Origin of the sequence: Rhizobium sp. AN73 (assembly GCF_030757975.1) — a bacterium.
GTDB classification, from domain to species: Bacteria; Pseudomonadota; Alphaproteobacteria; order Rhizobiales; family Rhizobiaceae; genus Agrobacterium; species Agrobacterium arsenijevicii.
The window spans coordinates 173,128-286,998 of sequence record NZ_JARWME010000002.1 but is presented as its reverse complement, the minus strand read 5'-3'; the positions used below and the strand labels follow the sequence as shown (position 1 = coordinate 286,998).

Here is a 113,871-nt window from a genome sequence, read left to right as displayed (position 1 = left end):
TTCGTCTTCGTCGCAATGTGGCCAGCCGGGATGAGGCTGGCGATAAGACAGATCATCGCAAACAGCATCAGGGTCACGGCGATATGGCTCATCCAGACCGGCGGATACCAGACCATGCCGGTTACCTGTCGCGCCTGACCGAACGCATAGATGACGAGACCGAGCGTTATGAGGCTTGCAAGGGAATAGACGCCCTTGAAGGGGCCTTCGCCCATCTTTGCGATCATCCGCGCACGAAATTGCGGCGCAAACACCTTCAGAAGATGCGTCAGGAAAAACAAGGCAAGACAGACGACGAGAAAAAGCATGGAACACGGTCCCCCGGTGCAACGAATGCGGCCCTATCACCGCGACGCAGAAAACGAATTAGGCCGAAAGACGTGAAAAAGCCAGTTTATTCAAAGCTTCGCCTTATTCCACCCGCAAAAGGCCACGGTGTTTCATATGACGGATGACTGATGTTTCGCCCATTTACCGCTTTTTCCCTGTCTCTCTGCCTCGCCCTTCCCGCTTTTGCCCAAGATGCGGAGAAGCCGAAGCAGCTCGTCATCGTCTCCTTCGACGGCGCGGGCGACAACACGCTGTGGGAAAGAAGCCGGGCGACGGCAAAGCAGGTCGGCGCGCATTTCACCTATTTTCTCGCCTGCACGCTGGTGATGGACCGCAAGACCAGCGCCAAGACCTACCAAGGCCCCGGCCAGAAGGCCGGCCGCTCCAATGTCGGCTTCGGCCAGTCGCCCGAAGAAGTAGAGGCTCGCCTCAGGAACATTTGGGCGGCCCATCAGGAAGGCCACGAGATCGGCAACCACACCTGCGGCCATTTCGATGGCGGAGAGTGGACAGCCGAGCAATGGGACGGTGAATTCACCACCTTCACCAGCACGCTGGAAAATGCCTGGCAGATGATCGGCAAGAAGGGTGAGGAACCCGAAGGCTGGCGCAGCATGGTGAAAAATATCAACGGTTTTCGCGCGCCCTATCTTTCGCAGGGACCGGCGCTGACCACCGCGCAGAAGAAGCACGGTTTCATTTATGACGCCACCAGCATCACCAAGGGGCCGGAATGGCCGGTGGAGCGCGACGGCATCGAACATTTCGGCCTGCCGCTCGTTCCGGAAGGTCCCGGCAATCGTCCGATCATCGCCATGGACTACAACCTCTTCATCCGCCACTCCATCGGCGTCGAGACGCCGGACCGCGCGCAGGAATTCGAAGACCGCGCCTATGCGGCCTTCCGCGCCGCTTTCGACAAGCAATATAACGGCGAGCGCATTCCCCTGCAGATGGGCTTTCATTTCGTGAAGATGAACGGTGGCGCCTATTGGAACGCCTATGAGCGCCTGCTGCGCGAAGTCTGCCGCAAGCAAGACGTCTCTTGCGTCAGCTATGCCGAGGCCATGCCGATCATCAAGGCGCGCAAGAAACAGAAGATCGAAGGGTAACTCGCTCCGTGTCATGCAAAAAGGGCGGCCAACCGGCCGCCCTTTTTTGTTTTCCGTCAAGCCTTGCTGGCGCCCAGCTCTCCGCTTTCCGCTTCGCGCTGAAGATAACGCTGATCGATATCCGGCAGGGGTTGGTCGTCGATTGCGGCTTCGAAGGCCACGAGACGTTTGTGGATGGACAGCAGCTCGATGATCGTCGTCCAGGAATTGACCAGATACTGGAACGAATTGCTGACCTGACCGAAGGCCGTGGCGATCTGCTGGTAGATACCATAGGTAATCTTGCCCGCGACAATGGTGGGAACAAGCATCAGAAGCAGGAACACCGCGTCGGCCTGAATGTAGAAATACCGGGCGACGTTGAAATAGAGATAGTGCCAGTACATGCGGAAATAGTTTTTCCGCACATTGGAATACAGCTCCTTGACTGTCGGCGGCTGGGCGCGGTCGGCGTGGTCCTCACCGTAAACCAGTTCCTTGCGATAGGCGGCTTCCACACGCTGATTGCGGAAATTCAGGCCGGGCAGCTTGATGCCGACGGTCGCCAGGAGCACCGTGCCGAACACGGACCAGACGATTGCCAGCCAGAACAGCGCATGCGGCACTTCGCCGAGGATCGGCAGTTCGGAGACATAGGACGACAACGCAAACAGGATCGGCAGGAACACGACGAGCGTCATCACCGAATTGATCAGGGTAATGCCCAATCCTTCCAGCGTGGAAGAGAACCGCATCGTATCTTCCTGAACGCGCTGCGAGGCACCTTCGATGTGCCGCAGCTTTTCCCACTTGGACATGTAGAAATCGTTCATCGCGGTACGCCAGCGGAAGATGTAGTGGCTGGTGAAGAAGTCCGTCAGGATCGAAACCGCCATGCTGAGAAAAGCGATCTTGGCGAAGACGATCTGAAGGCTGTAGAAATCCCAGACTTCGATACCCGGCTGTTTTGACAGGGCATTTTGCAGCAGATCGCCAAAAGGCCGCCGGAAATTATTGATGACCACGGAAATCTGCACGCCGAAATAGGTCACCGCGATGATCAGCAGCGATCCCCAGATGGACCAGAGCTTCCAGGGATGATCCTTGGCGAGAACGGTCCAGACAGCCCCGAACAGCACCAGGCAGGATGCAAGATAGGCGTAAAAGAACAGATTGGCGGGAACCAGAAAATAGCTCAGATCGTAAGGTTCGTGCTCGGGCATCACGTAGCCCCAAGACCTGCCTAGCCCTTCAACGATGAAGTACCATCCAAGAATGGCGACAAAAGCCCAGACGATGGCAGAGGTGAAGAACAATTTCGGTTTGGGAAAGAAAGAATGAAACACGTTTCGAACTCGCGCGCGTTTGAAGTCAGCCATTATTGGCGAAGCACTTGTTTGGCCCGAACCTAGGGCAGAAATTTGTGCACAGCAACGAAGAAGCGACGACCTTAACAAGATGTAAGGCATAAACGGCGGATCGATCCCCGCAAAAGTCCCCGGATATCGCCCCTTATAAGGCGCAAAAAGCAGCTGGCGGGTCTAGCGCCGCCGCTCCGTGGCAAGGACCGGCAACATCAGCAGAATGCTGGCGACAAGCACGGCGGAGGCAAGAACGCTCGGCGCGGTGAAGCTTCCCGTCACCTCGGCAATCCAGCCGGCGGCGAGTGGTCCAATGATCTGCCCCGTGCCGAAGGCCGCCGTCATCAGGGCAAAGGCGCGGCGTGGGCTTGGTCCGGCGAACTCCCGGCCGAGCTGCAGGCCATAGGCGGTGATGACCATGAAGGTCAGGCCCAGAAGCAGACCACCCGCCAGCACGCCCGGCACGGGCGGCAGCGTGACGGAAGCGAAGACGCCGATGGCTTCCACGGCAAGAACGATCACGAAAGCACGCTTCAGCCCTTGCGACTTCAAGACCGGCTTCCAGAGGAAAAGCGAGGCGGCGGCCGCACAACCCGTGACGAACCAGGCCAGAAATTCCACGAAGGCGCCGGCAGCGGCCATGCGGGCAATCGCCACGATGAAGGTGGCGGTGATGACGTAACCGAAACCGAACAACCCATAGGCAAGCGTCGTCAGGAAAAGCGGCTTCGTCCATTTAAGCGGCGGCTCCGCCACCGAAAAGGCGTTCCGGGGAGGCCCCGCCGGCAGCACCCGCCAGACGAGAAGGAATGTTGCGAAGGAAAACACGGCACCGGCGATCCACTCCTCCCGCCAGGAGGAGCCGCCGCCGTTAAACACCACACCGATGAGATAGACCACGAGTGACGAAATCGCGATGCCCGCGCCGACACCGCCATAATGCAGCGCCTGAATATGGTCCTTGCCGGCCTTCATGGCGTGGCCGATGACGATCTGCGAGGTGAAGATCATGGTCATCGCGCTGGCGACACCGGCGAGAAACCGGATGACGGTAAAGGCCGCAACGGAGTTGAAGGCGGCCATGGCAAGCAGCAATGCGCCGGTGGAAAACAGGCCGCAAAGGGCGGCAAGCCGTTCCCGTCCCGAACCCCAGGACAGGGCGGCCAGAACCGCACCGGCCAGATAACCGGCGAAATTCCCCGCCGCGACAATACCCGCATCCCCCGCCGACAGCGGAACATCCGCCATCATGCCGGGAAGAATGGGGGTGAAGGAAAAACGACCAAACCCCATGGCGGAGGCCATCATGAGTGCCCCGGAAAAACCGAGCGCAATCAGATTTTTGTCGGAGAGTGGCTTGTCGATGCTCATGTTTGGCTTATCGCAACCGTGCGGATGACGGACAAGCGAGTTATTTTGATCGGCCGTATAAGCGGTCTTTATCTGTCACTCGGCGAGCGTCAGCACCAACGGCCCGTTTTTCGTCGCCACCACGGTATGCTCATACTGCACGGTCGGCGCGCTAGGATCGCTGTAAAGCGTCCACGGATCGTCGTCACCGTCTTCGGCCCAGTAGGCGCCCGTCGACAGGAAGGGCTCGACGGTGAACACCATGCCCTCTTTCATGATGCGCCGCTCGTCCTTGTCCGGCCAGGTCGCCAGTTCCTTCGGTTCCTCGTGCAGGGAACGTCCGATGCCGTGGCTCGCCAGATTGGTGATCAGCGTGTAGCGGTTCTTTTTCGCGAATGAGCCGATGGCATTGCCAATGTCAGCAAAGGGCCGCCCGGTTTTCACCTGCTGCAGGCCTGTCCACATGGCGCGTTTGCCATCGCGGCACAGCCGCTCGATTTCCTTCTTCACCGGCGGCACCGCGAAAGACGAACCCGTATCGCCGAAGAAACCGTTCTTCACCGCCGAGACGTCGATATTGACGAGATCGCCAGCCTTGATGATGCGGGGGCCGGGAATGCCGTGCGCCACTTCCTCATTGACACTAATGCAGGTCGCGCCCGGAAATTTGTAGCAGAACTCCGGCGCCGATTGCGCGCCGCTATCCTCCAGCACCTTGCGGCCGATCGCATCCAGCTCCGCCGTGGTAATGCCGGGTTCCAGCGCATCCGCCATGGTCTGCATCGCCACGGCGCAAATGCGGCCGATATCCTTCAGCAAAACCAGTTCTTCGTCGGTGGAGATGACCATGTTTCTGTCCGTCGTTCCGAATGGCGGGTATCAAGATACCCGCCTTGGTAATAATCAGGCCGTGGCTTTCACCGGATCGGCACTCCCCGTCAATTCTTTTCTGACAATAGGGGCGACTTTCGTACCATAAAGCTCGATACCGCGCATGATCTGGTCATGCGGCATCAAGCCGATGGCCATCTGCAACAGGAAACGATCGTTCCTGAAAACGCCATGCGCCTTGATGATCTTTTCCGCCACCAGTTCCGGTTCTCCGAGGAAGAGATTGCCTTCCGGACCGCGTGCGGCATCGAAATGCGCACGGTTCGTCGGCCCCCAGCCGCGCTCACGGCCAATCCGGTTCATCACCTCCGCCTGCGGTCCGTAAAACTGGTCCGCCGCCTTGTCGGTGGTGTCGGCAATGAAGCCGTGCACGTTGATGCTGGTGCGCAGTTTCGTCTTTTCCTGACCGGCCCGGCGTGCGGCTTCATGGTAGAGATCGAACAGCGGCGCGAAGCGGCGATATTCGCCGCCGATGATGGCAAGCGCCACCGGCAGTCCCATGGCCCCTGCCCGCGCCACCGATTGCGGCGTGCCGCCAACGGCAATCCACACCGGCAGACGCTCCTGCAAGGGGCGCGGGTAGACGCCGCGTCCGTTGATGGCCGGATGTTTGGTGCCGGACCAGGTGACGATCTCGTTTTCACGCAGCGCCAAAAGCAGATCGAGCTTTTCGGCAAACAGCACGTCATAGTCTTCAAGGTCATAACCGAACAGCGGATAGGATTCGATGAAGGAACCGCGCCCGGCCATGATCTCGGCGCGGCCGTTCGACAGGAGATCGACGGTCGAAAACTGCTGGAAGACCCGCACCGGATCGTCCGAACTCAGAACCGAGACGGCGCTTGTCAGGCGGATATTCTTCGTCTTCACCGCCGCCGCCGCAAGCACGGTGGAGGGCGAGGACACGACATAGTCCGGACGGTGATGTTCGCCAAGGCCAAAGACATCGAGCCCAACCTGATCGGCAAGCTCGATCTCCTCGAGAAGCTCCCGCAACCGGCGCGCGCCTTCCGGCCCGCGGCCATCGGCGGGGTTGGGATTGACATCCGCAAAAGTGTAAAGACCGAGTTCCATAAGCGATACCTCTATTTGATTGTCTGAGAGATAGGCACGGACAACCTCGCAGACAAATGCAAAATCTGGAAGTTTAGCTTCGAAAAAATGGATGGGCGTGCCACATCCCCCACCCTTTCTGCCCTGCTCCGATTGCCATGCGGGCCTCCTCCGAAATGGCGCCCGAAATCGCGATTGCCAGCCCGCCCCCTTTGGGCATACCTTGCTTAAACATGTGCGAAGTAATGCAAAAAGGGGAAAGCATGCATCGGACTGTTATCGTGACAGGCTCCACAAGCGGCATCGGCCTTGCCATCGCCCAGAGGTTTGCGAGAGAAGGCGCGAATATCGTGCTGAACGGCTTCGGCGACGAAGACGAGATCGAAAAACTGCGCCTTTTGCTGGAAGCCGAAAGCGGCGGGCGCGTGCTTTACCACCCGGCGGATATGACCAAACCGGACGAAATCGCTGATCTCATCAATTCCTCAAATGAAAAACTCGGTTCAGTCGATGTGCTCGTCAACAATGCCGGCATTCAGCACATCGCCCCTATCGAGGAGTTTCCGCCCGAAAAATGGGACTGGATCATCGCCATCAATCTGACCAGTTCCTTTCATACCATGCGCGCTGCGATACCGCTGATGAAGAAGGCCGGCAAAGGCCGTATCATCAATATCGCCTCCGCCCACGGTCTCGTCGCCTCGCCGTTCAAATCGGCCTATGTGGCGGCCAAACACGGGATCATGGGCCTGACGAAGACCGCAGCGCTTGAGCTTGCGCAGACCGGCGTTACCGTCAACGCCATTTGTCCCGGTTATGTGCTGACGCCGCTCGTCGAAAAACAGATACCGGAAATGGCCAAGGTGCGCGGCATCAGCGAAGAGTCGGTGAAGAACGACGTGATGCTGGAATTGCAGGCGACCAAGCAATTCGTCACCGTCGATGACGTGGCGGCGGCAGCGGTTTTTCTGGCAAGCGACGCCGCAAGCAACATCACCGGCACGCATATTTCCGTGGATGGCGGCTGGACGGCGCAATAATTGCCAGATTTTCTTTCCGTAATGGAAACAATGAATTGCCAAAACGGAAATCGATATACGCCTGCGGGCGTGCATAGATGTGCAGGAACAATGACAAGAAACCGGCTCGGTAGCCGGTCAAAAAAGCAGGGCAGTGCATGAACGACGCGATCAGCTTCATCCTCAACAGCGAAACGATTTCGCTGAAGGAATTCGGACCGACAGACACGCTTCTCGATTATCTCCGCCTGAAAAGGCGGCTGACCGGGACGAAGGAAGGCTGCGCCGAAGGCGACTGCGGCGCCTGCACGGTGCTGGTCGGACGGCTTGTCGATGGTTCGCTGCGTTATGAAAGCGTCAATGCCTGCATCCGCTTTTTAGGCTCGCTGCACGCCACCCATATCGTGACGGTAGAACATCTGGCTGGCCGCGATGGCACGCTCCACCCCGTGCAGCAGGCGATGGTGGATTTCCACGGTTCGCAATGCGGTTTCTGTACGCCGGGCTTCATCATGTCGCTTTACGGCCTCTGGCTTACCAGCGAAAACCCCACGCGGGCAGACATCGAAAAAGCGCTGCAAGGCAATCTCTGTCGATGCACGGGTTACGAGCCGATCGTGCGGGCCGCCGAAAAGATCGCAACCGCCCGCCCGAGCGCGCTGTTCGACCCGCTGCAACGCGACCGCACCGATATCATGGCAAGGCTCTGGGCCATCCGCGCCAACGAGACGATCGTGGTGACGCGCGGCGATGACAGAACCATCATTCCGGCGACACTCGCTGATCTGACCGAAATCTACGCAGCCGAACCCAAGGCGACCATCGTCGCCGGCTCCACCGATGTCGGTCTTTGGGTGACGAAGCAGATGCGAGCGCTGAACCCGGTGATCTTCATCAACAATCTCGGGGATCTGCAGGGTATTATCGTGGACGAGGAAGGTGTCACGCTCGGCGCCGGCGTCACCTACAGTCAGGCCTTCAAGATCATCGCACAGCATTTTCCGCCGCTTGCCCGGCTGTTCGACCGCCTCGGCGGCGAGCAGGTGCGCAACATGGGAACCATCGGCGGTAACATCGCCAACGGTTCGCCCATCGGCGATACGCCCCCGGCGCTCATCGCGCTCGACGCGACGCTGACGCTCCGTTCCTCTTCCGGTAACCGCACCTTACCGCTGGAAAGCTATTTCATCGATTATGGCAAACAGGATCGGCTGAGCGGCGAATTCGTCGAAAAACTCTTCATCCCGTTCCAGAGACCTGAAAGCCATTACGCCGTCTACAAGATTTCCAAGCGGCGCGACGAGGATATTTCCGCCCTCTGCGCCGCCTTCAATCTGACGCTCGACGCCGACGGCACCGTCGAAGATATCCGCATCGCCTTTGGCGGCATGGCCGGCACACCGAAACGGGCAGCAAATCTTGAGGCAGCACTTCTCGGCAAACCCTGGTCGCAGGACACGATCGACGCGGCGCGTGACACGCTGGACGATGATTTCACCCCGCTGACGGACTGGCGCGCCACTGCCGAATACCGGCAACTGACGGCCAAGAACCTGCTGACGCGGTTCTTCCTCGAGACTTCGGGCGAAATGCAGGAACTTGCACGCTTCACTCTGGAGGAGGCTTGAACCATGGACACGACAAGCTTCGACAAGACCAAGACCGAAATCGACGGCCCGATGCATGCGTCGCTTCGGCACGATTCCGCCCATAAGCATGTAACCGGCAGCGCGGAATATATCGACGATATTCCCGAACCCGCCGGCCTCGTTCACGGTGCACTCGGCCTTTCCGACCGCGCGCATGCCGAAATAGTCTCGATCGACCTTTCCGAGGTGGAAGCCGCACCCGGCGTGCTCTGGGTGATGGTTGCCAAGGATGTGCCCGGCGAAAACGATGTTTCCTCCGGCGGGCGTCATGACGAACCGCTGCTTGCGGAAACCAAGGTGGAATTCCACGGCCAGCCGATCTTCGCGGTGTTTGCCGAAACCCGCGATATTGCCAGAAGGGCCGCACGCAAGGCGAAGATCACCTACAAGGACCTGCCGCATTTCACCGATATCGATACCGCGATTGAAAATGGCGGCGCGTTGGTTGTCGACCCGATGACGCTGAAGCGTGGCGACGCCAAGCTGGAAATGGATGTTGCGCCCCGCCGGCTCACCGGCACGATGCGCATCGGCGGGCAGGAGCATTTCTATCTCGAAAGCCACGTCGCCATGGCTGTGCCGGGTGAGGATGACGAGGTGACCGTGTGGAGTTCCACCCAGCATCCGAGCGAAATCCAGCACATCGTCAGCCATATTCTTCAGGTGCCGTCCAACGCCGTCACCGTGCAGGTGCGCCGCATGGGTGGTGGCTTCGGCGGCAAGGAAACGCAGGGCAACCAGTTCGCCGCCCTTTGCGCCATTGCCGCCAAGAAGCTGAACAGAGCCGTGAAAATCCGCCCCGACCGCGACGAGGACATGACGGCCACCGGCAAGCGCCATGATTTCCGCGTCGATTACGAGCTGGGCTTCGATGAGGAAGGCCGCATCCATGCCGTCGACGCCACCTATGCGGCGCGCTGCGGTTTTTCCTCCGATCTGTCCGGCCCGGTGACGGACCGCGCGCTGTTTCACGCCGATTCCAGCTATTTCTATCCGCATGTGCATCTGACGTCCCGGCCGCTGAAAACCCACACCGTCTCCAACACCGCCTTTCGCGGTTTCGGTGGCCCGCAGGGCATGCTCGGGGCTGAACGTTTCATCGAGGAGATCGCCTACGCCGTCGGCAAGGATCCGCTCGATATCCGCAAGCTCAATTTCTATGAAGAGACCGGCTCGGGCCGCACCACGACGCCTTATCATCAGGAGGTCGAGGACAACGTCATCGCCCGCGTCGTCGAGGAACTGGAAACCTCGAGCGAGTATCGCGCGCGCCGGCAGGCGATTATCGAGTTCAACAAAACCAACCCGATCATCCGCAAGGGCATAGCGCTGACGCCGGTTAAGTTCGGCATCTCCTTCACCCTCACTGCCTTCAACCAGGCGGGGGCGTTGGTGCATATCTACAATGACGGCTCGATCCACCTGAACCATGGTGGCACCGAAATGGGCCAGGGCCTTTACACCAAGGTGGCGCAGGTGGTGGCCGATGCCTTCCAGGTGGATATCGGCCGGGTAAAGATAACAGCCACGACCACAGGCAAGGTGCCCAACACCTCGGCCACCGCCGCCTCATCCGGCACTGACCTCAACGGCATGGCGGCCTATGACGCCGCCCGCCAGATCCGCGAACGGCTGGTCAAATTCGCCGCTGAAAACTGGAATGTGCCGGAAGAAGAAGTCGTCTTCCTGCCGAACCGGGTGCGCATCGGGCTTGAAGAAATCGCCTTCAATGATTTCATCAAAAAAGCCTATTTCGCCCGCGTCCAGCTCTCAGCCGCCGGTTTTTACAAGACGCCGAAAATCCACTGGGATCGCGCCGCCGGCCGCGGCACGCCGTTTTATTATTTCGCCTATGGCGCGGCCTGCTCGGAAGTATCGATCGATACACTGACCGGCGAATATATGATGGAACGCACCGATATTCTCCACGATGTCGGCAAGTCGCTGAACCCGGCCATCGATATCGGCCAGGTGGAAGGCGCCTTCGTGCAGGGCATGGGCTGGCTGACGACGGAGGAATTGTGGTGGGACGGCAAGGGGCGGCTGCGCACCCACGCGCCCTCCACCTACAAGATCCCGCTTGCCTCAGACCGGCCGAAAATCTTCAACGTGCAACTGGCGGAATGGTCGGAAAATGCCGAGCCCACCATCGGTCGCTCCAAGGCCGTGGGCGAACCGCCCTTCATGCTGGCGATTTCGGTTCTCGAAGCGCTCTCCATGGCCGTCGCCTCCGTCGCCGACTACAAGGTCTGCCCGCGGCTTGACGCGCCGGCAACGCCCGAGCGGGTGCTGATGGCGGTGGAACGGTTAAAGAAGGTGTGAGGGGAGACACATGACCTCCCTCTCCAGCTTCCTCGCGCAATACCCCGCTGCGATCCTCGTGGAAATCGAGTCCGTCAAAGGCTCATCGCCGCGCGAGGCCGGAACCTTCATGCTGGTCTCGCAAAACGGCCTGTGGGAAACCATCGGCGGCGGGCAGTTCGAATATATGGCGATAGACCACGCCCGCGCCATGTTGCGGACAGGTGCCACCGAAGACCACTTGGATATTCCGCTTGGACCGGAAATCGGCCAATGCTGCGGCGGGCGCACCTTGCTCCGGTTCCGGCTGATAACGGCGGAAATCGCGGCAGCGCTCGAGGCAAGGCTGAAGGGCGAAGCCGAACAACAGCCGGCCATCTTCATTTTCGGGGCGGGTCATGTCGGCAAGGCGCTGGCGCAGGCTCTGTCGCTCCTGCCCTTGACCCTGACAGTCGTGGAAACGCGTGAGAACGAGCTGCACGATCTTCCGCAGGAGGTCACATCCGTGCTGACCCCCATGCCGGAGGCGCTCGTTGCGAAAATCCCGGCAAACGGGGCTGCGATCATCGTCACCCACGATCACGCGCTTGATTTCCTCATCGCCAGGGAAGCGCTGGCCCGCGACGATCTCGCTTATGTCGGCATGATTGGCTCCAAGACCAAACGCGCCACCTTCGCCCATTGGCTGGAGCGGGAGGGCGAGCCCCCTTCCCGCCTTGAAAAACTCGTCCTGCCCATCGGTGGCAATGGCGTCAGGGACAAGCGGCCTGCAATCATAGCGGCCCTTGTGGCAGCCGAGTTACTGCAAGCATTTTCCGCTGCCGAAACCCGTCGCAACGAAAATCAACGCGGCCATCCTCAAGACCAAGATCACGCTTGAGCCCGTCGGGCAAGCTTTCATCCGCCAGATTGTCTGGTGCCAGGCTTTCAAGGGTAAACCGTTCCGCTGTCCGCAGACCCGCACGCATGCGGGACCACGCGCGCAAGATTGCTGTGCGCATGTTCGTCTCCATTTAAAAAATGTCAGAAGCTCAGTTGATGAATTGGGCTAAAAATGCTCTGTTTTCCGGATAAAAACCAATGAAACCTTTGGCAGTTGACATAAAGAGAACTTATCCATGAAAATGTCCCGCCAGTTCCCCCTGAACGCCCTGCGCGTGTTCGAAGCCGCCGCCCGACATCTCAGCTTCACCAAGGCCGGTGAGGAACTGGGCATGACGCAGACGGCGGTCAGCTATCAGGTGAAACTGCTGGAGGAGAATGTTGGCGAGCCGCTCTTCATCAGGAAGGCACGGCAGGTTGTGCTGACCGAGGCCGGGCAGAAACTGGCGCCGAAGGTTGCGGAAGCCTTCAACACTTTACGGGAGGCCGTCGATAATGTGCGCGACACCTCCGACACCACCCTGACCATTCACTCCACCGCCACTTTCGCATCGCGCTGGCTTTCGCGGCATCTGGGAGCTTTCCAGCTGGAACATCCCTCCATCGCCGTGCGGCTCGATACATCAAGCGCGCTGATCGATTTTACGCAGTCCGATTGCGATGTCGCCATCCGCTGGAGCAGCGACGATGGCAAAGGGCTGGTCTATCATCGACTGCTGCGGGGCGTTTATACGCCGATGCTGCATCCGAACCTTGCCGAAACCATCGGCGGATTAAAAAAGCCGGAGGATCTTCTGCGCCTGCGCATCATCGATCCCGGCGATATCTGGTGGAGCCAATGGTTCCGGGAAGTTGGCGTCGAAAATCCGGGCCTCGACCGTTATCCGCGCAGCCGCCTCAACGTGCAGGCCTTCGAAGCTGCAGCGGCCATCGCCAACCAGGGGGTGGCCATGCTCACCCCGGAACTCTATGCGGACGAGATTGCACTCGGCCGGCTTTATCAGCCCTTCGAGCACCTCAGCAGCGAAGGAAAACACTATTGGCTCGTTTATCCTGAAAACCGCAGGAACATTCGCAAGATAAGGCTGTTTCGCGACTGGATATTGAAGCGGATCGAAGAAAACTGGCCGCAAACGTCTTAATACCCCATGTCCGGCGCATAAAAACAGCGCGGCGTATCCTCGTCCGGAAACAGGCAGAGATGATATTCGCCATCCTCGGACCGTCTTGCCTCGCGCTGCGACCAGCTGAAGACATGGCGTCGCGTCACCAGTCGATGATCGCCGGGTGCAAGCGAGACCTCGTAACCGTCCTGCGTGACACGAACGCTTCGCGTGGGGATCATCTGGCAATCGCCGGTTTCGGCGTCGCCATTGCAGCAATAGCTTTCATACTTGAACCCCTTGTGGGATTCATGGGCAAGCGCCGTGGCGGTGAATGCCAGCAGCAGGAAAAGGACCGTCAGAACAAGGCGCATCGGCATGGTCTCCGTTGAAAACAACGGCGGCTGCCGGAAGGTCATTGCGTCCCTTTATTCAGAATACAAACATCAACGCGCACCCGGACGCAACGGTACCGGGAACTGCTACACCCGCCCCTGATCTGCCCCACCCCGGGGTTCGCAGCGCCCGCTTTCGGAATGAACCGCCAGCGAAAACATGTCATCGAAGCCTTAAGGCTCCGCAGCCTTATATTTTAGCACATCGGAAGACTGCACAAAGGATAATAGCTGAGTCGCGTTACCCAGCTAAGCACAAACTATGCGGCAAGAGGCGTTCGTTGCAACTTTGCCGGGTTTGCCGCCGCCGGGTCTGCACCTGCACCAAGGTTGTGGACACGAGCGCGCCAGATTGTGAACAATCATCATGCGGCCTTTGCTTTTCCCTTTCCTAACGATCAAATTTCTCGCAATGTGCGCTGCACAAGGATCAGGGGAACCGCATGTACGAATACGCCATTGCGTGGGAATGGATGGCTTTTGCCGTTCGCTGGCTCCACGTCATCACCGCCATCGCCTGGATCGGCTCATCCTTCTATTTCATCGCGCTCGATCTCGGGCTGGTCAAACGGCCGCATCTGCCGCCGGGGGCCTATGGCGAGGAATGGCAGGTGCATGGCGGCGGTTTCTATCACATCCAGAAATATCTGGTCGCCCCCGCCCAGATGCCCGAGCACCTGACTTGGTTCAAATGGGAAAGCTACGTCACCTGGCTTTCAGGCTTTGCCATGCTCTGCATCGTTTATTACGGTGGCGCGGATCTCTTCCTCATCGACCATTCCGTGCTGGCGCTCACCCAGTTTCAGGCCATCTGTCTGTCGCTCGCCTCGCTTGCTATCGGCTGGCTGTTTTACGATTTCCTGTGCAAATCTCCGCTCGGTAACAATACCTGGGGCCTGATGATCGTGCTCTACGTCGCGCTGGTGGCGATGGCCTGGGGTTATACGCAGGTCTTCACCGGCCGCGCCGCCTTCCTGCATCTCGGCGCGTTCACAGCCACCATCATGTCGGCGAACGTGTTCTTCATCATCATTCCCAACCAGAAGATCGTGGTCGCCGACCTGATCGCCGGGCGCACGCCGGACCCGAAATATGGTCGCATCGCCAAGCAGCGCTCGCTGCACAACAACTATCTGACGCTGCCCGTCATCTTCTTCATGCTGTCGAACCATTATCCGCTGGCCTTCGCCACGCAGTTCAACTGGATCATCGCAGCCCTCGTCTTCCTGATGGGCGTCACCATCCGCCACTGGTTCAACACCACCCATGCCCGCAAGGGTAAGCCGACATGGACCTGGCTGCTGACCGCCCTCATCTTCATCGTCATCATGTGGCTTTCCACCGTGCCGAAAGTGCTGACCGGCGAAGAGGAAGAAAAGGCGGCAACGCTTTCGCCGATGCAGCAGCAATTCGTCAGCGATGCCCATTTCGCCAAAGCCCGCGATGTGGTTCAGGGCCGCTGTTCCATGTGCCATGCCGCCGAGCCGGTGTGGGACGGCGTGCCCTTCACACCGAAATCGGTGAAGTTGGAAACCGACGCGCAGATCGCGGCGCACGCCCGCGAAATCTATTTGCAAGCCGGCCGCAGCCATGCCATGCCTCCCGGCAACATCACCGCCATCACCCCGCAAGAGCGCAAAATGCTGACCGCATGGTATGAAAGTGCCGTTGCCGGGGGCAAAGACGCCAAGGAAAAAACCGAATGAGCATGGTTCTGCTGCGTGGCCGCCTGTTGAGCTTCCGCCGCGCGCCGCTCTCCATCGATGATACGCAAAGCTATCTTTACATCGAGGATGGCGGCCTGCTTCTCGAAAACGGCAAGATTGCCGCGATCGGCGATTATGCCGATATTCGCAAACAGGCACCGGAAGACATCGAGGAAAAGGACCACCGACCGCATCTCATCGTGCCGGGCCTTATCGACATGCACCTGCATTTCCCGCAGATGCAGGTCATCGGTTCCTATGCCGCCAATCTTCTCGAATGGCTGAATACCTATACTTTCCCGGAAGAATGCCGTTTCGTTGAAACCGCACATGCGCAGCGCATCGCCACGCATTTTTACGACGAACTTCTGCGCCACGGCACCACCACGGCTGCCGCCTATTGCTCCGTGCACAAGACATCCGCCGACGCCTTTTTCGCGGAAGCCATGAAGCGCGACATGCTGATGATCGGCGGCAAGGTGATGATGGACCGCAACGCCCCGCAGGGCCTGCTGGACACGCCGGAAACCTCCTATGACGAGACCCGGGCCGTCATCGCCGACTGGCATGGCAAGGGCCGCAACCACGTCGCCATCACGCCCCGCTTCGCCATCACCTCCACACCGAAACAGATGGAAGCCGCCCAGGCGCTGGCGCAGGAGTTTCCCGATCTCTTCATCCAGACGCATCTTTCCGAAAATCTGGACGAGATCAAATATACCTGCGAACTCTACCCTGATGCGACCGATTACACCGACATCTATGTGCGCTACGGCCTGATGGGCAACAAGACCCTGCTCGGCCACGCCATTCACCTCTCCGAGCGCGAGGCGGACGTGTTGTCGGAAACCGGCGCCGTGGCGGTGCATTGCCCCACATCGAACCTGTTCATCGGCTCCGGCCTGTTCCCGATGAAAAAGCTGCAGCGTCGCGAAAAGCCGGTGCGGATCGCGGTTGCGACCGATATCGGCGGCGGATCGAGTTATTCGATGCTGCGCACCATGGATGAGGCCTACAAGGTCCAACAATTGCTGGGCGAGCGCCTGAACCCGCTGGAAAGCTGGTATCTGATGACGCGCGGCAATGCCGAAGCTCTCTCCATGGTCGACCGCATCGGCACGCTCGACGCCGGCACGGACGCCGACATAACCGTGCTGAACGCCTCCTCCACGCCCGCCATGGCGTTGAAGATGGAAGTGGTGAAAAGCCTGACCGAAGAACTGTTCCTGATGCTGACCATGGGCGACGACCGCACCGTCGTCGAGACCTATGTGGCCGGCAAGGCGATGAAAAGCACGCTTGCATAGTTCGGCTGAGGCCGAAACATTCGGCCTCAGCCTTCATTATACCGGCCAAAATGCGAATGACTTCTGGAGTGCGCCGTGCCGGATTTTGAGACAACCACCATGATCATGGTTTTCGCGACATTCATTGTCGCGGGCATCGTCAAGGGCGTGACCGGCATGGGCCTGCCGACCGTAGCCATGGGTGTGCTCGGTCTTTTCATGCCGCCGGTGGTCGCAGCGGGTCTGCTCATCCTGCCCTCCTTCATCACCAATATCTGGCAATTGCTGGCCGGGCCGGATTTTAAGGCCATCGTTTCGCGGCTCTGGCCGATGATGATCGCCATTGCCGCCGGCACCCTTCTCGGCATCCGGCTGATGACGGCTGGCACCGGGGTCTGGACCACCTCGGCGCTCGGATTGTGTCTTGCGGCTTACGCGGCCTATAGCCTTCTTGCAAAACCCTTTGCCATTCCCGCGCGGCTGGAACCGAAGCTCTCCCCGGCCGTGGGGCTGGCGACCGGCCTTCTGACCGGCGGAACCGGAATTTTCGTCGTGCCCGCCGTGCCCTATATCCAGTCGCTCGGTTTTACCCGCGACGATCTCGTGCAGGCGCTCGGCCTTTCCTTCACCGTCTCGACCATCGCGCTCGCGGCTGGCCTTGCCTCTCAGGATGCCTTCCGCGTCGAGCACCTGTCGCTTTCAGCGCTCGCCGTTCTGCCGGCGCTTCTCGGCATGTGGCTCGGCCAGAAAATCCGTCGCATCGTAAGCCCCGCGACATTCCGGCGCTGGTTCCTCATCTGCCTGCTTTTGCTGGGGGCCGAGCTGTTTTTGCGGGCTTTCTGGGGGTGAAATAACGACGATTTTTATGTCGCAACCACCGCAACCATGATACATGAAGCCAACATTCAAATGTGAAGGCTTTATCCATGGGCAAAATCCTGACCATCGCAGACCTGAAGAAACAGGCCGAGCGCCGTGTGCCGAAGATGTTTTTCGACTATGCCGATAGCGGTGCGTGGACGGAAAGCACCTACCGCGCCAACGAGGAAGACTTCGCCAGGATAAAGCTGCGCCAGCGCGTGATGGTGGATATGACCGACCGGTCGCTGGCCACCGAAATGGTCGGCCAGAAGGTGTCCATGCCCGTGGCACTTTCCCCCACCGGCATGACCGGTATGCAGCATGCCGATGGCGAAATGCTTGCCGCAAAGGCAGCGGAGGAATTCGGCGTGCCTTTCACGCTGTCCACCATGAGCATCTGCTCCATCGAGGATGTCGCCTCCGTCACCTCGAAACCCTTCTGGTTCCAGCTTTACGTGATGAAGGACCGGGATTTCGTCAATAATCTGATCGACCGCGCAAAGGCGGCCAAGTGCTCCGCGCTGGTGCTGACGCTCGACCTGCAGGTTCTCGGCCAGCGCCACAAGGATTTGCGCAACGGCCTTTCCGCACCGCCGAAATTCACCCCGAAACACATCTGGCAGATGGCGACGCGGCCGAAATGGTGCCTCGACATGCTGCGCACGCAACGCCGCAGCTTCGGCAACATCGTCGGCCACGCCAAGAATGTCTCCGACCTGTCATCGCTCTCTTCCTGGACAGCCGAGCAATTCGATCCGCGCCTATCGTGGAAGGATGTCGAATGGATCAAGCAGCGCTGGGGCGGCAAACTGATCCTCAAGGGCATCCTTGACGAGGAAGATGCGCGCGCATCCCTCGATACCGGCGCGGACGCCATCATCGTCTCCAACCACGGCGGCCGCCAGCTCGACGGCGCGCATTCATCCATCGCCATGCTGCCGAAGATCGTCGATGCCGTCGGCGACAGGGTCGAGGTGCATATGGATGGCGGCATCCGCTCCGGACAGGACGTGCTGAAAGCGGTCGCACTCGGCGCCAAGGGCACCTATATCGGCCGCCCGTTCCTGTATGGCCTCGGCGCCGATGGCAAACAGGGCGTGACGACAGCGCTTGAGATCATCCGCAAGGAAATGGATATCAGCATGGCGCTTTGCGGCAAACGGCTGATCACCGATGTGGACCGCAGTATTCTGGCGTGATGGTGACGACACAGTAGACGGGACAAAGCTCGACGCCGGTGCGCCGGCAAGACTCTTGCCGATACGCTTCCTCCCTCATCCCTGTGCTTGTCACAGGGATCCAGCCAGCCCAAGTCTTTGGGCTGAAAGGGCTTTCCCCGCCACGCAGACGCGCGCCGGCTGGATTCCTGTGACAAGCACAGGAATGAGGTTGAGCTCAATGCCCCACCGTCTTCGAAAACACATTGACGATCACCACGCCCGTGATGATGAATCCGAGGCCGATGACAGCCGCGAGATCCAGCGTCTGGCGGAACACGAAATATCCAATGCCGGAAATCAGCACTATGCCCAGCCCGCTCCAGATCGCATAAGCGACACCGACCGGCAGCGCGCGCAGCGTGAACGACAGAAGATAAAAGGCCGCGCCATAAAACAGCGCCATCAGCACCGTCGGCAACAGCTTAGTGAATTGTTGCGACTGTTGTAGGAACGACGTCGCGATGACCTCGCAAACAATGGCCGCGACAAGCGCCCCATAGGTAAAAACAGCCGCGTTCATCGTTCCATTTCCTTTTTCGTCTGGGCGATCATCCGGGCCTTGAGAACCGCCCTGTCGCCACCTGCCTTGCCGTCATCGGCCAGAAGATCGGCAAACCATATGCCGTCAGCCGCAAGCCGCACGAGTTCCAGTACCACCCCGTCATCCGTTTCTTTATGACGGATGAGACGCCCCTCGAACCAGCGTGTCCACATCCGCCGAAGCGACGGTTCACTGATCATCGACACCGACAGCGCAGCCCATTGCCTGCCCGATTCCCGGTCGCGATCAGCAAAAACGGCGTTCACATATGCGCGGGTGAAGCATCCATGGGCTTCACGATCCTGTGAGATGAGCACGTCGATTTCCGCATCCAGCGCCGCCAACAGGTCCGCCATGACAGCTTCAAGCAAGGCCTGCTTGGAGGCAAAATGGTGAAACAGGCCACCCTTCGTCACCCCCGCCGCATCCGCCACCGCCTGCACGGAAAGTGCCGCAACACCCTGATCGGCAGCAAGTTTCGCCGCGCAATCGAGAAGATTGCGACGGACGAGTTCGGGCTGCTTCTTGCGTTCGTGTGCATTTTTCATGTTTCGAAACATACCGGATGGTTGGTTTCTTTTCAAGGAAATTGTAGAGGCCGCGTGCGGGTTGAAATTCATACTTAATTAAGCATGAAAACGATCTCTAAAGTTTTAACGGTTTTGTTGCCGGAAAGTGTCAGTAAAACTTCGCCCATTGCGGCGATCGAACAAAAAGGGGTGGATCATGTCGGGAACGATCAGACGGGGAATGGCGGGTGCATGGGTATTCGCACTCGCCTTCTTTTGCGCGATCCTCTCGTTGCAGGCATCGCCCGCCAACGCCGGTTACGCCCATTTCATCATGGACGCCAATACCGGCAAGGTTCTCGCCGCGCAGAATGCCGATGTGCTGAACCACCCCGCCTCGCTGACCAAGATGATGACGCTCTACATGACGTTTGAGGCGCTGCATGCCGGAAGGCTCCGCTGGGACCAGAAGATAACCATGTCCAAGAACGGCGCAGCCACCATTCCCTCGAAGCTTTATGTGCGACAGGGCCAGACCTTCACCGTGCGCGAGGCCGTCTATGGCATGATCGTCAAATCCGCCAATGACATGGCGGAAGGCATGGGCGATCATCTCGGCGGCTCCGAGGCGAGGTTCGCCGAAATGATGACCCGCAAGGCCCGCCAGCTCGGCATGACGAAGACTGTCTTCCGCAACGCCTCCGGCCTGCCCAGCAAATCGCAGGTGACGACGGCGCGCGACATGGCGCGGCTCGGCCTTGCCCTGCAGCGGGATTTTCCCAAGGAATACGGCCTCTTCGCCATGGAATCCTTCAGCTTCAGGGGCAAACGCATCCGTGGCCACAACAATCTGATGTATCGCTACAACGGCATGGACGGCATCAAGACCGGTTACACCAATGCCTCCGGCTTCAACCTCGTCAGCGCCATCAATGATAACGGCCGCCGCGTCGTCGGCGTCGTGCTGGGAGGCAAGACCGCACGCAGCCGCGATGCACAGATGGCCGCCCTTCTGGACAAGGCCATGCCGCAAGCCTCGAGAGGCCGCGGCAACACACAGCTGGTGGCTAGCGCCAATGTCAGCCGCACATTCGATGCCGTTCCCCCTGCATCCATAACCCCCAAAGCTGTACCATTGCCGATGTTTGCCGAACGCCGCAGCGACCCGGTCGCCATGCAGATCGCCACGGCCAACAGCCAGATGGCAGACATGATCCAGGTCTCGGCAATCCCCAAACCCGCACCTGCTGCTCCATCTGCCGGTCAACGCAGCCGCTGGGAAGTGCAGATCGCCGCCACCGACAGCGAAGCCGCCGCCCGCTCGCTGCTCGCCAATGCCCGCTCCAACATCGCGGGAAGTTATGCCGGGATCGCACCTTACACCGAAGCGGTGCAGAGCGGATCGGCAACGCTCTACCGCGCCCGCTTCACCGGTTTCGAAGACCAGTCCTCCGCGGTTTCCGCCTGCAAGGAACTGAAGGCGCAGTCTTATACCTGCGTGGTAATGAACAGCGAGGGGTGAGGATCAGTAGTGGAAGCGGCATTGATGAATAATCAGGACCGTTTTTTCCCCTTCGCCGCGAAGCTCATAAACAAGCCGATGCTCCTGCGAAATCCGACGTGACCAGAGGCCCTTCAACTGAAAACGCAACGGCTCGGGTTTTCCGATGCCTTCGAATGGATGCCGCCGGCAATCCTTTATGAGTTCGTTGATGCGTTCCAGCATCTTGCGATCATATTGCTGCCAGTGAAGATAATCTTCCCAGCCCCGATGGCTCCAGCCGAGAGCAATCGCGCCCTTTTGCTGCATGAGAGTTTCTCCTGATAGAAGCTCGCACTCATGCGCGATTGGTTGTGAAAAATCAGTCGACCAGATCATGGCTTTCGAAAACGCCGGCGTCCACATCGGACATCGACTTTCGAAGTCTGGCAAAATTCTCCGGCGACGAGCAAAGATGCAGCGTTTCCATCAAACCTTCGTATTCATCCTTATCGATAAGGACGGCAGACGGCTTGTCGCGCCGGACAATTTCCACGGCGACACGATCCTGCGCCACTTCATCCAGAAGTGATGCAAGGGATTCGCGTGCTTTTGAAAACATCACCGTGCGCATGATTGTACCTCGACTGAGTTGTACGATAAATAGTACAACTCTTCGGGCAATTCAAGTATCCTTACGTAGCCAACCGCCTGTAAGCGCTTCGGCCAGATAGGGGATGCCGTTGACCTTCGCCATCTCGGCCATGGCCAGATTGTCGTAACGTATCTGGCGGAAATAGACCTGCCAGCCGCGTGCGGTCTCTTCCAGCACGGCGTAGCTGGCAAGCGGGTGCCCAACCTCGACATGATGGTCGAAGGGCGTGTTATCCTTCCAGCCGGGGCAACCAACGCTGCCGGGATTGACGATCAGCCGGCCATCGGAAAGCTGCACGGTGCGGGCGATATGTGTGTGGCCGCACAGCATAAGCGGCTGCGCGATACCTTCCGCCATGGCTTCGATTTCGGCCAGCGGCCGTAATTTCAGAACACCTTCCGGCGAAAGTGTCTCGAGCCAATATTCCAGATCGCCACGCGGCGAACCGTGGCAGCAATAGGCAACATCCTTGAAGACTATGCTGAACGGCAGGGTGTGCAGCCAGTCCAGATGTGCGGCCGTCAGCTGCGCGTGGGCCGGTTTTTCCCAGCTCCCCATCTCTTCCGGCGCACGCTCGATCAATTCGCGGTCGTGATTGCCACGAATGCTCGGTATCCAGTTGCCGAGCAGCACATCACCGGTGAAACCTGCTTCCAGCGGCCCGCTGAAACAATCGCCGAGATTGACGACATCCTCGATGCCGAGCCTCGCGATATCGCACAGCCTCCAGTGCGGCGCAGTTTCCATGAATATCGGCGATGGCGGCAAAGATCATGGCGGTCAGCTTCCTCGATAGGTGGAGTAACTATAAGGCGAAAGCAGAAGCGGCACGTGATAATGGCCGCTCTCATCGGCAATACCGAAACGTATTGGAATAATGTCGAGAAAGGCCGGCTCCGGGAGCGCAACACCCTTACCGCGCAGGTAATCGCCGGCATGGAAAACCAGTTCGTATTCCCCCGCCTTGAAACTGTCGCCGACAAGCAGCGGACCGCCATCGACGCGGCCATCGCTATTGGTCTCAACCGTCTTTATCTTCTCGCGACGATCACCGGAAAGCCGGAAAAGTTCGATCGTCAGCCCTTCAGCGGGCGTGCCATGGGCGGCGTCGAGGACATGGGTGGTCAAACCGGTCATGGGTTGGGCTCCGCGATCATGTAGGGCGCATCGAAGAAATGCTCTTCCAGATTGTTGCCCGGCCCCTCGCGATCGGCAACCAGAAAATCCGAAATCGCCTGCAACGGCATCAAGGGGTAATGCCAGACGTTACGGCGGTAGTTCACGCCCTGATCGCCGCGCGCCAGAAATACCTGCGGCCGACCGGGCTTGCCGCCGTCATCCTCGGCAACGACGACAAGGAAGGGTCTGCCGGACAGTGGCGAAAAACTCTGGCTGCCGAGCGGGTGCCGCTCCATCATCTCAATTTTGTGGGGAAAGATACGTGGCTGTCCGCGGAAAATATTGAGAATGATACGCGCACCATCGCCCGCTGCCTCCGGTGCTGCAAGCGCATGATGCCGCTCGGTCTGGCCGCCATTGATGTGCCGCATGGAAGAGGGCGTTATTTCGATCACATCACCGAAGGATGCGAACGCCTCTTTGGTCAGAGGCCTTATCTCGAGAAAATCAGTCAAATGTCATTCACCTTGAGCATGCCAGTTGCGCATCGCCTGCAGTTTGGCGAGCAGATCGGGGATTGTGGTTTGTGCCGTTTCCCAGATGATTTCCATATCCAGAGCAAAGTAGCCATGAGCAATGCGGTTTCGCAATCCACGAACCGCATGCCACGGAAAATCGGAATGTTCGACAACGAAATCAGGGGAGGTTTCTACCAGCCGAACCGCGGCCTCGCCGATGACGATCAGGCACATTCCGATTGCATGCTGGGTTCGCGCATCAGAAAAGAATTCATCTTTCTTCATCCCGGCAACGAACCCGACAGCGGCAGTTGCCGCCCGCTCCATATCGGCAAGGTGGTCCAGCCGACGGTCCTTGCTCATATGGGTTTTGCCTCGGAGAGGACTTTGCCCCTTATGCGGTCGGGAAAATCCCCCGGCGTCAATAAATGGATTTTTGTACCGAGCATCATCTGCTCCAACTCATCCTGCAAACCGCCAAGGCTGAGCAGTGTAGAGCCCGGCAGCGCATCCACGAGAATATCCAGATCGCTGTCCGGCCGGTCCTCGCCGCGGGCGACGGAGCCGAACACGCGCGGGTTTGCCGCGTTGAAGCGCTTCGTCGCTTCGCGGATCGCTTCCCTGTTCTTTTCCAGCACCTCGGAAGGTCTCATGGCCTCAATCTCCAGACAGCGCGATTATAACGGAACCGCCGCCGATCACCAGTTCAGCTCTCCGGCAACATCGAGGAAAGACGCAGCCATGCGATCTTTTCCACCTGCGCCGTGGCGGTCGCAAATTCTGTCGCCGCATCGTTACCGATACGCGCCTCGAAGGCGGAGAGAATATCGTGCCTGTTCAACCCCTTGACCGCAATGATGAACGGAAAGCCGAATTTTTGCGTATAAGCGGTATTCAGCTCGGTAAAACGTGCATGCTCCTCCGGTGAAAGCCGGTCCAACCCGGCGCCCGCCTGCTCGTTGCGGCTGTCGGCAGTCAACTCACCCGCAATGGCCAGCTTGCCGGCAAGATCGGGATGCGCTCGCAGGACGCCGAGCCTCTCCGCCTCGGATGCGGCGCGGAACTGGACACACAGCGCCGCGTGAACCGCTTTTGCCGTCAAGGCAGTGTCGATACCGCCAGCGTCATAGGCCCGTTCGGCGATGAAAGGCGAATGTTCGAACACATCGCCAAAACGGGCGACAAATTCCTGCTGCGTCACCATCACAGGGCCGCCGGCTTGTGATTTTCATGCCAGTGGCGGGCGATGTCGATCCGCTGCGGGATCCACACCTTGTCATGGCCCAGCACATATTCGATGAAACGGCGAAGGGCTGCGGCGCGGCCGGGGCGGCCGACGAGACGGCAATGCAGGCCGATGCTCATCATCTTCGGCGCGCCTTCAACTCCCTCCTGATAAAGAACGTCGAAGGCATCCTTCAGATAGGTGAGGAACTGGTCGCCAGAATTGAAGCCCTGAGGCGTCGCAAAACGCATGTCGTTGGTGTCAAGCGTGTAGGGAATGATCAGGAACGGCTCGTCCTTCTGCCCTTTGACCCAATAGGGCAGATCGTCGGCATAGGAATCCGATGAATAGAGAAAGCCGCCCTCTTCCATGACGAGCCGCAGCGTATTGTCGGAAGGCTTGCCCTGATACATGCCAAAGGGGCGTTCGCCCGTCAGTTCAGTATGCAGGCGCACGGCTTCGGCAATATGTTTGCGCTCTTCCTCTTCGGAAAAATCCTTGTATTCCAGCCAGCGATAACCGTGGCTGGCAATCTCCCAGCCAGCTTCCTTCATCGCCGCAACCGCCTCGGGATTGCGCGCCATCGCAGCGGTCACGCCATAAACTGTGGTGGTGACGCCAAGCCCGGTGAACATGCGCCATAGCCGCCAGAAACCGGCGCGTGAGCCATATTCGTAGATCGATTCCATGTTCAGGTTGCGCTGGCCGGGCCAGGGCTGTGCGCCGACGATTTCCGACAGCAGCGATTCCGACGCCTTGTCATTGTCGAGAATGCAGCTTTCGCCGCCCTCCTCGTAATTGATGACAAATTGTACGGCAATGCGCGCACCGCCCGGCCATTTCGGATCGGGCATATTGCGGCCGTAGCCCACCAGATTACGGGAGTAGTTTTCGGAAATCATTCAGCCACCTAAAACATCTCTCCCGAAACGAAAGCCGGTTCTGGGAGACATGAGCAAAACAAACATCCAGAACGTGCCAGCCCGCAACAGGTGAACACGACACGCTTCAGACATGCGATGCGCGAACGGTAGCATCCGCATCCGGAATGTCGAGAGCAATTTTGCCGACATTCCGATGCTTTTTTGTGTACGATTTCTGAGCGGCGTTTCTCAGGCGATCTTGCGGGCGGACACACGGCCCATGGGATGCAGCGAATGCACGCGGAAAGGCGCGCCGGGTTCATCCTCGATGAAAAGCGCAAGGCTGGAAAAAGACAGCGATCGGGTAAGCAACGGCTCGAAAACCTTGCGCACGGCGCGCTCGATCCTCTGGCTGCTGGAAGGCTCGACGCCGCCCGTCAGCGACATCTGAAAACGGAACTCGTCCATCACATGCGGGCTGCCCCAGCGATGCAGATTGGTCAGTTGCGACGCCGAAAGCCGGTCCGGATCCGCCCGCTCGATCTCCGCTTCGGAGAGCGGCGCGCGATAACGGTCGAATTCCTGCACCACGCGGGCCGCAAAGAAATGCAGCACTTCGCAGGGGCGTTCGGGAACGAGACTGAAGACATTGTCGTGTCTTGCCACCACCAGTTGTGGCAACGTGAACGGATCCTGCTTGCCGGAAAAATACATCAGATCGCGCAACAGCGCTGCCTCGGAATGGCCTTCAGCAAGACGGAACGGGGCCTTTATCGTACCGTGGAAACCGTAACGGCGCGGCAGGGCGGTGTGGTAGGAAATTTCCTGCATGCCAAGATCGATCGTGCCCGGCGGCTCCACCGCATGGCCCGAATAGGCATCGCGCCCCAACCACGCGGCGGCAGCCTGCGTCAGGGGATCATTGGGGGAAGGCGTGAAATGAATGGCGTATCGCATGCTGTCACCTCGCCGCAAATGCGGTCAAACCGGGCTCTTTGCAGGCCAGCAAGTAAGCGATTTGCGTAACAGATTAACGACGTGGACCGAACTAATCAGAACTTTCTAAAGTCCTAGACGCAATACTCACGTGTTCTTGAAGGCGAAAACCCGAAGGCACGTCAAACGTGTGACCGCACACGGCCTGCAACGCAGCATCGGCAAGGAAATGGGCAAGGCCGAAGCTGACCTTGAAGCCACCCGACAGCGCGACGAGTTTCGGATATTCGGAGAGCGCTCCCACCATCGGGTCCCTTCCCACCGCCTTTGGCCGCAGCCCGGCCCAGCGTTCGAGCACCGGTGCATGGGCAAGCGACGGCACCACTGCGCGCGCATCCGCAAGTAGTTTTTCCAGCTTCTCATCGGTACCGAATGGATCGGAAAAACAATCTTCGCTGGTACTGCCGATGGCGACGGTGCCATCCTCATGCGGCACGATATAAAGGCCGTTCAGGAATACGACCGGCATGGCCGGGTCGACCGCCGCATCGAGGAGTGCCGCCTGCCCCTTCACCGCCTGTCCAAGCGCAATGCCGGGTTCCAGGCCGATGGCATCGCGAATCAGGGCGAAAGAACCGTGCCCGTTCGCAACAACAACGTGGCCGAAGAGAACCTCGTCTCCCGACGACAGCACCGCACGCCCACCATCCGGATCAAGCGAGACAACACGGCACTGTTCCGCCAGCCGAACATGCCGGGCACTCCGCAGGAAGGCAGCTAGCAGCGCGACCATCGCGCGGGGCGCAACCCTTGCGGCCAGCGTATCCAGCACAAAGCCCGCCTGCCCCGCCGCGTCGTCCACCCATCCCGCGACAGGAGGGCCGTCACTGACATGCCAATGGAACCGGCGCTCGTCTGATACCCAGTTTTCCCCGGCATCCCGCTGATGCCGCTCGGCAATGTTGCGAAGATGCGGTTTCGGCAGGGGGATGATCCGGCCGCAGCGCCGGTAACCGGCGGAAAGTCCGGTTTCGGCTTCCAGCCCGGCGATCTCTTTCTCCAGCGCGACGAGGGCATCGAACTGGAATTGCTTCTTGTCCGACCAGCGGTCCGGCATATGCGGCATCAACGCGCCCAAAAGCCCGCCGCTTGCGCCATCGCCAAGACGGCCCGCCTCAACCAGCAGGGCATCAATGCCCAGCCGCTCCGCCTTGACGGCGGCCCAAAGACCCATAATGCCGCCGCCGATGATGAGGAGCGGCACGGAGCCCGGCAATCCTGGTGCCGGCAATCTTGGTGATTGACCCGGTTCAAAAGCGGGATTATCGGCTTTAGCCATGAAACATTCCAACGAAACTATCGCAGAGACCAGCCCGGATACCCGTTCGGCAACCGGAGAAACCCAGACGGCGCTCGACTGGCGTGAGGGGGATATGCCCTATTCGCTGGCCTTTGACGATCATTTTTATTGCCAGACGGATGGCAGGCTGGAATGCGGCCATGTCTTCCTGTCCGGAAACGGCCTGCCGCAGCGCTGGCTTGAACAGGAAGGCACCTTCCGCATCGGCGAACTCGGCTTCGGCACCGGCCTCAATCTCTGCGAGACCTGGCGTCAATGGAAAGAGACCCGGAAAGAGGCGTGCAACGGCCGCTCGACGCTGCATTTCATGTCCTTCGAACTCTACCCGATGAAGACGGATGAAATCGACCGGGCGCTTTCCCGCTGGCCGGAGGTGGACGCCGAACGCAAGGCGCTGGTCGCCCGTTGGCCCGACGAGCCGAAGGGCGAAGTCGAGATCGAACTGGACGACCAGACACGATTGACGGTGGTGTGCGGCGAAGCGCTCGCTGGCATTGCCAGCCGCACCGAAAGCTTCGACGCCTGGTTTCTGGATGGCTTTGCCCCCGCGCGCAATCCGGACATGTGGTCGCTGGAGATCATGCAGGCGCTGTTGGGCAAGACCGCACCGGAAGGCACATTCGCCACCTATGCCGCCGCCGGCTTCGTCCGCCGCAATCTCATTGCCGCCGGTTTTGGTCTGGAACGCCGCAAAGGTTTTGCCGGGAAACGGGAAATGCTCTGCGGCATCAAGCCGTCGAGCTGAGGCGACCCCGAACATAGCAACCGTCCCGCATTGTCAGGCGGTCGGCACGTCGCGACGCGGCATGCTGTCTCCAAGCCACTGCGCAATCTTGTCCTCGAGAATTTCGGGACTGATGGGCTTCGACAGATAGTCGTCCATGCCCGCAGCAAGGCAAAGCTCGCGGTCCGCCTCCTGCGTATGCGCGGTGACGCCGATGATTGGAACATGCCGGCCGTCGGCGGCGGCCTGTTCGGCGGCGCGGATGGCCAGCGTCGCCTGGTGCCCGTTCATGACAGGCATGGAGACATCCATGAGGATGACCGCGGGATTGTGCTCCTCCCACGCCTGAACGGCCTTCTTGCCATTGCCGACAATCAAGAACCGCAAACCGGCCTGCTGCAAAATCTGCGTGAAGACGATCTGGTTGACGTCGTTGTCTTCGGCCACCAGCACATCGACAAGGCAAGGCCGGCTCCGATTTGGAGCCGACGCTAGAGGCGGCGCAACCCGCCGCTTCTTTTCAACGGGGCTGTTTTCCGGCCGAACCGGCTTGTCATCGCCACCTGCCCCCAGCGCCTGCGGGTGTTGCCGGGCGCGCTTCTGCCGCACATCCCGCACCACATCGAACAGGGTGGAGCGCAATAGCCGCGCCCGCGCCGGCTTCATCAGATGCGCCTGTATACTGAGATCGGTGAACAGGGTTTCGTCACCGACGACATCCATGGATGTCAGGAAAACAATGGCGATATCGTCGAAACGCGCATCCGCCCTGATCCGCTCGACCACGTCCAGCCCGTTCATAACAGGCATGTGATAGTCGAGGATTACGGCGTCGATGGCAAAGCCGAGCGACACGGCCTCATCCAGGATGGCGATGCCCGAAGGCCCGTCCGCGACTGCGTGACCGTCGATACCCCAAGTATTGAGCTGCTCCGTCAATATGCGGCGATTGACATCATTGTCGTCGACGACGAGCACCCGGATATCCTGGATCGTGACTGCAAGAAGCGGAACGTCGCGCCGTTTTTCCGTGACGTGAAACGGAATATTGACCTCGAAGGTCGATCCCTTGCCGACTTCGCTCACCACATTGATCGTGCCGTCGAAAAGACCGACGAGACCGACCGTGATCGCCAGTCCCAGCCCCGTTCCCTCGTGCCGGCGCGTCGCGGAACCATCGACCTGACTGAACTTATCGAAGATGGTCTCGAGCTTGTCTGTGGGAATGCCGATGCCGCTGTCTTCGACGCGAAGCGACAAAATCGTCTCTGAAGCTTCCGCCGACTGCGCCGATAGCTCGATCAGCACATGCCCCATTTCCGTGAACTTGACGGCGTTGCCGACAAGATTGGTGACGATCTGGCGGAACCGTCCGGCGTCCCCCATGACCTTGCCGAAAACCGACGAATCGATCCGCACGACCAGCTCTATGTCCTTTTCCAGCGCCGCGGAGGACAGAAGCGAAACCACATCCTCCACGGCTTCCGCCGGATCGAAAGGCACGCTGCGCAGCTTCATCTGCCCGGCCTCGATCTTGGAAAAATCGAGAATGTCATTGATGATCGTCAGCAGCGCGTTGCCGGATTTGACGATGATATCGGTGAAGGTCTTCTGGCGCGTATCCAGATTGGACTTGGCCAAAAGCTCCGCCATGCCGAGCACGCCGTTCATCGGCGTGCGGATTTCGTGGCTCATATTGGCCAGGAATTCCGATTTGGCGCGATCCGCCGCTTCCGCCCGTGAAAGCAGCCGCTGCAACTCCTCCTCGCGCATCTTCATCTCGGTCACGTCGGTAACGATGATGAGCCAGTAATTACCGGAACTGTTGGTGGCCTCCAGATTGAGCCAGGTTTTGCCGGCGACATGGATGAGCCAGGAGAACGGCCTGTTGGCGGCGATATTCTCTTTCCACGCGCTCAGCGTCGCCGCCGCTTCGTCCGCAGTGCCGAAATCGCCGCGCCCGGCGCAATGGGCAAAGAAACCGGACCAGTTGCAGCCTTTTTCCAGCAGCTGCGGCGGCACGTCGAACATTCGCACCACGGCCTCGTTGGACATGATGACGGTGCCCTGCTCGACAAGCACCAGCCCCTGCGCCATGGCGCGGGTGGCGCCCTGCATATATTCGCCGACACGCTCAAGCTCGGCCTTCGCCTTGCTGATCTCGGCATCGCGCATGCGCACATCTGTCACATCGGCATAGGTACTGAGGATTTTTCCGCCATCGAGGCGGGTTTTCGAAATGACCGTGACCTTGCCGCTTTTGCTGCGCACCTCGCGGGGCGTGAAAGCCTCCTCATTAAGAAGCCGCTCGGCCCGCTGAATATAAAGCTCGTCGAAGGGCACGTCGCCGTAGTCGTAAAGGCCGCTTTCGAAATTCATTTCCATGAATTCGCGATAGCTTTTGCCGACCAGCGACTTCTCGTCGCCGATTTCGCCCCAGACTTCGTGGAAGAACGGATTGACATATTCGATGACAAGATCGGCGTTGAGCAGCAGCACGCCCACCGGCAGGGCGTGAAGGACAGCCTCCAGCTGGCGATGCATCGCCTCGGCCTGCGCCTGCGCCGCAATCAACGCATTTTCCCGGTCCTGCAGCAGGCTGACATCGGTGACCGAGCCAACCAGATAATATTCGTCGTCAGGTGTCACCACCCGCCCCGCACGGGTAATAACCGGAACGGAACCGCCATCCGGCAGCGGCAATATCTCTGTCCTCTCCGTCGCTTCGCCGGTCTTGAGAAGACGCTCGTTTTCGAGCTGGAATTCATCGCCGGAATCCGGAAACATCTCGCGTTCCGTCATCCCGATGAAGTTGGCGAGATCGTCTCCATAAAGCTCTTCATAGGCCGCATTGGCAAAGGTCAGCCGCCTGTCGTGATCGCGCAGGAACACCGCCACCGGCAATTGCTCAAGGGCTGCACGCAGCAGCCAGGTCTCGCGGATCTGTTTGCTAAGCAGGTTCTCATGCGCCTTGAACTCGGTCACATCGACGCGAAGCCCGACCAGCATGCCGTTTTCCAGCCGCTTGTTGACCATGCGCACCCAGCGGCCATCGGCAAACTGCTCCACCCTTTCGAGATAGGGCAGGGAAAAGTCCCGCAACTGCTCCTGCAGCCAGGCTTCGTATTCCGGATCGTTCTCTTTTCCTTGGCGGTAACCGCTCGAAAAATAGACCGCCTCCATCAGCGTCTCAAGCCGGGTGCCCGGCTTCAGCTCCACATTGAAAGAGCTGTAGAATTCCACGAAACGCGCATTGCAATAGACCAGCCGGTTTTCACTGTCATAAATCACGATGCCGGCATCGATGAGATCGATCACCCCGCTGCCGAACAGCAGGTCGGCGCTGCCGCCGTCCGAGACACCCGCCAAGATGGCAGCCGGTTTTTCCTCGAATACCTCGAACAGGAACAGATTGCCGTCATCGCCGGTGAAACGTTCGCAGCGCAGCGTGTAAGGCCCCGACGCCGCCGCACCATGGCAGGCGATCACCTCATCCGTGGCGAAGACCAGCGAGCGGCGCTCCCTGTCCTCGCGCTCGGCATCGCGAATATCTGCGGAAAGAGCAAGGCTGGTGTGACCCTTGAACGCCTCGGGCGAACGTCCCATGACCCGGCCATAGGCGGCGTTGACCATGAGGTAGCGCAGCTCGCTGTCCTTGATGCACGCGGGCAAATCCAGGGCGGCGATGGCCCCGTAAGCTTTTTCCAGCAACCCGCGACCCTCGGTCAATCGATACTCCACACCGTGCAGTTCATCCTTTTCGAATCAAATATTTCCGGACGTCATTGCCAAAACGTTATGTGAGAAAACAGCTATTTGCTACGTGCGGAATGGTCGCTTTACCCTTTTTTAACCATAATTATTCGTAACCGTCCGCGCCGCATCGGCAATCGCCAGCCCACCTTCTGCATGGCTGCCATGCGCCGCCGCGAGGCGGTGTTACAAAACTATTGCTTGACTTTAGCCCACAAAACGCCCACATGCCGGTCAAGCTTTCACCTTCGGCAGCCGCGTGAGCTGCAGCGTATGACCAAGATGACTTGGCCCGCATGAAGGAAAAGCGCAACGAATACAGAAGACGGCGCTTTGCCGCACTGATGCGCAGAAAGTTATTCCAACCCACAAGTTCCCAATTCACGCGGGGTTCTTGACGCCGAAACCGCCGGACAGCAGCAACTGCTCCGGACGATTGGTTTTTGGCGCCCCGAAAGGCAATACTATTGACCAGTTTTAGCGAACTCGGCCTCTCTGAAAAGATTGTGGCCAGCGTTACCCAGCTTGGCTACACCACCCCTACCCCCATTCAGGCAAAGGCCATTCCGCTGCTGCTTGAAGGCCGTGACCTCATCGGCCTCGCACAGACCGGTACGGGCAAGACGGCCGCTTTCGGCCTGCCGATCATCGAAATGCTGATGAAGCAGGCCGACCGCCCGGCAAACCGCACCACCCGCACCCTCATCCTCGCACCGACCCGCGAACTGGTGAACCAGATCGGCGAAAACCTGCGCTCCTTCGTGAAGAAGACGCCGCTGCGCATCAACCAGGTTGTCGGCGGCGCGTCGATCAACAAGCAGCAGCTTCAGCTCGAAAAAGGCACGGACGTCCTGGTGGCGACACCCGGCCGCCTGCTGGACCTCATCGCCCGCAACGCGATCTCGCTCTCCAAGGTCACCTATCTGGTGCTTGATGAAGCCGACCAGATGCTCGATCTCGGCTTCATTCACGACCTGCGCAAGATTTCCAAGATGGTTCCGGCCAAGCGCCAGACCCTGCTGTTTTCGGCGACGATGCCGAAGGCGATTTCCGAGCTTGCCAGCAACTTCCTGACGGACCCGATCAAGGTCGAAGTCACGCCTCCTGGCAAGGCTGCCGACAAGGTCGAGCAGTACGTGCATTTCGTTGCCGGCAAGAACGACAAGACCGATCTCCTGAAGAAGTCGCTGAACGACAACCCGGATGGTCGCTCCATCGTTTTCCTGCGCACCAAGCACGGCGCGGAAAAGCTTTACAAGCATCTCGAACATATCGGCTTCAAGGTCGCTTCCATCCACGGCAACAAGAGCCAGGGCCAGCGCGAGCGGGCACTGAAGGGCTTCAAGGACGGTGAAATCAAGGTCCTCGTCGCAACCGACGTCGCTGCCCGCGGCATCGACATCCCGGCCGTGACGCACGTCTTCAACTACGACCTGCCGGAAGTGCCTGACGCCTATGTCCACCGCATCGGCCGTACCGCCCGTGCCGGCCGCGACGGCATTGCCATCGCTTTCTGCGCTCCGGACGAAACCCGTCTGCTGCACGACATCGAAAAGCTGATGAAGATCGATATCCCGGTTGCATCCGGTGAACGTCCGGCCGGTCTTGCCAGCCCGACGCGCCCGAACAACAACAACCGTGGCCGCAACAACAATGGCGGCCAGCCGCGTGGACCCCGCGAAGGCGGACGTCACAATGGCGAACCGCGTCCTTCGCGTCACCACGCTCCGCGCGACGCGGACAACGATCTGGAAGTCACGTCCGACTTCAAGCGCGTCAAGACGGCCGAAGGCGACGCAGGTCGCCCAACCGGCCCCCGCAAGCAGCGTCGCCCGGCCCGCAAGCCCGGCGGCAGCGGTGGCAACCGCCACGCGCCTGCTGGTGGCAACGGCCAGGAAAAGCGCGCTTCCGGCAACGGAAATGGCAACGGTAATCGCGGCCGTAACCGCTAAGTAACTCTGCGCGAGCCGGGCTCCCCGGCATTGCGCAGCAGAAATTGCGACGCCTGAAGGCGTCTGTCGTCAAACCCCGCAAGCTCAGGCTTGCGGGGTTTTTTGTTCTCAACCGCCCTGCGCCAACGGACGACGCCGGGACGGCAGGGTCATGGCCAGCACGCCGGCAATGACGCAGACGAGACCCACCCACATGGCTGATGTCGGCACTTCCCCCAGAAACACCATGCCGATAGCAACACCGACCGGAACACGGAGATAGGCCTGCGACGTGGTGCCGACCGAGCCGAGCGTCTGCATCAGCCGGAAATAGATCATGAAGGCGAGCGCGGTTGAAAAGACGCTCAGGCACACAAGTGCGGTCAGCGACGCCGACGATGGCGCCAATGTCCAGGGCCGGTCGACGATCAGGCTCACCGGCAACAGAAGGACGGCACCGCAGATCAGCGAGCCAGCGGCCGGCATGACGGGATCCAGCCCCTTGAAGTTCTTGCTGAAAATGGCAGCGCAGGCGTAGGAAAAGGCCGCCGTCAGCACCGCAAGCTGGCTCCACAGCGCCTCACCCGCGCCACCTAACGCATCCAGACCGATGATGAGGCAGACGCCCGTCATGCCCGCAATGGTGCCGAACAGCTTGCGCCCGCTGACCTGTTCATGCCGGATGACCAGCGCGGTGAGAAGAAAGGTGAAGATCGGCGTCGTGGCATTGAGGATGACGGCGAGACCGGCATCGATGCTCTGCTCCGCCCAGGCGATCAGTGTGAAGGGCAAGACGCTGTTGATGCAGGCCTGTACGAAGAAAAGCCGCCATGTCGCAAAATCCCTCGGCAGCCGCAGCCCGCGCAGCCGGATGACCGCCAGCAGCAACAGACCGGCAATCAAGGTTCTTGCGGCAATGAAGGTCAGGGGCGGAATGGTCTCCACCCCGATCTTGATGAAAGTGTAGGATGCAGCCCAAAGCGTGGACAGCAAGGCGAGCAGCAGCAATTCGCGGGCGATAGGATTTTGAGTGGTCACGGATCAATTTTCCAACTGCGTTCAGGATGAACCGTTCCTACCCCGGAAACAAGCATCTATGCTTCGGTGGCGGCCGAAGTTTCCACCCCGTCAAAAAAGAAGCTCCGCACGGCCGTGACCATGCGGAGCTTCAATAGAGACAGTTATGAAGACGGGATCAGGCCCGGCGCTCATCCACCGAGAAAGCACCCGGACCAGCAACGAACAGATAGAGGAAGATGAAGCAGAACAGGATTGCGGCATCACCACCATTCAGGGCCGGAAAGAAGTTGCTCGGCGCATGCGCCATGAAATAGGCGACCGCCATCTGGCCGGACAGGATGAAGGCGACGGGACGCGTGAACAGGCCGATCAGCACGAGAATGCCGCCGACGAGTTCCAGAAGCGCGGCCACCAGGAGCATCGTCGGCAAAGAGCCGTCCATCTGCGATGCCGGAAAACCGAATAGCTTCTGCGTTCCATGCGCAATGAAAAGCAGCGCCGTCATGATGCGCAGCGCCCCGAGTGCCTGCGGGCGATAGCGCGAGAGAGTGTCGAAAGTTGCCATGTTCATGTGTCCCCGTTGAAGTGGTCCCGCGCTCGATACAGTGCATTTAAGCCTTTATGGATACACGTCTCGAACACCGAAAATCACGTTTCCGATATAGCAGAACTCCCTTAAATACATAAAGGGAGGCATTCTACACATGGTTGATTTTCCAGCATAAAATTGACCTTCCGCCAAAAAAATCAACTCAAGGGTACAGGCATTTTCTCGCGTGGAAAAGGCGGAAAAATCCGCCTCTCCTCACGCCTGCAGTACAATTACCTTCGAACCGACCGGCACGCGGCCGTAAAGATCGATGATATCGTGGTTGAGCATACGGATGCAGCCGCTCGACATGGCATGGCCGATGGATTGCGGCTGGTTGGTGCCGTGCAGGCGGAACATGGTGTCGTTGCCGCCGCGATAAAGATAAAGGGCGCGCGCACCGAGCGGATTGTTCGGACCACCAGGCATGCCGCCGGCGAACTTCAGATGGCGCGGGTCGCGGCGCATCATGTTCGCGGTCGGCGTCCACGAAGGCCATTCGGACTTGCGGCCGATATAGGCATCGCCCTTGAGAGCAAGCCCCTGCCGTCCGACGCCGACGCCGTAGCGCATCGCCCGTCCGTCGCCCATAACGTAATAGAGACGCCGCGCCGGCGTATCCACAACCACCGTTCCGGCCGGATGAGCGGTCGCATATGCCACTTCCTGACGGCGCAGCTCCGGCTTCACCTTATCGAGATGCATGGCGGGAAGCGGGAATTTCTCCTCCGGCTTCGCTGCATAATTGAGTGTTTGCTGTCCGATACCGGAACTCGCGCAGCCGGCCAGCAACAACGGCAATCCGAACAGAACACCACGACGTGAAATAGACATGTAACCCCCGCCAAATCTCTAGATTAACGAGAGGTATAATTTTATGGTTAACAAATCTCTAATATGAGGTTGTAGGAATTAACGTGCCGCAACCGAAGCTGCCGGCCGGCGGTTGGCAAGATAAACCCCCGTTACCGCCAGAACCGTGCCGGCAATCATGGCGGGCGTCAGCGTTTCCCCGAAAAGCAGGGCCGCTTCCACGGCGGCAAGTGGCGGCACGAGATAGATCAGCGAAGCGGCGCGCGAGACCTGCCCACGCCGGATGAGATAAAGCAGCAGCGCCACGGCGCCGATGGAGATCGCACCCTCCGACCAGACGAGCGTTGCGGCAAGTCCGAGGCTCCAGTCCACATGGCCGTCCTCCAGCAAAAGCGCGAAGGGAACGGTAACGATGAGGGCGCCGACATATTGCAGCGTGGCCACCGCCATGATGTTTCCGCCATGGACATATTTCTTCTGGTAAAGGGTGCCATAGGTCACGGACGTCATGCCCAGCACATTCACCGCCACGGCATAAAGCGGCACGGAGAGGCCAAGCGCACCAGTGGCCATGACCTTCGGCAACACGGCGATGGCAATGCCCACAAAGCCGAGCAGCAGGCCGGCACGCTGAATTGGCGAGACTTTTTCGCCGATCATGTAGCGGGCGGCCACCGCCGTCATCAACGGTTGCAAACCGGCGATGATGCCGCCGATCGCCGCCGGCACGCCCTGCCCGATCGCCCACCAGATCATGCCAAGGTAAAGACCGTGCAGGAACACGCCGGACAGGATAGCCCGGAAGACATCTGCGCGCCGCTCAGGCCACTGAATGGAAGAAAACCGGCAGATCGCCCACAACAACGCACCCGCCAATACGTAACGCAGACAGAGAAAGGTCAGCGGCCCGGTATAATAAACGGCATATTTGGCGGTGACCCAGCCGGTCGACCAGAGAAAGACGAAGATGGCCGGAGCCAGACGGTCGAGCGACATGGGAACATCCCCTCTGCCGCATGATACCCTGCAACCGGACGTCGTCCGGGACATGAGGCAGGCGGCGAATTGACATTTCTACGGCTTGACGCAAACCGGTCAATGACCGGGCCGGGTTTCAGTGAATACCCCGTGGCGAAACGCAGCCGTTCGAGCAAGGCGGTATCCCCATCCCCGCAAAAGGTCAAAGGTGTTTTCGTGATCGCATCTTTCAGATTTTCTGATGTGGCAACCGCAATCCATCAACCGAAAGCGAACGAACAAAATTTATGCATTCGCCCACACCGCACACAGCGCCACCACCCCGTTCCGCCCCGCCTTGCCCTGCAACCAATTTACCAATGCCGCATTTATAGGCTGAAACCGAAAAAACGCTTCTTTTTTAAAACTCTAGGACGGTAAAAAATCTTCACGGAGGCGTCCGCATAGTTCTTGCATTGCATTTGTCGTTGTATTCATATGGCAAAAAAGGGGACATCGAAGTTGGCATTTGACGAAATGATAAATGCGGACAACGCGCCGCGAAGCCCATATGAAAACTATAACGAGTGGTACAGCCGGCAGGACAGGGCACACCTGATCCAGAAGTCAAAAGACGCGGAAAACATCTTTCGAAAAACCGGTATTACTTTCGCAGTCTACGGCCATGCCGATAGTTCAGAAAAACTGATCCCCTTCGATATCATTCCGCGCATCATCTCCGGGCGCGAGTGGCGCAAACTGGCCCAAGGTATCGAACAGCGCGTTCTCGCTCTCAATGCTTTCCTTGATGACATCTACCACAAGCAGGAAATCATCCGCGCCGGACGTATCCCCCCGCGAGATCATTGAGAAAAACGTCGCATTCCTGCCGGAAATGATCGGTTTCACCCCGCCCGGCGGCGTTTACACCCATATTGTCGGCACGGATATCGTCCGCACCGGCGAAGACCAGTTCTACGTTCTGGAAGACAATGCCCGCACGCCCTCCGGTGTCAGCTACATGCTGGAAAACCGTGAGACGATGATGCAGATGTTCCCGGAACTTTTCCATGAGAACAAGGTGCGGCGGGTGGAGGACTATCCTTACCTTCTGCGCCAGTCGCTGGCCTCGCTCGCCCCGCCCGGCTGTTCCGGCAAGCCGCGCGTCGCGGTGCTGACCCCCGGCATCTATAATTCCGCCTATTACGAACATTCCTTCCTCGCCGACATGATGGGCGTGGAGCTGGTGGAAGGATCCGACCTGCGCGTCATGGACGGCAAGGTCAAGATGCGCACCACCCGAGGTTATGAGGCGATCGACGTTCTTTACCGCCGCGTCGATGACGAATTCCTCGATCCGCTGACCTTCCGGCCGGATTCGGCGCTTGGCATACCTGGTATCATGGACGTCTACCGCGCCGGCAACATCACCATCGCCAATGCCCCCGGCACCGGCATTTCCGACGACAAGGCGATCTATTCCTACATGCCTGAGATCGTCGAATTCTACACAGGCCGCAAGCCGCTGCTGGAAAACGTGCCGACATGGCGCTGTTCCGAGCCGGACAGCCTGAAATACGTGCTCGACAACCTTGCCGAACTTGTCGTCAAGGAAGTCCACGGTTCGGGTGGTTACGGCATGCTGGTCGGCCCCACCGCGTCGAAAAAGGAACGGGCGCTTTTTGCAGAAAAGCTCAAAGCCCGCCCCTCCAACTACATTGCGCAGCCGACGCTGTCGCTTTCCACCGTGCCGATCATGGTGAAGAACGGCATCGCGCCGCGCCATGTCGATCTGCGTCCTTACGTGCTGGTTTCAGACAAGGTGAAGATCATTCCCGGCGGACTGACCCGTGTTGCCCTCAAGCAGGGCTCGCTGGTGGTCAACTCCAGCCAGGGCGGCGGCACCAAGGATACATGGGTACTGGAGGACTAAGCCATGCTGGGCAGAACGGCAAACGGGCTCTACTGGATGTTCCGGTATATCGAGCGCGCTGAAAACATCGCCCGGCTGATCGATGCGGGCCTGCGCGTTTCACTGACGCGCAGCGGCAGCGGCGATGAGGACTGGGACGGCGTGTTGCAGAGCGCCGGCGTGCACGAGGCGTTCCTCGAAACGCACGACAAGGTGACGACCGCGGATGCGATCGATTATCTGCTGCGGGACAAAGCCAACCCTTCCAGCGTTCTCTCCTGCATCGAGGCGGGCCGCAACAATGCCCGCATGGTGCGCACGGCGCTGACGCGCGAGACATGGGAAGCCACCAATGAATTCTGGATCGAGCTCAAGACCAGCCTCGAGCGCAGGGTAAAGCCGGCGGACATGCCGCAGACCATCGATGTCATCAAACATCGCGCCGGTCTGGTGCGCGGCGCCTTCCACGGTTCAATGCTGCGCAACGATCTCTATAATTTCTCCCGTATCGGCACCTTCATCGAGCGCGCCGACAACACCGCCCGCATTCTGGACGTGAAATATTACGTGCTGCTGCCGGCGGTGGCGCATGTCGGTTCCTCGCTCGACAATGCGCAGTGGGAATCCATCCTGCGCTCGGTCTCGGCGCACCGCTCCTATGGCTGGGTCTACGATGCGGAATACAAACCGGCCAATATTGCCGACTTCCTCATTCTCAATGGCCGCATGCCACGTTCGCTCGCCTATTGTTACGAAAAGATCACCAGCAACCTCAACTATATAGCCGAGGACTACGGCGAAAAGCACAAGGCACACGAGACGGCGGAAAGCATTCGCGACAGCCTGCGCAAGACAACGATCGACCGCGTCATGGATGAAGGTCTGCACGAGTTTCTGGAGAGATTCGTCAACCGGAACGGGCAGCTGGGGCAGGAAATCATGGAAGGCTACCGCTTCTATCAATAAGCGCGTGGACGGGGACAGCTTATGCGTCTGAAAATCACCCATACGACGGAATATGTCTATGACGAGCCGATGCCCTATGCATTGCAGCGGCTGCGCCTGACGCCACAGACCGGCCCGTGCCAGACGGTGGAGGACTGGGATGTATCGGTCGACGGCGCCACCGTCGAAGTGACCTATGACGACCATTTCGGCAACCGGGTCGCACTGGTGGAAACGGAAGGCCCGCAACGCAAGGTCAAGGTCGTGGCAAGCGGCACCGTCATCACCGAGGACAAGGCAGGCATGGTCGGCCCCCACACCGGCAGTGCGCCACTTTGGCTCTTCCTGCGCGAAACGCCGCTTACCAAGCCGGGAAAGCTCGTGCGCGAACTGGCGAAGGCCAGCACCGGCGACAGCGAACTTGAGCGCCTGCACGACCTTATGGAGAAGATCAACAGCAAGGTGGAATATGTGCCGGGTTCAACCGACACCGAAACCACGGCCGAACTGGCGCTGGAAGCCGGCAAGGGCGTCTGTCAGGACCATGCCCATATCCTCATTTCCGCCGCCCGGCTGATGGGTCTGCCCGCCCGTTATGTTTCCGGTTATCTGATGATGGAAGAAGTGGCGGAACAGACCGCCACCCATGCCTGGGCCGAGGTGCATCTGCAGGGGCTTGGCTGGGTTGGCTTCGACGCCGCCAACAACATCTGCCCTGACGACCGTTATGTCCGCATCGCCCTCGGCCTCTGCTATCGCGATTGCGCGCCGATATCAGGCATGCGGATCGGCCCGGCGGGCGAGACGCTGAGCGTTTCGGTGACCGTGCAGCAATCGCAAAGCCAGAGCCAATCACAGAGTTGAGACAATGACTGCCAAGGACGCCGAAACCATCGGCTTTTATACGGATAATGCCGGAGCCTATACGTCGCGGGGACAGGCACCGGACCGCCTCCATCTGGAAAAATTCCTGGCTCGCCTGCCGGATGGCGCAACCATCCTCGAACTGGGGTGCGGCGGCGGGCAGGACAGCGAATTCATGCTGGCCGCCGGTTTCGACGTGCGCCCTACGGACGGAACACCCGAAATCGCCAAGGAGGCGGAACTTCGGCTTGGCATTCCCGTGGCCACCTTGCTGTTCGAAGATATCCGTGACGTGGCGGCTTATGACGGCGTCTGGGCCAACGCCTGCCTGCTGCATGTGCCGCGCCCCTCCCTGCCCGGCATTATCGGCCGCATCCACACGGCGCTGAAACAGGGCGGCGTTTTTTACGCCAGCTTCAAGGCCGGGGAAGCGGAAGGCCGCGACGCGTTCGGCCGTTATTACAACTATCCTTCCAAAGCCTGGCTGGAGGATCTGTATCGGCATTTCGGCTGGGCGAGCCTGGAGATCGAAGCCCGGCAGGGCAGCGGATATGACAAGCTGCCGACCGACTGGCTGCATGTGACCGCGACAAAATCCTGATCCGTTTTCATGGCCCAAGCGGTTGCGAAAACATGCCGCGCCCGTATAAATCGCGGCATTGATCGATCAGGGAGACGGCTTTTGTACAGAATTTCCGACTATCGCGACTGCCAGTCCCATGGCCCCACCATTGCGGAACGGGTCTGGACGGCGTGGTGGCAGGATAGCGGCCTCCAGATCGGCGACGTGGCGGAACATCTGAAGGATATGGTGAGCCCCCACACGCTGCCAACCGGCTTCGTCGCCCATGATGACAATGGTTATGTCGGCTCCGCCTTCCTCATCCATTGCGATCTGGAGGAACGGCCGCAATATCTGCCATGGGTCGCAGCCCTCTGGGTGGAGGAAAACAGCAGGCGCTCAGGTGTGGCCCGGGCGCTGATGCAGGCGGCAACACAAAGGGCCGCCGAACTCGGTCACGATACCAGCTACCTCTGCTGCCAGCGCGATCTCGAAACCTATTATACCAACTGCGGCTGGACCGTTCTGGAACGCGGCGTCGGCAAACACGATCTGACGGTGCTGACCTACAGCACGAAAACCCAAGCTGCCGGGTAGCGTCGCCCGCCTACGCCAGACTTGACCATCTGCAAACGGGACCACGCGATATTCACGGCTACTGTTTCATTTTATCGTTTGCCTTCGGCATCCACGCGACAGGCCATCATGATATCGTCGATTTCCCTGCCCTCGTGAAGAAATCCGCCCGGAACACGTCCAATCTGTGAGAAGCCCGCGCGCTGGTAAAAGCCGACAGCAACAGGATTTTCAGCACTCACCGCAAGCTCGATCTGGCGGATGCCACTGTCTCGTGCGAAGGACTTCACAGCCTCCAGAAGCTCGGAGGCGATACCCGATCCGCGCGCTTCTGCCCGCACGTAAACCATGATCAGCGTCGCCCTGTGCGCCATCTTGCTGGCTGCCTGGCGCATCAACCCCATAATTCCAACCGGCGCATTATTCCAAAACGCCGCAAACACATCATTCTGGGTCAGGCGTGCCCGCCACTCGTCCACGGTCAGTTTTTCCCAGTCCGCCGCACTGCTCGCATAGGCCGCGGGTTCGGTATGAAGCGCTTCAAGCCGCATCTGGCGAAAGATATCCACGTCCTCCTGCGTCAGGCGTCTTATGCTTTTCTCGACCATCCAAAACTCCCTCTTTCATTGCTAATTTGCTCTGAAAGACCCCCTTTGCTCAATAGCCGATCGCCACTCCGTAAAAACAAACAGCCAGCAATGTTTCAATGACCAACCTAATGGCATAATGGCCGTTCTCACCGGCCCGAGAAAAGTTTCCATCCTGAGAAGAGGACCACGATGAAACCACCAGCCGCCCTTATGGAAACCGCGATTTACAGCGATGATCTCGATGCCGCCGAGGCCTTTTATCGGGATGTCTTCGGGCTGGAAGTGGTGCGCAAGCTACCCGGCCAATTCGTGTTCTTCAAATGCGGCCGGCAGATGCTGCTGGTCTTCGATCCGCAGCAATCACGTAAGGCCACGCCTGACAACCCGATCCCGCGCCACGGCGCGGTCGGGCAAGGCCATTTTTGCTTTTACGCGAAAGACAAGTCGGAAGTGGACGACTGGAAGGCACGCTTCGAAGAACTTGGCCTTGCCATCGAACATTATCACCGTTGGCCGAACGACAGCTATTCCGTCTACATACGCGACCCGGCGGGCAATTCCGTTGAGGTGGGTGAAGGCAAGCTGTGGGGGTTCGAATAGCGTAGCAGAGCCGCCTCTGCCGCAGCTGTAGAGGAAGGGAACTTCAAGCCCTCCTCGACGTCATCCTCGGGCTTGTCCCGAGGATCTATCCACGTCGCGTAATATCAATCTGTTGCAGATCCTCGGGACAAGCCCGAGGATGACGTCGAGAGGGGGCAACGCAGGGTGCCACCCCCTCAACCGTTTGACGTGCAGTCCGCAGATCAGATCTGGCGGACGGTGATTTCTTCTTCGGCGTCAACCGCAAGCGGGTTCTTCAGCGGCAGGCCGAAACCGGCGGCCTCGATCTCGAACACGTCGCCGGCTTCCGGCTTGACACCCTCGGCAAAGGAGAGCGTCGCCGTGCCGAACATGTGGACGTGCACATCGCCCGGTGCACGGAACAGGCCATATTTGAAGTGATGATATTCAAGGTTCGCGAAGGTGTGGGACATGTTGTCCTCACCCGAAACGAACGGCTTTTCGAAAATCACCTTGTCGCCGCGGCGGATGCGCGATGTGCCGCGAATATCCGAGGGTGCAACGCCGACGCGGATTTCCGGGCCGAAGCTCGCCGGGCGCAGCTTGGAATGCGCGAGGTAGAGATAGTTGATCCGCTCGGTGACGTGATCGGAAAACTCGTTCGAGACGGCAAAGCCGATGCGCACGGGTTCGCCCTTGTCCGAGATCACGTAGATGCCGGCCATTTCCGGCTCTTCGCCGCCATCGAGCGCAAAGGACGGAGAGGTGAGAGCCGCACCCGGTGCCGCCGCCACATGGCCGTTGCCCTTGTAGAACCACTCCGGCTGAACGCCCTTTTCGCCAGCCTTGGGCTTGCCGTTTTCCAGACCCATCCGGAACATCTTCATGGAATCCGTGAGGCTTTCCTCGGCGGCTTCCGTGGTCTTCTTGTGCATGCTATCGCGGGTAGCAGCAGAGCCGAGATGCGTGAGGCCCGTGCCGGTCAGATGCAGATGCGCCGGATCGGGATGGGTGATCGGCGGCAGGAAGCGACCCTCGGCATAGGCCTTTTCGAGATCGACGGCATCGCCGAGACCATGCGCGGAAACGACATCGGCAAGGCTCTTGCCGCCATTGGCAGCTTCCATGGCCAGCGCGTAAACCGATTGGGCGCCCTTGACGGCGTGCGCCTGTCCGCCTTCTTCGCGAACGGCGACGGTGATTTTGCCACTGGCATCCTTGATCTGTGAAATTAGCACGGGATTTCCTTCCTCCGGCGCTGCGCGCCTTATCTTCTTCGGCGCGTTGCGCCTGCACCTTATAAAAGTGGCCGGAAACCGGCCACTTTTTTGACTTGCAATATGGGTGGGGCGATCAGCCCTTGTTCTTGTTGTAGACGTCGAAGAACACGGCGGCGAGCAGCACGAGGCCCTTGACCATCTGCTGGAAGTCGATGCCGAGGCCGACGATCGACATGCCGTTGTTCATGACGCCCATGATGAAGGCGCCGATGACCGCACCGGTGATCTTGCCAACGCCGCCGGAAGCCGAAGCACCGCCGATGAAGCAGGCCGCGATCACATCCAGCTCAAAGCCCACACCAGCCTTCGGCGTTGCCGAGTTGAGGCGGGTCGCGATGATCATGCCGGCAAGACCGGCCAGCACGCCCATGTTGACGAAGGTGAGAAAGCTCAGGCGTTCGGTATTGATACCGGAAAGCTTGGTCGCCTTCTCATTACCGCCCATGGCGTAGACACGGCGACCGATCGTCGTGCGGCGCGTCACGAAGCTGTAAAGCGCAATCAGAACCAGCATCACGATCAGCACGTTCGGCAGGCCGCGATAGGTCGACAGCTGGTAACCCAGGAACAGGATGGCGCCAGAGATCAGCAGATTCTGCACAATGAAGAAACCGAACGGCTCCACGTCGATGCCATGCTTCACGTTCACCACGCGACGGCGCCACGCCAGATAGAACAGCGCCACCGTGATCAGCATGGTCAGGATCATCGAAGTGGTGTTGAGACCTTCGATACCGCCGATATCAGGCAGGAAGCCGGTGCTGATGACCTGGAAATCGGTCGGGAAAGGACCGATGTTCTTGCCGCCGAGCACGAACAGCGTGAGACCGCGGAACACCAGCATGCCCGCCAGCGTCACGATGAACGACGGAATGCGGTGATAGGCGATCCAGTAACCCTGGGCAGCACCGATGATGCCGCCGATAACAAGACAAATCAGCGCCGCAAGAAACGGGTTCATGCCCCATTGCACGGTCAATATGGCCGCAATCGCGCCGACGAAGGCGACGATGGAACCGACCGAAAGGTCGATATGCCCGGCCACGATGACAAGCAGCATGCCAAGCGCCATGATGACGATGAACGAGTTCTGCAGGATGAGGTTGGTCAGGTTCACAGGGCGGAACAGGATGCCGCCGGTGTAGAACTGGAAGAAAACCATGATGGCGACGAGCGCGATCAGCATGCCGTATTCGCGGATGTTGGAGCGAATATACGACCCGACCGAGATGACGTTGCTTTCTTCGTTTGTGGTGTTTGCCGAACTCATGAGTTCTTCTCCCCTGAGCGCATGATAGCGCGCATGATGCTTTCCTGGCTCGCCTCTCCCTTCGGCAATTCAGCGACGATGCGGCCTTCGTTCATGACGTAGATGCGGTCGCAATTGCCGAGCAGTTCGGGCATTTCCGATGAGATCATCAGAACGCCTTTGCCGTCGGCAGCGAGCTGGTTGATGATGGTGTAGATTTCGTATTTCGCGCCAACGTCGATGCCGCGTGTTGGCTCGTCGAGGATCAGGACATCAGGGTTGGAGAACAGCCACTTGGAAAGTACAACCTTCTGCTGATTGCCGCCCGAAAGATTGACCGTTTCCTGAAAGATGCCCGAGGAGCGGATACGAAGGCGGGCGCGGAAATCGCTCGCCACCTTCATTTCCTTGATGTCGTCGATGACGCTGGCCTTCGACACACCGGCCAAATTGGCAAGCGTGGTGTTGTGCAGAATATTGTCGTTGAGCACGAGACCGAGATGTTTGCGGTCTTCCGTCACATAGGCAAGACCGGCATCGATCGCCTTGCGCACGGTGCTGACATCCACGGCCTTGCCGTTGAGCAGCACTTCGCCGGTGATCTTGTGGCCATAGGACTTGCCGAAAACGCTCATCGCGAATTCCGTGCGCCCTGCGCCCATCAACCCGGCAATGCCGACGACTTCGCCCTTGCGCACGGTGACGTTGATGTCGTGCAGAACCTGGCGGTCACGATGCTGCTGGTGATAGGCGTTCCAGTTCTTCACTTCGAGAATGGTCTCGCCGATCGGCACGTCGCGCGGCGGATAACGATCTTCAAGATCGCGTCCCACCATGTTGCGGATGATGACATCCTCGCTGATTTCTTCTTCATGACAGTCGAGCGTCTTCACCGTCATGCCGTCGCGCAGCACGGTGATCTGGTCGGCCACCTTGCGCACTTCATTCAGCTTGTGGGTGATGATGATCGACGTCATGCCCTGCTTGCGGAACTCGATCAGCAGATTGAGCAGCGCCTCGGAATCGCTTTCGTTGAGCGAAGCGGTCGGCTCGTCGAGGATCAGCAGCTTCACGCTCTTCGACAGTGCCTTGGCGATTTCGACCAGCTGCTGCTTGCCAACGCCGATATCGGTGATCAGCGTCTCCGGCGATTCCTTCAGACCCACCTTCTTCAGAAGTTCGCGGGTACGGTTAAAGGTCTGCTGCCAGCTGATGACGCCGTTCGAAGCGACCTCGTTACCAAGGAAAATATTTTCCGCAATCGACAGGAGCGGCACAAGTGCAAGCTCCTGGTGAATGATGATGATACCAATATCTTCGCTGTCGTTGATAGCGCGAAAATTTCGCACAGCGCCTTCATAATGGATTTCGCCCTCATAGGTGCCAGCGGGGTAAACACCGGAAAGGACCTTCATCAAGGTCGACTTTCCAGCGCCGTTCTCGCCAACGAGTGCGTGGATCTCACCTTCCTTTACTTTAAGGTTGACGTTTTCCAGCGCTTTCACGCCCGGAAACGTCTTGGTGATGTTCCGCATTTCGAGAATGGTATTGGCCATATCGCAATCCAGCGCCCGATTAATTCAGGCGTTTTTATTTTTATGGAAAAACGGGGACGGCGTGAAGCCATCCCCGCATGTGTTTCAAGCTTATTTCAGCTGGTCAGCGGTGTAATAACCACCGTCAACGAGAACCTGCTTGTAGTTGTCCTTGGTCACGGCAACCGGCTTGAGCAGGTAGGACGGAACAACCTTGACGCCATTTTCATAGGTCTTGGTGTCGTTTACTTCAGGCTCTTTGCCCTGCAGAACGGCGTTGACCATGCCAACAGTAACCTTCGCGAGTTCGCGAGTGTCCTTGAAGATGGTCGAATACTGTTCGCCAGCGATGATCGACTTGACGGACGGAACTTCAGCGTCCTGACCGGAAACGACCGGCAGCGGCTGGTCCTTCGTGCCATAACCAACGCCCTTCAGCGAGGAGATGATGCCGATGGACAGACCGTCATAAGGCGACAGAACGGCGTCAACCTTGGCGTCGGTGTAATAAGCCGACAGCAGGTTGTCCATACGAGCCTGGGCCGTTGCCGGATCCCAACGCAGCGTACCGACCTTGTCCATGCCCATCTGGCCGGACTTTACGACCAGCTTGCCGCTGTCGATGTAAGGCTTCAGAACGGACATCGCGCCATCATAGAAGAAGAAGGCGTTGTTATCGTCCGGAGAACCGCCGAACAGCTCGATGTTGAACGGACCCTTGCCGTCCTTCAGGCCAAGCTTGTCGGTGATCGAAGTCGCCTGCAATACGCCAACCTGGAAGTTGTCGAAGGTTGCATAGTAGCTGACGTCGCCGCTGTTGCGGATAAGGCGGTCATAAGCGATGACCTTGATGCCCTGCTGGCCAGCCTGCTTCAGAACGTCCGACAGCGTGGTGCCGTCGATCGAAGCAATCACGAGGACCTTAACGCCCTTGGTGACCATGTTTTCGATCTGGGAAAGCTGGTTCGGAATATCGTCGTCGGCGTACTGCAGGTCGGTCGTGTAACCGGCTTCCTGCAGCTGCTTGACGATGTTGTTGCCGTCATCGATCCAGCGCGCGGAAGACTTGGTCGGCATGGCGATGCCAACAGAACCCTTGTCCTGTGCGAAAGCCGGCGCTGCGAAGGAAGCAGCACCGATGGCACAAGCCGCCATCAGCGAAATAATGGACTTCATTAACTCTCTCCCTTGAACCCTTCTTTGGTACCCGCATGTTGCGACGCACCATAAAATTCATGCCATCAGAGGAAGAAGCCGCATTGCGCCCGTTCCGATCTCGCAACTGCGAAATGGAACAGATGCCGCTCCTCCCCGGCATTCCGCAAATTGTTCTGAATCCATATAACTGTCAAATAGAATAAATCAGTTTCCATATATCAATTATGATATATTAAATCGATACAATAACCGTTGAGGGGTATGAAGCGGCGAATGAGCAACCAAAAAGTGTATGAGCAGACGCAAACCGCAGATGCACTCTTTGTCTTCGAAGACAACCCTTTGCTGCGTGCCGGCCTGAAGATGAGCCACCTGCGCATGCTGGTCATGATCGAGGAGCACGGGCAGGTCAGCGCGGCCGCCGCCGCCATGAACATGACGCAGCCGGCAGCATCGCGCATGCTCTCGGAAATGGAAGCGATTGTCAAAAGCCCGCTCTGTCAAAGGGCATCGCGCGGCGTGGTGCTGACCAAGTTCGGAGAAGCGCTGGCGCGCCGCGCCCGTACCATCTTGCTGGAATTGCGCGAGGCGAGCCGCGAACTGAACCAGATGAAATCCGGCAGCGGCGGATCGGTCTATATCGGCGCCGTCACAGCGCCGGCCATCAGTCTCGTCGTTCCCGCCATCAGACGGGCGATGGACACCTATCCCGGCATCGAAATCAACGTGCAGGTGGAAAGCAGCAACGTGCTTGCCCGGGAGCTTTTGGCCGCACGTCACGATTTCATCATCGGCCGCATCCCGGATGATTTCGACCCCGGCCTGTTCTCCATCCATGAAATCGGCATAGAGCGCGCCTGTCTGGTGGTTCGCGAGGGTCACCCCCTGCTTCACGGCGAACCCGTGAGCCTGAAGGAGCTTTCCGGTTACGACTGGGTGTTCCAGCCGCCCGGCGCGCTTTTGAGGAGAACGACGGAGGACGTGTTCCTCACCCACGGCGTCGCCATGCCACGCAACGTCATCAACACGCCATCCGTGGTGCTCACGCTCGCCCTCATCTGCAACACGGATGCGATCGCGCCGATTGCGCAGGACATGGCCGAGTTCGTGGCCGGCCAGCAGGCCGATATCGGCCGCACCCGCATTCTGCCGACGGATTTCGAGCTTGTCGTCAAGCCCTACAGCATCATCACCACCAAAGGCCGCGTTTTGCCGCCCAGCGCCCGCCTGCTCTACGATCTGGTTCTGGATGAAAGCCGCAAGCTGACGGGGCTTTGAGGAAGGCAAGCCCGACACCACCTTCATTGTATATAGAGGCCGGATTTATTGGGATCGGCGCAGGGAACAGCCGCATGCTTTTCGGACAATCCGTCTTCCAGTCGGTCGTCGAAAGACTGAGACAGGAAAAAGAAGACGAAATCGCGGAGCAACAACCGCCCGCCGGTCACCGCATCGCCGGTTTCAGCACGGGCTTCGTCGTCGATACGCATTTTGATGCGCCGCAACCGGGAAACGGCAATCTTAACGCCTATCTCGCCTTTCTGCCGGACCCCGCTCCGCTTCCCGAGCCCCCGCCGGAACCCGAACCGGAAACCATGCCGGCTCACCTCGAAAAGACCTCACTCGCGGATGTGTCCGCGGAACTGGCGATCCAGGAGACCGACACCGCCGCAACGCTTGCGGAAAAGCGCCGCGCCTTCGCAAGGCTCAATCATCCCGATGGGGTACGGCCGGAATTCCGGCACAATGCGACCCTGCGCATGACGGCGGCAAATCTCCTGATCGACCAGGCGATCCGGATGCTTCGAACCCGTGAGCATTTCCAGTAAAATATGTAGCGGTTTTACGTCGGGAAAACGCGCCTCAACCGGCGTCGTTTTTATCAGCGGGCGCGCTTTCGGCTGGCTCGTCTGTATCGTCCTTGCCCGCATCGCCCTTGGCTACAGCATTCTCGCCGCTGGCGGGTTTGAACTTCAGCAACAACTCATAGGCCGAATAAACCGCCACGCCGCCGACGACCGTTCCCCAGAAGGCCTCGCGATTGACGAATTCGATGACGGACCATGCGGCGCAAAAGCCGACGATGAGCAATCTGACCCACAGGCGGCGATAAAGCGGATGGCTCGTATCGATAATCAGCATGGCGTTCCCGTTTCGGGCCTTTCCAGAACATTGGACTGCTACGGCATTGCGCGCGCCAAAGGCGTAGACACACTTAGGCGTCTTGGCCGTTTCGAAAGGAAATTGCAACGCAAATCGACCCGCTACCAATCAGGCTGACGTGAAAGGCAAAGCCAGCGATTGCCGCATCGGCTTGACCGATGCCTTAGTCCCGCAGGCGTCCGAGCAGAGCCAGCAGCTGGTCGCGGGCTTTTTTGCCGCCGATCCTGTCGATCAGCTTTTCCTCGCGGTCGCGCCAGGCGTCGGAAAGGCGGTCGAGAAGGCTGCCGCCCTCATCCGTCATGTCGAGGAAATGAACGCGCCTGTCCTCTTCCGACCTGCGGCGAACAAGCAGCCCCTTCTCTTCCATGCTGTCGACGATCGCGACGAAATTGGCGCGCTGGATGCCGAGCGCTTCGGCCACATCGCTCTGTTTGAGGCCCGGATTGCCGCCAACGATGACGAGAACGGAAAAATCGGCTGGCCGTAATCCCATCTCCGCCAGCACATCGGAAAAGCTGTTTGCCACGGCAAGTTGCGAGTGGCGCAAATGATAACCGATCGCGGTCGTCAACAATCCATAGTCGATCGTGGTCAGATGCGTCGCCTGCGCGCTGCCGCTTTCGGCCTTTTCCGCCCGCGGCCCGTTGCTATGTGCCAATTGCAAAGCCATCCGATCCCCCGCCTGATTCGTTCCTTACCCTGCCGGAATCATAACCGACAACATGACGAAACTGTATCCCAAATAAATGTAGATGATACTAATATTGTATAATAATTTGACAGTTAATACCCACCGAGCCAATTCCTACCTTCAGATCACCATCCGGCAAGCGATAAAAGTATGATTATTTACCCGCCGATTTTTAGGGTCAAAAACCGCTTCCCGCGCCTTGCTTGAAAGGCATTGCGACAATCTCCCCGTCTCTGCGCAACAGCGCCGAAACAGCCGCCGAATCCGGCCATAACATACTACTTATAAGGGAAGTGCACCCTCAAGAAAAAACACAATAAATCAAACAACGCACCGCCCCCTTTCATCACAACCACGAGTGCCGCCGCCTCACGACAAACCACGCCCTCCCCAAGGCCGGAAAACCGGCCCCGTTTCGCAAATCTTTGATTTTTAGACATTGATGCGGAAAGAAAGCTGGGGTATGAACCAACCGCTGCACGCGATTCAAGCGTGACTGCTGCACCCGTAGCTCAGCTGGATAGAGTGTTGGATTCCGATTCCAAAGGTCACAGGTTCGAATCCTGTCGGGTGCGCCATTTAGTCTACTTATCGGATACGTGGCATCGCGTATTGCCTCGCAGATCGTCGCCGTCAAAGGTCATGAGCCATTATTCCGGGCGGCTGCGGCGCCGATATCTCTGTTAGCTCGCCGCTGCCGGTCTCAAGTCCTCCGGATCCACACGGAAGGCGAACCCGACTTCGTAGGTATGGGGCGGAACTATCCAGGCGACGATGGAACTCCACTTAGTTTCCCCAAAACACTTCCCAAATGCATTTGCGCCGATGGCTCATGCATTCGAATATGTCTGTAACGCAGCACACAGAGGCCTGAAGGATCCGCGCCTAGATTGGCGGAGCGCTGAAGGTCGGTCGGAAATATGAGGCGGCATTGAATCAGAACAGCATCGTAGAGGGCGCAATCAGCAACCTCGCAAACTCCATGCGTATATTTGTGGAAGCTAACCTGCGGTTCGCAGACATCTTCAAAGTCGATCGAGAGGAAGCGATTGATAATGTGGATCGCGCATTCGAGATGAAGTTGGAAACATTTCACACGCTCTACGACGTGTCGAAGGATCTATTCCCCTACTTCGATCACCCTGACACTTCGCTTCTGATCGCCGTCAGGAATGCGGTCCACCACCGCAATCACCCGCTTTTTCGCACACTTAATCATCGGCTGCATATTCAGGGCGGACTGCAACGCTCTGGTGGCGCGTCATTCCTGCTTGCAGGCCACCCGACCACTCATGGCGGTCAGATCGCGATGTCGCACTGTGTCAGGTTAGACGACGTGGATTCACGTCTGGATCCTTCCTTTGCGTCACCCTATCTCGACACCTTCATGAATAGCGGCCGTGCGGAGAAGCGGTTCGAGCTGATAAGCGAGGGATTGGCCCTACCGAATATTCGAAAGCGGGCTATGCGAGAGCGTTACCCATCGGATCAGGTTTATCTTGATCTGATGCCTGTCTTCGTTTCCTCCGTATGCAAGGTCTTCAAGGCGATGAAGGCTGCAAAAATAGGATTCATCGGGTTCGATGCCGCGACCTACCTCGAGCCATTCACCTCTGAGATAGAGGTCGATTTGACCGGTCACCAGTTCAAAAGGCTTTGGCTCAGAGGATTCGGCGACCTCGATTTGATCCCGATACCAGTCTGATCGGTTCCCCATTCAGAACAGCTCAGGTTCGGCCACCGGAACGCTCCTCCCCGTCGGCACTCATACCTCAGGACTTGATCGCGGGCCCTGATTAGATCACGCTTTTCTGAAGGAATCTTCACGATTCGAGGGCGAAAATCCGAATCCGCACTTATGCCTTCAGGCGCAGTCCTAATCCGCGTTTATGGGTTCACAGTTCGGATTTATGTGTGCGGGAGACCTGAAAACGCTAATGATTTCAGAAATCATTAATCCGCGCTTATGTGGCGACGGAGATTTAGGCCCTTCACAATATGAGCCACTCTGCGGATTGACGCGTTCGGCGATCGATGGATCGGCGAAAGTTGACGGAAAAATCGGCAACCCGAATCCAGGCTGGCTTATGGGGCAGCCGAAGTTGCGGGCTGTGTCCCATTGACGCCGCATGCGTCGAACCCGGCCAGTTCCGGCTCCGGGCCCTGGTTCCCGCCGTCCATCCAGGCAATCTTTGCACGCGTATAGGCGATCATCGCGTCGAGCCCATCCCGCTTGGCCTCCAGTTTGCCGAGCTGACTGGCGATGATTGCGCGTCCGCGCTCGGGAGTTATATCGCCGCGATGATATTCCTCGGCAATGCCGCCGATTTCTTTCAACGAGAAGCCGAGGCTCTGCATCAAGCGAATGACGCGCGCGCCATTGACCTGCTCGGCGTCGAATATCTGATAGGGATTGGCGCCGCCCTTCATACCCGTCTGCGGGCGGAGCAGCCCCTGGCGCACATAAAAACGGACGGTGTCGACACTCATTCCCGCCGCGCGCGCAAATTCCGAAATCAGCATGATGCGATTATCTCTTGACCATGGACTATACTCCACCCTTATGGGGTATGGCTCTGTTGAATTGGAGTCAAAAAATCGTGATAAAAACTGCTCTTGTGACCGGCGCATCGTCGGGGATCGGCGAAGCGACTGCCCGTCAACTCGTCAAAGACGGATACAAGGTATTCGCCGCCGCCCGGCGGCTAGACCGAATGAAGCCGCTTGAAGCCTTGGGGGTCACACTTGTTCCGCTCGATCTCACCGACGACGCCTCGATCGTTGCGGCGATGGCGGAAGTCGAACGCGCTACCGGCGGGCGGCTCGACGTGCTCGTCAACAATGCCGGCTATGGTAGCTATGGCGCGCTTGAGGATGTGCCGATGGACGAGGGCCGCCGCCAGGTCGAAGTGAACTTGATGGGTCTGGCGCGGCTCAGCCAGCTCGCCATTCCGCTCATGCGGGCGCAAAAGTCTGGAACGATCGTCAACGTCACTTCGGTTGGCGGCAAACTCGGCGAGCCGTTCGGTAGTTGGTATCACGCCACCAAGTTCGCGGTGGAAGGGCTCTCCGATTGCATGCGGCTCGAACTCAAACCATTTGGCATTCGCGTGATCGTGATCGAACCCGGCGCAATCCGTAGCGAATGGAACGAAATCGCGCGCGACAGCTTGCTTGCGCGATCAGGAGCCACTGCCTACGGCCAGTATGCACGACGCCATGCCGCGATGCTGGGAAGCGCCGAGGCTTCGCCCATGGCCTCTCCGCCCGAAGTCGTCGCGCGGACGATCGGCAAGGTCGTGGCGGCGCGCAATCCGCGCCCACGCTACGCAACCGGCGGCGGCGCCAAGTTGATCATGTTCCTGACCTGGTTGCTTCCCGATCGACTGACCGACCGCCTGTTGTGGCGGATGTCACAGAGCATGGACGGCTAACCAGCTATCCGCCTGAGTTCCGGAGATGGAAGCCGGCCGCTGCTATTTTAACAGCCTGCGGCTGGCTTCCGTGCTCCCTTTTTTAGGCCTGCGACAGCGCCACACCGAAGAACAGGATGGGCAGGATCCCATCATCGACTACCTCATCGGGCCGTTTCACACGAAAAGCACGCAAGACCGACACGGCGGAACAGCCGACGTTTGAACCTAAGTCAGAATAGTTCGTCGAGCATCAGGTGGAATTCCAGCTTGTTTCGATCCAGACCGGACATGCCATATCGCGCAAGAAACCTGTCCTTCAGGGACGCTTCGAACTCACCGAGACAGTTCCAGAGTATGGCAAGGTCCTGATAACGGTCGGCGATGCCGACCCGCCCGACATCGATGCAGCCGATTACCTCATCATCGACCACCAGCAGATTGTCGAGTGAGAAATCCCCATGGGTGACGACCGGATCGGGCGTAAATGGCAGCAACTGGTGCATCGCTTGCCAGACCTGTCCGGCGGTCCAGCCCTGCCGTTCGTCATCGAAATCGTCTTCCTCGACAAGACCCGCGTCGATGCGCCGTCGTGCGAGGCTGAGCCGATAGGCATGATCGCTGTTAAACGGACATTCGTTGACGGGAATGGCGTGGATCTGCCGCATGGCGTCCGCCAGCGCATCGATAATGACTGCCCTGTCTTCGGGGCGTGCTTCCAGAGCCTGATAGGCCGTTTCCCCCGGCAAAGCCGTCATCAACAGCCACGCCTCATCAGGAGTACTGACGAAACCCGTGACGGCGGGTACCGGTACATGCCTGGTCATCCAGCGCAGCCTGCTCGTCTCGTCCAGCAAATCGTCAGAGCTCGCACCCCGGCCGTGCTTCAGAAACAGATCGGATGCGCCGGGCTTGCCATAAAGCCGGTAAACGGCGCTGCCGGATTCGCCAACGGTGTTCCGCGCCCACTCGTAACCTGTCAGATCTGCGGACATTTCCGCGGGCACGGGCACTGCCGCACAGCGTTCTTCGCGATCTGTATCCATGAATGGTGGGCCTCCTGAACCGACACCCACTGCAGGCATGGGTACTGCAACCGAACAAAAATCAACGCGAGAACCTTAAAAGTCAACGACCTGCCGGCAATGGGAACGAATGTGGTTGGCAATATGCGGCGGAAACATCGGACGGCTGTTTCCCGCTCATAACTCTGCCGCAAGGATCGGTTGAAGATGTTTGCAAAGAGCCACTTTTTTCAATCCGCCATCATGGATGGCTGGAAGATCGTTCGTTACCAGCTTGAGTGACGGAGAACACCGTAGTCGTGTTCGTCAACGTCGAAAGTTGCGCCACTCGCTTCGCATACCATCTCGGCACTATATTGCTGGGCAACGCCTTTTATGGCGTCACATTGCGACTGGTAGTCTTCGGACGCACGCAATTCTTTGAGCGTTCGGCCGCTCCAGGCAATGACTTTCTTGACCGCCTGCTCATCGACCTTCCACTGCTTGCAAGGATTGCTGCGGTGATAATCGGCCTCCGCCATCGCTGATGCGGCCCACAGGGCCCGCGAATCCATGTCCTGCGCGAATGCCGGTTCCAGATTCCCAGCCAGCAAAATCGTCCCCAAGATCATGGGCATGATGCGCTGCCTGAAGGATGAGATGTAACGAAAATTGCCAGACATGTTCGTCGATCCCCACGACCGGTTTGATCCCGACCTGGACAGTCGGATAGATTTCGGCAAGATCGCCGCCTGCGCCCCAGCGCGAAAATGCGCTTTGCAAAACAACGCCGCGAAAGGCCTCCCTTTCCTGGGAATTTCGCGGCATATCAAGTGAAATGTTTCGAACAAAGTAAATCGAGAATCAACATGTACAGGCCGGGCAGCGAAAATTTCAGGTTTCAACAAGTCGATGTTTTCTCGCATGAACCGATGCTGGGGAACCCCCTGGCGGTGGTTATCGATGCAGATGATTTACCTGTAGAGAAGATGTTGAGTTTTGCTCGATGGACGAATCTTAGCGAAACAACCTTTCTTCTCCGACCCACGGTTCCCGATGCCGATTATCGGGTCAGGATTTTCACACCCCTCGGAGAGCTTCCCTTTGCCGGGCACCCTACTTTGGGAACTTGCCATGTCTGGCTTGCCAATGGTGGAAACTCAAAAGGCAACGATATCATCCAGCAATGCGAAGCTGGTCTCATTCGTATTCGCAGAATTGACGGGAGGTTGGCTTTTGCAGCGCCGGAGCTTGTTCGGCGAGGGTCGATTGAGCCCGAACTGTTCAGACGGGTGTGCGCTGGTCTGCGCCTTGAGGAGGGAGCTGTCGTCGACGCACAATGGGTGGACAACGGCCCCGGATGGTTAGCCCTTCGTCTGAAGACGCGAGCCGACGTTTTGGCGGTAAGGCCGGATTTTGCAGCAATTTCGGGGATAAGGGTCGGCATCGTGGCCGCGTGCGAAGGCGAAGACGGAAGCGATAACGTGGATTTCGAAGTTCGTGCCTTCACCGCAGCTGGTTTCGAAGACCCCGTTACGGGCAGCCCGAATGCCGGTATTGCCCAATGGCTCATCGGCAGCGGCATTGCTCCATCGTCCTATGTGGCGGCTCAAGGGACAGTAGTCGGACGAAAAGGGCGACTTCACGTCTCTTCGGACGGGCAGGATATCTGGATTGGCGGAGATGTAGCCACCTGCATAGACGGCACGGCCGCTCTGTAATCGGCTTTAACAAAACGATTTTCGCTTGCGAGGCATGTTCGTTGAAGACCGGCGGGGATATCTCCCCGCCGAAGCTCATGTTGGCGACCGATCTTCGATCAAAACTCCTGCCAATCGTCCTTTGACGTATCGACAGCGGCGTTACCCGAGAATGCCGAAGCAATCTTGCGGCCAAGCGCACGCACGGGGGACGCCACGTATTTGTCGTCGCGGCCGGCATTGCGGACCGGAGCGGGCTGGCTCTTCTGCTGATAGGCGGCATCGGCCAGCTTGAACTGTGCGAGCAGCTGGTTGAGCGAAGCCACTTCCTTGGCAAGGTTGTGGCTTGCGGCGTTAGTCTCTTCCACCATGGCCGCATTTTTCTGCGTGTCCTGGTCCATCTGGTTGACTGCCGTATTGATCTGCTGGAGGCCAGAGGATTGCTCCTGTGCGGATTCCACGATGGAGACGACGTGCCGGTTGATTTCCTGCACTTCCGTGACGATGGTCGCCAGCGCCTTTCCGGTGTCGCCCACCAGCTGAACGCCCTGCTGCACCTGATCGTTCGAGGTGGTGATCAGCGCCTTGATCTCTTTCGCCGCATTGGCAGAGCGTTGCGCGAGCTCGCGCACTTCCTGTGCAACGACGGCAAAGCCCTTGCCCGCTTCACCCGCACGCGCGGCTTCGACACCGGCGTTCAGTGCAAGCAGGTTGGTCTGGAAGGCGATTTCGTCGATCACGCCGATGATATTGCTGATCTCGTTGGCGGATTTGGAAATCTGCTCCATGGCGACCACGGCGCGTCGCACCACTTCACCGGATTGTTCGGCACCCGCCTTGGCACGGCTGACGATCAGGCCGGCTTCCTGGGCGCGCTTGGTGGAATCCTTCACCGTCGTGGTGATTTCTTCGAGAGCAGCGGCGGTTTCCTCCACGGCAGCGGCCTGCTGTTCGGTGCGCTTGGCCAGATCGTCGGCGGCCGACTTGATCTCGTTTGCGCCCGCGCCGATGCCACCGGCGTTCTGCGCAACCCGGGTCAATGCCGATTGCAGCTTTTCGGCGGACATGTTGAAGTCATTGCGAACGCCATCAAGCGTCGCTGTGAACGGCTGGCCGATGCGATAGGAAACATCGCCGTCCGAAAGCCTAGAAAGACCGGCTGCGAGATTGTCGACGGCGAATTTGACGTCGGCCGCTTCGCTTGCCTTCTGCTTTTCGCGCTCGATACGGTCTTTCTCCGACAGGCTGCGATTGGCTTCGGTCTCCTGCTCGAGACGAATGCGCTCGATCGCATTTTCGCGGAAAACCTGAACCGCAACCGCCATCTGGCCAACTTCGTCTTTGCGGTCCATGCCGTCGATTTCCGCCGCCGTCTCACCACCGGCAAGCGACACCATGCGCGCGCGCAGGCGGGCAATCGGCGTCGTGATGCCGCGCGACGCCACGAAAAGTGCGAGAATGATGCCGGCGAGGAAAACGATCCCGACAACCACCAGCGAGATCAGGATGGTCGAATTGGTCTTGTCCGTCAGCTCATCACTTCCCTTGACGATGCCTTTGGCCAGCTTGTCTACCAGCGCCGTTATGGCATTCGAAGTCGCCTGAATGGATGTATCCGCCTTGAGCAGTTGCGCGGCGGATTCCGCATTGCGGTCAGCCATTCCAAGTTCGACAGCCTTGTCCGTCATCTCGGTTATGGCCTGCGACTGCGCGATGAAGGCATCGATGGAAGCAGCCTCCTCAGCGAAAACAGCCTTCACATTGTTGAGGCGCTTCAGAAGCAACATCTTGCTTTCATTGTAAGTCTGTTTGGCGACCTTTATCTCCGGCCCATTCACATCATAAGCCATGATCTGATAGGCGCCGTAGGCCACCGCCGAAAGATTGCGGTTTGCACGGGCAAGCTCCACCAGAGCGGCGTTATCGTTGGCGATGAAATCCGAATAGGCCGTGTCCGATTCCTTGTAGCGGCTGGACATGAAGACGGTGGCGCCAAGGCCGACGATACAGAGCGGTAGAATGAGCGACAGAATTTTGGTGCGGATGCTGGCATTTTGAAGAAAGGACACGGGGAACCCCTGAAGAAAGTGGGAGACCGCTCCTTCCCCGTGCCGGAGGTGTTCGGCAAAACTGACATTGCACGTCGATCACCTCGATCATCAAGGCTTCGGTAGCCGTAACATCGGCTTTGACCGCAGCTGCATCATGCATGCGCCGAAGAAAGCCGGCCTGCCCTCTCAAATACGGACAGGTCACTATTCAACGGGTGGCACAGCGGGGCCGCCAGCAAGCGGAAACGCCAAGCCGTATTTCGAGGAAAATGACCGGAAAACGGCTGATTGTCTCACAGCCGCGCTTCGTTGGTTTTCTAGTAAATGATTATATTCAAATACTTTACAATTTGTTCATGCCGGCTACAGGAAATATCAACCGGCAAAGCATGGACGAGGGCTGATGCCCCCGTCCCCATCGATCAGTGACAACGTCAAAGAGAGCGTGTCATCCACCCCGGGCAAAAGACCGTGGCTTTCGCAGCGCCGCCCATCGCTGAATGATGGAAGCCATGACGGCAAGACCGGCCATGACGGCGAACGCCGTGGAAATATCGCGATAGGTCACGGCAAAACCGAACCGGGCAATCCACGGCTGGCTTGCCAGCGGCGATATGAAATGCCCAAGAAACATCGAGGCCGTGACGATGCCGGCGATGCGCCCGCGCAATCGCAGCGGTGCCAGCATGATCGTTGTGGACATGATAGCCGGCATCACGGCACCGAGGCCAAGCCCCACCACAGCGAGTGCCGAAAGCATGGATACCAACCCATCGGCCACGGCAAGCAGGACAAAACCCGTGGCCATCAACACCAGCCCGCCCGCCAGAATGACGGTTACGCCAATCCGCGCCCGCAACCGACCGAAGTTGAGCGCCATCAGCGCGCCCGCCAGATTGAAGATGCCGATGGCGTATCCGGCAACGCTGCCGGAAAACAGCCCAAGCTCCCGCAGGAAAAACGGCAATTGCGAAGGGATGGTGTAAAACAGGGCGTTGACGAGAAACACCGCCAGCGCCAGCACGGCCACCAGAAACCAGTTGACCGCAAAAGCCTGTTCGCCGCCGTTTTTAACGCCGCTATTGTTTCTTGCCGGCTCCCGCAGAAACAACAGGGCCGCCGGCAGAATGAGCAGCGCCACGGCATAGACCGCGAAGGGCGCGCGCCAGTGAACATCCGCCAGTAAGCCGCCAGCCACCACGAAAACGACACCGCCAAGCTGGGTGAAGGCCTGTTGCAGGCCGAGATAACGCTCCCGCGCCGGGCCTTCGAAATAATCGCCCACCAGCGCCGTGCCGATCGTCATGATGCCGCCGATCGCAAGCCCCAGAAAGGCCCGGCCAACGAGCAGGCCCGCAAGACTATCGGCAAAAAGTCCGGACATGCCGGAGAGGCTGTAAAGCAGGATCGCTCCGAGCAGCAGCCGCTTGCGGCCGAACCGATCCGCCAGCACGCCGGCGACCGGCGCGCAAAGAGCCACGAAAACCGATGGCAATGTCAGCACCATGCGGCTCATGATCTCGACATTCGGCGTCGACAGGAAGCTCTGTTCGATGGCGGGCAGCGAGGGCGCAACCGTGGTCCCGGCCATGATGGTGAGCGTGGCGACGAACAGGAGCGTGAGTTTCAGCGCCGGGGAATTGTCAGTCATTCTCAAGCCCCTTTGTAGGGTGTTGCGGAACGCGCCTTATTCAACGCATGCGCCCACCAGCCCAGCTTGCCCATCATCGTTTCCAGCGCGCTTGCCGCCGGCGCTCCGGGGTCGAACTGCCCGGCGGCATCGACACGGTCCCAGGGGTTTGCAAAGCTGACGACATCGCGGATCGTCGTGGCATGCAGTTCCGCAAACACCGGGCGAAGCTGCTCGACAGCGCGCAGGCCGCCGGAAATCCCGCCATAGGAAACGAAGGCCACCGGCTTGGCGCCCCATTCGTCATAGGCGGAATCGATCAGGACCTTCAGCGCGCCGGGGTAGCTGCGATTATATTCCGGTGTGACGACGATGAAGGCATCGGCGGCATCAAGGCTTTCGCGAAGTTGCCGCACGGAGGCGCGGTCGGGCGTGTGGCCCTGCGGCAGATCAAGCTCACGCGGGTCGAGCACCGCAAACTCGATCCCCGGCAATGCGCCGAGCCGGTCCTGCAGCCATTTGCCGATGACATCGCAGAACCGCGGATTGCGGGCGCTGCCAAAAATGATCCGGATGGAGAGTGTATTATCGCTCATGGAACGTCCTTCAGTAATGTTCCACTCCCTGATAATTCCTCAACTATAGTTGAGGTCAATGGCCATGACGAAAAAAAAACGGCAGGCGTTGAGCCTGCCGCTTTCAACTCAATGTCGCTGGGAGCCTGTCTAAGACTTCAGGCGGCTGCGCGCCGCAACGCAGTCGCGACCGTGTGGATGTGGGCCGCACCAATACCGCAGCAGCCGCCGATCATGGTCGCGCCGGCATCCGCCCAGGAGCAGGCGAAACGCGAATAGACGTCGTCGGTCAGGTCCGCGCGGGTTCCATGCAGACCTTCATTGGCAGCGGAATCGCCCTGTTCACCTTCGAAGGCATTGGCATAAACGCCAATTTCCAGCGATACGCCCTTGTCCGCGAAGACCGACGACGCCGTTTCGACGGCGGCTTTCATGATTTCCGGCTTGCTGCAATTGAACAACAGCGCGGCAGCGCCCGATTGTGCCGCCCATTCGGCGGCGGCCTTTACCGTTTCGCCGGAACGCAGCGCAGGCTCAGCGCCGCTTGTCGCAGCCGCGTCGTCATTGAGCGTAAAGGAAATCCAGAACGGCTTGCCGGTTGCGGCAACGGCCTGACGCACAGCTTCACCCTCGGCGATCAGGCTCAACGTTTCGCCAAGCCAGACATCGACGGAAGGTGCGAGATTGTCGACCAGCACCTTGAGATAGTTCTGCACCCGCGTGGCATCGAAGTTCTGCGGTTCATAGGAGCCGAAGATCGGCGGCAGCGAACCGGCCACCAGCACGTCACGGCGGCTCGCATCCGCCGCCTCGCGCGCCAATGTGCCGGAAAGGGCGATCAACGATGCGCCATCCTTTTGAAAACGCTCTTCGCCGATATGGAACGGCACCAGCGCATAGGAATTGGTGGTGACGACATCGGCACCGGCTTCGATGAATTCCTGATGCACCTGCCGCACAATCTCAGGCGAATTGATGAGCGCCAGCGCCGACCATTCCGGCTGTTTCAGCTCGGCGCCGAGCCGCTGCAATTCGCGGCTCATGCCGCCGTCGAGGATACGGATAGTGCCCATGTTCATACTCCTTGAACGATTTACCGACGGACCGGCACCTGCTGCTCGATGAGACCGAAACAGCGGGCGATGATGGCGGTGAGAATGAGATAAAAGACGGTGACGACGATCAGCGGCTCATAAACCAGCAGCGTGTCCTGCCGCACCTTGTAGGCCACGGCGTAGAGGTCCATCACCGTCACGGTGAAGGCAAGCGGCGTGGCTTTGAGCTGCATCACCACCTCGCCCGCAATTGTCGGCAGCGCGATGCGGATGGCGCGCGGCAGCCAGATGCGGCGAATAAGGGTGAAACGGCCCATGCCGAAAGCCCGGCCGGCCTCCAGCTCGCCCTTCGGCACGGCCAGCAGCGCGCCGCGCAGAACCTCGGCCTCATAGGCCGCGTAATTCAGTGTGAAGCTGACGGCGGCGAAGAAAAACCCCTCGCGCAGCACCGGCCACATGAAACTCTGACGTAAGCCGGGTATCATCGGCAAAAACGAGCCGACGCCGTAATAAAGCAGCCATAGCTGGATCAGCAGCGGCGTGCCGCGAAAGAAGGTGCAATAGGCGCGTGCCAGAATTTTCGTCACCCGCCCGCCGCTGACCTGCGCAAAGGCAAGCCCGATGGCAAGCACGAAACCGATGCTGACGGAGATGACGAGCAGCGCCAGCGTCTGCCAAGCACCGGACAGAAGCAGCGGCCAATATTTGGCGACCCATGAAAAATCCATGCCGTTCCCCCCTCAGGCCAAGGCCGGCTGACCGCGCCGCACGCGGCGTTCCACCAGTGAAAAGACAAGGTTGGAGACGAGCGTGATGGCGAGATAAAGCAAAGCGGCGGCAAGGAAGAACAGGAAATACTGCTTGGTGCTGGCGCCCGCCAGACGTGTCGCCAGCGCCAGTTCCTGATAACCGACGACCGCCACCAGCGCGCTGTCCTTGGTGACCGCAAGCCAGAGATTGGCAAGACCCGGCAGGGCGTTCGGCAGCAGTGCCGGCAAGACCACACGGCGGAAACGCAAGGCCGGCGACATGCCGAAGGCGCGCGCCGCCTCGATCTGCCCGTTCGGAATGGCAAGGATCGCGCCGCGTAGCACCTCGGTCATATAGGCGCCCTGCACGAAGCCGAGAACCGCGACGGCGGCAACGAAACCGTTGACCTCCAAAGGCGGCAGGCCGGCAAGCTGCAACAGCCGGTTCAGCCCGTCCGTTCCGGCATAATAAAGCCCGACGATGAGGATCAGTTCGGGAACGGCGCGGATTGCCGTCGTGTAGAGATTGAGCAAGAGGCCAAGCGGCCTGTTGCCGGAAAGCTTGCCGAGCGCGCCGGCAAGCCCGATGACGATACCGATCAGATAGGCACCGGCCGAAATGGCAAGCGTCGACGCCGCACCCTTCAAAAGGGTGCCGCCCCATCCCGGAGGATAGGGTGACAGCAGTTGCAGCGTGGTTTCAAGGCTTGCCATTTGCGGGACCGGTCAGGAGGAATTACTTACCGTAGATATCGAAGGTGAAGTATTTCTTGGTGATCTCGTCATACTTCCCGCTGGCACGCACGGCGGCAAGAGCAGCATTCAGCTTGTTCTTCAGTTCCGTGTCGTCCTTGCGCAGGCCGCCGGAAACGCCAAGGCCGAGGATTTCCTTATCGTCAGCCACATTGCCCATGTCGGCGCAGCAATCCTTGCCGGCATCGCTCTTCACGAAGGCATCGAGAACAAGAGAGTCGCCGAAGACATAGTCGATACGGCCGGCGGCGAGATCCTGAAACGCCTCGTCCAGCGTCTGGTAGGTCTTTTCGTCGGCAACAGCCGCGAAATATTTCTTGTAATATTCGGACTGGATGGTCGCGACCTGAATGCCGATGGTCTTGCCCTTGACGTCTTCCGGCGCAGCACCCGGCTTGCCGTCCTTGGCGCCGATCAGCTTGCTCGGCGTGTTGTAATATTTGTTGGTGAAATCGATGACCTTCTCGCGCTCTTCCGTGTTGGACATGGACGACCAGATGACATCGAACTTCTTCGTCTGCAGCGCCGGGATCAGGCCATCCCAGGAAAGCTCGACGATCGAGCATTTTTCCTTCATTTCCGCGCAGACGGCGTCCATGAGATCGATTTCCCAGCCCTGCCACTTGCCACTGGCATCCTTGGCGAAGAAGGGCGGGTAGGACTCGTTCATGATGCCGAAGCGAACATCGGCGCTGGCCGTGAAGGCGGAAACCGCAAATGCCGTTCCGGCAAGCAGCGTGGCGAAGAATTTCATTCAAGTCTCTCCTGTTAAAACAAACGGCGAAGCGAAACGGTCATTACGCCAGCGCGCCGGTAAACTCCCTACAACGGGCGCTTAAGGGATTGCCGAACACCTGCGCCGGCGGCCCCGCCTCTTCCACACGACCCTGATGCAGAAACAGGACATTGGTGGAAACATCACGCGCGAAGCGCATTTCGTGGGTAACGAGCAACATGGTGCGGCCTTCTTCGGCCAGATCGCGGATGACCTTCAGCACCTCGCCCACCAGCTCCGGGTCGAGCGCCGAGGTGGGTTCGTCGAACAGCATCACCGCAGGTTCGACACAAAGGGCACGCGCAATCGCGGCGCGCTGCTGCTGCCCGCCGGAAAGGAATGCCGGATAGGCATTTTTCTTGTCGTAAAGGCCGACCTTATTCAGTAGGGCTTCGGCCTTTTCCACCGCTTCGTGCCGCTTCACGCCCAGCACATGGACCGGCGCCTCGATGACGTTTTCCAGAACGGTGCGATGGGCCCAGAGATTGAAATTCTGGAACACCATGCCAAGCCCGGTCCGCAGCTTTTCCACCTGCCGCCAGCTTTTCGGCACGGCCTTGCCGTCCCTGCCGGTCTTCGTGGCGATCTCCTCGCCATTGACGATGACCCGGCCACGATCCGGTGTTTCGAGAAAGTTGATGCAGCGCAGGAAGGTGCTCTTGCCGGAACCGGACGAGCCGATGATCGATATGACATCGCCCTTGTGGGCTTTCAGCGAAACGCCCTTCAAAACTTCATGCGTGCCGAAGCTCTTGTGGATGTCATCCGCTTCGAGCGCACAGGCGCCTGTATCTGCCATCTAGTGACCTTGCCGATCCGGTTCATTGCGTGTCGAGCAAAATGCGGAGCGGTTTTGCGACAGGACATGCATAACAACAAAGACTTAAGCCACGCATGTTTAGCGAAATCAGCCGCAAACGCGCGCAACAATCGGCTCTTTTACACATCTGCAACGAAAAATCATTTCAAAACATCATTTGAGAGGAACGATCTGCGCGATTTGCCCCGGATGCGTTTCATCACGCTGGCCGCATCCCTGCCCGTCAGGGCAGGTTCCGGCTCAGGCTCAGGCTCCGCCTCGTCCACGACAAGGCTGGCATTGGCCTGCAGACGCAGGCCCATCACGGCGACGACGAGGAAAAACCAGACGAAGCCCGTGCTGAGAAAGAACATCGTTTCCAGAAAGCCGTAGAGCAGCACATAAAGCCAGACGCCGACATAAAGCTTCGTCAGCGGGCTGTTGCGCGTGGCCTCGTCCATCTTGCCGAGATCGCGAAGCGGCATCAGATAAATCCACATCAGCACCAGAATGAGGCCCGGCACTCCAGCGCCAAGCACAAGGTCGAAATAGCCATTGTGGGAATCCGGCGCCGTCGTTGCCCAGGTATTATTCTCGGTGAAGCTCGTCATCAGGGCATCGCTGCGCCAGAAGGCCTGATAGCCGTATCCGAGGATCGGGCTTTGGCGGATATACTCGATGGCCACGGTCCAGATATCGGTTCTGCCGGTGAAGCTGGCGTCGATCCCCCTCTTCGTCAGCATCTGCGAAAAGACCGGATCGATTGTCGTGCCGACGATCACGATCGCGAAGGTTCCGACAAGCAGGGTCACGACCAGGTAGCGCCATCTGGGCCAACCCACGATGAACCAACCCGTCGCGATGATGATCGGCATCAGGCCGAGCGCCGTCTTGCCGCCCGACTTGACCAGAAAGATCAACGACAGCAACAGCACCGCGAGGCCGCCTACGAAGGACCAGCGCTTGCACAGATAGATCCCGACGATCATCAGCACCGCCATGATCGAGGCGGCCTCGTTCTTGTGGCGGAAGACCCCGCGCCAGTTGCCCGCCAGAAGCGGCTCCAGCGCGTCGCTTGCCTGATGGATCGACCGTGAGGGCAGGACGACGACGCCGAAATAACACAGGAACAGGACAATCAGCACACATGTGGCAAGCAGCGTGGTGAAATGCCGCTCCGTGCGCGGCAATTGCAGGAAGCAACTGGCAAGCACGCAGATAATGGCGCACATGACAAGTCGCCGCAGCGAAAACATCGGCGCCTCCCCCACCAGCGAGGTGAAGATATACCAGCCGAAGATCGCCACCATCAGCAGACGCGGCGTGAAGACGATGGAAGACGACCGCTCCTTTGCCATGAACGCCACGAAACTAATGAGCAGGATGATCGCGGTGAGCTGGTTGAGCAGGTTGGACCCGGCCGCCATGGCGGATCCCAGATAGGTCGAGGACAGCGAGATATAGGGCGAGAAGCCGACGGTGAAATAAAAGAACGTCGCGTAAAACAGAGCATTGCGCCAAGCGACACTCGCCTGCTCTTCATGCGCTGCATCCATAAGGTGTTTTTCTCTGCCTTTTTCCATACGTTCCCACATCGTATCCGATGCTGCATCTCGGTCACGTGAATATCCCGCCAAAACCCTATTTTTTAGTTATTCATAATACACGGATGAATAGTAATTCCGCTATAAAGGAAATAAACCAAAAAAAGAGAAACGGAGCCGGATTTTCGAAGTCAACATATGGGCGCCAATAGAATTTCGACCATGTCAAACTTCATACTTCAAATTTAAGTTGCTGATTTCCCTATTATTCGCTAAACATACGCCACCGTCAAGGTTGCTTATGTCTACCTGACGGAAGCGCTATTTCGCTGCGTTACGGATATATTGGGGCGATGATCCGAAACTCTGTTTAACGTATATTAACAACTCTGGATATATCTTTGGCTTGTTGATTTCATAAACGCGTAAAAAGCTGGAAACCGACGGTGAACGTTCCGATACACACCAATATGGACGAGAGCGACAACGAAGGGCCGCCACAACGCCCGGTTCAGCCAAGTGCGCCCGGTGTTCGCCCCATGCGCAGGGACGATGTCCCGGCCGTCGAGGTTGTGCTCAACAGCGCGTTCAAGAAGACCGGGCTTGATAGAAACTTCGACTTCAGCGCTTACGTCGAAACATTGTTTTTCAGCAGCCCCGCCTTTGATCCGGAATATGGCAGCGTCGTCTACGATGCGGGAGAGAACGGGGTAACAAGCGTTATCCTCGCCGTCCCCATGCGGTTTGTCGCGAATGGAAAAACCATTACCGCACGGTTGTTATGTGCTTTCGCGTCGAAAGGAAAACTCGGCGCGCTCGGAGCCGCGCGCCTGTCCCGCGGCATGCGGGCGACGAAACACGATATGCTGTTTTCGGACACGGCCTCACCCGTCAGCGCCGATCATTGGCTCGCGATCGGCGGCAGCATGTTGCCGATGGAAAGCCTGCAATGGCATAAGGCGCTCAAGCCCTTCAGCGCGATTGCCCTGCGCATGCCACGCCGTTCGCCACTGGTCAAATCCAGGCCCGGCCTTATGGCGCTCGGATTTGTGGACCGTCTCCTGCGCTCTTGGAAAAAAGGCATAAGGCCCAATGAGATCGCCGGCACCACGGTAAGACCGGTGGATTTCGAAACTTTCCGCCGCAACGCGCTGACGATGATCGAGCGTTTTTCCGTCCGCCCGGAATGGTCCCACGAGGAATTCCACTGGCTGATCGAAATGAGCAGGACCAACGACACGCTCGGCGAATTGCGTAGTCTGACGATTGAGAATGCCGAAGGCCGCGCCATCGGCGCCGCCCTGTTTTTCGGACAGGCCGGACGAACCGCCTATGTGCTGAACCTCGTCTGCGATGCCGGCCGCGAAAACGACGTGCTCGGCGCGCTGTTCCGCCATTTCGATGACGAGAACTATGCCCACGTCACCGGCATGTCGCAGCCCTTTCTCATGAACGCGCTGTACCGCCAGAACCACGTGACCTTCCATCATCGCGGTTATTTCTGCATGGCCACCCGGGATGAAGCCCTCAAGGATCGGGCGCTTGCCGGCGATATCTATATTGGCGGCCTAAGCTCGGAGAGCTGGAGCAAGCTCATCACCGATTTTTGAGGCCTTTACCGGCCTCTATGCCTTGGTGAAACGCTGGACATTCGCTGAAATCAGGTGGCGCAGCGCTTTCGCGTAACGTTTGGAGCGCGTCTTGGCCGCAAGCGCGCTCGCCCAGTCCACCATCGATCCGTTGATATCGAAATCACCGAGCTGGCCTTCGGGAACATCACCTTTTTCGATGCGCTCGACGATGGACCCCAGCGCCGCGTAAAATTCGGGCGAACGATAGGGCGGATGCAGCGAATACATGCCCTTGGCCGTGCCGAGAAAATCCAGCCGGTAGACGCCCGCGCGCATCATGTTGTTGCTCAGCACCTCTTCGGCCGGCATCGAGACCGGCTGCTGGTTATAGGCATAGGAGCGGATGCGCCGTTTGACGTCTGGTCTCAGCAATTCCAGCGAGCCGATACGCTTGGCGAAACGGTCCATGTCGATCATGAAAAGACGGGTGGAAACCGTGGCGAAACGCCATGTGGGAATGCGCGACGGCAGCTTGCGCGGCTCGGGGATGTTCTTCACCCCCGGCATGCCGACATGCCGGGAAATATCGAGATCGCCACGCACGGTGGGCGGCCCGGAAAACGGCGTGATGCACAGGGCATCCGGGTTGGCCTTCTGCAGCGCAATGGCTTCGCCGAACCAGCTCTGGCTGCCGCCGCCGAACATCATGTCGCTGTCCATATGCAGCACATAACGGGCGTTGGCGCGTTTCAACCCGTGGAAATAGACATGGAACGGACCGCCGTCGAAGGCCTTGGCGGGATAGGGAACCGGCGAGCGCGAAAAGAAGGTCTCCGCCACCGCGCTGCGCGCCGCGTCACCATAATCAACGGTATCCACATGCAGATGCGGATAATTGGCCTGCATTTCATCCAGCATGTCGAAGAGGCGTTTGCTGGCGGCCTCGAAACCGTTGCCCTTGTAGCGGCCTGCCCCGACCTGACCGGTATCCACCGTCAGGAGAATACGGTCCACCTGCCCGCCCCAGACCCGCAGCTGATGCGGCACGGTAAGAGCCGCATGCGGTGCGTCGAAGGGGTGCAGATTGATTTGCAGCGCCTTTTGTACGGGAGGAAGCGGCATTTCAGCACTCATAATTATGCACCACGGTTCCGGAATTCATTGATGACGGCCATCATCGGTTTTTCTTTGAAGCTCCAGTCGAGCGGCAGCGGCCGGTTCGCGGTGCCATCCCGGCGGGGATAGGCCCAGCGGATCCAGGTATATTGGTCCGAAATGCCCCATGTGGTGATGGAGGAAAGCGGGCCACCTTCGCAGGCGGCTTCGAGAAAATCGCGGACCTGACCGTTTATCAGCATGTCGCGCTCGGCTTCCGGGGCGGGCAGCGTCTGGTCCATCGCATCCAGCTCCGTCACCAGCACGGCAAGACCGTAACTGCGCATTTCCTTGGTAAAGGCGGCAAGCTCGTCCTTGGCGATGGGCCAGCCGCCGCGCAGATGACCCTGCAGGCCGACAGCATTGATCGGCGCGCCCTTCTCGAGCAGCTCGAGAATGAGATTGCGGAAGGCCGCGCGCTTGGCCGGCGATTTCTCGACCGCAAATTCCACATCATATTCGTTGAGGACGAGCTGGGCCTTCGGATCGACGGCATGGGCGATATCGAAGGCCTTCTTGATGGCGTCAGGGCCTGCGCCGTAATACCAGGCGTCGCGGCGTGAGCGCACATTGCCGGGCACATCGGGGATCGGCTCATTAACCACATCCCAGCTGTGGATCACGTCCTTGTACCGTTCCATCACCTTGACGATGTGGGTTTCCATCAGCTTCTCGACCTTCGCGCCGCTGCCGATGCTGGCAAGCCAGGGCGCGTTGGAAGCGTACCAGATAAGCGGATGACCATGCATGGTGAGTTTGTTCTGGCGCGCGAAGTTCGCAAGCGCATCGGCGGCGGCAAAATCGAAGACGTCTGCCGAAGGCCGCATGACCTCCCATTTCATTTCGGTAACGGGGGTGATGCGCGAGCAATATTTGACTACCGCCTCGCCGATACGGCTGTCGGCGGTAAGGTCCGGCAGATAGATGGCCGCACCGTAAGGGGCGATTTTTGCCGGCGGTTTCTTAGCCGCGGCAACGCTCTCCCCGGCCATGGCATGCAGCAGGCCCGCGCTTGCAGCACCGCCCAGAAAATTCCGCCGCCCGATCCGCATTCGCCCGCCTCCCCAACCCCGGCACATCGGCCTGAAAATCGGAATCGATTTTCGACGGAAACGATGCGCAAATCAAAAGTGTCAGAGCCTCCCTGATCCATCCGAATGGACGCACGACGCTCTAATTCTCAAAACATAACATCTTGATCATGCCAAAAGGATATTAAAGATTTGCAAGGTTAACTGACGCTATACCACGTCACAATTGGCGCAAGCCGGCTTAATCCGGTAGTAACTTCACTGTGAGAATTGTTGACCCGCCCCTGATGGAGTAAAAATATTGGTTTCCGTTTCGATTGTCATTCCCGTTCGCAACGGCGAGCGTTACATCGTGGAAGCGATCGAAAGCGTTTTGTTTCAGGGCAAAGCCGTTTGCGAAGTGCTTGTCGTCGATGACGGCTCCACCGACACGACGGCGCAAAAGGTGGAAAGTTTCTCCGATCCGCGCGTAAAACTGCTTGCCCGGCCACAGGGGCGCCAGGGCGTTTCCGCCGTGCGCAATTTCGGCCTGTCGCAGGCGCGCGGCGAATGGACGATGTTCCTCGATGCCGACGACCGCGTGAAACCGGGCGCCATTGCCGCCCTTTGCGCCGGCGTCTCCGGGCCGGATGTCGTTGCCGTCTACGGCGATTATGAGCGCATTGACGAGAATGGCGTCAAGATCGGGCGGCGCAACCTCATTCGCCGGCGGGAAAAACCTGATGGTTTCATCCTCCAGCCGCTTCTGGGCGGAAACTTCATCGTCAATGGCGGTATCATGCTGGTCAGGACCCGCGTCTTTCAGGATTTCGGCGGTTTCGACGAAACCTTGCGTTATGCGGAAGACTGGTATGGCTGGTGCCGGCTGGCCGCCGCCGGCCGTTTTGTCTATCTGCCTGGCCGCCATGTGCTGGATTACCGGGTGCACCGGACGAGCGTTATGATGAATCGCCTTCTGACCTTCCGGGATTGCGAACCGGCCATCGAGGCGGTGTTTTCCGATCCCGCCATCGTCGCCGCCATCCCACCGCAGGAATTGCAGCGTCTTCGCCGCAAATCCGAAAACCACATGAATGCCTATACCGTGGCGCAGGCCTTTCGCGCCCGGCGTTATCGCGAGGCCTTCTCGGCACTTGCCGATACGTTTCTCAATCGCCCGCGCCAAAGCCTGCGCGCCGTCGTTTTTTCCGCCGCAGCGCTTGCCGGAATTTAGGAGTGTCCATGTCCGAGATCATGCCGGAAGCGGTGGTGTGCATTCCAAGTTTCCGCAGGCCGGAAGGTTTGCAAAAGACGCTGAATTCGCTGGCGGCCCAGAAGGTCGATTTTCCCTTTGCCATCGTCGTGGTCGACAATGATGGCGTGGGCCAGGCGGGGCTGGCCATCGCGCGCGCGTTTTTTGCCGAGAACGGAATGACGGGCCAAACGCTGGTCGAGCCGACGCAGGGCAATTGTTACGCCATCAACACGGCGTTCCGCACCGCCCGGCAGAGCTACCCTTCCGCTCAGTGGTTCCTGATGATCGATGACGACGAGGCGGCTTCGCCCGTCTGGCTGGCTGAAATGGTCTCTGCCGCAAAATCCTTCGGCGTCGATATCGTCGGCGGGCCGGTCAACCGTGAATTCGATGCGCCCGCGCCGAAGGCTGTTCTGGAACATCCGCTGTTCGGTTCCATCGAGGCGCCGACAGGCCCGGTCGATCAAATCCACGGATCGGGCAATTGCCTGATCTCAAAGCGGGTTTTCGAAACACTGGCGAAACCGGAATTCGACGTGCGGTTCAATTTCCTCGGCGGCGGCGACATGGATTTCTTCACCCGCTGCCGCAAGGCGGGCTTCAAATTCGCCTGGAACGCTCAAGCCCTCATCATCGAATATGTACCGGAAAACCGCATGGCGCCGCGCTGGATCATGGAGCGCTCGCTCCGAACCGGCATCATCAATTACAGCATCGACCGCGCCCGTCGCCCGGGCCTGAAAGGCGGGCTGCTGCTGGCCGCCAAAAACGCCGTCAGCCTGTGCCTGTCGCTGGTCCGCGCCGTTTCCGCATTCCTGAAAACCGGGGCGCTGCTGCCCGCCACCCATCCGCCGCTGGTGTCCATCGGCCGCGTCATGGCAAGCCTCGGCATTACACTCACGCCCTACAAGGCGCCGGCAAAAAAGGCCTGAACACGGGATCGTCCGGCCGCATGTCCCGGCTTCTCAGCTCAGGGTTTTTTCCCTGCGCAAAGAGATCGCATTCATAGGCCGCTTCTGGGAAACCAATGACGAAAAAACGGCTGCGAGAATGAGAAGCGGCACAAGAACCGGCCAGAAGAAACAAAGGATGATACCGGTCACCCGGTAAAAGTCCCAATCCTTGTCGCGGCGGGCGCCTTCTATATAGGTCATGGCAAGAGAAGTAACGGTGCCAATGCCATATACGAAAAGAGAAATGGACGTAATCACCATCGCTGTCCTCAATATATTTCTGATTCGAATAAATTTGTAATATCGGCCTAGTGTACCGCCGTTGCGCCCACTTGCAACGATTTTCGGCGGCGGGCCGCATCCGCTCAATACGTTAGAACAGCCTCATGTAACGTGGCGCGATCCGACGGTTACGGGCATTGGCATATCCCGCTTGCATGATTTCAGCCCCGAACCGCAATGACGGCCAGAGGCAATTCTGCAAAATTCAGCGGGAAATGCTCGCCAATCTCAGGCCTTGCCGGTCCTGAATCCGTAGCGGTGTTTCAGCAGCGAATATATGGCGATGGGATTGGTCAGCAGGTAGCGCTTGCCGAGACGCTTCGGCTCAAGCATGGCGCGATAGAGCCATTCCAGCCCCATATCCTGCATCCATTGCGGCGCCCTGCTGTTCTTGCCGGCGAGAAAATCGAACAGGCCGCCGCAGGTCTTGATCACCGCAACGCCGGAAAGCCTGTCGAGATTGCGCGAAACGAAACGTTGCTCCAGCGGTATGCCGAAACCGACCCAGAGAACATCGGTCTTCGATGCGGCGATATCGGCGAGGATCGTCTCCTCATCGCCCGGTTTGAAATAACCATTACGCCGTCCCGCAAAAACGAGGCGCGGATAGAGCTTTTGCATTTCCTCGACCGCCGCGCGGTTCACCTCTTCGGAGCCGCCGAGGAAATAGAACCGCGTGCCGGTCTCTTCGGCCCGGCTGGCCACCGCATGCACGAGATCCGTCGTCGCCACACGTTCCCGAAGCGGCCTCAGGCAGAACTTGCGGGAAAAAATCACCAGCGACATGCCGTCGGCATGAATCTGGTCCGCCTGCCGCAGCAGGGCTTCGAATTCCTTGTCGTGGTGGCAGAGCGCGATGACCTGACCGTTCGCCGATGTCGAATAGAACGGCTTTGCACCGGCCACATGTCCACGTTCCGCCCGCTGGATAAAATCCTGCGCCGTCTCTTCAATGGTCGCGTCGGTGATGGGCAGAGCCGCAAGCGGAACAACCGGCCAGTGGTTGCCAGGCCTTTCCGCATCCGGGACATCTCTCCCTGTCATATTCTGTCCGGTGTCCAAGATAGGCATCGTTTCACTGTTATATTCACGCTTATGCTTAAGGTATAAGGCTTCAAACACTACGAAGAACTATCATTAATATTTTTATAAATCGCAGCTTGAAGCAAGCAATTATACGCCTGAAGGTTGAGTAAAGCCTACACTTCTCCTCCGCCCTATTCCGGTTTTCCAACCGATGGGTTAAGGGACGGCGAAACCACACCATAGAAAAGGTCCCGGCCATGGAAACCATATCGATCGACAACCGCGGTGATTTCGGCCTTTGGGCAATCGAACGGGCAAAAGAAATCGTCGCCAACGAGGCGTCGGATCTGGCCGTCTCGGTCCGCGACGGCGACGAGACCGGCATTCGCGATGCCGGCAATGCGCTGGGGGCTGCCATCGCCGCCGCCCTGCTCGAGGTCTATGACGGCCTGATGTCCGAGGAATAAGGCTCGCGCGGTCGTCGCCCTCAGGCGTAACGCGCGGCGGTTTCCGGGTGGTCGTTCCTGCGCAGATAACGCAGAAGCCCAAGTGCTATTGCAATGCCAATGCCAAGGAAAAGGCCGCCCATGCCGCCGGCGATCAGGAAGACCAGCTTGCCGGGCGGCCAGCTTCTGGAATTGGGCGCCACCGGCTGCGAAATCACCCGGACATTGGTGGAATCGATTGTCTGCTGCTCGGCAATCTGGCGCGAGCGGTTGAGATAGGTCTCGTAGATCGCCGCGGCCGAGTTGGCGTCACGCTCCAGATCGCGCAACCGCACCTGCGCCTCATTGTCGGTGAATACGTTGGCGCGTTCCGCCACGGCCTTCAGCCTGAGGGCATCGAGCGAGGAGCGGGCCTCGGCGACATTGGTCTTGGCCGCCAGCAAAATCCGCTGCGCCTCATCAGCAATGCCACGTTCCAGCATGTCGCGTTCCGCCCCTGCCGTCGCCAGACGCGGATGGCGGGCGCCATAGGTCAGTGTCATCGCCCCGATCTGCTGCTGCAGGGTGCTGTATTGAGCGCGAATGGTGTTCATGGTCTGGCTGTCGAAAATGGCGTCGCTCTGGGTGCGGTTCTGGGCAATCGCCGCCTGCATCTGCTTGAGGCGCGACTCCTCCTGGATGACGCGCTGCTGCGCGGCAAGAACCTGCGCATTCAGCTCGCCGGACGCCAGATTGCTGACCAGCTGGCCGTTATTCTCCTGCAGGCCGTTTTCGCGGCGGAAGTCGGCGACGCGCTTTTCGGCAACCGTCACGTTCTCGCGCATTTCCTCCAGCCGCTTCTTGAGATCGTCGACGATGCGCAGGCTGCTGTCGGAGGTCGTCTGGAACAGCTCGCTTTCGAAAGCCTTCACCATCGCCTTCGAGACCATCACGGATTTGTCCGGATCGTTGGTCCAGACAGCAAGCGTCACCACGAAGGAGCGCGGATCACGTTCCGCCGCCACCCGCTCCCCCAGCGAGCGGAGCGCGCCGACCTTGTTGTCGCCATCTTCCGGCTTGGATGAAAAAAGCGCCTTCAGCCGCGCAAGCGGCGGCGGGGATATGAATTCCGGGTCCTGATCGAGTTTCAGTTCGTCCACCACCCGCGCCAGCACGTTACGCGAAGTGACCGTGCGCAGCTTGCTCTCCACCTCGAGAATCTGGGTGTCGCGCTGCTGGTTAGGCGAAAACACCCCGTCACTGACGACATTGAGGTTGGAGGGATTAACGACGATATCCGTATAGGCGGTGTATCGCGGCGGCGTCATATAGGCATAGGAGAGTGCGGCGGCGACGCAGAGAATGATCGCAAGCACGATCCAGACGATGCCGGAGCGCAGCCAGCCGAGCACCTCGTCCACGCCGATCCTGTCGATATATTTCAAGCCCGGTAGCGCCGCCACGAGACTGTTGCTTGGCGAGACCAGCTTTGCGGGCTTCTCAGCCGGGGCAGGTTCGGCAACGGCAGCCGCCGGCCTCGGCTCAAGATGCTCTTTCAGCACCGTGCGCTCGAAAACCTCGTCCTCGTCCACCAGATCGTCCAGCAGAGAGCCGTGGGGTCTGGCGGCGGGCGCCGCTTTTTCATCCAGCGGACGTGTCTGCTTATGTCCCGCCTTTTGAAGCCTGTACATCAGCCAATCCAACTTGAACGAACCACAAAAAAGGCCTGCAACAGATGGTCTTCATCGTCGCCAGAACCACTATTAACCGGCAAGTTTAAATATAACGGGTGAATTTTAGGTTACCCGCGTCATTCCCACCATCATCGCCTATTCGCCGCCGCCATGAAAGAGACGATTGACTTGAATGGATCGATACGGTTCTTTCTGGCGTTATATTTTTGTATTATCCATTTGAACCTCAAAGATTTTATCGAAACGGAGTTTGGCATGAGCCTGAAATTTGGAACGAGCGGCCTTCGCGGCCTCTCTGTCGATCTGAAAGGAAAGGCCTCGGCCGTCTATGCTACCGCATTTGCAAGGCATCTTCTCACATCGGGTCAGGCAAAGGCGGGCGACCCCATCCTCGTGGCCCGCGATTTCCGCGATTCGAGCCCGGATGTTTCGGCAACCTGCATCGCTGCGCTGAAAAAGGCCGGTCTCACGCCGCTCGATTGCGGCACGGTGCCGACACCGGCGTTGGCGCTTTACGGACTTTCCCTGAAAGCCGGTGCGCTAATGATCACCGGTTCGCATATTCCGGCCGACCGTAACGGCATCAAGTTCTACCGCCCGGACGGCGAAATCGACAAGCAGGACGAGACGGCGATTGCTACACTGGCAGCCGAAGTCGAGGCGGAAGGCATCAGCGACGAGGCCGCAACGACGGACGACCATTCCGCAATCGCAGCCGAACTTTTTTACGAACGCAACATCGCGCTGCTGCCGGAAAAGGCGCTGTCGGGCCTGAAGATCGGCGTTTACCAGCACAGCACGGTGGCGCGCGATCTCTTCGTTGACGTTCTTGCCCATTATGGCGCTGACGTCGTGCCGCTCGGTCGTTCCGAGACCTTCATCCCGGTCGATACCGAAGCCGTTTCGCCGGAAACGCTGGAGCTTCTTAAGGAGTGGGCACCGGAACACGGCCTCGACGCCATCGTTTCCGCCGATGGCGACGGCGACCGTCCGCTACTCGCCGATGAAAACGGTACGCCGCTGCGCGGCGACCTGATCGGGCTTATCACTGCTAAGTTCCTCGATGCCGGTGTGGTCGTCACCCCCGTCACCTCCAATTCCGGGATTGAAGCGAGCGGGTCGTTCGAGGTCATCCGCACCAGAGTCGGTTCGCCTTTCGTGATTGCCGGCATGGCGCAGGCGCTTGCCGAAGGAAACAACGGCGTCATGGGCTTCGAGGCCAATGGCGGCCTGCTGACCGCCTCCGCCTTCACCCTCAACGGCAAGCCGCTTTCGCCGCTGCCGACGCGTGACAGCTTCCTGCCGATCCTCGCCGTGCTGCTTCTGTCCGCCGAGCAGAAAAAACCGCTGTCGCAGATTGCCGCCGCCTACAAGCTGCCGGTCGCGGCTGCGGATCGTCTGGAAAACTTTGCACAGGAAAAGAGCGCTGCCCTGATGGCGCATCTGCGCGCATCAAGGGACAATCTCGAAACCTTCCTCGCCCCTGTCGGCACGGTCAAGGCACTGAGCGACATTGACGGCCTGCGCGTGGCGCTCACCGACGGCAGCACCATCCATTTCCGCCCTTCCGGCAACGCCCCGGAAATGCGCTGCTACGTCGAAGCCGCCAATCAGGACGAAGCCGAAACGCTTCTGACCAAAGGGCTCGATCTCATCCGCAATTTTGGATGATAGTGGATGGCGCATGCGGGATGATGTAAGTTGAACGCATGACGAGAACGGACGCGATCAGAAAGCTCAAACAGCACGCCCATGCGGTGAAAAGCATGGGCGCGACTTCGCTTTATCTTTTTGGATCGACCGCCCGTAATGAAGCTGTGGCCTCAAGTGACCTGGACGTCTTCATCGACTATGATCCGGGCCGCCGTTTCTCACTACTCGATCTCGTCGGTATCAAGCAGTTTCTGGAAGAAGAACTGGCGGTGGAAGTGGACGTGACGACACGCAACAGCCTTCACCCGCTGCTTCGGACTGACATTGAGCAATCCGCAGTGCGGATATTCTGATGATCAAGCGCAAGATTGGGCCGGTGCTGGACGAAATTCTGGAGGCAATTGACGACCGTTGAGACTATTCAACGGTCCGTCGGAAACGAGACCTGAAGACTTTTCCAGCGCACTGTCGCAAATGTCGCATCCCGCCTTTGCCTGTTGCTCTTCCCGCTCCGGAAAGCGATAAGGGCCGCAGGGTTCAAGGAGGCGGGATGTGAGCGGCGAGACCATTACCCTTTATGAAGCGATCGGCGGCGATGCGACGGTCAGGGCCTTGGCCCGGCGCTTCTATGAATTGATGGACACCCTTCCCGAGGCGGCGCGTTGCCGCGCCATCCATCCGGCCGATCTTTCCGGCAGCGAAAGCAAGTTTTACGATTATCTGACGGGATATCTTGGCGGACCGCCCGTCTATGTCGAGAAACACGGCCACCCGATGTTGCGGCGGCGTCATTTCGCAGCCCCGATCGGCCCCGCCGAGCGGGACGAATGGTTGCTCTGCTTCCGCCGTGCGATGGACGAGACCATCGAGAACCCGAAGCTCAGGGACATCATCTGGGGGCCGGTGGAGCGGCTGGCCTTTCATATGCAAAATCAGGAAGCGGACACCCCATGACACACGAAAGACTGCGCGCCTTCATTTTGCTGCTGGGCAGCCTGCTCGGGGCTGCCGGCGTTATGCTTGCCGCCGCCGCCACCCATACCGGTGAAACCTACATGCTGGGCAATGCCTCGGCTATGGCGCTCGCCCATGCGCCGGTGCTGGTGGCACTGCATATCGGCGCGGACCGCATCAGAACCGCCATTCCGGCAGGCCTGATCCTCGGCCTCGGAACGGCTATTTTCGTCGGCGATCTCGTTGTCAGGCATTTCTCCGGCCACAGCCTGTTTCCCTACGCAGCGCCCTTGGGGGGCCTCGGCATGATTGCCGGATGGCTGGTGCTCTGCGCCGGCGCGTTCCTGAAACCGAAGGGCTGATTGTGCTTTAGAGCATCTGCGTTGTGACGCATGGTGCGAGCGGAGCTTCCCTCACACTCGGCGTCATCCTCGCCCTCGAGGCGAGGAACCATGGACCACAGAAATTGTGGGTCCTCGGGTCAAACCCGAGGGTGACGGAGGAGAGGCTTCAACCCTAACCCCGCGTCCAGCGAAACGGCAAGATGTTGCGGCCCCTCTCGGCCACATCGCCGATATCGAAAGATGGCGTTTCTCCGGGCTGGCGGGTGCGCAGATGCGGGAAGTTCACCACATTGCCACCGTCAGCTGCGGCACGGTTGCGCCGCTCGCGTTCGCCGACGATTTCATACATGTCCGTCAAAGCCGGGTCTGTTGCCTGTTCGGCCATCTTGTGCAGTTCCACGCGGCGGGCTTCCGCCGCCGCGGGGTCTTCATCATGGAAATTATTGCGCTCGTCGCTCATCGCCGGAGGTCCGTTCATTCATCGTCTGCAGCGCCCGCTCCAGACTGGATTTGCTGCCATTGCGCAGCGGAATGAATGTCTTGCCGAATTTCTTGCAACCGGACTTCACCCGCAGACACGCATCGTGGCTGATACAGTCGATCGGGCAGAAAACGCAGTCGACGGAGGGAAGTACGGTATCGATGCGCGAGACCGCCTCACGCAATCCGCCATCGTGGTGGATAAGCTCGGCGCCGAAATTGCTGGCGATCTGGCGAAGATGCGCAACCTGACAGTCACGGCCGCCGACATAAAGAAAGCTCTTCGGACCGGAAAGCTGCTGTTCGGCCACGTCCTTCTCAGGCTGTGGCGCGCCCTTGCCCTGCTTTTCGCCGCGTCCCGGCTTCTTCTTTTCCTTGCGTGCCATGCCCTCACCTGCCGGTTGTCTTTTCAATGCCCCGATGTTCGGGCCCCATGAGCGGCCCCTTTGATCAGGATGCCGGCACCATAGTAAAGATGAGTTTTGGAGTAAAGTATAAAGGTGATAATTTTCCTCATGTTTTGACATAAAGAATCGATCACATATTCGCGAGAACCGTTTCGTTCAGCCGCTTATGCGCAATCCGCCCATGAAAAGCTGCTCCAGATGCCGGGCCGCATCTTCGAAACGGCCATCGCCGCCATTCTTGTCGCCCAGCACCGCCCGCACCTGCACGTCGAAATCCGCATAATGCTGGGTGGTCGACCAGATCGAGAAAATCAGGTGATAGGGATCACATTTGGCCATCCGGCCGGCCTTGATCCAAAGACGGATCACCTCGGCTTTTTCATCCACCAGTTGCTTCAGCGGCCCCTTCAGCTCGTCCTCGATATGCGGCGCGCCCTGCAGGATTTCATTGGCGAACAGGCGGCTTTCACGCGGAAAATCGCGCGACATTTCCAGCTTGCGGCGAATATAGGAGCGGATTTCGCTTTCGGGATTGCCCTCGGCGTCAAAGGCCCTGAGCGGATCGAGCCAGGTATCCAGCACCCGCTCGATCAGCGCGCGATGCATCGCCTCCTTGGTGCGGAAATAATAAAGCACGTTCGGTTTCGACATGCCGGCCGCCTCGGCAATCTGGTCGATGGTGGAACCGCGAAAGCCGTTGGTGGAAAATACACTGAGCGCTGCCTCGAGAATCGCTTCCTGCTTTTCTTCCTGAATACGGGTCCGCTTCTGTGTTTTCGCTGCTCGCGGTATGGCCATTCTCAGCTCTCTGTTTCTTTTCGATGCAATTGCCGTTACAGTATGCTTAAAAAATAATCGTCGCGTACAGTTTAGGCAAAATTTGTGCGATTCGTCACGAAAATCCCTTGCTGACATCATGGCGAATTTGCAATGTTTACCAGCCGGTCAATTTATCCCCCATCGCCATCACAAGGCAATGGCTGTTATCTTAACCGGCAAAAAAGGGAACGGCACAAGCTTTGCTTCGATAAAAACAAAACAGGGTGAGGACGACACTTCATGGCGGCGGGTAAAAACTTGACGGTCAATGGCGACCGTCTGTGGGACAGTCTGATGGACATGGCGAAAATCGGCCCCGGTATTGCCGGCGGCAATAATCGCCGCACACTGACGGATGAGGACGCAGAAGGCCGCAGCCTGTTCAAGACATGGTGCGAGGCCGCGGGTCTGTCGCTCGGCGTAGACCGCATGGGCACGATGTTCGCCACCCGCGCAGGCGAGGACCCGGACGCGCTACCGGTCTATATCGGCAGCCACCTCGACACCCAGCCGACCGGCGGCAAGTTCGACGGCGTGCTCGGCGTGCTGGCCGGGCTGGAAGTGGTGCGTAGCCTGAACGACCTCAATATCAAAACCAAACACCCGATCGTCGTCACCAACTGGTCCAACGAGGAAGGCGCGCGCTTCGCCCCCGCCATGCTGGCTTCCGGCATCTTCGCTGGCATTCACGATCTCGATTACGCCTATAGCCGCACCGATACCGACGGCAAGACCTATGGCGAGGAGCTGAAACGCATCGGCTGGCTGGGTGAGGAAGAGGTGGGCGCCCGCAAGATGCACGCCTATTTCGAATATCACATCGAACAGGGGCCGATCCTCGAGGCGGAAGGCAAGCAGATCGGCGTCGTTACCCATGGTCAGGGCCTGTGGTGGCTGGAAGTGACGCTGACAGGCAAGGAGGCCCATACCGGCTCGACGCCGATGGCCATGCGCGTCAATGCCGGCCTAGCTGCCGCCCGCATTCTCGAAAAGGTGCAGGAGGTGGCGATGGCCCATCAGCCGGGCGCAGTCGCCGGCGTCGGCCAGATGATCTTCACGCCCAATTCCCGCAACGTGCTGCCCGGCAAGGTGGTTTTCACCATCGACCTCAGAACCCCCTCGCAGGCGAAACTCGACAACATGCGCGCCATCTTCGAACGCGAGGTGCCTGTTATCGCCGAAGAACTCGGCGTCGGCTGCTCAATCGAGGCCATCGGTCATTTCGATCCCGTCGCCTTCGATCCCGTTCTGGTCGGCCGCGTACGCGCCGCTGCCGAAAGACTGGGCTACAGCCACATGGACATCATCTCCGGCGCCGGCCACGATGCCTGCTGGACGGCAAGGGTGGCCCCCTCCACCATGATCTTTTGCCCCTGCGTGGACGGGCTTTCCCACAACGAAGCGGAGGAGATTTCGCCGGAATGGGCGGCGGCCGGCTGCGATGTACTGCTGCATGCGGTGCTGGAGACTGCGGAGATTGTGGAGATTGTGGAGATTGTGGAGATTGTGGAGATTGTGGAGATTGTGGAGATTGTGGAGATTGTGGAATGATAATTAAGGCAATCGACGCGCAAGTATACTACCGTTTATTAAAAAACATCTTAAGAGATATTCGCGATGCACATTTTTCGATGTTTCAGCCAGAAGAAAAATATAGAAATCTATATCAAAATATCAGAGTCATACATCTCGATTACATAGGACTGTTTGGCGATTTTTTAGAGAACATAAAAAGAGAGAAAGATCAAAATAAAATCGCTAAATCAAAAATAAAATTCAAAATGGCGAGACGAAGACAAGGCAATTTTCGACTACTATCAAAAGTTGAAGCGCATTCTTATCTTTCGAATATCACGGATATATGGACGCTTCGCTTTTTAACGACTGTTATTTGGTACCTATCTTACTCTGCAACGCCAAATGTACCGAGATTGCATACATTAGAAGCCTTAGACTTAGAGATTGTTCTGGCTCTACAAGATGATTTAATCGGCGACAGGGCATGGGATTCATCTTCAGATGCCTTTTGGGCAGAAATAGAAGATTTAGAAGACGCCGAAAGTCTAACTGAAATAACGAAATATATGCTTGATTCAATAACAGAAAGATACGCTTTGCTGGAAATGACATTTGGGGAAATGTCCAGCGGAAATGCGCTACAAAAAAAGCGAATTACACTCACCAAACACACTAGCCATATGCAGCGAGAGATAGACCGCCGGAAAACTCGATATTATTCGGAAATAGCTTAGGGGGCCGATTATGACTACCATCATCAAGAACGGCACCATCGTCACCGCCGACCTGACCTACCGCGCCGATGTTAAAATCGAAGGCGGCAAGATCATCGAGATCGGCGCTGATCTGACGGGCGGCACCCTGCTCGATGCGACGGGATGTTACGTCATGCCGGGTGGCATCGATCCGCATGTGCATCTGGAAATGCCGTTCATGGGCACCTATTCCGCCGATGATTTTGAGAGCGGCACGCGGGCGGCGCTTGCCGGCGGCACGACCATGGTGGTGGATTTCTGCCTGCCGGAGCCGGGCCAGTCGCTTCTTGATGCCCTGCAAAGATGGGACAACAAAGCGACGCGCGCCAATTGCGATTATTCCTTCCATATGGCCGTCACCTGGTGGGGCGAGCAGGTCTTCAACGAGATGAAGACGGTGGTTCAGGAAAAAGGCATCAACTCGTTCAAGCACTTCATGGCCTATAAGGGCGCGCTGATGGTGAATGACGACGAGATGTTCGCCTCGTTCTCGCGCTGCGCCGAGCTTGGCGCCATTCCCTTCGTCCATGCGGAAAACGGCGATATCGTCGCGCAGATGCAGGAAAAGCTGATGGCCGAGGGCAATGTCGGGCCGGAAGCGCACGCCTATTCCCGGCCGCCTTCCGTGGAGGGCGAAGCCACCAACCGCGCCATCATCATCGCCGATATGGCGGGTGCGCCGCTTTATGTCGTCCACACATCTTGCGAGCAGGCGCATGAAGCGATCCGCCGCGCCCGCCAGAACGGCATGCGGGTCTATGGTGAACCGCTGATCCAGCACCTGATCCTCGACGAGAGCGAATATGCCAATGCCGATTGGGACCATGCTGCCCGCCGCGTCATGTCGCCGCCCTTCCGCAACCGGCAGCATCAGGACAGCCTCTGGGCGGGTCTGGCTTCCGGCTCGCTGCAATGCGTGGCGACCGACCATTGCGCCTTCACCACCGATCAGAAACGCTTCGGCCTTGGCGATTTCCGCAGGATACCGAACGGCACCGGCGGGCTGGAAGATCGCATGCCGCTGCTCTGGACGCACGGCGTCGCAACCGGCCGCCTGACGATGAACGAATTCGTCGCCGTCACCTCCACCAATATTGCGAAGATCCTGAACACCTATCCGAAAAAGGGCGCGATCCTTGTCGGCAGCGATGCCGATATCGTCGTGTGGGACCCGGCGCGGGAAAAGACCATCAGCGCGGCAAACCAGCAATCGGCCATCGATTACAACGTGTTCGAAGGACAGAAGGTCAAGGGCCTGCCCCGCTTCACCCTGTCGCGCGGCGTCGTCAGCATCGAGGAAAGCACCGTCAAGACGCGGGAGGGCCACGGCCAGTTCATCGCCCGTGATCCCTATCCCGCCGTCAGCAAGGCACTTTCCACATGGAAAGAACTCGTCGCGCCGCGCAAGGTGGAACGCAGCGGCATTCCGGCATCGGGTGTATGACCGTGAGCACCGATCCGAAACGCGAAATCGTCATCGCTGCCGCCGTTCTCTTGAATGCGCGGCGGCAAATGCTTGTCGTGCGCAAGCGCGGCACCACGCAATTCATGCAGCCGGGCGGCAAGATCGATCCGGGTGAAACACCCGAGCAGGCGCTTCACCGCGAGCTTGCCGAAGAAATCGGCCTGACGCTTCCTGAAAATGCCGCCCGATATGAGGGCGTCTTTCGCGAGGAAGCCGCCAATGAGACGGGGGCGGAGGTCGTCGCCCACGCCTTCGTCGCGCGGCTTTATGACGATGTTGCCCCGCAGGCGGAGATAGAGGAGGTGCGCTGGCTCGATGTCGATGCGACCTCCAATCTGCCGATCGCCAAACTCACGGAAACACGTATGCTGCCGCTGGCGCGCGCAGCCCTGACGGAAAGTGGAAACAAGCCACGATGAATGAAGCCTCTTCCTATTCCGTCGTTTCCGCCAGAAATCTCGACCTCACCTTCGAGACCGGCGATGGCCCGGTGCACGCGCTTTCCAATGTCGATCTGGAGGTCGGCAAGGGCGAATTCGTCTCCTTCATCGGCCCTTCCGGCTGTGGCAAGACGACGTTCCTCCGGGTCATCGCCGATCTTGAAAAACACACCTCGGGAGAGATCACCGTCAACGGCACCACGCCGGAAAACGCCCGCAAGGACCGCTCCTACGGTTACGTCTTTCAGGCCGCAGCACTTTACCCATGGCGCAGCATCGAAAAGAACATCGCACTGCCGCTCGAAATCATGGGTTATACGAAAGCCGAACAGCGCGAGCGCATCGAGCGCACGCTCGACCTCGTCAACCTCAACGGTTTCAGCAAGAAATACCCGTGGCAGCTTTCCGGCGGCATGCAACAGCGCGCCTCCATCGCCCGCGCACTCGCCTTCGATGCCGACCTGCTGTTGATGGACGAGCCTTTCGGCGCTCTGGACGAGATCGTCCGCGACCATCTGAACGAGCAGCTTCTGAAACTCTGGGATACGACCGGCAAGACCATCTGCTTCGTCACCCACTCCATTCCGGAAGCGGTTTATCTCTCGACCAAGATCGTCGTCATGTCGCCACGGCCCGGCAGGGTGACGGATGTGATCACGTCCACGCTGCCGAGGGAAAGGCCGCTTGAGATCTGCGAGACGCCGGAGTTTCTGGCGATTGCGCATCGCGTGCGCGAGGGGCTGAAGGCGGGGCATAGCTATGAGGGGTGATTTTCGACGCAAACTCATTGCGGGAGGCTCTACCCCCTCTGCCCTGCCGGGCATCTCCCCCTCAAGGGGGAGATCGGCAGGAAGCCCTACCACCGATCCATTCGCAAACGTTGAGATGGGCGAAACCCAACCGCGAGTCGATCTCCCCCTTGAGGGGGAGATGTCCGGCAGGACAGAGGGGGTAAGCCCCACCCACGGATTGGCGATACCTCCCACCCACCGAGGGCGCCGCAATGACCCTCATCCGCCACCGCATCCTCCCCATCCTCACCGTCCTCCTCGCCATCCTCATCATCTGGCACCTCGCCGTCGTCTATCTCAACATGCCCTTCGCCCGCGATCAGGCAAACCGTGCCGGCCAGACGCCGAGCTTCATGGAGCTTCTGCCGCAAACCTTCGCGCAGGAGCGCCCGGTTCTCCCCGCCCCACACCAGATCGTCGCGGAACTGTGGGACACCACGGTCAACAAGGCGATCACCTCCAAGCGCAGCCTCGTTTATCACGCCGGCATCACGCTCTCAGCCACCCTGCTCGGTTTCGCCATCGGCGCTGTCCTCGGCATCCTCTTGGCTGTCGCCATCATCCATAACCGCGCCATGGATCGTTCGGTCATGCCGTGGATCATCGCCAGCCAGACGATCCCGATCCTTGCCGTCGCGCCGATGATCATCGTCGTGTTGAACTCCATCGGCATTTCCGGGCTGTTGCCGAAGGCGCTGATTTCCACCTATCTCTCCTTCTTCCCCATCGTCGTCGGCATGGTGAAAGGCCTCAGAAGCCCCGAAACCATCCAGCTGGACCTGATGCACACCTATAATGCCTCGCCTGGCCAGATCTTCTGGAAGCTGCGCTGGCCCTCGGCGCTGCCCTATCTCTTCACCTCGCTGAAGATCGCCATCGCGATTGCGCTGGTCGGCGCCATCGTCGGCGAATTGCCGACAGGCGCCGTCGCCGGTCTCGGGGCACGCCTGCTCTCCGGCTCCTATTACGGCCAGACGGTGCAGATATGGGCGGCGCTGTTCATGGCCGCCGGTGTCGCCGCCATTCTGGTGTCGATCATCGGCATTGCCCACGCCGCCGTCCTTAAAAGAATGGGAGCCCGGCCATGACCCATCCCGGCTGGTTTATCGGCGCGATCCTGTTCTGGCTTACCGCTTGGGCCTTCAACGAATGGCTGGTGCGCCGCCGGTTCTCCTCGCCAGCAGCAAAGCGTATGAGCCGCATGGCCGTACCGCTTCTGTTCGGGTTGGCCATTCTCGCACTTTGGGAAGGTGTGGTGCGCGGTTTTTCCGTGCCGCCCATCCTGCTGCCCGCGCCGAGCGCCATCCTAGCCCGCCTTCTCACATCCTTGCCGATCCTTTGGGCGGATTTCCGCCAGACTTTCCTCAAATCGGTGCTGACGGGTTATGTGCTCGGCTGCGGCCTCGGCTTCATCGTCGCCATCCTCATCGACCGTTCGCCCTTCCTCCAGCGTGGGCTGCTGCCCATCGGCAATTTCGTCTCCGCCTTGCCTGTTGTCGGCATCGCGCCGATCATGGTCATGTGGTTCGGCTTCGACTGGCAGTCCAAGGTGGCCGTTGTCGTCATCATGACGTTTTTCCCGATGTTGGTGAACACGGTTCAGGGGGCTTGCCGCCTCCAGCCACATGGAGCGCGACCTGATGCGCACCTATGCCGCCGGCTGGTGGCCGACATTGGTGAAACTACGCCTGCCCGCCGCCTGGCCTTTCATCTTCAATGCGCTGAAGATCAACTCCACGCTGGCGCTGATCGGCGCCATCGTCGCCGAGTTCTTCGGTACGCCCATCGTCGGCATGGGTTTCCGCATCTCGGCGGAAATGGGCCGCAGCAATGTCGATATGGTCTGGGCCGAAATCGCCGTCGCGGCGCTTGCGGGTTCAGGCTTTTATGGTCTGGTGGCGCTCGCTGAGCGGGCCGTCACCTTCTGGCATCCGTCCGTCCGTGGGGGACGAACGTAAATAACGAAAAAGGGAACAGCGATGAAAATGAAACTTGCATCCATGCTTCTTGCCGGTGCGTCACTTCTGACGGCGGTGAGCGCCGAAGCCGCCGACAAGATCACCCTGCAACTGAAATGGGTGACCCAGGCGCAATTCGCCGGTTATTACGTCGCCAAGGACAAGGGTTTCTATGAAGCAGAGGGCCTTGACGTCGACATCAAGCCCGGCGGCCCGGACATTGCCCCGGCACAGGTTCTGGCCGGCGGCGGCGCGGATGTGATCGTCGACTGGATGCCGTCTGCACTCGCCACCCGCGAAAAGGGCGTTCCGCTCGTCAACATCGCCCAGCCTTTCAAATCGTCAGGCATGATGCTGACCTGCCTCAAGGAAACCGGCATCACCAAACCGGAAGATTTCAAGGGCAAGACGCTCGGCGTCTGGTTCTTCGGCAATGAATATCCGTTCCTGTCGTGGATGGCGCACCTGAAAATCCCGACCACCGGCGGCGCGGATGGCGTTACCGTTCTCAAGCAGGGTTTCAACGTCGATCCGCTGCTGCAAAAGCAGGCCGCCTGCATTTCCACCATGACCTATAATGAATATTGGCAGGTCATCGATGCAGGCATCAAGCCGGAGGAACTCGTCACCTTCAAATACGAGGCGGAAGGCGTGGCGACGCTGGAGGACGGTCTTTACGTTCTCGAAGACAAGCTGAAGGACGCCAAATTCAAGGAAGACATGGTCAAATTCGTCCGTGCTTCCATGAAGGGCTGGAAATGGGCGGAAGAACACCCCGATGACGCCGCCGGTATCGTTCTCGAAAACGATGCCTCGGGCGCCCAGACCGAAAAGCACCAGAAGCGCATGATGGGCGAAGTCGCCAAGCTGACGGCCGGCTCGAAAGGCGCGCTGGACAAGGCGGATTACGAGCGCACCGTCAAGACGCTGCTCGGCGGCGGTTCCGATCCTGTCATCACCAAGGAACCGACTGGCGCCTACACCACCGAAATCACCGATGCGGCGCTGAAATAGTCAAATCGAACCCGAAAGCATGGAACGCGCGGCACTGTCCGCGCGTTTTTTTACGCGTTGGTGACCCCATTGATGAATTACAACGTCTCGACATATACAAAAATGTATATCAACCATGATGGCTATGCGGATTGATTTGTATAACAACTAACATTAGAGTCCCCGCCAACAAGACTGCCAAATTTGATCTTGTAAAAAAGCACGCGGCAAAGGTGCTTGAGATTCGCGTTGAGGGGCGTTTGAATCGGGAGGATCGAAAAGGAAGTATTGTGACCCCTTGTTTCACATTCGTTCTCGCATGACCTTTTAAAACACGCCTTGAGGCTGAAGGACATGCGATCGAATATTGCGCGAGCCAAGACACATGCAGCATAGAGTCACGTTTAACCGCTTTGTTTTCCTTCTTCTTTCCGCAACGGCCCTGCCACTCTCGGCCGTGGCCGAAGGAGAAGCGCAGGAACCGGTCAAACAGCAGAACCTTCCCTCCATCATTGTCGCGAAAGCCACGACACGGGATCTCGTGGACCGCATCATCGCCACCGGCACGATCCGGCCCGTGGACGAGATCTATGTCCAGCCGCTGGTCGACGGCCTGTCGATCGATGAGCTGAATGTCGATATCGGCGACCGGGTCGAGGCCAATGCGGTTCTGGCCGTGCTCTCTTCCGACAGTCTGCTTCTGCAAAAGAGCCAGCTTGAGGCCAACAAGGCCAAGGCCGAGGCCTCCGTAACCCAGTCGAAGGCGCAGGTGCTGGAAGCGCAGGCCAATCTGGCCGATGCCGTTCGCCAGCGTGACCGCGCCGCAAGGCTCGGCCAGAGCGGCTCCGGTTCGGTCTCCGAGACGGAAAAGACCGAAGCCGCAGCCCAGGTTGCTCAGGCCCGCCTCGATGCCGCCAAACAGGCCGTTTCCGCAGGAGAGGCCGACAGCAAGGTTGTCGACGCGCAGATCGACGATATCAATCTGAAGCTGACGCGCACGGGTGTGAAAACCCCGGTCTCCGGCATCGTATCCGCCAAGAACGCCAAGGTGGGTGCCATTGCCAGCGGCGCCGGCACCCCGCTTTTCACCGTTATCAAGGACGGCGCGATCGAACTCGTCGCCGATCTTTCCGAGACCGATATCATGAAGGTCAAGGCCGGCCAGAAAGCCTATTTGACGGTTGCGGGCGGAGCTGAGAAAATAGAGGGCAAGGTGCGGCTCGTGTCGCCCACCGTCGATCCGTCGACGCGCCTCGGTTCCGTGCATGTGGTGCTGCCGACCGATAGCCCGGCGCGGTCAGGCATGTATGCCAGCGCAGAGATCATCGTAAAAGAAACGAACGCGCTTGCCCTGCCGCTTTCGGCCGTCACCTCCGGGCGTGAAGGCTCGACCACCCGCAAGGTGGAAGGCGACATCGTCAAGCAGGTGAAGATCGAGACCGGCATCGAAGACAGCGGTTTCATTGAGATTGTCAGCGGGCTTGCCGCTGGCGACAAGGTTGTCGAGAAAGCTGGAGCATTCGTGCGTGATGGTGACCGGATAAGACCGGTGGAAGCCCAGACGGCTGCGTCCAACTGACTGAGGGAATGAAATGAACTTCTCCGCATGGTCAATCCGTAACCCGATTGCGCCGCTGCTCGGCTTCGCGCTTTTGATTTTCCTCGGCATACAGGCGTTCAACGCCCTGCCGATCACCCGTTTTCCGAACATCGACGTTCCCGTCGTTGCCGTCACCGTGACCCAGAGCGGCGCTTCGCCGTCGGAACTGGAGATGCAGGTGACGAAGGAGATCGAAGACGCCGTCGCCGCCATCAGCGGCGTCGACGAAATCCAGTCGACCGTCACCGACGGACAGTCCCTGACCACCGTTGTCTTCCGCATCGAAAAGCCGACGGAAGAGGCGGTTCAGGACGTCAAGGACGCCATCGACAAGATCCGCAGCGATCTGCCGGCCGATATCGAAGTGCCTGTCGTCAGCAAGATCGACGTGGAAGGCCAGGCGATCCAGACCTTTGCCGTGTCCTCGCCGAACATGACGCTGGAAGAACTGTCGTGGTTCGTGGATGACACCATCAAGCGCTCGTTGCAGGGCAAGTCCGGCATCGGCAAGGTCGACCGTTACGGCGGCGCCGACCGCGAAGTGCGCGTTTCGCTGAGCCCCGAAAAGCTCGACGCCTACGGCATCACCGCAAGCGAAGTGAACAGCCAGCTGCGCGGCACCAACATCGATCTCGGCTCTGGCCGCGGTCAGGTTGGCGGCAACGAGCAGACGATCCGCACGCTCGGTGACACCCGTGACGTGACGCAGCTTGCCAACACCACCATTGCGCTCTCCAACGGCCGCTTCGTGAAGCTTTCCGAACTCGGCACGGTCAAGGATACCTATCAGGAGCAGAAGTCCTTCTCGCGGTTCAACGGCAACCCCGCCGTCACCTTCGCCGTGTTCCGCTCCAAGGGCGCCAGCGAGGTTTCGGTCGCCGAAACCGTGGCGGAAAGCCTCGATCAGGTCCGCAAGGATCATCCGAACGTATCGATCCAGATGGTCGATGACGCCGTCTATTTCACCTATGGCAACTACAAGGCGGCGCTCGATACGCTGATCGAAGGCGCGATCCTCGCCGTTATCGTGGTTCTGCTGTTCCTCAGGAACTGGCGCGCAACCCTGATTGCCGCCGTCGCCCTGCCGCTCTCCGCGATCCCGACATTCTGGATCATGGACCTGATGGGCTTTTCGCTGAACCTCGTCAGCTTCCTGGCGTTGACGCTCGCCACGGGTATTCTCGTGGACGACGCCATCGTGGAAATCGAGAACATTGCCCGCCACATCAAGATGGGCAAGACGCCATATCGAGCCTCTCTTGAAGCTGCCGACGAAATCGGCCTCGCAGTCATCGCCACCAGCTTCACCATCATCGCCGTCTTCGTGCCGGTGTCGTTCATGCCCGGCATTCCCGGACAGTACTTCATCCAGTTCGGTCTGACGGTCGCCTTCTCGGTGTTCTTCTCGCTTGCGGTTGCCCGCCTCATCACACCTTTGATGGCGGCCTATCTGATGCGCGCCGAAGACGCGATGGACGACCATGCCGACAATGACGGCTGGTTGATGAAGGCCTATACGCGCATGGTTTCCGCCACCACCCGCAAATGGTGGGCGCGTTACCTGACGCTGGTCGGCGCCATCGGCTTCCTCATCGCTTCCGTCATGCTTCTGAGCCAGGTGCCGGGCAGCTTCCTGCCGCCGGACGACGCCTCACGCGTGACGCTTTCGGTGGAACTGCCGCCCAATGCGACGCTTGATGAAACCGACCGGACGACGACCGAAATCTACCACGCCATCCGCGATATCAACGGTGTGGAGAGCGTCTTCATCCTCGGCGGCGCTTCGCCCAAGGGCGATCTGGAGCTTCGCCGCGCCACCGTCAACGTCATTCTCCAGCATATCGACCATTCGCTGCTCAAGCTGGTGGTCAACAAGGGGCTGGGTTCCATTCCGCTCATCGGCCAATATCTTCCGAAGGTGGAAGAAAAGGGCCGCGTCCGTCCGCAATGGGATGTGGAGCGGGATATCTTCGCCAAGGTCCGCACCATCCCGGATGTGCGCATCATCAAGCTGAACGACCGTGCCGAGCGTGAACTGAGCTTCAACTTCCTCTCTTCGAACGAGAAGGATCTGAACGACGCCGTCGGCATTCTCGAAAGCCGCCTGCGCGCCTCGCCCATCCTTGCCAATGTCAGCTCGGAAGGCGCCCTGCCAAGACCCGAACTGCAGATCCGCCCGCGCAAGGACGAGATTGCCCGCCTCGGCATCACGCCGCAGCAGATCTCGCAGACGGTGCGTGTCGCCACCATCGGTGACATCGACGCACAGCTGACGAAAATCTCGCTTGATGACCGGCAGATCCCGATCCGCGTGCAGGCATCCATCGATACCCGCCGCGATCTCGCCACCATCCGCGCGCTGAAGATCAAGACCGCATCCGGTTCGCTGGTGCCGCTCTATAGCGTTGCCGATATCGACTATTCGGAAGGTCCAAGCTCGATCAAGCGCAACGACCGCAACCGCGTCGTCTCCATCGGCTCCGACGTGCCGTTCGGCACGGCGCTTGATACTTCAACGGCCGAGTTCAAGCGCATCGTGGCGGAAACCCATCTGCCGGCAAGCGTTCGCCTTGCCGAAAGTGGTGACGCCAAGGTGCAGGGCGAAATGCAGCAGGGCTTCGTCAACGCCATGTTGCTCGGCCTGTTGCTGGTGCTGGTGGTGCTCATCCTGCTGTTCAAGGATGTCATCCAGCCCTTCACCATCCTGTTCTCGCTACCGCTTGCCATCGGCGGCGTGGCAGTCGCGCTCATCATCACGCAGAACGCGCTTTCCATGCCCGTTCTCATCGGCATCCTGATGCTGATGGGTATCGTGACGAAAAACGCCATCCTCTTGGTGGATTTCGCCATCGAAATGCGCCGACACGGCATGGAACGGGTGCATGCCATGGTCGAAGCCGGCCGCAAGCGCGCCCGCCCGATCATCATGACCTCGATTGCCATGTCGGCGGGCATGTTGCCCTCCGCGCTCGGCGTCGGCGAAGGCGGTTCCTTCCGCGCGCCGATGGCGATTGCGGTGATCGGCGGCATCATAGTCTCGACGGTACTGTCCCTGATCGTGGTTCCGGCCTTCTTCCTGATCATGGACGACCTGTCGCGCCTGCTCGCCCACCTGTTCGGCCGCTTCGTCGGCAAGAAGGAAGAGGAGGAAGAGTCCCTCTCCAACGAGAAACTCTCCGACATCGCCCGCGAAAACAGCCAGGCGCTCTCCTCGCTGGAGGCACGGGTCGCCAGCATGGAAAAGGGCTCAGGCGAAAAATCCGGCGACAAGGGCAGTAATATATTAAGGCTGCCGCCGCTCGCCGCCGAGTGAACGTAAAAACGCCGGGCCCAGTGCCCGGCGTTTCTTTTTGTGGCAAAACTCTCCCCTCGACGTAACAACGCCAACGCCCATTTGATCGAAATCAATTCCCTTTTCGGCCCAGCTGCTAATCTCCCTCGCATCGGGAATTGCCGGTCGAAGGATAATGCGATGAGCTCTTTTCAGATAGGCGTGAGGGAAAAGGAACATCCCCGGTTTCGTATCGCCTCTGACAACCCGGCAAAAGGTTTGAGCGGGAGCCGGATGGACGTGAACAAGACCGTGAAGCTGAGCAACAGGGACAGGAACATTCTGCTGCGCGCACCCCTGATAGGGATTGCGGACGAAGCGGCGTCGTTGAAGCTGATGGAGGCGGCAACCGTCACCAATCTCAATGCTCGCCATGTGCTCTTCAAGGAGGGCGAGGCAGCGCAATATTTCTACTGCGTCCTGTCGGGTTATGTGCGCCTTTACCGGCTGGACAGGCACGGGCGCGAGGCGGATGTGCGGGTCAGCGGTCCGGGTGATACCTTCAACGAATGCCTGATCTTCGGCAGCGACAGCTATCGTTACAGCGCGCAGGCGGCCGAGAACTGCACCGTGGCGCGGTTCGATCTCACAAGAATCCGCAACCTCATCGATCAGGAACCGGCAATCGCCAAGGCCGTGATGCGCTGCCTGTCCAACAGCCTGCTCGGCACCATGGATTGCATCGCCAACGACCGGCTGCAAACCGCGCCGCAACGCGTCGCCCACTACCTCATCAATCAGGGGCCGCGTGACGCCACATCCTTTTCGTTGCGGCTGCCCTTCCAGAAAAGTCTGCTCGCCGGCAAGCTCGGCCTTGCGCCGGAAGCCCTGTCGCGTGCCTTTTCCGCACTGAAAAAGGCCGGCGTCACCGTGCGCGGCCGCATCGTGCAGGTCAACGACGTCGCGGCGCTGAAGCAGATCTAGAGCGTGGCCCGGCCGCATGATAGGGGCCACGCCGTCGCGGCCCTTTTTCGTGTCGCCGCGGCGCATGCCCGGCTCGCCACAAGGCTATCTTAAGCATTGAACAGGTTGCCCATTTCGGTTTATTCGGCCGCCCGCTATAACAGCGATGCAAAATATGCAGCTGCAACGTTAAAGAGGGACGTCCATGACACGCTACCGACATTTAACAAGCCTGTTTGCCGTAGCCTCGCTGGGTGCGTTCCTGGCACATGGCGCCATCGCCCAATCGAATGTGAAGGCAATGCCAACGAAGAGCCCGCGTACCTATGTCGCCGTGTCAAACGGCACCTCGGCAACGCTGGGCGAAACCATGAAACTCAGCCGCACCTCCGCACATTTCTCGCTGCTAAAAGGGGAAATGAAGCTTCAATATTCCGACACCTGGAAAAACAGCAGCGATACGGAATTCGGCGGAGACGTCTATCAGGTGCTGAACGCCGACGCGTTTTTCGCACAGAACAAAGGCAAGAACGGCTTTTGTGACAAGCCGGTCAAGTGGGTTACCGTCAAGGATTCCAGCGATACACTGGGTGAAGGCGCTATCCGCGTCGGCATGCTGAGCATCGACGACTGGCACAAATATAATTCCAACTCGCTCGGCGCCTGCAGTGCGGATTCATTCGCGCTGAAATAGCCGCCTGTCGCGGAACCCGTAATCAGGCGGGTTGCGGCACGAAACGGAAGGTCTCGCCCTGCCGCTCGACACGGAAAAATCCGCCGAGATGGCCGCCGGAAACCAGCCAGCCATGGTCAGCGACATCGGCGAGCGCCTTGATGCGTGTCGCGTAAGCAAGCTCGGAATCGATATCGTAAACGAAACCGATGCCGGGATCGTTTGCCTGCAGCTCGCTAATGTGCAGCACGTCACCCCACAATAGCAGCTGATTGTCGATGAGATAACCGACATGTCCCGGCGTATGGCCTGGCATGGCGATTGCCTCTATACCCTCGGCAATCCTGCCGACAGGGATCGGCCGCAGCATGGCCCCGCAAATATCGAGCAGCCGGGCGGCAATGTCGAAAGCACCCTGCCGGGCGGGCGGCAAGGTCTTTCGTGCCTCCTCACTGGTGAAAAAGGCAAGATCGGCCTCGGGAACCCATATTTCCGCATTGGGAAAATAAGGCCGGTCGCCATCGATAAGACCGAGCGCATGGTCGCCGTGAATATGGGTAAGGATGACCCGGTTGACATCGCCCGGCTGAATTCCAGCGGCAATCATCGCGGCACGCGCATGGCCGTAGCTCGGACCCCAGGCCGTGCCGCAGCCGGTGTCTATCAGCGAAATGCCATCAGGCCCGGACAGCGCAAAACAGTTGACATCCATATCCACCGTTTCGCCCTCGTGCCCGGCAAGGGCAGTAGTCAGGGCGGCTTCGCCCTGCCGATGGAGGAGATGGCCGACCGGCGCCTTGTAGACACCATCGACAAAACGGGAAACATCATAGGGACCGAAACGGCGGGACGTCGTCATGTTTCAGAGACCGCCCTGCTCTTTCAGGAAACCGACGATGCGATCGACACCCTCGCCGCGTTTCATGTCGGTGAAGACAAAAGGCATGGCGTTGCGCATGCGGGTCGCGTCATTGTCCATGACAGTCAAATCGGCACCGACATAGGGCGCCAGATCCTTCTTGTTGATGACCAGCAGGTCCGAGCGGGTGATGCCCGGCCCGCCCTTGCGCGGAATTTCCTCGCCCTGGCAGACGGAGATCACATAGATGGTGATATCGGCGAGATCGGGCGAGAAGGTCGCCGCCAGATTGTCGCCGCCGGATTCGATAAAGACCACGTCGAGATCGGGAAACCGGGCATTGAGACCGGCAATCGCCTGAAGATTGATCGTCGCATCCTCCCGGATGGCCGTGTGCGGGCAGCCGCCCGTTTCGACGCCGACGATACGCTCGGAAGGCAGCGCCTGCATGCGCACCAGCGCTTCCGCATCTTCCTTGGTGTAGATATCGTTGGTGACGACGGCGACGGAATAATCGGCGCTCATCGCCTTGCAGAGCTTCTCCGTCAACGCGGTCTTGCCGGAACCGACCGGTCCACCAATACCGACGCGCAGCGGGCCATTGCCCGATTTCATGCCCCCCGATTTCATGCCCGATGTCACAACCATGTTCCCTTCGATATGCTTTGATATTTCCCCCACCATAACGCTTCACACCGCCGCTTCAAGGGCGACAATGCTGCATTGCGGTGTGATGCTCAGGAGCGGAAAAGCCGTGTCGCCTGCGTCTCGTGGCGCATGGCCGCCGTGTCGGCGATAACAGTGGCGCTGCCGAGATCGTCGAGCGTGGATTGCACGGCGCGAGCCGCCATTTCGCCGATCGTCACCTCGCTTGCGGCGAGAATGGCGACACCATCCTTCTGTCCTGCGACGCCGAGCCGGATGCCCGCCGAAACGATCTGCGAAACACCGGCATGCAGGAACGCGGCAAGTGTTTCCCGAAGCGGCACGCCATGCCCGGCTGCCACCGCCCCTATGGCAACGGGATAGGGAGCCTCCTTAGGCAACAACTCCAAAACTGCATGCGGCCATGCCCCGGCAGCGGAAACGAAGGCATCTCCCAGAAGCACGGTCTCGCGGTAGCGCTCCGCCGAACCGGCCAGCGCGCGGCCCAGATCGGCCGTTTCGCTCAGTGCGATGGCATCCTGCGAGCTTCGCCAGGCATCAGCCAGAAATACCGCATCGTTCCACAGACTGCCCGAACGCAGAAGCACCTCCACCCAGCCGTAAAGACCGGCGGCATCACTGACGCGCCGGTCCTCCACCGCCTTTTCAAGACCGCCGGAATAGGAAAAACCGCCAATGGGAAAGGCGGGCGACATCCAGGCCATCAGCCGTAGCAGCGCGGCAACGCCGCGATCTTCGCTCACGCCTCAGCCGTGGTCGTGATGGTGGCCATGATCATGGCCGTGCCCGTGGGAATGACCACCATGGGCGTGATAGGCGCCGCGTGCCGGCTGGAAAGGTTCTTCCACATCGCGCACGGTTGCACCGAGACCTTCCAGCATGGCGCGGATGACGTGATCGCGCAGGATGAGAATACGCTCTTCCTCGATCTGCGCCGAAAGGTGCCGGTTGCCCAGATGCCAGGCAAGTTCGATCAGGTGAAGACGGTCTTTCGCCTTGATTTCGAACAGCTTTTCATCCGCCGCGCGAACCTCCACCAGATCGCCGTTCTCCACCACCAGCAGATCGCCATGGGCAAACAGCACGGCCTCCTTCAGATCCAGCATCACCATCTCGTCGTTCTGCAAATGCAGCAGCTTGCGGCGCAGATGCCGCTGGTCATGTGCCAGAGTGACATAACCGGAAGGTTCGTCGGCTGGAGTTCCGGCGGGGTGATAGGAGGTGACGCGCAGCATGGGATGATCCGTTTCAGAAACAGTCTTGGGGTTCCGATTGTTGACGGATAGGCGGGATGATTTCAAGGCGCGATTTCAGGTCGAACGCATCTCGGAAAACGAAAAAGCCCGACATCGCTGCCGGGCCTTGTCAAAAAAAATCAAACCACAATCAGGCCGCAGCGCGGCTCTTGAGGTTTTCCAGAATGTTCTGCGGCGAGGAAACGCCATAGGGGTCGCTATCGCAATTGTCCGAATAGCCCTCTTCCTCGAACCACTGCTCCACCAGACCGTCGTTGATGACGGCGGCGTAACGCCAGGAGCGCATGCCGAAACCGAGATTGTCCTTGGCAACCAGCATGCCCATCTTGCGGGTGAACTCGCCCGAACCATCAGGAATGACCTTGACGTTTTCGAGGCTCTGGCCCTTTGCCCATGCATTCATCACGAAGGCGTCGTTGACCGACAGGCAATAGATTTCATCGACGCCGAGCGCGCGGAATTCGCCCGCTAGCTTTTCGAAATCGGGAAGCTGGAAGGTCGAGCAGGTCGGCGTGAAAGCGCCGGGCAGTGAGAAGAGAACGACTCGTCTGCCCTTGAAGTAATCGTCGGAGGTCATGTCCTGCCAACGGAAAGGGTTCGGGCCGCCAACGGCCTCATCACGAACACGGGTGCGGAATGTAACCGCGGGCACTTTCTTGCCGAGCATGTCTTTCTCCTGATCTGTCTTCAATTTTCTGGCGTTTTGCGCGGATCGCTTGGGATCGCTCCGCACGAAATTCTTTTGCGGCTTCCATAGCGCAAGAAGCATTGCGGTGCAGCATAAAAATCGGATTACCAGACGTCAAATGAACGAAACGTCGCACCGCCGGAAGATCAATTGTGCAGCGCCACCGACCAGCGCAGCAAAGGCGGCAATGGCGTCCACCAGCCCGTGCGAATACCGGCTTGCCGCAACATGGCGGCCGACCATGTGTTGCAGCCGGCGAGCGCGTTGAACCAGCCATTCGCCTCGAAAAATCCATCCGTCAGGCTGTAGGAAGCACCGGGTATAAGCTGAACTTCGCCGTTCTCCCGCAGGAAACTCGCACGAATTCCCGCCACAAGGCGCTGATACCCCGCTTCGGAAATGCGAAGGCGTTTTACCCCGGCAAGGTCGGCCGGAAAATCCCCCCGTCACGTCCACATACATCACCGATTGGTCGAGCGTCAGCGAGCGCAACACAGGCATGGGTTTCAGATCGGCCCAGGTGGGCGTCTGTATATAGAATGACCGGCCGCCCCAGCCGAACACCAGATAGGCTGCGGCGGGATGGTTGACCGCGATACCGCCCTCCTGCAATTCGGCAAAGACCTGCCGCAGACCGTCATCGACCGGCAGGGCGATATCGGTGTGGATAGGGTTGGATAAAAGCAGGATTTCGCGATCCCTCACGACGCTTGCTTCATCAGCGAAAAATGGACGCGGCACAACGGTGCCGAGCACAAGAAGCAGGGCGACCAGCAGCACCGCGCCACCGATCCACCTTATGATACGTCTCAACATGAGGTGCCGTTAAAACAGGAAATAACGCTGCGCCATCGGCAGCACGGTCGCCGGTTCGCAGGTCAGAAGCTCGCCATCGGCACGCACCTCGTAGGTTTCCGGGTCGACCTCGATATGCGGCGTGAGCGAATTGTGGATCATCGACGCCTTGGAAATACCGCCGCGCACGTTCTTCACCGCCAAGAGCTTCTTGGCGACGCCGAGACGCCCTGCAAGACCGGCATCCAGCGACGCCTGACTGACAAACGTGACCGAGGAATTGGTGCGCAGCTTGCCATAGGCGGCAAACATTGGCCGGTAATGCATCGGCTGCGGTGTCGGAATGGAGGCGTTCGGATCACCCATCGGGGCTGCGGCGATGGAACCGCCGAGCAACACCATTTCTGGCTTCACGCCGAAGAATGCCGGGTTCCACAACACCAGATCGGCGCGCTTGCCGACTTCGATGGAGCCGATCTCGTGGCTGACGCCCTGGGCGATGGCCGGGTTGATGGTATATTTGGCGATGTAACGGCGAACGCGGAAATTGTCGTTTTCGCCGGTCTCTTCCTTGAGACGACCGCGCTGGCGCTTCATCTTGTCGGCCGTTTGCCAGGTGCGGATCGCCACTTCGCCAACGCGACCCATGGCCTGGCTATCGGACGAAATGATCGAAAACGCGCCGATATCGTGGAGAATATCCTCGGCAGCGATGGTTTCCTTGCGGATGCGGCTTTCGGCAAACGCGATATCCTCAGGGATGGACGAGGACAAATGGTGGCACACCATCAGCATGTCCAGATGCTCGGCCAGCGTATTGATGGTGTAGGGCCGCGTCGGGTTGGTGGATGACGGAATGACGTTCGGGTTGCCGCAGACCTTGATGATATCAGGCGCATGGCCGCCACCGGCACCTTCGGTGTGGAAGGCATGGATGGTGCGGCCCTTGATGGCGGCAACCGTGTCTTCCACGAAACCGCTTTCGTTCAGCGTGTCGGTGTGGATCATCACCTGCACGTCGTATTCGTCGGCCACCGTCAGGCAATTGTCGATGGCAGCCGGTGTCGTGCCCCAGTCCTCATGCAATTTCAGCGAGGAAGCGCCGGCAAGAATCATTTCTTCCAGAGGTGCTGGCAACGAGGCATTGCCCTTGCCGGCGAGCGCGAGATTCATCGGGAAGGCGTCGAAGCTCTCGATCATGCGCTCGATGTGCCACGCGCCGGTGCAGGTGGTGGCAAGCGTGCCATGCGCGGGGCCGGAACCGCCGCCCAGCATGCAGGTGACGCCGCTCATCAGCGCTTCTTCGATCTGCTGCGGGCAGATGAAATGAATATGCGCATCCATGCCGCCGGCGGTCAGGATCTTGCCTTCACCGGCAATCGCCTCCGTCGAGGGACCGACGATGATCGTCACACCCGGCTGCGTATCGGGGTTGCCAGCCTTGCCGATGGCGTGGATGCGCCCGTTCTTCAGGCCCACATCCGCCTTGTAGATGCCGCTGTGGTCAACGATCACGACATTGGTGATGACGGTATCGACAGCGCCCTCGGCCCGCGTCGCCTGGCTCTGGCCCATGCCGTCGCGAATGACTTTGCCACCGCCAAATTTCACTTCCTCGCCATAGGTCGTGTAGTCCTTCTCGATCTCGATGAAGAGCTCGGTATCGGCAAGACGCACCTTGTCGCCAACGGTCGGGCCGAACATGCCGGCATAGGCGGCGCGGGAAATCTTGTAAGGCATGGGTTCAGGCTCCTTCGGACGCGGAGAAAATCGATGTGGGAGAAATTCGTGTCAGTCGGCCCTCATGTGTGAGGGCCTCTACAAGCTGTTTTTCGGCGGCAAACGGATGCCCGTTCCAGCCGTGATGACCAAAACCGGCAATCGCCACCTCGTCATCATCGCCGCTCACGGTCTCAAGGACATGGGCAATGGCAAGAAGCCCGGTGCTCGGGCAGACGTATGGGGCCGGCGCATAGGCCTGCAATACGTGATCGAGCCGCTCATGCACGCCACGCGGAATGACGATGTGGCTCTTGCCTGTTGCTTCGGCGATCTCAGCGAAACCGGCGGTGTAATCGGTACAGAAATCGGTGAGTTCCGGCCAGCGCGCGCGGATATCCGGCTCCATTTCGGCAAATTTCACGGGATCGCGAACCGACCAGATCGCGGAAGCCCGCTGCACCCCGTCATTGTCGCGCCACTCGGCCCCTTCGCTCATCTCGCGGCCGGGTCGCCCGGTATTGCAGACGGCAACCACATCCGTGCGGCTGCCGCCCGCGCCCAGCGAGCGGCAATCGTTGAAGCGGATGACGATGTCGGAAAGGTCGATGAGATCAGCCACGCCCTGCGGCATTTCCCCGTTTCCGACAATCATGATCCGCCGCCCCATGCCGTTCAGAAGCCTTCGGAAAGTTCGCGCAATTCGTCGGCGCGTTTGCTGCTCATATCGGCAAGGCAGGAGGAAACCAGCATCGGCTCCATCGTGCCGCCGCGCGCCTGAAAGCCGAAGGCTTCGCAATTGGCGTCGCGAAACGCCACCCAGGCGCGTTGGGCGGCAATCAACGCGTCGGTTGCGCCCTTGTCGCTCTCTTCCGCCGACTTGTCGCGCTCGGCAAGCTGCTTGCGAACCTTCTGATACTCGGCGTTCAGCTGTTTGTCGGCCTTGTCGTATTCCTGCCCGGCGCAGATGGTCATATCGGTCTGGGTTTGCGGCGATGTGCAATCGGGCGCATCGTCGGCAAACGCAGGGCCAGCCGCCAGAAACAGCAGCGCAGCCGCGACATGGAATTTTTGCACTGTCATGGCCATCATTCAGGCCGCCGCGCCATCGAAAGCCTGCGACTTCAGCGCACGCGGATCGACGCTGTCGAGACAATTGGCATTCACCGCCACCATCGGCGTTCCGTCCGGGCCGTCGGCATAGGCAAAACTTTCGATGCCGCAGGTGGAGCAGAAAAGATGATGGATTTTGTGCTTGTTGAACAGATATTCCGTCAGCTTGTCCTCGCCGGAAAGCAGCGTGAACTTGTCACGCGGCGCAAAGGCAAGCGTGGAACCGAGGCGCTTGCAGCGCGAGCAATTGCAGACAACTGTGTGGTCGAGGTCGGCATCGACCTCGAAGCTGACGCTGCCGCACTGGCAGCTTCCGTGATAATGCGCCGTGGTCATGTCAGAGCCTCCCCATTACCTGTTGACGAAAACCGTAAACTTCGCGCTTGCCGGAAAGCGGCACCAGCGTCACTTCCCGCTTCTGGCCGGGTTCGAAACGAACCGCAGTGCCAGCCGGAATATCGAGACGCATGCCGCGCACCCTGTCGCGATCGAAGACTAGCCCCGCATTGGTCTCGAAGAAATGGTAGTGGCTGCCCACCTGCACCGGCCGGTCGCCGGTATTGGCCACCTCGATCGTCACCGTCGGCTGGCCGGCATTGAGTTCGATGGTGCCTTCTGCGGCAATGATTTCGCCTGGTTTCATGGTGCTCCCCTTTATCTCTCTCAAGCGGCCGTCACTGTCGCGCAGCCCTCGGCCTTCAGCACCCGCTTCGTCGATGCCGGGTTGTTCACGAGCCTGGCCGCCGGGCGAATGGGCCTGCGAACCAGCTCGCCGCCGCAATTCGGGCAGGCGCCGTGGAGCACATCCGTCGCGCAATCGGCGCAGAAGGTGCATTCGAACGAGCAGATCATCGCATCCCGGCTGTCGGGGGCAAGATCACGGTCGCAGCATTCACAATTGGGCCGAAGCTCCAGCGCCATATTGGCCCCCTCACCGTATCGGTTCGTGAACAGTCACAAGCTTGGTGCCATCGGGAAACGTCGCTTCCACCTGCACATCATGGATCATTTCGGCGATGCCTTCCATCACCTGATCGCGGGAAATAACATGCGCGCCGGCTTCCATCAGGTCGGCGACAGCACGGCCATCGCGCGCACCCTCGACCACGAAATCGGTAATCAGCGCAATCGCTTCGGGATAGTTCAGCTTCACGCCGCGCTCCAGCCGGCGGCGCGCCACCATGGCGGCCATGGAAATCAGCAGCTTGTCTTTTTCTCTCGGAGTAAGGTTCATCGTCGTCCCGCAGCTTTCGCATCAGCCCCTTTAACCGGTAGCGTTTCCGGGGCAAAATCCGACTTGTTTGACAGACCCCGGAAGTCGCCGGTAACGGGCAATCCAGAGCTTTACAGATTCCAGACTTTCGGCACTGGCGCGCCGTTTCGCAAGAGCGAAATGATCGGAAAAAGTAATTTTCTGAGCGAGAAACCATCGGCGGCGGAAACGCGCACGACAAGCTTGCCCTGCCATTCGCTGGCACCGCCGCTTTCACCGGCAATAGCCCTGATTTTAGGCAAAAGCGCTTCGGCCAGCGGCCCGATATAAAGAAGCGTCGCAAAGGCCACCTGCCCGGCAAGCACCGCCGGTTTCGCGGTCAGCTCCGCCACTTCGCCCGCAAGCAGCAGCTCTTCGGCATGCACCAGCTTGCCCCCGTGGCGAATGCGCCAGCGATCCCGGAACAGGCCCTGCTGCATCGCCTCGCCCATGGCCTGACGCCCGAGCAGAACGGCTTCGACGGCAATGAATTCGGAGGTTGCGTCGAGATCGGCTTCCAGCCTGCGGGTCAGCGACGCCCGGTCGAAAAGAATGGTTTCCTGCGGCAGCCAGTGCAACCGCGCGCCCGGCCCGGCGGAAACGCGGGCGGTGACGGCAGCGGTTCCGGACGATGCCTTGTAGACCTTCTCGCAGGCCTGCGTTGTCACCACCAGCGAGGTGCCGGCACCGGCAACAGCCTGCCATTCCATTTCGTCTCCGCCGGTCAGGCCGCCGGAGGAGTTGATGAGGATGGCCTCGATTTCGCTGGAAAAAGTATCCGGCAGGCGGATTTTGGCGCAGCCTTCCTGAAACAGCTGGTCCAGCCGGCTGCGCCCTTCGACAGCCTTGGTTACAATGCGTCCTCTGCCACGGGCGCGTTGCTGCCGGACAGGTTCACCGTCTTTGAGACCGGAAGGGCGGATGGCTTGCTGTTCTGGCTGCACGCGGTCTCCGAAACGGTTGCGGAAGCGGACCCGGCCTTGGCGCCGCAATCCTTTTTGACGACGGCGTCCACCACCATCTGTCCTTCCGTGTTGCGGAAGAAATCCCACATTCTTTCCGCCGCATCAACCGTGCGCGTCACTTCGCCTGTGGGCATCTTGCGCTCCACCGCGGGTTCGGCCTTCGGCGTCTGCTCGCCGCCCGGCTTGCGGGTGACGACGGCGCTCGCAGCCAGCACTTCCGCCTTCATGGTGGCGCGCGGCCAGGCATGGTCCCAATCATTGATGACATAGGACTGGATGCGTGCGCCGCCCTTGCAGACATCATAGGAATTGATAGTGAAGCTCTCGCCCGGCCTGGTTTTCGCGCCGCCTTTGCAACCATCCATTTCGGCCCAGCGCTTCAGCGCCGTTTCGCCGCCATATTGCCAGTAGGACTTGCCGCCGCCCTGATAGGGATTGGCCGGATCTTTCAGCCCCGCAAAGGCGATGATCGACATCGGTCGCACCGGTTTGCAGCTTGCCGCATCCGGTCCCCATTTGCCGTCCGTCTCCAGCGGATAACCCGCACGCAGCGACGCAACAAAGCCGGCAGCGGCAAAATCTGTGCTGCCGTTGCAGATGAATTGCGACAGCATGCGCCCGCCGCCGGAATAACCGGAACCGTAAAAGCGCTCCTCATCCACGCAGAACTTGCCCTTCACCATGGCAATCGCATCGCGAATGAAGCTCACCTCATCCAGTCCGCCGGGACGCGTGGTAACCCCCGGAACATTCCAGGCATGGGTGCCGGGCATTTCGCCATTGAGGCTGCCCGCCAGCGCCACCACGACAAGGCCGTCGCGCTCGGCAAGCTTGTCCCAGCCGCTGCGGTTCAGCTGGCCGTGCGGATTGCTATTGGAACCATGGAAATCGAACACGACAGGCAGCGGCTTTTTTCCGTCATAGGCCGATGGAACGAAATAGACGCCCTGGCGTTTCTGACCACTGGAGAGAATGGAAAAATCGTGCCTGCCCTGCTCCATGCCGGGTCCGGAAACCTGACCGCAGGTCGATGCCGACGCTGCGACACCGGCGCTCGCGCACATGGCAAGGCCCAGAACGAGGGTGCGGGCGGAACGGAACAGCCGGGCGGCCCGGCCGGGGGCAAAGTCTGCTTTCATTGACACGCCTTTATGGGCACAATTTCTCCAACGATACGTCGGACGTGCATGGAATGTAAGGGATCAACTGTCGCGGCGTGCGAATAGACTTGTCCTGTGTCTCGCATGCAGCATTTTCGCTGGCAATATCACAGGTTTTTATTCAAAAAAACGCTAAATCACGCATGAAAGCCATGCTCAGGCGCATAGGCTTTCAAAATATTAATCGCCCGTTTGCACGCCGTGATCGGCGCGCATGGCTTTTAGTCTCGAATTATACTGTCAGATGACGCCGCGCTTCGGGCGTATCCAGCGTTTCGGCAAGCCCCTCATGCACGATTTCGCCCCGGTCCATGATGTAGACATAGTCGGCAAGCTCGCGGCAGAAATCCAGATATTGCTCGACCAGCAGGATCGCCATGCCGGTGGAGTCCTTGAGATATTTGATCGCTCGGCCGATATCCTTGATGATCGACGGCTGGATGCCCTCGGTCGGTTCGTCGAGAACCAGAATTTTCGGCCGCGTCACCAGCGCCCGGCCAATGGCAAGCTGCTGCTGCTGCCCGCCGGAGAGATCGCCGCCGCGCCTTCCCAGCATGGATTGCAGCACCGGAAACAGGCTGAAAATATCATCAGGAATAAAACGTTCCTTGCGCGGCAAAGGCGCATAACCGCTTTCAAGGTTCTCCTGCACGCTGAGCAGCGGAAAGATTTCCCGCCCCTGCGGCACGTAACCGACACCACGCTTGGCCCGATGGTAAGGCGCCAGCCCATCCAGCGCCGCCCCTTCAAAGCTGATCGACCCGGCACTGATGGCGTGCTGACCAGTAACGGCGCGCAACAGCGAGCTTTTGCCCACCCCGTTGCGGCCAAGAACACAGGTGATCTTCCCCATCTCGGCCGTGAGCGACACGCCGCGTAGAGCCTGTGCCGCGCCGTAGTGGAGGTTGATGTCGTTGACGTTCAGCATGGTGCTACCTTGTCTGAAAAAGCTTGACAGGAGAGTGTGGCATGGATCCTCGGGTCAAGCCGAGGATGACGTTGAGGGGAGCAGGAGACGCAAAGCGACATTACCGAATACCGATTTCAGCTTGCAATTTCGTCTTACGGGCAGAACGCCATATCGTGAAAATTTTCGTGCAACATTCTCAGGGTAGTTTCCAGACGTAACCCCCACCCACCCGTCATCCTCGGGCTTGACCCGAGGATCCACCCCCGAGAACGCACCATGAGCGGCTTCGTCTACATTGTTGCAAGCGGCAGGCACGGAACGCTTTACATCGGTGTGACGTCCAACCTTGAGCAGCGAATTTATGAACACCGCGAAAAACTGACGAAGGGCTTTACCAGCCTTTACGGGTGCACGAGGCTCGTCTGGTACGAGGAGCATATGAGCATCGGCACCGCCATCCAGCGAGAAAAATCGTTGAAGCGCTGGTATCGCGACTGGAAGATCAAGCTGATTGAGGATTTTAATCCGGAGTGGCGCGATCTTTATGAGGAGTTTGGATGAGCGGGTGGGGATGGATCCTCGGGTCAAGCCCGAGGATGACGGCAGAGAGTGTGGCACTGGCATCGACAAAACCACCGACGTCATCCTCGGGCCTGACCCGAGGATCCACAGCGGCAAGCGCCAAACAACCGAAACAATGAGCCGCCCCATCACCGCCCCAGATAATTCTCGATCACCTTCGGATCGCTGGACACAAAATCGATCGAGCCTTCGGCGAGCACCGAGCCTTCGGCAAGACACGTCACTTTCACACCCAGTTCGCGGATGAAGCCCATGTCGTGCTCCACCACCACAACCGACCGGGTCTTGGCGATTTCCTTCAAGAGCACGGCGGTTTCGGCCGTCTCCGCATCCGTCATGCCGGCCACCGGCTCGTCCACCAAAAGCAGTTTCGGTTCCTGCGCGAGCAGCATGCCGATTTCCAGCCATTGTTTCTGGCCGTGCGACAGGTTGGCGGCAAGATCGCCGCGACGGTGGCTGAGACGCACGGTGGCGAGGATTTCCTCGATGCGCGCCTTGTCCTCCGCTGTCAGCCGGTAGAACAGCGTGGCGAAAACGCCGCGCTTGCGGTTGAGCGCCAGTTCCAGATTGTCCCAGACGGTATGGCTTTCAAACACCGTCGGCTTCTGGAATTTCCGCCCGATGCCGAGCTGGGCGATATCCGCCTCGTCCTTTTTCGTGAGGTCGATGCTGTCCTCAAACAACACTTTGCCGCTATCCGGCCGTGTCTTGCCGGTGATGATATCCATCATCGTCGTTTTGCCCGCACCATTCGGGCCGATGATGGCGCGTAGTTCACCCGGCTCCACCACGAAGGAGAGGGAATTGAGCGCCTTGAACCCGTCGAAGGAAACGGAAACACCATCCAGATAAAGCAGGCTCTTGGTTCTGTTTTCGGAAATCGTGTTCATATCAGCCTCACTCCGCCGCCTGTTGCGCCACAGTTGCGGCGCTGTCATTGCCGGGTTGCCCGGCCGCACTTGCCGCACGCGCGACCCGCTTTTCACGACGCCCGATGAGATAATGCTGCACGGTGCCGACAATGCCCTTCGGGAAGAACAGCGTCACCGCGATGAAGAGACCGCCCAGCGCAAACAGCCAGAATTCGGGAAAAGCACCGGTGAAATAGCTCTTGCCGCCATTGACCAGAACAGCGCCGATGATCGGTCCGATCAGCGTGCCGCGTCCGCCCACCGCCGTCCACACCACCACTTCGATGGAGTTGGCGGGAGAGAATTCGCCGGGATTGATGATGCCCACCTGCGGCACGAACAGCGCACCGGCAATGCCCGCCATCATGGCTGAGACGACGAAGGTGAAAAGCTTGATGTTTTCCACCCGGAAGCCGAGAAAACGCACCCGGCTTTCGGCATCGCGCACGCCCACCAGCACCTTGCCGAATTTGGAATTGACGATGCCGGATGCGATCAGCAGTGAAATCGCCAGCATCACGGCCGTCATGGCAAACAGCACGGCGCGGGTGCCATCCGCCTGCACGGAAAAGCCGAGGATGTCCTTGAAATCGGTGAGGCCATTATTGCCGCCGAAGCCCATGTCGTTGCGGAAGAAGGCGAGCAAAAGCGCGTAGGTCATGGCCTGGGTAATAATCGAGAGATAAACGCCGTTGACGCGCGAGCGGAAGGCGAACCAGCCGAACACGAAGGCGAGCAGCCCCGGCACCACCAGCACCATCAGCGCCGCAAACCAGAACATGTCGAAGCCGTGCCAGAACCACGGCAGTTCCTTCCAGTTCAGGAACACCATGAAGTCAGGCAGCACGGGATGGCCATAGACCCCGCGCGTGCCGATCTGCCGCATCAGATACATGCCCATGGCATAACCGCCGAGCGCGAAGAAGGCGGCGTGGCCGAGCGAGAGAATGCCGCAATAACCCCAGACGAGATCAAGCGCCAGCGCAAGCAGCGCATAGGCCAGATATTTGCCCAGCATCGACATGATGTAGGTGGGGATACGGAATGCGCTATCAGCTGGCAAAAGCAGGTTGGAGGCGGGCACCAGCACGGCAATGGCCAGAATGATGCCGATGGCGATGGAGATGCGGCGATCGAGCGCGCGCAGGAGGAAGCCGGTAATCATGCTTCGATCGCCCTTCCCTTGAGTGCGAAGAGACCGCGCGGCCGCTTCTGGATGAACAGGATGATGAGGACGAGCACGAGGATCTTGCCAAGCACGGCGCCGACCGTCGGCTCAAGGAACTTGTTGAGCACGCCAAGCGACAGGGCACCCACCAGCGTTCCCCAGAGATTGCCGACCCCGCCGAACACCACCACCATGAAACTGTCGATGATGTAGCTCTGGCCGAGATTGGGAGAGACATTGTCGATCTGCGACAGCGCCACGCCGGCAAGGCCGGCAACGCCCGAACCGAGCGCGAAGGTGAATGCATCCACCCAGGGCGTGCGGATGCCCATGGAAGAGGCCATGCGCCGGTTCTGGGTCACGGCGCGCATCTGCAGGCCGAAGGAGGAGCGCTTCAGGAGGACCAGCAAGGCGAAGAATACCGACAGCGAGAAACAGACGATCCACACCCGGTTCCAGGTGAAATTGAGATAACCAACGCTGAAGGAACCGGACATCCAGCCGGGGCTGCCGACTTCCCGGTTGGTCGGGCCGAAGATGGAGCGCACGCCCTGTTGCAGCATGAGCGAGATGCCCCAGGTGGCAAGCAACGTCTCAAGCGGCCGCCCGTAAAGGAAGCGGATGACGCCGCGCTCCATGACGAGGCCAACAAATGCCGTCACCAGAAAGGCGACGGGCAGAGCGATGGCCAGCGACCAGTCGAACAGGCCGGGGAAATGGGTGCGGATCAGCTCCTGCACCATGAAGGTCGAGTAGGCGCCGATCATCACCATTTCGCCATGCGCCATGTTGATGATGCCCATCACGCCGAAGGTGATGGCGAGGCCGATGGCGGCCAGCAGAAGCACGGAACCTAGCGACAGGCCATACCAGATGTTCTGTGCGTAATCCCAGATGGCAAGCGAGCTTTGAATACCTGAAATCGCGCTGTCGATATCGGGTTTCAGGCTTGGATCGACGGAAGGGGACGCCGCCATCAGAATGCCGATCGCGTCACGCCCGCCAAGCTTCTTGATGGTCGCAATCGCGTCCTTCTTCTCACCAAGCGACCGGTCGGAGGAGAGCAGCGAAACGGCTCGCGCCTCCTCCATCCGGGTCCGCACCTCACTGTCGGTTTCCTTGGCGATGGCCGCTTCCAGCAATTCGAGATTTTCCGCGCTCGGCGCTTTAAGAACGGCATCTGCCGCCGAAAGCCGCACGGATTTTTCCGGGCTGAGCAGCGTCAATCCACCGAGTGCTGCGCGAATGACCCGGCGCAGATTGTTGTTGATCTTGATCTTGGAGACAGCGGCCTTCGGCGCTTCACCGACACTTTCCCCCGAAAGCGGATCGAGAAGCGTGAAACTGGACCCGGCGGCCCGCACCATGAACACCAGATTGTCGGCCTTGCGCACGTAAAGCTCGCCCGCAGCGAAAGCCTCCAGCGCCGGCACGACCCGCGCGTCACCCGTGGTGGCGATCTGGCCGATCAGCGTTTCAGCCTGCTTGAAATCCGCCGTGCCGAGCGCATCGATCAACGCCTTCGGATCGCTTTGCGCCATGGATTGCGCAGCGATCCCAAGGGCGAGCCAGAGAAAAACAGCTCCGAGAAAAGATCGGATCGTCATGTCGGTTCCTTAGAGCGTTTCCGGTAAAAGCGCCGTCTGTGGGTGCCGCTACCCCCCTCTGCCCTGCCGGGCATCTCCCCCACAAGGAGGGAGATCGATCTGCGGCAAGGCCTCGCCCATATCAAAGTTTGAGAGTGGAGCGGCGAAATCGCGTCTTGCCGATCTCCCCACCTGTGGGGGAGATGCCCGGCAGGGCAGAGGGGGGCATGCTGGCTCAGTTTTCAACTATCGGAGCCGCCCCTCCTTACGAGGGGGGCGGCAACCAAACCCTATCAGCTACCCTTGCCGCCGCACTTGCCGGTCGCAACGTTGAAGTTGCCGCAGGACATCGGCTTGCGCCAATCCGAGATCAGGTCCTTCGAGTCCGGCAGGTAATCGGACCATTCGTCGCCCACGACCTGCGAGGTCTGCTGCACGATCTGGAACTGGCCGTCGGCCTGGATTTCGCCGATCAGCACCGGCTTGGTGATGTGGTGGTTCGGCATGACGGTGGAATAACCGCCCGAAAGATTCGGCACCGAAACACCGATGATGCTGTCGAGAACCGCGTTCGTATCGGTAGTGCCAGCGGTTTCGACGGCCTTTACCCAGGCGTTGAAACCGATATAGGCAGCTTCCATCGGGTCGTTCGTCACGCGCTTGTCGTTTTTCGTAAACGCATGCCAGGTCTTGATGAATTCGGCGTTGACCTCGGTATCGACGGACTGGAAGTAGTTCCAGGCGGCAAGGTGCCCGACCAGCGGCTGCGTATCGAGACCGGCAAGCTCTTCTTCGCCAACCGAGAAGGCGACGACCGGAATATCCTCGGCCTTGATGCCCTGGTTTGCCAGTTCCTTGTAGAACGGCACGTTGGCGTCGCCGTTGATGGTGGAGACCACGGCGGTCTTCTTGCCGGCCGAGCCGAACTTCTTGATGTCGGACACGATCGTCTGCCAGTCGGACTGGCCGAACGGCGTGTAGTTGATCATGATGTCCTCTTCCTTGACGCCCTTGGACATCAGGTAGGCCTTCAGGATCTTGTTGGTGGTCTGCGGATAGACATAATCCGTACCGGCCAGAACCCAGCGCTCGACGCCTTCGGTCTTGGCAAGGTAATCGACAGCCGGGATGGCCTGCTGGTTGGGTGCTGCACCCGTGTAGATGATGTTGCGGGAGGATTCTTCACCCTCATACTGCACCGGGTAGAACAGCAGGGAATTCAGCTCTTCGAAAACCGGCAATACGGATTTGCGCGACGAAGACGTCCAGCAACCGAAAACGGCGGCAACCTTGTCCTGCGAAATCAGCTGGCGGGCCTTTTCGGCAAACAGCGGCCAGTCGGAGGCCGGATCGACCACAACGGCTTCGAGCTTCTTGCCGAGAACGCCGCCCTTCTTGTTCTGCTCGTCGATGAGCATCAGCATGGCGTCCTTCAGCGTCGTCTCAGAAATCGCCATGGTACCGGAAAGAGAATGCAGCACGCCCACCTTGATCGTATCGTCAGCGGCGAATGCGCCGTGGAAGGCGGTGGTGGACATGATTGCGCCAAGCAGCGCAGCGCTAAGCGTCTTTGTCAGCGTCTTGCGGAATGTCATCGGAAGAACCCCTCTCCTTGTTTAGCCCTCATCGGGCTTCAGCGGCATCGTTGACCGCTGCTGGAAGGGACTATCGATCTCGTGGACGCGAAACCGTATACGTCAATTGACGTAGGCGGGGTGGCGAAAGCTGCAGGGAGCGTTTTGGGGAGGGAAGGTGGTTGTTGAAACACAAAGCGGTTTCACGCCGGACCGTCGCCAGCTATTCGACGTCATCCTCGCCTTTGACGCGAGGATCCATGGCCGCTCCAGATAGTGGATCCTCGGGTCAAGCCCGAGGATGACGCGGAGTGAGCGGATAGCGCTGGAAACACAAACAGAGAAACCGATTATCTGGCAATCGACCGCAGTTTACAAAACCCACATCAAGCGTGCGGTTTGTCGTCCCGGTCTTCGTCGCGGATAGCGTCGTCGTGATACCAGGAGCCGAAGTCGATATGCGGCGCTTTCGCCTGTTCCTCAAGGTCGCTCAGGCCGCTCTTGCGGAACTTGGGAACGCCAGCGCGCCCGCCAACCGGGAATTGGTAGATCGTTGCCGTATCGCGATGAAAGCCAGTTGCCATATC

111 protein-coding genes, 1 tRNA gene and 6 pseudogenes (2 of these 118 cut by a window edge) are annotated in these 113,871 nt (G+C 59.2%); 47 read left to right on the top strand and 71 right to left on the bottom strand.

Annotation, left to right across the window (positions count from 1 at the left end):
• Positions 1-308, bottom strand: the 5' portion of a protein-coding gene (locus RBH10_RS11270) for an NnrU family protein (RefSeq protein ID WP_281037154.1). Its footprint begins 277 nt before the window's first position; 308 of the gene's 585 nt are visible here — the first part of the coding sequence; it begins with the start codon at positions 306-308; its stop codon lies beyond the left edge, outside the window.
• Between the two features lie 150 nt (positions 309-458).
• Between RBH10_RS11270 and RBH10_RS11265 the strand changes: the two genes are divergently transcribed.
• A complete protein-coding gene (locus RBH10_RS11265) occupies positions 459-1,442 on the top strand; it encodes a polysaccharide deacetylase family protein (protein ID WP_281037155.1) in 984 nt (327 codons plus the stop codon).
• A 56-nt stretch (positions 1,443-1,498) separates the two neighbouring features.
• On the opposite strand, the gene sbmA is transcribed toward RBH10_RS11265, so the two are convergent.
• The 4 genes from sbmA to RBH10_RS11245 form a co-directional block, all read right to left on the bottom strand.
• Positions 1,499-2,767 carry a peptide antibiotic transporter SbmA gene (gene sbmA, locus RBH10_RS11260; RefSeq protein ID WP_281037156.1) on the bottom strand — a complete coding sequence of 423 codons (1,269 nt, stop codon included), beginning with the start codon at positions 2,765-2,767 and terminating at the stop codon, positions 1,499-1,501.
• Positions 2,768-2,962: 195 nt separating this feature from the next.
• Complete coding sequence (locus tag RBH10_RS11255; RefSeq protein ID WP_281037157.1) at positions 2,963-4,153, bottom strand: MFS transporter; 1,191 nt, start codon at positions 4,151-4,153, stop codon at positions 2,963-2,965.
• Between the two features lie 75 nt (positions 4,154-4,228).
• Positions 4,229-4,981, bottom strand: a complete 753-nt coding sequence (gene map / locus RBH10_RS11250) for a type I methionyl aminopeptidase (RefSeq protein ID WP_045022937.1) — start codon at positions 4,979-4,981, stop codon at positions 4,229-4,231.
• 54 nt (positions 4,982-5,035) lie between these two features.
• On the bottom strand, positions 5,036-6,097 hold the full coding sequence (locus RBH10_RS11245) for an LLM class flavin-dependent oxidoreductase (RefSeq protein ID WP_281037158.1): 1,062 nt from the start codon (positions 6,095-6,097) through the stop codon (positions 5,036-5,038).
• Between the two features lie 242 nt (positions 6,098-6,339).
• Between RBH10_RS11245 and RBH10_RS11240 the strand changes: the two genes are divergently transcribed.
• The 5 genes from RBH10_RS11240 to RBH10_RS11220 all read left to right on the top strand — a co-directional run bounded on the left by RBH10_RS11240 (position 6,340) and on the right by RBH10_RS11220 (position 13,069).
• Complete coding sequence (locus tag RBH10_RS11240) at positions 6,340-7,116, top strand: 3-hydroxybutyrate dehydrogenase (protein ID WP_281037159.1); 777 nt, start codon at positions 6,340-6,342, stop codon at positions 7,114-7,116.
• A gap of 137 nt (positions 7,117-7,253) precedes the next feature.
• A complete protein-coding gene (gene xdhA, locus RBH10_RS11235) occupies positions 7,254-8,723 on the top strand; it encodes a xanthine dehydrogenase small subunit (RefSeq protein ID WP_281037160.1) in 1,470 nt (489 codons plus the stop codon).
• A 3-nt stretch (positions 8,724-8,726) separates the two neighbouring features.
• Entirely contained in the window at positions 8,727-11,066 is a 2,340-nt protein-coding gene (xdhB, locus tag RBH10_RS11230; protein WP_281037161.1) for a xanthine dehydrogenase molybdopterin binding subunit, read from the top strand.
• Between the two features lie 10 nt (positions 11,067-11,076).
• A complete protein-coding gene (gene xdhC / locus RBH10_RS11225; RefSeq protein ID WP_281037162.1) occupies positions 11,077-11,925 on the top strand; it encodes a xanthine dehydrogenase accessory protein XdhC in 849 nt (282 codons plus the stop codon).
• A 238-nt stretch (positions 11,926-12,163) separates the two neighbouring features.
• Positions 12,164-13,069, top strand: coding sequence for a LysR substrate-binding domain-containing protein (locus RBH10_RS11220; RefSeq protein ID WP_281037163.1), 906 nt, complete (start codon positions 12,164-12,166; stop codon positions 13,067-13,069).
• Here the strand turns inward: RBH10_RS11220 and RBH10_RS11215 are convergent.
• Positions 13,066-13,404: a hypothetical protein gene (locus tag RBH10_RS11215; RefSeq protein WP_281037164.1), complete on the bottom strand. Its 339-nt coding sequence runs from the start codon at positions 13,402-13,404 to the stop codon at positions 13,066-13,068. The genes RBH10_RS11220 and RBH10_RS11215 overlap by 4 nt on opposite strands.
• A 464-nt stretch (positions 13,405-13,868) precedes the next feature.
• Between RBH10_RS11215 and puuD the strand changes: the two genes are divergently transcribed.
• The 4 genes from puuD (at position 13,869) to RBH10_RS11195 (ending at position 18,477) form a co-directional block, all read left to right on the top strand.
• Positions 13,869-15,131 carry a urate hydroxylase PuuD gene (gene puuD, locus RBH10_RS11210; protein WP_281037165.1) on the top strand — a complete coding sequence of 421 codons (1,263 nt, stop codon included), beginning with the start codon at positions 13,869-13,871 and terminating at the stop codon, positions 15,129-15,131.
• Entirely contained in the window at positions 15,128-16,438 is a 1,311-nt protein-coding gene (gene guaD / locus RBH10_RS11205; protein ID WP_281037166.1) for a guanine deaminase, read from the top strand. The genes puuD and guaD overlap by 4 nt, the downstream gene beginning before the upstream one ends.
• 105 nt (positions 16,439-16,543) lie before the next feature.
• Entirely contained in the window at positions 16,544-17,266 is a 723-nt protein-coding gene (locus tag RBH10_RS11200; RefSeq protein WP_281037393.1) for a sulfite exporter TauE/SafE family protein, read from the top strand.
• A gap of 77 nt (positions 17,267-17,343) precedes the next feature.
• The gene (locus RBH10_RS11195) at positions 17,344-18,477 is read left to right on the top strand and encodes an alpha-hydroxy acid oxidase (RefSeq protein ID WP_281037167.1); all 1,134 of its coding nucleotides are present in this window, start codon (positions 17,344-17,346) and stop codon (positions 18,475-18,477) included.
• A gap of 196 nt (positions 18,478-18,673) precedes the next feature.
• Here the strand turns inward: RBH10_RS11195 and RBH10_RS11190 are convergent, their stop codons facing one another.
• Positions 18,674-19,018 carry a multidrug efflux SMR transporter gene (locus RBH10_RS11190; protein WP_045017491.1) on the bottom strand — a complete coding sequence of 115 codons (345 nt, stop codon included), beginning with the start codon at positions 19,016-19,018 and terminating at the stop codon, positions 18,674-18,676.
• A complete protein-coding gene (locus RBH10_RS11185) occupies positions 19,015-19,599 on the bottom strand; it encodes a TetR/AcrR family transcriptional regulator (protein ID WP_281037168.1) in 585 nt (194 codons plus the stop codon). Before RBH10_RS11185 ends, RBH10_RS11190 begins: the two co-directional genes overlap by 4 nt.
• 190 nt (positions 19,600-19,789) lie before the next feature.
• On the opposite strand from RBH10_RS11185, the gene RBH10_RS11180 reads away from it, so the two are divergent.
• Positions 19,790-21,070 (top strand): D-alanyl-D-alanine carboxypeptidase, encoded by a 1,281-nt coding sequence (locus tag RBH10_RS11180; protein WP_281037394.1) that lies wholly within the window; start codon positions 19,790-19,792, stop codon positions 21,068-21,070.
• 3 nt (positions 21,071-21,073) lie between these two features.
• On the opposite strand, the gene RBH10_RS11175 is transcribed toward RBH10_RS11180, so the two are convergent.
• From RBH10_RS11175 to RBH10_RS11125, 11 genes and pseudogenes are all read right to left on the bottom strand, one after another.
• Complete coding sequence (locus tag RBH10_RS11175) at positions 21,074-21,358, bottom strand: Txe/YoeB family addiction module toxin (protein WP_281037395.1); 285 nt, start codon at positions 21,356-21,358, stop codon at positions 21,074-21,076.
• 52 nt (positions 21,359-21,410) lie between these two features.
• A complete protein-coding gene (locus RBH10_RS11170) occupies positions 21,411-21,662 on the bottom strand; it encodes a type II toxin-antitoxin system Phd/YefM family antitoxin (RefSeq protein ID WP_045017497.1) in 252 nt (83 codons plus the stop codon).
• Positions 21,663-21,713: 51 nt separating this feature from the next.
• A pseudogene (locus RBH10_RS11165) lies at positions 21,714-22,458 on the bottom strand (metallophosphoesterase).
• A gap of 5 nt (positions 22,459-22,463) precedes the next feature.
• Complete coding sequence (gene uraH, locus RBH10_RS11160) at positions 22,464-22,820, bottom strand: hydroxyisourate hydrolase (RefSeq protein ID WP_045017501.1); 357 nt, start codon at positions 22,818-22,820, stop codon at positions 22,464-22,466.
• Entirely contained in the window at positions 22,817-23,317 is a 501-nt protein-coding gene (locus tag RBH10_RS11155) for an ureidoglycolate lyase (protein ID WP_281037169.1), read from the bottom strand. The genes uraH and RBH10_RS11155 overlap by 4 nt, the downstream gene beginning before the upstream one ends.
• 3 nt (positions 23,318-23,320) lie before the next feature.
• On the bottom strand, positions 23,321-23,683 hold the full coding sequence (locus tag RBH10_RS11150) for a DUF86 domain-containing protein (protein ID WP_045017510.1): 363 nt from the start codon (positions 23,681-23,683) through the stop codon (positions 23,321-23,323).
• Complete coding sequence (locus tag RBH10_RS11145) at positions 23,680-23,973, bottom strand: nucleotidyltransferase family protein (protein WP_045017516.1); 294 nt, start codon at positions 23,971-23,973, stop codon at positions 23,680-23,682. Before RBH10_RS11145 ends, RBH10_RS11150 begins: the two co-directional genes overlap by 4 nt.
• 53 nt (positions 23,974-24,026) lie before the next feature.
• Positions 24,027-24,524: a 2-oxo-4-hydroxy-4-carboxy-5-ureidoimidazoline decarboxylase gene (gene uraD, locus RBH10_RS11140; RefSeq protein WP_281037170.1), complete on the bottom strand. Its 498-nt coding sequence runs from the start codon at positions 24,522-24,524 to the stop codon at positions 24,027-24,029.
• On the bottom strand, positions 24,524-25,447 hold the full coding sequence (gene puuE, locus RBH10_RS11135) for an allantoinase PuuE (RefSeq protein WP_281037171.1): 924 nt from the start codon (positions 25,445-25,447) through the stop codon (positions 24,524-24,526). Before puuE ends, uraD begins: the two co-directional genes overlap by 1 nt.
• A gap of 210 nt (positions 25,448-25,657) precedes the next feature.
• On the bottom strand, positions 25,658-26,365 hold the full coding sequence (locus tag RBH10_RS11130; protein ID WP_045017519.1) for a DUF1045 domain-containing protein: 708 nt from the start codon (positions 26,363-26,365) through the stop codon (positions 25,658-25,660).
• A 91-nt stretch (positions 26,366-26,456) separates the two neighbouring features.
• Positions 26,457-27,683, bottom strand: a complete 1,227-nt coding sequence (locus tag RBH10_RS11125) for an FAD-binding oxidoreductase (RefSeq protein ID WP_281037172.1) — start codon at positions 27,681-27,683, stop codon at positions 26,457-26,459.
• Between RBH10_RS11125 and mnmD the strand changes: the two genes are divergently transcribed.
• The gene (gene mnmD / locus RBH10_RS11120) at positions 27,682-28,449 is read left to right on the top strand and encodes a tRNA (5-methylaminomethyl-2-thiouridine)(34)-methyltransferase MnmD (RefSeq protein ID WP_281037173.1); all 768 of its coding nucleotides are present in this window, start codon (positions 27,682-27,684) and stop codon (positions 28,447-28,449) included. The two genes, RBH10_RS11125 and mnmD, sit on opposite strands and share 2 nt — an antisense overlap.
• A 33-nt stretch (positions 28,450-28,482) precedes the next feature.
• On the opposite strand, the gene RBH10_RS11115 is transcribed toward mnmD, so the two are convergent.
• On the bottom strand, positions 28,483-32,157 hold the full coding sequence (locus RBH10_RS11115; protein WP_281037174.1) for a PAS-domain containing protein: 3,675 nt from the start codon (positions 32,155-32,157) through the stop codon (positions 28,483-28,485).
• A gap of 491 nt (positions 32,158-32,648) precedes the next feature.
• Here RBH10_RS11115 and RBH10_RS11110 point away from each other — a divergent pair, with 491 nt between their 5' ends.
• Positions 32,649-34,133, top strand: coding sequence for a DEAD/DEAH box helicase (locus tag RBH10_RS11110; RefSeq protein WP_045017524.1), 1,485 nt, complete (start codon positions 32,649-32,651; stop codon positions 34,131-34,133).
• Between the two features lie 108 nt (positions 34,134-34,241).
• On the opposite strand, the gene RBH10_RS11105 is transcribed toward RBH10_RS11110, so the two are convergent.
• The 4 genes from RBH10_RS11105 to RBH10_RS11090 form a co-directional block, all read right to left on the bottom strand.
• Positions 34,242-35,150 (bottom strand): DMT family transporter, encoded by a 909-nt coding sequence (locus RBH10_RS11105; RefSeq protein ID WP_281037175.1) that lies wholly within the window; start codon positions 35,148-35,150, stop codon positions 34,242-34,244.
• Positions 35,151-35,307: 157 nt separating this feature from the next.
• A complete protein-coding gene (locus tag RBH10_RS11100; protein WP_281037176.1) occupies positions 35,308-35,697 on the bottom strand; it encodes a DoxX family protein in 390 nt (129 codons plus the stop codon).
• A gap of 240 nt (positions 35,698-35,937) precedes the next feature.
• Positions 35,938-36,555 carry a L,D-transpeptidase gene (locus tag RBH10_RS11095; RefSeq protein WP_045017529.1) on the bottom strand — a complete coding sequence of 206 codons (618 nt, stop codon included), beginning with the start codon at positions 36,553-36,555 and terminating at the stop codon, positions 35,938-35,940.
• Between the two features lie 78 nt (positions 36,556-36,633).
• Positions 36,634-37,530: a DMT family transporter gene (locus tag RBH10_RS11090; protein WP_281037177.1), complete on the bottom strand. Its 897-nt coding sequence runs from the start codon at positions 37,528-37,530 to the stop codon at positions 36,634-36,636.
• A gap of 483 nt (positions 37,531-38,013) precedes the next feature.
• Here RBH10_RS11090 and RBH10_RS11085 point away from each other — a divergent pair.
• The 5 genes and pseudogenes from RBH10_RS11085 to RBH10_RS11065 all read left to right on the top strand — a co-directional run bounded on the left by RBH10_RS11085 (position 38,014) and on the right by RBH10_RS11065 (position 42,371).
• Positions 38,014-39,424: pseudogene (locus RBH10_RS11085) on the top strand (circularly permuted type 2 ATP-grasp protein).
• Positions 39,425-39,427: 3 nt separating this feature from the next.
• A complete protein-coding gene (locus RBH10_RS11080) occupies positions 39,428-40,369 on the top strand; it encodes an alpha-E domain-containing protein (RefSeq protein ID WP_281037178.1) in 942 nt (313 codons plus the stop codon).
• A 21-nt stretch (positions 40,370-40,390) separates the two neighbouring features.
• Positions 40,391-41,212 carry a transglutaminase family protein gene (locus RBH10_RS11075; RefSeq protein WP_281037179.1) on the top strand — a complete coding sequence of 274 codons (822 nt, stop codon included), beginning with the start codon at positions 40,391-40,393 and terminating at the stop codon, positions 41,210-41,212.
• Positions 41,213-41,216: 4 nt separating this feature from the next.
• Positions 41,217-41,813, top strand: coding sequence for a bifunctional 2-polyprenyl-6-hydroxyphenol methylase/3-demethylubiquinol 3-O-methyltransferase UbiG (locus tag RBH10_RS11070; protein WP_045017539.1), 597 nt, complete (start codon positions 41,217-41,219; stop codon positions 41,811-41,813).
• A gap of 81 nt (positions 41,814-41,894) precedes the next feature.
• A complete protein-coding gene (locus RBH10_RS11065) occupies positions 41,895-42,371 on the top strand; it encodes a GNAT family N-acetyltransferase (RefSeq protein ID WP_281037180.1) in 477 nt (158 codons plus the stop codon).
• 71 nt (positions 42,372-42,442) lie between these two features.
• On the opposite strand, the gene RBH10_RS11060 is transcribed toward RBH10_RS11065, so the two are convergent.
• The gene (locus RBH10_RS11060) at positions 42,443-42,958 is read right to left on the bottom strand and encodes a GNAT family N-acetyltransferase (protein ID WP_281037181.1); all 516 of its coding nucleotides are present in this window, start codon (positions 42,956-42,958) and stop codon (positions 42,443-42,445) included.
• Positions 42,959-43,129: 171 nt separating this feature from the next.
• Between RBH10_RS11060 and RBH10_RS11055 the strand changes: the two genes are divergently transcribed.
• Complete coding sequence (locus RBH10_RS11055) at positions 43,130-43,540, top strand: VOC family protein (protein ID WP_281037182.1); 411 nt, start codon at positions 43,130-43,132, stop codon at positions 43,538-43,540.
• A gap of 203 nt (positions 43,541-43,743) precedes the next feature.
• Here the strand turns inward: RBH10_RS11055 and araD1 are convergent, their stop codons facing one another.
• The 4 genes from araD1 to chvE all read right to left on the bottom strand — a co-directional run bounded on the left by araD1 (position 43,744) and on the right by chvE (position 48,741).
• A complete protein-coding gene (araD1, locus tag RBH10_RS11050; RefSeq protein WP_281037183.1) occupies positions 43,744-44,739 on the bottom strand; it encodes a 2-keto-3-deoxy-L-arabinonate dehydratase AraD1 in 996 nt (331 codons plus the stop codon).
• Between the two features lie 115 nt (positions 44,740-44,854).
• Complete coding sequence (gene gguB, locus RBH10_RS11045; RefSeq protein WP_045017549.1) at positions 44,855-46,051, bottom strand: sugar ABC transporter permease GguB; 1,197 nt, start codon at positions 46,049-46,051, stop codon at positions 44,855-44,857.
• On the bottom strand, positions 46,048-47,586 hold the full coding sequence (gene gguA, locus RBH10_RS11040) for a sugar ABC transporter ATP-binding protein GguA (RefSeq protein WP_281037184.1): 1,539 nt from the start codon (positions 47,584-47,586) through the stop codon (positions 46,048-46,050). Before gguA ends, gguB begins: the two co-directional genes overlap by 4 nt.
• 90 nt (positions 47,587-47,676) lie before the next feature.
• Positions 47,677-48,741, bottom strand: coding sequence for a sugar ABC transporter substrate-binding protein ChvE (gene chvE / locus RBH10_RS11035; RefSeq protein ID WP_097100734.1), 1,065 nt, complete (start codon positions 48,739-48,741; stop codon positions 47,677-47,679).
• Positions 48,742-48,996: 255 nt separating this feature from the next.
• On the opposite strand from chvE, the gene RBH10_RS11030 reads away from it, so the two are divergent.
• Positions 48,997-50,001: a LysR family transcriptional regulator gene (locus RBH10_RS11030; RefSeq protein WP_045017556.1), complete on the top strand. Its 1,005-nt coding sequence runs from the start codon at positions 48,997-48,999 to the stop codon at positions 49,999-50,001.
• A 74-nt stretch (positions 50,002-50,075) separates the two neighbouring features.
• Positions 50,076-50,552 carry a hypothetical protein gene (locus tag RBH10_RS11025; RefSeq protein ID WP_281037185.1) on the top strand — a complete coding sequence of 159 codons (477 nt, stop codon included), beginning with the start codon at positions 50,076-50,078 and terminating at the stop codon, positions 50,550-50,552.
• Between the two features lie 34 nt (positions 50,553-50,586).
• Here the strand turns inward: RBH10_RS11025 and RBH10_RS11020 are convergent, their stop codons facing one another.
• Both RBH10_RS11020 and RBH10_RS11015 read right to left on the bottom strand, forming a co-directional pair.
• Positions 50,587-50,865: a hypothetical protein gene (locus RBH10_RS11020; RefSeq protein ID WP_281037186.1), complete on the bottom strand. Its 279-nt coding sequence runs from the start codon at positions 50,863-50,865 to the stop codon at positions 50,587-50,589.
• Positions 50,866-51,049: 184 nt separating this feature from the next.
• Positions 51,050-51,556, bottom strand: coding sequence for a MarR family winged helix-turn-helix transcriptional regulator (locus RBH10_RS11015; protein WP_281037187.1), 507 nt, complete (start codon positions 51,554-51,556; stop codon positions 51,050-51,052).
• A gap of 522 nt (positions 51,557-52,078) precedes the next feature.
• On the opposite strand from RBH10_RS11015, the gene RBH10_RS11010 reads away from it, so the two are divergent.
• Positions 52,079-52,155 (top strand) — tRNA-Arg (locus RBH10_RS11010).
• A gap of 353 nt (positions 52,156-52,508) precedes the next feature.
• Positions 52,509-53,282, top strand: a complete 774-nt coding sequence (locus RBH10_RS11005) for a hypothetical protein (RefSeq protein ID WP_281037188.1) — start codon at positions 52,509-52,511, stop codon at positions 53,280-53,282.
• A 380-nt stretch (positions 53,283-53,662) separates the two neighbouring features.
• Here RBH10_RS11005 and RBH10_RS11000 read toward each other — a convergent pair whose 3' ends face one another.
• The gene (locus RBH10_RS11000) at positions 53,663-54,100 is read right to left on the bottom strand and encodes a MerR family transcriptional regulator (RefSeq protein ID WP_281037189.1); all 438 of its coding nucleotides are present in this window, start codon (positions 54,098-54,100) and stop codon (positions 53,663-53,665) included.
• A 47-nt stretch (positions 54,101-54,147) separates the two neighbouring features.
• Between RBH10_RS11000 and RBH10_RS10995 the strand changes: the two genes are divergently transcribed.
• Positions 54,148-55,011, top strand: coding sequence for an oxidoreductase (locus tag RBH10_RS10995; protein ID WP_306180604.1), 864 nt, complete (start codon positions 54,148-54,150; stop codon positions 55,009-55,011).
• 212 nt (positions 55,012-55,223) lie between these two features.
• Here the strand turns inward: RBH10_RS10995 and RBH10_RS10990 are convergent, their stop codons facing one another.
• Together RBH10_RS10990 and RBH10_RS10985 are read right to left on the bottom strand one after the other, a co-directional pair.
• Positions 55,224-56,036 carry an APH(3')-I family aminoglycoside O-phosphotransferase gene (locus RBH10_RS10990; RefSeq protein ID WP_281037190.1) on the bottom strand — a complete coding sequence of 271 codons (813 nt, stop codon included), beginning with the start codon at positions 56,034-56,036 and terminating at the stop codon, positions 55,224-55,226.
• Between the two features lie 245 nt (positions 56,037-56,281).
• Positions 56,282-56,677, bottom strand: coding sequence for a hypothetical protein (locus tag RBH10_RS10985; protein WP_281037191.1), 396 nt, complete (start codon positions 56,675-56,677; stop codon positions 56,282-56,284).
• 186 nt (positions 56,678-56,863) lie between these two features.
• On the opposite strand from RBH10_RS10985, the gene RBH10_RS10980 reads away from it, so the two are divergent.
• The gene (locus tag RBH10_RS10980; protein ID WP_281037397.1) at positions 56,864-57,715 is read left to right on the top strand and encodes a PhzF family phenazine biosynthesis protein; all 852 of its coding nucleotides are present in this window, start codon (positions 56,864-56,866) and stop codon (positions 57,713-57,715) included.
• A 98-nt stretch (positions 57,716-57,813) separates the two neighbouring features.
• Here the strand turns inward: RBH10_RS10980 and RBH10_RS10975 are convergent, their stop codons facing one another.
• The 9 genes from RBH10_RS10975 to uppW all read right to left on the bottom strand — a co-directional run bounded on the left by RBH10_RS10975 (position 57,814) and on the right by uppW (position 67,637).
• On the bottom strand, positions 57,814-59,763 hold the full coding sequence (locus RBH10_RS10975) for a methyl-accepting chemotaxis protein (RefSeq protein ID WP_281037192.1): 1,950 nt from the start codon (positions 59,761-59,763) through the stop codon (positions 57,814-57,816).
• Between the two features lie 430 nt (positions 59,764-60,193).
• The gene (locus RBH10_RS10970) at positions 60,194-61,396 is read right to left on the bottom strand and encodes an MFS transporter (RefSeq protein WP_281037193.1); all 1,203 of its coding nucleotides are present in this window, start codon (positions 61,394-61,396) and stop codon (positions 60,194-60,196) included.
• Between the two features lie 2 nt (positions 61,397-61,398).
• Entirely contained in the window at positions 61,399-61,971 is a 573-nt protein-coding gene (locus RBH10_RS10965) for an NADPH-dependent FMN reductase (RefSeq protein WP_019565140.1), read from the bottom strand.
• Between the two features lie 137 nt (positions 61,972-62,108).
• Positions 62,109-63,023, bottom strand: a complete 915-nt coding sequence (locus RBH10_RS10960) for a homocysteine S-methyltransferase family protein (protein WP_281037194.1) — start codon at positions 63,021-63,023, stop codon at positions 62,109-62,111.
• Between the two features lie 20 nt (positions 63,024-63,043).
• Entirely contained in the window at positions 63,044-63,733 is a 690-nt protein-coding gene (locus RBH10_RS10955; RefSeq protein ID WP_281037195.1) for an ABC transporter permease, read from the bottom strand.
• Positions 63,734-63,745: 12 nt separating this feature from the next.
• The gene (locus RBH10_RS10950) at positions 63,746-64,468 is read right to left on the bottom strand and encodes an ABC transporter permease (protein ID WP_045017582.1); all 723 of its coding nucleotides are present in this window, start codon (positions 64,466-64,468) and stop codon (positions 63,746-63,748) included.
• A 22-nt stretch (positions 64,469-64,490) separates the two neighbouring features.
• Positions 64,491-65,261, bottom strand: coding sequence for a transporter substrate-binding domain-containing protein (locus RBH10_RS10945; protein ID WP_281037196.1), 771 nt, complete (start codon positions 65,259-65,261; stop codon positions 64,491-64,493).
• A gap of 43 nt (positions 65,262-65,304) precedes the next feature.
• Positions 65,305-66,081 carry an ABC transporter ATP-binding protein gene (locus RBH10_RS10940; protein WP_045017586.1) on the bottom strand — a complete coding sequence of 259 codons (777 nt, stop codon included), beginning with the start codon at positions 66,079-66,081 and terminating at the stop codon, positions 65,305-65,307.
• Between the two features lie 161 nt (positions 66,082-66,242).
• Positions 66,243-67,637 carry a Wzy-type polysaccharide biosynthesis protein UppW gene (gene uppW / locus RBH10_RS10935; RefSeq protein WP_281037197.1) on the bottom strand — a complete coding sequence of 465 codons (1,395 nt, stop codon included), beginning with the start codon at positions 67,635-67,637 and terminating at the stop codon, positions 66,243-66,245.
• 527 nt (positions 67,638-68,164) lie between these two features.
• Here uppW and RBH10_RS10930 point away from each other — a divergent pair.
• Positions 68,165-69,235, top strand: coding sequence for a GNAT family N-acetyltransferase (locus RBH10_RS10930; protein WP_281037398.1), 1,071 nt, complete (start codon positions 68,165-68,167; stop codon positions 69,233-69,235).
• 15 nt (positions 69,236-69,250) lie between these two features.
• On the opposite strand, the gene uppG is transcribed toward RBH10_RS10930, so the two are convergent.
• The gene (gene uppG / locus RBH10_RS10925) at positions 69,251-70,330 is read right to left on the bottom strand and encodes a polysaccharide biosynthesis glycosyltransferase UppG (protein ID WP_045017590.1); all 1,080 of its coding nucleotides are present in this window, start codon (positions 70,328-70,330) and stop codon (positions 69,251-69,253) included.
• Positions 70,331-70,332: 2 nt separating this feature from the next.
• Positions 70,333-71,403, bottom strand: a complete 1,071-nt coding sequence (gene uppI / locus RBH10_RS10920) for a polysaccharide biosynthesis UDP-hexose transferase UppI (RefSeq protein ID WP_281037198.1) — start codon at positions 71,401-71,403, stop codon at positions 70,333-70,335.
• Between the two features lie 280 nt (positions 71,404-71,683).
• On the opposite strand from uppI, the gene uppH reads away from it, so the two are divergent.
• Both uppH and uppJ read left to right on the top strand, forming a co-directional pair.
• Positions 71,684-72,595, top strand: coding sequence for a polysaccharide biosynthesis endo-1,4-beta-xylanase UppH (gene uppH, locus RBH10_RS10915; RefSeq protein ID WP_281037199.1), 912 nt, complete (start codon positions 71,684-71,686; stop codon positions 72,593-72,595).
• 8 nt (positions 72,596-72,603) lie between these two features.
• Positions 72,604-73,548, top strand: a complete 945-nt coding sequence (gene uppJ / locus RBH10_RS10910; protein ID WP_281037200.1) for a polysaccharide biosynthesis UDP-hexose transferase UppJ — start codon at positions 72,604-72,606, stop codon at positions 73,546-73,548.
• Positions 73,549-74,079: 531 nt separating this feature from the next.
• Here the strand turns inward: uppJ and uppL are convergent.
• Positions 74,080-74,895: a polysaccharide biosynthesis UDP-hexose transferase UppL gene (gene uppL / locus RBH10_RS10905; RefSeq protein ID WP_281037201.1), complete on the bottom strand. Its 816-nt coding sequence runs from the start codon at positions 74,893-74,895 to the stop codon at positions 74,080-74,082.
• Between the two features lie 239 nt (positions 74,896-75,134).
• On the opposite strand from uppL, the gene RBH10_RS10900 reads away from it, so the two are divergent.
• On the top strand, positions 75,135-75,344 hold the full coding sequence (locus tag RBH10_RS10900) for a hypothetical protein (RefSeq protein ID WP_003513853.1): 210 nt from the start codon (positions 75,135-75,137) through the stop codon (positions 75,342-75,344).
• Between the two features lie 20 nt (positions 75,345-75,364).
• Here the strand turns inward: RBH10_RS10900 and uppM are convergent, their stop codons facing one another.
• Positions 75,365-76,993 (bottom strand): polysaccharide biosynthesis protein UppM, encoded by a 1,629-nt coding sequence (uppM, locus tag RBH10_RS10895; protein ID WP_281037202.1) that lies wholly within the window; start codon positions 76,991-76,993, stop codon positions 75,365-75,367.
• Positions 76,994-77,251: 258 nt separating this feature from the next.
• On the opposite strand from uppM, the gene uppO reads away from it, so the two are divergent.
• The 4 genes from uppO (at position 77,252) to RBH10_RS10875 (ending at position 79,965) form a co-directional block, all read left to right on the top strand.
• Positions 77,252-78,667, top strand: a complete 1,416-nt coding sequence (gene uppO / locus RBH10_RS10890) for a polysaccharide biosynthesis phosphomannomutase UppO (protein ID WP_281037203.1) — start codon at positions 77,252-77,254, stop codon at positions 78,665-78,667.
• 38 nt (positions 78,668-78,705) lie between these two features.
• Positions 78,706-79,002 (top strand): nucleotidyltransferase family protein, encoded by a 297-nt coding sequence (locus RBH10_RS10885; RefSeq protein WP_281037204.1) that lies wholly within the window; start codon positions 78,706-78,708, stop codon positions 79,000-79,002.
• 199 nt (positions 79,003-79,201) lie between these two features.
• On the top strand, positions 79,202-79,603 hold the full coding sequence (locus tag RBH10_RS10880) for a group II truncated hemoglobin (protein ID WP_045017604.1): 402 nt from the start codon (positions 79,202-79,204) through the stop codon (positions 79,601-79,603).
• A complete protein-coding gene (locus RBH10_RS10875; RefSeq protein ID WP_281037205.1) occupies positions 79,600-79,965 on the top strand; it encodes a DUF423 domain-containing protein in 366 nt (121 codons plus the stop codon). Before RBH10_RS10880 ends, RBH10_RS10875 begins: the two co-directional genes overlap by 4 nt.
• A 154-nt stretch (positions 79,966-80,119) precedes the next feature.
• Here the strand turns inward: RBH10_RS10875 and RBH10_RS10870 are convergent, their stop codons facing one another.
• The 3 genes and pseudogenes from RBH10_RS10870 to RBH10_RS10860 all read right to left on the bottom strand — a co-directional run bounded on the left by RBH10_RS10870 (position 80,120) and on the right by RBH10_RS10860 (position 81,632).
• Complete coding sequence (locus RBH10_RS10870; protein ID WP_281037206.1) at positions 80,120-80,407, bottom strand: hypothetical protein; 288 nt, start codon at positions 80,405-80,407, stop codon at positions 80,120-80,122.
• Positions 80,388-80,711: pseudogene (locus tag RBH10_RS10865) on the bottom strand (DUF2325 domain-containing protein); the annotation flags it as partial. The gene RBH10_RS10870 and the pseudogene RBH10_RS10865, both read right to left, overlap by 20 nt.
• 279 nt (positions 80,712-80,990) lie before the next feature.
• Positions 80,991-81,632 (bottom strand): TetR family transcriptional regulator C-terminal domain-containing protein, encoded by a 642-nt coding sequence (locus RBH10_RS10860; protein ID WP_045017613.1) that lies wholly within the window; start codon positions 81,630-81,632, stop codon positions 80,991-80,993.
• Between RBH10_RS10860 and RBH10_RS10855 the strand changes: the two genes are divergently transcribed.
• From RBH10_RS10855 to RBH10_RS10795, 13 genes and pseudogenes are all read left to right on the top strand, one after another.
• Positions 81,625-81,915, top strand: coding sequence for a hypothetical protein (locus RBH10_RS10855; RefSeq protein WP_281037207.1), 291 nt, complete (start codon positions 81,625-81,627; stop codon positions 81,913-81,915). The genes RBH10_RS10860 and RBH10_RS10855 overlap by 8 nt on opposite strands.
• Positions 81,894-83,138 (top strand): annotated as a pseudogene (locus RBH10_RS10850) (Zn-dependent hydrolase); the annotation flags it as partial. The gene RBH10_RS10855 and the pseudogene RBH10_RS10850, both read left to right, overlap by 22 nt.
• Before the next feature lie 62 nt (positions 83,139-83,200).
• The gene (locus tag RBH10_RS10845; protein ID WP_281037208.1) at positions 83,201-83,905 is read left to right on the top strand and encodes a hypothetical protein; all 705 of its coding nucleotides are present in this window, start codon (positions 83,201-83,203) and stop codon (positions 83,903-83,905) included.
• Positions 83,906-83,915: 10 nt separating this feature from the next.
• A complete protein-coding gene (gene hydA / locus RBH10_RS10840; RefSeq protein ID WP_281037209.1) occupies positions 83,916-85,370 on the top strand; it encodes a dihydropyrimidinase in 1,455 nt (484 codons plus the stop codon).
• Positions 85,367-85,810, top strand: a complete 444-nt coding sequence (locus tag RBH10_RS10835; RefSeq protein WP_281037210.1) for an NUDIX domain-containing protein — start codon at positions 85,367-85,369, stop codon at positions 85,808-85,810. The genes hydA and RBH10_RS10835 overlap by 4 nt, the downstream gene beginning before the upstream one ends.
• Positions 85,807-86,601, top strand: a complete 795-nt coding sequence (locus RBH10_RS10830) for an ABC transporter ATP-binding protein (RefSeq protein WP_306180601.1) — start codon at positions 85,807-85,809, stop codon at positions 86,599-86,601. Before RBH10_RS10835 ends, RBH10_RS10830 begins: the two co-directional genes overlap by 4 nt.
• Positions 86,602-86,834: 233 nt before the next feature.
• The gene (locus RBH10_RS10825; protein WP_281037212.1) at positions 86,835-87,710 is read left to right on the top strand and encodes an ABC transporter permease; all 876 of its coding nucleotides are present in this window, start codon (positions 86,835-86,837) and stop codon (positions 87,708-87,710) included.
• Positions 87,707-88,580 (top strand): annotated as a pseudogene (locus tag RBH10_RS10820) (ABC transporter permease). The gene RBH10_RS10825 and the pseudogene RBH10_RS10820 overlap by 4 nt, the downstream one beginning before the upstream one ends.
• Before the next feature lie 21 nt (positions 88,581-88,601).
• Positions 88,602-89,594, top strand: coding sequence for an ABC transporter substrate-binding protein (locus RBH10_RS10815; RefSeq protein ID WP_281037214.1), 993 nt, complete (start codon positions 88,602-88,604; stop codon positions 89,592-89,594).
• Positions 89,595-89,958: 364 nt separating this feature from the next.
• Positions 89,959-91,152 (top strand): efflux RND transporter periplasmic adaptor subunit, encoded by a 1,194-nt coding sequence (locus RBH10_RS10810; protein ID WP_281037215.1) that lies wholly within the window; start codon positions 89,959-89,961, stop codon positions 91,150-91,152.
• Positions 91,153-91,165: 13 nt separating this feature from the next.
• Complete coding sequence (locus RBH10_RS10805) at positions 91,166-94,486, top strand: efflux RND transporter permease subunit (protein WP_281037216.1); 3,321 nt, start codon at positions 91,166-91,168, stop codon at positions 94,484-94,486.
• Positions 94,487-94,738: 252 nt separating this feature from the next.
• The gene (locus tag RBH10_RS10800; RefSeq protein ID WP_045017632.1) at positions 94,739-95,428 is read left to right on the top strand and encodes a Crp/Fnr family transcriptional regulator; all 690 of its coding nucleotides are present in this window, start codon (positions 94,739-94,741) and stop codon (positions 95,426-95,428) included.
• 184 nt (positions 95,429-95,612) lie between these two features.
• Entirely contained in the window at positions 95,613-96,101 is a 489-nt protein-coding gene (locus RBH10_RS10795) for a hypothetical protein (protein ID WP_281037217.1), read from the top strand.
• Between the two features lie 22 nt (positions 96,102-96,123).
• On the opposite strand, the gene RBH10_RS10790 is transcribed toward RBH10_RS10795, so the two are convergent.
• The 16 genes and pseudogenes from RBH10_RS10790 to urtE form a co-directional block, all read right to left on the bottom strand.
• Positions 96,124-96,939, bottom strand: a complete 816-nt coding sequence (locus tag RBH10_RS10790) for an MBL fold metallo-hydrolase (RefSeq protein ID WP_281037218.1) — start codon at positions 96,937-96,939, stop codon at positions 96,124-96,126.
• A 3-nt stretch (positions 96,940-96,942) separates the two neighbouring features.
• The gene (gene ureG, locus RBH10_RS10785; protein WP_045017941.1) at positions 96,943-97,554 is read right to left on the bottom strand and encodes an urease accessory protein UreG; all 612 of its coding nucleotides are present in this window, start codon (positions 97,552-97,554) and stop codon (positions 96,943-96,945) included.
• 122 nt (positions 97,555-97,676) lie between these two features.
• Positions 97,677-98,348, bottom strand: a complete 672-nt coding sequence (locus tag RBH10_RS10780) for an urease accessory protein UreF (RefSeq protein ID WP_281037219.1) — start codon at positions 98,346-98,348, stop codon at positions 97,677-97,679.
• A 3-nt stretch (positions 98,349-98,351) separates the two neighbouring features.
• Positions 98,352-98,840 (bottom strand): urease accessory protein UreE, encoded by a 489-nt coding sequence (gene ureE, locus RBH10_RS10775; protein WP_162633806.1) that lies wholly within the window; start codon positions 98,838-98,840, stop codon positions 98,352-98,354.
• A 151-nt stretch (positions 98,841-98,991) separates the two neighbouring features.
• Positions 98,992-99,528: a peroxiredoxin gene (locus RBH10_RS10770; protein ID WP_281037220.1), complete on the bottom strand. Its 537-nt coding sequence runs from the start codon at positions 99,526-99,528 to the stop codon at positions 98,992-98,994.
• A 167-nt stretch (positions 99,529-99,695) separates the two neighbouring features.
• Positions 99,696-100,365 (bottom strand): annotated as a pseudogene (locus RBH10_RS10765) (TIGR02117 family protein).
• Positions 100,366-100,374: 9 nt separating this feature from the next.
• Positions 100,375-102,084: an urease subunit alpha gene (gene ureC / locus RBH10_RS10760; RefSeq protein WP_281037222.1), complete on the bottom strand. Its 1,710-nt coding sequence runs from the start codon at positions 102,082-102,084 to the stop codon at positions 100,375-100,377.
• Positions 102,085-102,088: 4 nt separating this feature from the next.
• Entirely contained in the window at positions 102,089-102,733 is a 645-nt protein-coding gene (locus RBH10_RS10755) for a Urease operon accessory protein (protein WP_281037223.1), read from the bottom strand.
• Positions 102,734-102,738: 5 nt separating this feature from the next.
• Positions 102,739-103,146 carry a lysozyme inhibitor LprI family protein gene (locus RBH10_RS10750; protein ID WP_281037224.1) on the bottom strand — a complete coding sequence of 136 codons (408 nt, stop codon included), beginning with the start codon at positions 103,144-103,146 and terminating at the stop codon, positions 102,739-102,741.
• Positions 103,147-103,155: 9 nt separating this feature from the next.
• Positions 103,156-103,512: a GFA family protein gene (locus tag RBH10_RS10745; RefSeq protein WP_045017651.1), complete on the bottom strand. Its 357-nt coding sequence runs from the start codon at positions 103,510-103,512 to the stop codon at positions 103,156-103,158.
• Between the two features lies 1 nt (position 103,513).
• Positions 103,514-103,819: an urease subunit beta gene (locus RBH10_RS10740; RefSeq protein ID WP_045017653.1), complete on the bottom strand. Its 306-nt coding sequence runs from the start codon at positions 103,817-103,819 to the stop codon at positions 103,514-103,516.
• 20 nt (positions 103,820-103,839) lie between these two features.
• On the bottom strand, positions 103,840-104,097 hold the full coding sequence (locus RBH10_RS10735) for a DUF1272 domain-containing protein (protein ID WP_281037225.1): 258 nt from the start codon (positions 104,095-104,097) through the stop codon (positions 103,840-103,842).
• A 10-nt stretch (positions 104,098-104,107) separates the two neighbouring features.
• Complete coding sequence (locus RBH10_RS10730; RefSeq protein ID WP_045017658.1) at positions 104,108-104,410, bottom strand: urease subunit gamma; 303 nt, start codon at positions 104,408-104,410, stop codon at positions 104,108-104,110.
• Between the two features lie 110 nt (positions 104,411-104,520).
• Positions 104,521-105,372 carry an urease accessory protein UreD gene (locus tag RBH10_RS10725; RefSeq protein ID WP_281037226.1) on the bottom strand — a complete coding sequence of 284 codons (852 nt, stop codon included), beginning with the start codon at positions 105,370-105,372 and terminating at the stop codon, positions 104,521-104,523.
• Positions 105,279-106,532 (bottom strand): PHB depolymerase family esterase, encoded by a 1,254-nt coding sequence (locus RBH10_RS10720; protein WP_281037227.1) that lies wholly within the window; start codon positions 106,530-106,532, stop codon positions 105,279-105,281. The genes RBH10_RS10725 and RBH10_RS10720 overlap by 94 nt, the downstream gene beginning before the upstream one ends.
• A gap of 253 nt (positions 106,533-106,785) precedes the next feature.
• Entirely contained in the window at positions 106,786-107,481 is a 696-nt protein-coding gene (urtE, locus tag RBH10_RS10715; RefSeq protein WP_281037228.1) for an urea ABC transporter ATP-binding subunit UrtE, read from the bottom strand.
• Between the two features lie 258 nt (positions 107,482-107,739).
• Between urtE and RBH10_RS10710 the strand changes: the two genes are divergently transcribed.
• Complete coding sequence (locus RBH10_RS10710) at positions 107,740-108,024, top strand: GIY-YIG nuclease family protein (RefSeq protein WP_281037229.1); 285 nt, start codon at positions 107,740-107,742, stop codon at positions 108,022-108,024.
• A 149-nt stretch (positions 108,025-108,173) separates the two neighbouring features.
• On the opposite strand, the gene urtD is transcribed toward RBH10_RS10710, so the two are convergent.
• The 5 genes from urtD to RBH10_RS10685 form a co-directional block, all read right to left on the bottom strand.
• A complete protein-coding gene (urtD, locus tag RBH10_RS10705; RefSeq protein WP_045017665.1) occupies positions 108,174-108,935 on the bottom strand; it encodes an urea ABC transporter ATP-binding protein UrtD in 762 nt (253 codons plus the stop codon).
• A gap of 7 nt (positions 108,936-108,942) precedes the next feature.
• Positions 108,943-110,121, bottom strand: coding sequence for an urea ABC transporter permease subunit UrtC (urtC, locus tag RBH10_RS10700; protein ID WP_281037230.1), 1,179 nt, complete (start codon positions 110,119-110,121; stop codon positions 108,943-108,945).
• A complete protein-coding gene (gene urtB / locus RBH10_RS10695) occupies positions 110,118-111,731 on the bottom strand; it encodes an urea ABC transporter permease subunit UrtB (RefSeq protein WP_281037231.1) in 1,614 nt (537 codons plus the stop codon). Before urtB ends, urtC begins: the two co-directional genes overlap by 4 nt.
• A 272-nt stretch (positions 111,732-112,003) precedes the next feature.
• A complete protein-coding gene (urtA, locus tag RBH10_RS10690) occupies positions 112,004-113,305 on the bottom strand; it encodes an urea ABC transporter substrate-binding protein (RefSeq protein WP_281037232.1) in 1,302 nt (433 codons plus the stop codon).
• A 365-nt stretch (positions 113,306-113,670) separates the two neighbouring features.
• Positions 113,671-113,871 carry the 3' portion of a DUF2735 domain-containing protein gene (locus RBH10_RS10685; protein ID WP_281037233.1) on the bottom strand. 6 nt of this gene lie beyond the right edge of the window, so 201 of the gene's 207 nt are visible here — the last part of the coding sequence; its start codon lies beyond the right edge, outside the window; the stop codon is at positions 113,671-113,673.

Bases quoted from the DNA above. Each gene is read 5' to 3' on its own strand.
- RBH10_RS11220 (WP_281037163.1), top strand. From the start codon at position 12,164: ATGAAAATGTCCCGCCAGTTCCCCCTGAACGCCCTGCGCGTGTTCGAA.
- RBH10_RS10855 (WP_281037207.1), top strand. From the start codon at position 81,625: ATGGCCATTCTCAGCTCTCTGTTTCTTTTCGATGCAATTGCCGTTACA.
- RBH10_RS10885 (WP_281037204.1), top strand. From the start codon at position 78,706: ATGACGAGAACGGACGCGATCAGAAAGCTCAAACAGCACGCCCATGCG.
- RBH10_RS10815 (WP_281037214.1), top strand. From the start codon at position 88,602: ATGAAAATGAAACTTGCATCCATGCTTCTTGCCGGTGCGTCACTTCTG.
- gguB (WP_045017549.1), bottom strand. From the start codon at position 46,051: ATGAGTTCGGCAAACACCACAAACGAAGAAAGCAACGTCATCTCGGTC.
- RBH10_RS11200 (WP_281037393.1), top strand. From the start codon at position 16,544: ATGGTTTTCGCGACATTCATTGTCGCGGGCATCGTCAAGGGCGTGACC.
- puuE (WP_281037171.1), bottom strand. From the start codon at position 25,447: ATGATTTCCGAAAACTACTCCCGTAATCTGGTGGGCTACGGCCGCAAT.
- RBH10_RS11245 (WP_281037158.1), bottom strand. From the start codon at position 6,097: ATGGAACTCGGTCTTTACACTTTTGCGGATGTCAATCCCAACCCCGCC.
- RBH10_RS10900 (WP_003513853.1), top strand. From the start codon at position 75,135: ATGGAAACCATATCGATCGACAACCGCGGTGATTTCGGCCTTTGGGCA.
- RBH10_RS10790 (WP_281037218.1), bottom strand. From the start codon at position 96,939: ATGACGACGTCCCGCCGTTTCGGTCCCTATGATGTTTCCCGTTTTGTC.
- RBH10_RS11070 (WP_045017539.1), top strand. From the start codon at position 41,217: ATGACTGCCAAGGACGCCGAAACCATCGGCTTTTATACGGATAATGCC.
- RBH10_RS10875 (WP_281037205.1), top strand. From the start codon at position 79,600: ATGACACACGAAAGACTGCGCGCCTTCATTTTGCTGCTGGGCAGCCTG.
- mnmD (WP_281037173.1), top strand. From the start codon at position 27,682: ATGAAACATTCCAACGAAACTATCGCAGAGACCAGCCCGGATACCCGT.
- uppM (WP_281037202.1), bottom strand. From the start codon at position 76,993: ATGTACAGGCTTCAAAAGGCGGGACATAAGCAGACACGTCCGCTGGAT.
- RBH10_RS11020 (WP_281037186.1), bottom strand. From the start codon at position 50,865: ATGCTGATTATCGATACGAGCCATCCGCTTTATCGCCGCCTGTGGGTC.
- RBH10_RS11195 (WP_281037167.1), top strand. From the start codon at position 17,344: ATGGGCAAAATCCTGACCATCGCAGACCTGAAGAAACAGGCCGAGCGC.
- uppI (WP_281037198.1), bottom strand. From the start codon at position 71,403: ATGCGGATCGGGCGGCGGAATTTTCTGGGCGGTGCTGCAAGCGCGGGC.
- uppW (WP_281037197.1), bottom strand. From the start codon at position 67,637: ATGGATGCAGCGCATGAAGAGCAGGCGAGTGTCGCTTGGCGCAATGCT.
- urtD (WP_045017665.1), bottom strand. From the start codon at position 108,935: ATGAACACGATTTCCGAAAACAGAACCAAGAGCCTGCTTTATCTGGAT.
- uppL (WP_281037201.1), bottom strand. From the start codon at position 74,895: ATGACAGGGAGAGATGTCCCGGATGCGGAAAGGCCTGGCAACCACTGG.
- RBH10_RS10825 (WP_281037212.1), top strand. From the start codon at position 86,835: ATGACCCTCATCCGCCACCGCATCCTCCCCATCCTCACCGTCCTCCTC.
- urtB (WP_281037231.1), bottom strand. From the start codon at position 111,731: ATGACGATCCGATCTTTTCTCGGAGCTGTTTTTCTCTGGCTCGCCCTT.
- RBH10_RS10730 (WP_045017658.1), bottom strand. From the start codon at position 104,410: ATGAACCTTACTCCGAGAGAAAAAGACAAGCTGCTGATTTCCATGGCC.
- ureC (WP_281037222.1), bottom strand. From the start codon at position 102,084: ATGCCTTACAAGATTTCCCGCGCCGCCTATGCCGGCATGTTCGGCCCG.
- RBH10_RS11185 (WP_281037168.1), bottom strand. From the start codon at position 19,599: ATGTTTCGAAACATGAAAAATGCACACGAACGCAAGAAGCAGCCCGAA.
- RBH10_RS11215 (WP_281037164.1), bottom strand. From the start codon at position 13,404: ATGCGCCTTGTTCTGACGGTCCTTTTCCTGCTGCTGGCATTCACCGCC.
- urtE (WP_281037228.1), bottom strand. From the start codon at position 107,481: ATGCTGAACGTCAACGACATCAACCTCCACTACGGCGCGGCACAGGCT.
- RBH10_RS10755 (WP_281037223.1), bottom strand. From the start codon at position 102,733: ATGGGGCGGCGGATCATGATTGTCGGAAACGGGGAAATGCCGCAGGGC.
- RBH10_RS10960 (WP_281037194.1), bottom strand. From the start codon at position 63,023: ATGGGCACTATCCGTATCCTCGACGGCGGCATGAGCCGCGAATTGCAG.
- RBH10_RS11190 (WP_045017491.1), bottom strand. From the start codon at position 19,018: ATGAACGCGGCTGTTTTTACCTATGGGGCGCTTGTCGCGGCCATTGTT.
- RBH10_RS10720 (WP_281037227.1), bottom strand. From the start codon at position 106,532: ATGAAAGCAGACTTTGCCCCCGGCCGGGCCGCCCGGCTGTTCCGTTCC.
- RBH10_RS11180 (WP_281037394.1), top strand. From the start codon at position 19,790: ATGGCGGGTGCATGGGTATTCGCACTCGCCTTCTTTTGCGCGATCCTC.
- RBH10_RS10750 (WP_281037224.1), bottom strand. From the start codon at position 103,146: ATGACAGTGCAAAAATTCCATGTCGCGGCTGCGCTGCTGTTTCTGGCG.
- RBH10_RS10985 (WP_281037191.1), bottom strand. From the start codon at position 56,677: ATGTCTGGCAATTTTCGTTACATCTCATCCTTCAGGCAGCGCATCATG.
- RBH10_RS10955 (WP_281037195.1), bottom strand. From the start codon at position 63,733: ATGGATTTTTCATGGGTCGCCAAATATTGGCCGCTGCTTCTGTCCGGT.
- hydA (WP_281037209.1), top strand. From the start codon at position 83,916: ATGACTACCATCATCAAGAACGGCACCATCGTCACCGCCGACCTGACC.
- RBH10_RS10745 (WP_045017651.1), bottom strand. From the start codon at position 103,512: ATGACCACGGCGCATTATCACGGAAGCTGCCAGTGCGGCAGCGTCAGC.
- RBH10_RS10860 (WP_045017613.1), bottom strand. From the start codon at position 81,632: ATGGCCATACCGCGAGCAGCGAAAACACAGAAGCGGACCCGTATTCAG.
- RBH10_RS11080 (WP_281037178.1), top strand. From the start codon at position 39,428: ATGCTGGGCAGAACGGCAAACGGGCTCTACTGGATGTTCCGGTATATC.
- RBH10_RS11075 (WP_281037179.1), top strand. From the start codon at position 40,391: ATGCGTCTGAAAATCACCCATACGACGGAATATGTCTATGACGAGCCG.
- RBH10_RS10845 (WP_281037208.1), top strand. From the start codon at position 83,201: ATGATAATTAAGGCAATCGACGCGCAAGTATACTACCGTTTATTAAAA.
- uraD (WP_281037170.1), bottom strand. From the start codon at position 24,524: ATGGTGACGCAGCAGGAATTTGTCGCCCGTTTTGGCGATGTGTTCGAA.
- RBH10_RS10870 (WP_281037206.1), bottom strand. From the start codon at position 80,407: ATGAGCGACGAGCGCAATAATTTCCATGATGAAGACCCCGCGGCGGCG.
- RBH10_RS11150 (WP_045017510.1), bottom strand. From the start codon at position 23,683: ATGAGCAAGGACCGTCGGCTGGACCACCTTGCCGATATGGAGCGGGCG.
- RBH10_RS10950 (WP_045017582.1), bottom strand. From the start codon at position 64,468: ATGGCAAGCCTTGAAACCACGCTGCAACTGCTGTCACCCTATCCTCCG.
- xdhB (WP_281037161.1), top strand. From the start codon at position 8,727: ATGGACACGACAAGCTTCGACAAGACCAAGACCGAAATCGACGGCCCG.
- guaD (WP_281037166.1), top strand. From the start codon at position 15,128: ATGAGCATGGTTCTGCTGCGTGGCCGCCTGTTGAGCTTCCGCCGCGCG.
- RBH10_RS11125 (WP_281037172.1), bottom strand. From the start codon at position 27,683: ATGGCTAAAGCCGATAATCCCGCTTTTGAACCGGGTCAATCACCAAGA.
- uppG (WP_045017590.1), bottom strand. From the start codon at position 70,330: ATGAGTGCTGAAATGCCGCTTCCTCCCGTACAAAAGGCGCTGCAAATC.
- RBH10_RS11095 (WP_045017529.1), bottom strand. From the start codon at position 36,555: ATGTCTATTTCACGTCGTGGTGTTCTGTTCGGATTGCCGTTGTTGCTG.
- RBH10_RS10805 (WP_281037216.1), top strand. From the start codon at position 91,166: ATGAACTTCTCCGCATGGTCAATCCGTAACCCGATTGCGCCGCTGCTC.
- RBH10_RS10965 (WP_019565140.1), bottom strand. From the start codon at position 61,971: ATGAGCGATAATACACTCTCCATCCGGATCATTTTTGGCAGCGCCCGC.
- RBH10_RS10800 (WP_045017632.1), top strand. From the start codon at position 94,739: ATGGACGTGAACAAGACCGTGAAGCTGAGCAACAGGGACAGGAACATT.
- RBH10_RS11170 (WP_045017497.1), bottom strand. From the start codon at position 21,662: ATGCGCACGGTGATGTTTTCAAAAGCACGCGAATCCCTTGCATCACTT.
- RBH10_RS10990 (WP_281037190.1), bottom strand. From the start codon at position 56,036: ATGGATACAGATCGCGAAGAACGCTGTGCGGCAGTGCCCGTGCCCGCG.
- RBH10_RS11055 (WP_281037182.1), top strand. From the start codon at position 43,130: ATGAAACCACCAGCCGCCCTTATGGAAACCGCGATTTACAGCGATGAT.
- RBH10_RS10930 (WP_281037398.1), top strand. From the start codon at position 68,165: ATGCGCAGGGACGATGTCCCGGCCGTCGAGGTTGTGCTCAACAGCGCG.
- gguA (WP_281037184.1), bottom strand. From the start codon at position 47,586: ATGGCCAATACCATTCTCGAAATGCGGAACATCACCAAGACGTTTCCG.
- RBH10_RS11000 (WP_281037189.1), bottom strand. From the start codon at position 54,100: ATGCTGATTTCGGAATTTGCGCGCGCGGCGGGAATGAGTGTCGACACC.
- RBH10_RS11255 (WP_281037157.1), bottom strand. From the start codon at position 4,153: ATGAGCATCGACAAGCCACTCTCCGACAAAAATCTGATTGCGCTCGGT.
- RBH10_RS11060 (WP_281037181.1), bottom strand. From the start codon at position 42,958: ATGGTCGAGAAAAGCATAAGACGCCTGACGCAGGAGGACGTGGATATC.
- map (WP_045022937.1), bottom strand. From the start codon at position 4,981: ATGGTCATCTCCACCGACGAAGAACTGGTTTTGCTGAAGGATATCGGC.
- RBH10_RS10740 (WP_045017653.1), bottom strand. From the start codon at position 103,819: ATGAAACCAGGCGAAATCATTGCCGCAGAAGGCACCATCGAACTCAAT.
- RBH10_RS11090 (WP_281037177.1), bottom strand. From the start codon at position 37,530: ATGTCGCTCGACCGTCTGGCTCCGGCCATCTTCGTCTTTCTCTGGTCG.
- RBH10_RS11265 (WP_281037155.1), top strand. From the start codon at position 459: ATGTTTCGCCCATTTACCGCTTTTTCCCTGTCTCTCTGCCTCGCCCTT.
- chvE (WP_097100734.1), bottom strand. From the start codon at position 48,741: ATGAAGTCCATTATTTCGCTGATGGCGGCTTGTGCCATCGGTGCTGCT.
- RBH10_RS10810 (WP_281037215.1), top strand. From the start codon at position 89,959: ATGCAGCATAGAGTCACGTTTAACCGCTTTGTTTTCCTTCTTCTTTCC.
- puuD (WP_281037165.1), top strand. From the start codon at position 13,869: ATGTACGAATACGCCATTGCGTGGGAATGGATGGCTTTTGCCGTTCGC.
- RBH10_RS11030 (WP_045017556.1), top strand. From the start codon at position 48,997: ATGAGCAACCAAAAAGTGTATGAGCAGACGCAAACCGCAGATGCACTC.
- uppO (WP_281037203.1), top strand. From the start codon at position 77,252: ATGAGCCTGAAATTTGGAACGAGCGGCCTTCGCGGCCTCTCTGTCGAT.
- RBH10_RS11025 (WP_281037185.1), top strand. From the start codon at position 50,076: ATGCTTTTCGGACAATCCGTCTTCCAGTCGGTCGTCGAAAGACTGAGA.
- RBH10_RS10735 (WP_281037225.1), bottom strand. From the start codon at position 104,097: ATGGCGCTGGAGCTTCGGCCCAATTGTGAATGCTGCGACCGTGATCTT.
- urtC (WP_281037230.1), bottom strand. From the start codon at position 110,121: ATGATTACCGGCTTCCTCCTGCGCGCGCTCGATCGCCGCATCTCCATC.
- ureG (WP_045017941.1), bottom strand. From the start codon at position 97,554: ATGAAATCGGGCAATGGCCCGCTGCGCGTCGGTATTGGTGGACCGGTC.
- RBH10_RS10830 (WP_306180601.1), top strand. From the start codon at position 85,807: ATGAATGAAGCCTCTTCCTATTCCGTCGTTTCCGCCAGAAATCTCGAC.
- ureE (WP_162633806.1), bottom strand. From the start codon at position 98,840: ATGCTGCGCGTCACCTCCTATCACCCCGCCGGAACTCCAGCCGACGAA.
- RBH10_RS11240 (WP_281037159.1), top strand. From the start codon at position 6,340: ATGCATCGGACTGTTATCGTGACAGGCTCCACAAGCGGCATCGGCCTT.
- uppJ (WP_281037200.1), top strand. From the start codon at position 72,604: ATGTCCGAGATCATGCCGGAAGCGGTGGTGTGCATTCCAAGTTTCCGC.
- urtA (WP_281037232.1), bottom strand. From the start codon at position 113,305: ATGACATTCCGCAAGACGCTGACAAAGACGCTTAGCGCTGCGCTGCTT.
- RBH10_RS11145 (WP_045017516.1), bottom strand. From the start codon at position 23,973: ATGAGACCTTCCGAGGTGCTGGAAAAGAACAGGGAAGCGATCCGCGAA.
- uraH (WP_045017501.1), bottom strand. From the start codon at position 22,820: ATGACCGGTTTGACCACCCATGTCCTCGACGCCGCCCATGGCACGCCC.
- RBH10_RS10795 (WP_281037217.1), top strand. From the start codon at position 95,613: ATGACACGCTACCGACATTTAACAAGCCTGTTTGCCGTAGCCTCGCTG.
- RBH10_RS10940 (WP_045017586.1), bottom strand. From the start codon at position 66,081: ATGGCAGATACAGGCGCCTGTGCGCTCGAAGCGGATGACATCCACAAG.
- xdhA (WP_281037160.1), top strand. From the start codon at position 7,254: ATGAACGACGCGATCAGCTTCATCCTCAACAGCGAAACGATTTCGCTG.
- RBH10_RS10945 (WP_281037196.1), bottom strand. From the start codon at position 65,261: ATGAAATTCTTCGCCACGCTGCTTGCCGGAACGGCATTTGCGGTTTCC.
- RBH10_RS10770 (WP_281037220.1), bottom strand. From the start codon at position 99,528: ATGCTCGGCAAGAAAGTGCCCGCGGTTACATTCCGCACCCGTGTTCGT.
- RBH10_RS11015 (WP_281037187.1), bottom strand. From the start codon at position 51,556: ATGGCTTTGCAATTGGCACATAGCAACGGGCCGCGGGCGGAAAAGGCC.
- xdhC (WP_281037162.1), top strand. From the start codon at position 11,077: ATGACCTCCCTCTCCAGCTTCCTCGCGCAATACCCCGCTGCGATCCTC.
- RBH10_RS10835 (WP_281037210.1), top strand. From the start codon at position 85,367: ATGACCGTGAGCACCGATCCGAAACGCGAAATCGTCATCGCTGCCGCC.
- RBH10_RS10995 (WP_306180604.1), top strand. From the start codon at position 54,148: ATGGCTCTGTTGAATTGGAGTCAAAAAATCGTGATAAAAACTGCTCTT.
- RBH10_RS11130 (WP_045017519.1), bottom strand. From the start codon at position 26,365: ATGCGATACGCCATTCATTTCACGCCTTCCCCCAATGATCCCCTGACG.
- RBH10_RS10980 (WP_281037397.1), top strand. From the start codon at position 56,864: ATGTACAGGCCGGGCAGCGAAAATTTCAGGTTTCAACAAGTCGATGTT.
- RBH10_RS10710 (WP_281037229.1), top strand. From the start codon at position 107,740: ATGAGCGGCTTCGTCTACATTGTTGCAAGCGGCAGGCACGGAACGCTT.
- RBH10_RS11175 (WP_281037395.1), bottom strand. From the start codon at position 21,358: ATGCAGCAAAAGGGCGCGATTGCTCTCGGCTGGAGCCATCGGGGCTGG.
- RBH10_RS11100 (WP_281037176.1), bottom strand. From the start codon at position 35,697: ATGGCAACTTTCGACACTCTCTCGCGCTATCGCCCGCAGGCACTCGGG.
- RBH10_RS10970 (WP_281037193.1), bottom strand. From the start codon at position 61,396: ATGACTGACAATTCCCCGGCGCTGAAACTCACGCTCCTGTTCGTCGCC.